Below are 115343 nucleotides of genomic sequence, written 5' to 3' on the forward strand. Positions count from 1 at the left end.
TATCAGACGCGCAAAGGTCGCTGTAGCACTTTGAATTGCTGCATGTTTTTGTCCTTTAATCGGCTACGATTAAAGGACAAAACATGCAGTAGGGTTCAGGCGGCAGCGCCCGCCGCCCTCGTCCGTGGCGCTTCGTCGAGAGCATCGTTCGCCTCGAGCGCTACCTGCTCGAAACCGACGAGATCCAGGACCGCGGTCACCAGCGGAGAACGGTTCATCGTGTAGAGGTGGAAGTCGCGAACACCGCGTCGGGCGAGATCGACGATCTGCTCGGCAGCGATATGGGTCGCCTCCTTGAAGCGCTCGGCCGGCCGGTCTTCCAGATGCACGAGCCGGGTGACGATCGCCTCCGGCACGCTCGCGCCACAGAGGCCGGCAAACTTCTGCACCTGCGCCAGATTGTTGATCGGCAGGATGCCCGGCACGATCGGGATGTTGATACCGGCGCGGCGCACCCGTTCGAGATAGCGCTCGAAATCGTTGTTGTCGAAGAAGAACTGGGTCAGTGCCCGGTTGGCTCCGGCGTCAACCTTGCGCTTCAGCATGTCGATATCGGCGGCCACGTCAGGGCTCTCCGGATGCTTCTCCGGATAGGAGGAGACGGAAATCTCGATATCGTCGCCCCGCGCGCGGATCGCCCGCACCAGGTCGGTGCTGCTCGCATAGCCGTCCGGATGCGGCTGATAGGCGCTGCCGATGCCGCCCTGCGGGTCGCCGCGCAGCGCCACGAAATGGCGGACGCCATAATCGATGTACTCATCGATGACCGCATCGACTTCCGCCTTCGGTGCGCCGACGCAGGTCAGGTGCGCGGCCGTATTGGCAAAGCCCTTCTCCTCGACCATCCGCCGCACGGTCGTCAGCGAGCGCGCCTTGGTCGAGCCGCCTGCGCCGTAGGTAACCGTCACGAAGGCAGGACCGAAGATGGAAAGATCTCCCGCCGTCTGGAAGAGTTGCACTTCCATTTCGTCGGTCTTGGGGGGGAAGTACTCGAAGGAGAGCCTCAGATTGCCACGCTCGGCCGGATAAAGCGTCTGTGCCGTCATTCTCAAACTCCCCCTGCATGGACGCGCGGCCGCGGCGTTTCATTCTCATTCACGGCGCGCCGGTCGCGCGCCAGCCAGATCGTCACCGTCAGCTTTTCTTCCTCGGCCCCTTCCGGCGAAAGGTCCGTGGTCTTTTCGAGCACCAGGCCGGCCTTGGCGAGCCAATCGGAGATTACCTGATGCGAGAAGCCAAGGCGCGCATGGGCGTGTTCGTCGCGCAGATGCTCGAGCCCGTGCGGCGCAAAGTCGATGATGACAAGACGACCGCCCGGCATCAGCATGCGTGCAGCTTCCGCAATCGCCGCCTCCGGCTCGTCGAGGAAATGCAGCACCTGGTGAATGGTGACGAGATCGAAGGCGTGCCCGTCGAGCGGCAGGTTGAAGATATCGCCGTGGCGGATTGACGCCTTGGTAATGCCGGCGCGTTCGAGATTGGAGCGCGCCACGGCCAGCATGTCGCGGCTGGCATCGACGCCGACGCCGCGACGATAGAGCCCTTCGAAGAGCTGCAGGATGCGCCCGGTGCCGGTTCCGAGATCGAGCAGGCTCTCGACCGGTTCGTCGCCGACCATCTCGCGCAGCTTCGCCTCGACATCGCGCTCGCTGACATGCAGGCGGCGAAGCTCGTCCCAGCCGGCGGCGTTGCGGCTGAAATAGGCCTGCGCCTTCTCGGCCCTCGCCTTCTTCAGGGTGGTCAGCCGCGCCGCATCGCGCGAAAGCACCGCGTCGTCAGCGGACGCCGACGCCAGCATGGCCCGCACGAGCCCGACACGGGCGCCATCCTGCCTGAGACGGAAATAGGCCCAGGCGCCTTCCTGATAACGGTCGATGAGCTCGACTTCGGCAAGCAGCTTCAGGTGCCGCGAAATACGCGGCTGCGATTGCCCGAGAATTTCGGTAAGATCGGTAACGGTGAGGTCGCCGGCGGCAAGCAAGGCGACGAGACGCATGCGGGTCGGCTCTCCTGCCGCCTTCAGCACGTCCACCAGCGCATCCAGACCCAGTTCTTTCTGAACAGCCATCGCGATCCCCATCAACACATAAAGATATGTTTATGTGATTTGCGATGTCGGTGCAAGCGGATTTGCGCGGAGAGGCCAAACAATGACGCTTGCGGAACAGGGCATGCAAAGGAAAACGGGCGGAGCCTGCGCTTCGCCCGTTCCCGTACAATAGACTTTCAGTTCCAGCGTTCGCGGCGCTGCCGCGGTGCGCTGGGCGCCGCAAGGAAATGCGGCGCCTTGGCTCTGATCAGCGCGTCAGGCGCTTGTAGGTGACGCGCTTCGGGTTGACCGAGTCCGGGCCGAGGCGGCGGATCTTGTCCTTCTCGTAGTCTTCGAAGTTGCCTTCGAACCATTCGACCTGGCTGTCGCCTTCAAAGGCGAGGATGTGCGTTGCCAGGCGGTCGAGGAACATGCGGTCGTGGCTGATGATAACGGCGCAGCCGGCGAAGTTTTCGAGCGCGACTTCGAGTGCTGCGAGCGTCTCGGTATCGAGGTCGTTGGTCGGTTCGTCGAGCAGCAGCACGTTGCCGCCGGCCTTCAGCATCTTGGCGAGGTGAACGCGGTTGCGCTGACCACCCGAGAGGTTGCCGACCTTCTGCTGCTGGTCGCCGCCCTTGAAGTTGAAGGTCGAGCAATAGGCGCGCGAGTTCATCTCGTACTTGCCGAGCTTGATGACTTCGGCACCGCCGGAGATTTCTTCCCACACGGTCTTGTTGCCGTCGAGCGCATCGCGGCTCTGGTCGACATAACCGAGATGCACGGTGTCGCCGATGCGGATCGAGCCGCTGTCGACCTGCTCCTGGCCGGTGATCATGCGGAAGAGCGTCGTCTTCCCGGCGCCGTTCGCGCCGATGATGCCGACGATGCCGCCCGGCGGCAGCTTGAGCGACAGGCCGTCGATCAGCAGGCGATCGCCGTAGCCCTTGGTGACGCCCTCCATCTCGATGACCACCTGGCCGAGACGTTCGCCGACCGGGATGATGATCTGCGCGTCGCCCGGACGCTGGTTTTCCGCCGCGTTGACCAGTTCGTCATAGGAGCGGATACGCGCCTTGGACTTGGCCTGGCGGGCCTTGGGGCTCGATGCGATCCACTCCTGTTCGCGGGCGATCGCCTTCTGGCGGGAGGCCTCTTCACGGCCTTCCTGCTGCATGCGCTTGGCCTTGGCGACGAGGTAGGCCGAGTAGTTGCCTTCGTAGGGAATGCTGCGGCCACGGTCGAGCTCGAGGATCCAGCCGGTGACGTTGTCGAGGAAGTAGCGGTCGTGGGTGATCATCAGCACGGCGCCGGGATATTCGCGCAGGTGCTTTTCGAGCCAGGCGATGGTCTCGGCGTCGAGATGGTTGGTCGGTTCGTCGAGCAGCAAGAGGTCCGGCTGCGAGAGCAGCAGCTTGCAGAGAGCCACACGGCGCTTTTCACCGCCGGAAAGGCTGGTGACGTCGGCATCACCCGGCGGGCAGCGCAGCGCTTCCATGGCCATCTCGACCTGGCTTTCGAGATCCCAGAGGTTCTGGCTGTCGATGATGTCCTGGAGCTTCGCCCCCTCTTCCGCCGTCTCGTCGGAATAGTTCATCATCAGTTCGTTGTAGCGCTCGACGATCGCGGTCTTCTTGGCAACGCCTTCCATTGCGTTCTCAAGCACCGTCTTCGTCGGATCAAGCTGCGGCTCCTGCGGCAGGTAGCCGACGGTGGCACCCTCGGCTACCCAGGCTTCGCCGGTGAATTCCTTGTCGAGGCCGGCCATGATGCGCAGAACCGTCGACTTACCGGCGCCGTTCGGGCCGAGGATACCGATCTTGGCGTCCGGGTAGAACGACAGATGAACGTTCTCGAGAACCTTCTTCGCGCCGTAGGACTTATTAAGTCCGGCCATATGATAGATAAACTGACGTGCCATAAGGGAATGCTCCGCAGGGAAAGGAAATTTGCCCGCTATGTAGGCGAATTATAGGAAGGGGGCAATGAGCAAAGGCATTCGCCTCGGCTTGTCCCCCCACCTATCCCATGCGGCAACCCTGCGCCTCCAGCACATTCGCTGCCGAAGAACAGTGCCTGCAAAGCGGGTCAGCTTCGCCCGGCCGTATCGGCAATACCCTTGGCGCATTTGAACTCGGTCGGCCCCGCCGCCTGGATCAGCGGTACGAGGCTGGACGCCTTCATGACGTCGCCGGTCAGCCCGATCGTCAACCCGGTGATGATGCTGCGCCCCTGAACCGTCTGGCAGCGCATGCGCACCCGGTCGCCGGCGCCAGTGCCAAAACTCTGGTCGAAGGCCTGCTTGATCGTCGCCTCGTCGAGTTCGGAGCCGATGCGCTGACGGAACAGCGCGCCGACCGCCGAGCGGTTGAGCTCCTCCAGCATGCGCAGCTGCGCCGAGAAATAGTCATCGATCGAGCCGCTCTGGCAGGTGCCGCTGCGCAGCCACTGGTGCCGGTCGAGGCCGGATTGCACGCCGGGCATGGCGATCAGCAGCCGCGCCGCCGTGTCGTCTGCCATGGCGAGTTTCGGCAGTTCAAGCCAGCTGCCCTTGCGATCCTTCGCGCGCACCTCGGCCGTTACCCCGCAATAGCTTTTGCGCAGGGGCCAGAGGCCATGCAGCGAGAGATTGGTGGCGTCGAAACGCTCTGCGGTCTGGCTTTCGCATTCCTTGCGTTGCGGCCGCGTTTCGCAGAAGCCCGGCTGCCAGCTCACCGCCAGCACATATTCCGTGCGGCTGGTCGCGCCTTCGGAACCCCCTTGATCCGACATTTCCTCGCCGGCAGCAAAGGCGGCCGGCGCAAGGAACAGCGCCAACGCCGCCAGCAGTCCTGCCATCGGACCCGATATCGCCTTACAGAAACTAACCATGATATCCTCCTGCTGAAACAAAACAGGAACGAATATCGCTCAAAACGGGAAAATTGCAACTCTTAATTAAGATGAGCGCACATTCGCGTGTGACCTCATGCGCAACGAGCAACAAGCGGCGATTGCCTTTGCCTTGCAAATCGATTTGATATCGAATTGGTCTGTCGTTGTTGCCGGGGGAAATCGTGTTCGGGCAGGTGAAGACACATCAGAGCCCGACCGGAGCCACCTTGAGCTGGCGCCATTTCCCCGCGACCGCTCATGCGCGCGGCATCCTCCTCATCAGCCACGGCCTTGCCGAACATTCCGGCCGCTACGCCCGCTTTGCCGAAGCGATGGCCGCGCATGGCTTCCAGGTCTATGCCCACGACCATCGCGGCCATGGCGAGACGCGCGCGCCCGACGCCCCGCTCGGCATGTTTTCGAGCCGCGACGGCCTCGACAAGATCTTCGCCGATATCCGGGCTGTGCGCGAAATCGCGACCGCCGCCCATCCGGGTCTTCCCGTCATCCTCTTCGGCCATTCCATGGGCGGGCTGATTGCGCTGAACGCAGCCGAGGCTGATCCCGGCCTCTATGATGCGCTCGCCGTCTGGAACTCCAATTTCCGTCCCGGCCTCGCCGGCCGCGGCGGCCAGATGATCCTGAAAATCGAGAAGGCGCTGAAGGGTTCGGATGTGCCGAGCCCGCTCCTGACCAAGCTTACCTTCGGCATGTGGGGCGGCGCGATCAAGGATCGCAAGACCGATCTCGACTGGCTCTCGCGCGACGATGCCGAGGTCGCGAAATACGCGGCCGACCCGCTCTGCGGTTTCGATGCGACCGTCTCGCTCTGGCTCGACCTTTTCCGGCTATCCTTCGGCGGCGCCCGGCCCGACCGGCTGACGCGGCTCCGCAAGGACCTGCCCATTCATCTCGTCGGCGGCAGCGCCGACCCGTCAACCGAGATGGGCAATGCCATTCGCTGGCTCGGCGCCAAGATGAAAGCGGCCGGTCTGACCAACGTTACCGTCACCGTTTATGACGGCATGCGCCACGAGACCCTCAACGAACTCGGCCGGGAACAGGCGACGGCGGACTTTGCCGCCTGGTGCTTGGGCGCCGTCGCAGGCAGGCGCTGACCGGAAATATCATGGCCGACATGTCCCTTCAAAAGATCGCCACGGACCACAACCGCATCTCCTTCGGGCTGACGCTGATGGTGATCTCGGTGCTCCTGTCGCCGCTGATCGACATCTTCGCCAAGCTGGCGATTGCGACCGTCCCTTCGGCCGAAATCACCGCCGTCCGCTTCCTGCTTCAGGTCGTCTTCATCCTGCCGATCGTGCTCTTCCGCGGCAGCCTCTTTGATCTCACCTGGCGCAAGACGGGTCTGCATGCGTTGCGCGGCGGCCTCCTGGTCGTGACGATGCTCTCCTTCATCACCACGCTGAAGGTGATGGAGGTTGCCGACGCAATTGCGATCTTCTTCGTCGAGCCGATCATCCTGACGATCCTCGGCAGCATCTTCCTGAAAGAGACCATCGGCTGGCGGCGTTACACCGCCTGCGGCGTCGGCTTCTTCGGCGCGCTGCTCGTCATCCAGCCGAGCATGCAGGAGGTCGGTTGGATCGCGCTTCTGCCTGTTGTCGCCGCCTTCGGCCTTGCCGTGTTCCTGCTCGTCACCCGCATGGTCGCGCAGAACGAGGACCCCTGGTCGATGCAATTTCATGCCGGCATCTGGGGCGGGCTCTTCTGCCTCGTGCTTCTCTATTTCGGCGAAGGCACCGGTTCCGGCATCTTCGATCCGGTCTGGCCGCAGGGCTACACCTGGTACTATCTGCTCGGCGTCGGCGTCACCGCCACCATCTCCGGCGTGCTCGGCGTCTACGCCTATCGTGCGGCCCCGGCGTCGGTGCTGGCACCGCTGCAATATCTGGAAATCGTCTCGGCGACGATCTTCGGCTGGCTCGTCTTCGGCGATCTGCCTGATGCACTGAAGTGGCTCGGCATCGCCATCATCATCGGCTCCGGCCTCTACATCATCTGGCGCGAGCGCCGCATACACAAGGACACGAGCGTCGCTCCGGTGTCGCCAGCCATCTGACAACAACAATCAGACTACAAAAGAAAGACCATCGGGAGGAAGATCATGAAAACTGGAGGCCAGCTCGTCGTCGACGCACTCGTCGCCAATGGCGTGAAACGCATCGCTTGCGTGCCGGGGGAGAGCTACCTGGCTGTGCTGGACGCGCTTTACGACACCGACATCGACGTGCTCGTCTGCCGCCAGGAAGGCGGCGCCGCAATGATGGCGGATGCCTGGGGCCGGCTGACGGGTGAGCCCGGCATCTGCATGGTGACCCGCGGCCCCGGCGCGACCAACGCGTCGGCGGGTCTCCATGTCGCACGGCAGGACTCGATCCCGATGATCCTCTTCATCGGCCAGGTGCAGAGCGAGGCCCGCGAGCGCGAAGCCTTCCAGGAGATCGAATACCGCCGCGCCTTCACCGAAGTGGCCAAGTGGGTCGGCGAGATCGACGATCCTGCCCGCATTCCGGAATTCGTCACCCGCGCCTTCGCCGTCGCCACGTCCGGCCGCCCCGGCCCGGTCGTGCTGACGCTGCCCGAAGACATGCTGACCCGCAGCGCCGAGGCGCCGGCCGCCAAGGCCTACCAGCCGGTCGAAGGCCATCCGGGCCCGGCGCAGGTAAAGCGGCTCGGCGAAATGCTTGCCGCCGCCAAGCGGCCGATCGCCATTATCGGCGGCACCCGCTGGACCGCGGAAAGCGTCGCGGATTTCCAGCGCTTCGCCGAGCGCTGGAAGCTGCCCGTCGGTTGCTCCTTCCGCCGCCAGATGCTCTTCGATCACCTGCATCCAATGTATGCCGGCGATGTCGGCATCGGCATCAACCCGGCACTCGCCAAGGAGATCAAGGAGGCCGATCTCGTGCTGCTTCTCGGCGGCCGCTTCTCGGAAATGCCGTCCTCCGGCTACACGCTGATGGATAGCCCCTACCCGCGCCAGACGCTGGTGCATGTGTATCCCGATAGTTCCGAGCTCGGCCGCGTCTACCGGCCGGAGCTGGCGATCGCCGCAAGCCCGAACGACTTCGTCGCCGCCCTCGAGGGCCTTGCGCCCGCAGGCGAACCCGTCTGGTCCGAGCGCACGGAAATCATGCACGCGGCCTATCTCAAATGGTCGACGCCGCCGGAGACCGGTCCAGGTGCGGTGCAGATGGGCCCGATCATGAACTGGATCGAGGCAAACGTGCCTCAGGATACGATCTTCACCAATGGCGCCGGCAACTATGCCACCTGGGTACATCGCTTCCACCGCTTCCGACGCTTTGCGACGCAGGCCGCTCCCGCCTCCGGCTCGATGGGTTACGGCCTGCCGGCCGCCGTTGCCGCCAAGCAGCTTCATCCGGATCGCGAGGTCATCTGCTTTGCCGGCGATGGCTGCTTCCTGATGCATGGACAGGAATTCGCGACCGCCGTGCGCTACCGCCTGCCGATCATCACCGTCGTCGTCAACAACGGCATCTACGGCACCATCCGCATGCACCAGGAACGCGAATATCCCGGCCGTGTCAGCGCCACCGACCTCACCAATCCGGATTTCGCGGCGCTCGCCCGCGCCTATGGCGGACACGGCGAAACGGTCGAGAAGACGGAAGAATTTGCCGACGCGTTCCTCAGGGCGCGCGCCAGCGGCAAACCGTCGATCATCGAGATCAAGCTCGATCCGGAGGCGATTACGCCGACGCGTACGCTGAGCGAGATCAGGAACGGCTGAGCAGGTCTTGTTGGCGAAGGTTCAATCACGGCGCGGACGCGCCGTGGCTGGATTCCTGTGACAAGCACAGGAATGAGGGCGTTGGGACCTAGCACCCCGGTCATCCGACGTAGTCAGCCTCCGTGGAAACCAGGCATAACTATGCGGCAGCATCTCCTGGCATTCCCTCATTCCTGTGCTTGTCACAGGAATCCAGCAGCGCCGCGTCGGCGGCGCGGGAAATAGCCACGCCTGCAACCGACCCTATCCTGCGACCCGAGCCGCCTACTCGAGCCACTCCGTCGAAAACGCGCCGGCCGCATGCAGGTCGGTCGTCTCCAGCCGGCCGGGCCCGAGATTCTCGAACTTGTGCGGCACATTGGCCGGCGCCACGACGATCTCGCCGGCTTCAGCATCGATGGTGCGGTCGCCGACGGTAAAGCGCGCCCGGCCGACGCGCACGATGAAGGTCTCGGGATAGGGATGGCGGTGCAGTTTCGGCCCATCGCCGACGCGGTCAGTGCAAAAGAAAATCACCGAGAGGCCCGCGCCATAGGGACCGCCCTCAAACTCGCCCTTCCAGACCTCGGGCTCATCCGCCCATTGCTCGCGCGTGATGAGATGCGCTTCGGCCATGCCGATCCTCCGTCGTTCGTTCAAACGAACGCGACCGAGCGCGATCTACAAAACTGGCGTCTGGCTCAGCCGCGAATATGCTGGGTCTGCTGGTAAACGGCCGTCGAGCGCGCGCCGGAGCGGCAATAGCCGAGCATCGGGCGCTGGAACTCGTCGAGCGCATCGACCATGCTCGTTACCGCGTCTGCCGTCACACCCATCGGGCCGACGGGAATGTGCTTGGTTTCGATGCCGAGCTCTTCGGCGCGGGCAGCGATCGAATCGAAGGTCGGCTGATCCGGCGCCTCGAAATCCGGGCGGTGGCAGACGATGGACTTGAAACCGAGCGCCTTGATCTGGTCGAGATCCTCGACGGTGATCTGGCCGGAGACCGAGTATTCGTCGTTGATCTGGCGGATGTCCATGGTCGTCTTCCTCAGGAAATGTGGTGGCCTCTGATGTAGGCGCAGCCCTTCCCCGCGTCAATTCAAAAGCCGCGTGTTCCAGATGCCAGATCAGACGACGGCAAAGGCAATCGCATAGCTCCGCGCCTCGCCCGGCAGGAGTGGCGTCAGTTCACCGGCGGCCGCCAGCTCCGGCCGCTTGGCAATCCGGTGCGATACCGGCTCGATGCTGATCACATCCGCCTCGCCGCGCTGACAGCGCCACATCTGCAGGAAGGGCAGCGTGTCGATGCGGAACCGCACCTGGAGATTGCGCCCACCGAGTCCGGCAAGACCCACAAGCGTGACGTCCGACCAGCCGTCGGAACCGATGGCCGCTGGCAGGCAAAAATGCGCGCTCTCGCCATTGCCGAAGCGCCAGGCGCTCTCCCCGCCTGCAAGCGAAGCGCTGAGGATACGGGTGACCGGCCCGAGCAGCCTGCCGGCGATGTTGACGTGATACATCATCATCGGCGGAAACGCCGAGGTCCCCACGTTGACGACGCGATCCTCGAGCACGACTTCGTGCCGCCCCGCATCGATCCGCCACCGCCGCTCGATCCGCGCCTGCCCGCCATCGGCTAGCGCCACCTCGATCGTCGCCGTGCACTCGGCTCCATCGCTCGCCATCTGCGTGTGGCTGACCGCAGTCCCGGCAAGCGACCCATGCAGCGGGTAGCGCGCGCCGTCCGCGCCGCCCTCGATCGGCTCAGGATGGCGGATATGCTCGGGGCCGCCGGTGAAGAGAAATCCGGCAAGCGCCCGGTCGATCCTGATATCGCCGTCAGAGGGGATCGCGGCACCCGGCGACAGGTCGACGCCATCGACGACGAAGGCGGCGATGTCGAGCGCGGAAAGACGATCGAACAGCACATGATTCTCTTGGCCGTCCGCAGGTTCTTCGAGCGTTCTCAGCATGTCCTCTTCCTCAAATCGGCCGTAGAATCACTGCAATCACAAAGCGATGATATCTGAGGAGAGCCACATTTCATTGGTTGAAGCCGAAGTCTGCTCCGCCTAGATAGAATTTAACCGCTTGTTCATGATGAATTCATTTTTTTCACATTAACGTCGAAATCCAAATGTACCGCGCCACATTCGCTACAATGAAGACAGGTTCTCACGTGACGTCAGCGACCCGCATCGGCCTCTCGATTCTCGCCGCAGCCGGCTTTCTCGCCGCGGATTTGACGGCCGCTTTCGCGCAGGACTATCGCGGCAGAAATCGCTATGGCGACGACGTCATGCTGGTCACGCCCGATGGCGAAATTCTCGACTACGTGCCGCGCGCCGATGAGGTGCAGACCATGCGCGACAGCCGCGGGCGCACGCTGCTGATCGATAGCTGGGGCAATGTGGTGGCGACCGTCGTGCCCAATCGCGGCCGCCAGGATGGCTATGGCGGCTATCGCCGCGAGGGCGACGTCGACATCTATTCGAACCGCCGCAACCGCGACACCGAGCGCGGCTACGGCTATTCCGAGCCTGGCGAAGTCACCGGTTCCATCCCCGACTACCGCGACGTGGTGCCGCCATCCACCGATGGCAACGAGCTGCCGAACAGCCTTCCGGGCCTGATCGACGGCACTGAAGAAGCCGCGATCGATCCGAACGACACCCAGCCCATGCGCCAGTCGATGCCGCCGGCAATGACGGTCAAGAGCAAGTCGCGCGCCGAGATCACCGCCCTGCAGGTTTTCCTCGACCGAGAAGGTTTTTCGCCCGGCGTGATCGACGGTAAGATGGGCTCGAACGTGACCAAGGCGATCGAGGCCTGGCAGCAGTCGACCGGCGAGACGCTCGACCCCAACAACACCGAGGACATCCTCGAGCGGCTGCGCATGAGCGGCGGCATGCCGATCACCAGCTATACGATCACGGCTGCCGACGCTGCCGGCCCCTATGTCGCGTCGATCCCGGAGGACTACGCGCACAAGGCGATGCTGCCGCATATGTCCTTCACCTCGACGACGGAAATGCTCGGCGAAAAGTTCCACATGGACGAAGCCTATCTGCGCGAGCTGAACCCGGGCGTCGACTTCACCATCCCGGGCACCATCATCAAGGTGATCAATCCGGGTGCGAACAAGGCCGGCAAGGTCGCCCGCATCCTCGCCGACAAGGCGCGCAAGCAGGTGCTCGCCTATGACGACACCGGCAAGCTGATCGCCGCCTATCCGGCAACGATCGGCTCGTCCGACACGCCATCGCCTTCGGGCACCGTCAATGTCGAGCGCATCGCGCTCAATCCGGGCTACACCTACAACCCGAAGATCAACTTCAGGCAGGGCAACAACGACAAGATCCTCACGTTGCAGCCCGGCCCGAACGGCCCGGTCGGCACCGTCTGGATCGCGCTCTCGAAGCCGACCTACGGCATTCACGGCACGCCGGAACCCTCCAAGATCGGCAAGACCCAGAGCCACGGCTGCGTGCGCCTGACCAATTGGGATGCGACCGAGCTCGCCAAGATGGTCAGCCCCGGCGTGACCGTCGAATTCGTCGATTGACGCCATTGCGTTGCCGAAAGCTTTTTTGCACCATTTCCCCCAATTGGGTGAGTGACTTCGGCCAAACGGCATAGAAGATGGCATTGCCTGATTGACCATCCACGACAGGCACGTTTTTAAAGATGTATCGCCGAAGCTTGACGACGTTTCGGCAAAGATTTTTCAGACGTATACATTTACAAGACCGCAGCTGCCGACGACCCAGCTGCGGTTTTTCTCCATCGCCCCACCGCGCAGCGCCCCGATGCCTCCGGCCGGCCTTGCATCATGACTTCATGAAACATTGTCATGAGAATTTTCCCCGCAATCGGCTATCACCGAGAGAACCCTGACCTATAGCCGGACGTCCGGCAGCACTTGAAGGATTGCCGCGATGGCGACGGAGCGCACCCTGCCCAACCTCTGGCATGCGACGGCACCGGCCGCGCCCGAAACCAGGCCGCTCACCCGCGACCTGACGACCGATGTCGCGATCATCGGCGGCGGCTTCACCGGCCTATCGGCAGCCCTGCACCTCGCCGAAAAGGGCGTGAAGGCGACGGTGATCGAGGCGAAGATGATCGGCTTCGGCGGCTCCGGCCGCAATGTTGGCCTCGTCAATGCCGGCATGTGGGTCAAGCCCGACGATCTCATCTCGACCCTCGGCCCGGCCGCCGGCAACCGCCTGCTCACCGAACTCGGTGACGGCCCGTCGATGGTCTATGCCCTGGTCGAAAAATACGGCATCGCCTGCGAGGCGGTGCGCAACGGCACGCTGCACATGGCCGTCGGTAGCGACGGTGTCACGGAAATCAAAGACCGCGAAGCGCAATGGCAGAAGCGCGGCGCCCCGGTCGAGGCACTTTCGGCCGAGCGGGCGCATGCGCTCACCGGCGCCGAAGGCTTTTCCGGCGCCCTGCTCGATCGCCGCGCCGGCACCATCCAGCCGCTCGCCTATGCCCGCGGCCTGGCACGCGCAGCCCTTGCTGCCGGTGCCGAGATCTACACCGACACGCCACTGACAGGCGCCGAACGCCAGGGCGAGACCTGGGTGCTGAAAGCCGGCAACAGCGTCATCCGCGCCAAGCAGGTGATCCTTGCTACCAACGCCTATGGCGGCCTCTTCGCCGAAAGCCCGTGGCAGGCGCATACGCAGGAACTGACGATCCTGCCCTATTTCCAATTCGCCACCAATCCGCTGCCCGATGCGGTTGCAAGCCGTATCCTGCCGGAGCGCCAGGGCACCTGGGACACCGGCCTCGTCATGACGTCGTTCCGCATGGACCAGCAGAACCGGCTGATCTTTGGCTCGATCGGCCGGCTCGACGCGATCGCCGAAGGCACGCATCGTGCGTTTGCCGCCCGCTCGCTGCGCAAGCTCTTCCCCTTCATCGGCGACTTCCGCTTTGAATACTGGTGGGACGGCCGCATCGGCATGACCACCAACAACCTACCGGCCATGCACACGCTCGCCCCCAACGTGGTTTCCGTCAGCGGCTACAACGGCCGCGGCATTGCGCCGGGCACCGTCTTCGGCCGGGCTCTGGCGAACCACGTCACCGGCGAGACCTCGGCGATCCCGCTTGCGGAAACACCGGTAACCCCAGACACCTGGCGCACCGTGAAGTCGGCCTTCTACCACGCCGGCGCCCAGGCCAAGCATTTCATCGACCGGCGGTTTTGAGTGCTACTCGGCAGACACGCTGGACCGGTCATGCCGGTCCGCCACCGCGCAGGCAACTATCCTTCTCTGTCGTCCTGAAGGAAAGCTCCGCGACCATTCTGGGTCGGTCCCGGCACACCGGCCTTCTTCAGACCACCGGCCGGCCGACCAGAATGTGTGCGGCTATCCGCACCTCTGGCCGGGTCAACAACTCGCGGAAGTTGCAGCCACGAGGCACATCGGATCGCGAGATGACGATCAAGCTCCAGCGACTCCCGGCCATTCGAGAGAAAGATTGATCGGACAGCCCGAACGCGGGTGTTCAAGTATTCACCAAAAACCGATTGCGTTACAAAAGCAGTCGACCTATCCTACACCGATTGCAATTCACAATCAGATCCGTGCGGTATTCCATGTAGGGAAGGAAGCGGCTATGGCAAAACTCGTGTTCGGAATGAACCAGTCCCTGGATGGCTACGTCGACCACATGGAGTTTGCGCCGAGCCCCACGCTCTTCCGCCACTTCATCAAGGAGGCCGAGCAGCAGACGGGCAGCCTATACGGTCGCGGTATTTACGAGATCATGCGCTACTGGGACGACGAGCATCCTGAATGGGATGCGGACGAACAGGCCTTTGCGGCGGCATGGCGCAGGCAGCCGAAATATGTCGTTTCGCGCTCCCTGTCGTCTGTCGGCCCCAACGCCCGGCTCGTCGACCGCGATCTTGCCAGCGAAGTGCGCAAGCTGAAGGCTGAGCACGACGGAGAGATCGAAGTGGCTGGCCCGGTCTTGGCGCACAGCCTCACCGAACTTGGCTTGATCGACGAGTATCGGATCTACCTGCACCCGGTCGTACTGGGTCACGGCAACCCCTATTTCGCCGGCCCCCGACCGCCGCTCCGTCTCGTAGCTCATGATCGGATTGGCGAGGATGTGATCAGGTTGACCTACGTTCCTGCTTGATCTCGCTGGCGAAAACGCGGGCCTCCCAGTCCGACAAATAAACGCCCCGGATCATGCCTGACCCGAGGCGTCGTCTTTCAAGACGGAATGCACGATCAAGCCGCCGCGCGGTAGCCCGAAGCGACGGCGACCTGCACTTGCCCAGACGTCCGGAACGCCCGGAGCCGCGTCGCGATGTGCTCGGCCTCGCCCGTCAGCGCCTGGCTTGCGGCGTTGGCCTGTTCGACCATCGCGGCATTCTGCTGGGTGATCTGGTCCATCTGGGTGATCGCGGTGTTGACCTCCTGCAGGCCGGTTGCCTGTTCGGCGGTGCTGGCGCGGATGGCGCCGAAGACGGAGCTGACTTCGACCACCTGCGCCACGATCTGCTGCAGCGACTGGGCCACCTGGTTGACCGAGTTCACCCCATCGTCCACCTGGCCGCGTGACTTGGCGATCAGCCCCTGGATATCCTTCGCTGCGTCGGCACAGCGCTGTGCGAGCGCGCGGACTTCCGACGCAACAACGGCAAAGCCCCTGCCCGCCTCGCCGGCCCGCGCCGCTTCGATACCGGCGTTCAGCGCCAGCAGGTTGGTCTGGAAGGCGATCTCGTCGATCACGTCGACGATCCGGGCGATGCTGGCAGACGACGTCTGGATCTCCTGCATCACCTCGATCGCGTGGCTGACGATCTCGCCGCTCTGTTCGGCATTGGCGCGCGCCGCGATCACTGTCGAATTCGCCTGGTTGGCGCCTTCGGCCGTCTGCTTGACCGTGCGCGTCACCTGCTCGACGGCTGCCGCCGTTTCTTCGAGATTGGCCGCCTGCCGCTCCGTCCGCCGGGCAAGATCGTCGGCCGCCGCTGCGATTTCCTTGGCGCTCGTGTGGATCTGGCTGGCGCCGGCCTCGATGCCGCCGATGGCACGAGAGAGCTCGCCGATCGCGTGGTTGAAGTTTTCGCCAAGCTCCTGATAGGCGACCGGCAGATCGGCGCCGATGCGCGCAGTCAGATCGCCGTCGGCGATCTTCTTCAAGGCGGCGCCGAATGTCTTGCTGATCAGCGCGCGCTCGGCCGCCAGCACTTCCTCCTGGACGGCCCGCTGCTTGGTCACGTCGGACGCATCCATGTAGACCGAGATCGACAGGTCCATGTCGAGGAACACGCCCTTGACGAGGCTCGACAGCATCGCGCCCATTTCCTCGGCCGAAGTCGTCTGGCGCGAGAACAGACCGGCCTTCGGCCAATGGGCTTTGACGATTTCGGTGATCAGGTGCTCGGCGATCAGCGCATAGCCGCCGATATACCAGCGCGGCTCGAGGCCGATGCGCGCGTGGACCTGGCCGATGGTGCGGACCTTGGCGCTGTAGTCTTCATTGAAATTGGCGTCGGCGATGTTTGCCCAGTGGCCGACCTGCGCGCCCTTGGCGCGGTCGATATGGCTGTCGGACGAAAAGAAGCGCTTCGTCTCGGGCGTCGCCTTCACCTTGCCGTAGAACTTGTCGAGCGCCGGCTTCAGTTCCTTTTCAAGGATCGGCTTCAGCGCCTTGAGGCTCGTTCTGGCGGCATCGTCGAGCGCCATGAAATTCAGACGACCGGCAACATCCTGCGTGCCGGCAGCGGTGTGTTCCGTTTTCATGCGCGAACTTCCCTGCATGCTCTCCTGCATGTTTTTCGATCTGAGGACAAAAACATGCAGCAGTTCAAAGTGATACAACGACCTTGGCGCGCCCGATAAGACGCGCGGCGCTGTTGTGGATCATGGAGACAGGATCGACGGCGCACTGCATGTTTCCTTTAATCGTATTCGATTAAGGGACAAAAACATGCAGCACTTCAAAGTGCTACAGCGACCTTTGCGCGTCTGATAAGACGCGCGGCGCTGTAGGCGTCTGAGATCATGGCCGCAGTCATGGCGGCCGATTGCCCGATTGCTGATATCGCGGGGCAAGCTGTGTCCTTGGCCACTGTTAGAAGCACAGGGTAAAAGAAGCCTTACGGACGACAGCTATTTCGCGAAGGCTGAAACAGGATTCAACCGGAACTGACGAACGTCAATTCCGGTTGAAAGGGAACAATTCGAGGAAAAGATCAGGCGGCGTTGCGCGACGCCCAGGACGGCATGCGTGCGGCCCAGGAACGGCGCGCCTTGACCGGCAACAGCGCCTGCACTTCTTTTGCCAATGCGAAGGCGTTTTCGCGCGCCTTGTCGAGGTTGCTGACACGGGCCGGATCCATCGTCTGCAGCGTGCCGCCGCAGTCGAAAATCTCGCGATAGGCGGCGCGCTCGACGATCGGCGTGTCGAGCACCGAGACGCCGCGTTCGGCGAGCATGGCTTTGATCGTCTGCAGCGCGCGCGTGGTGACGAGCGAATTGACGCGGGTCAGCACGACCGAATGGTTGATGCGTTGCTTGGACCGGTCCTCGATCTGGCGGATGAGTTCGAGAATCTGCGCCGCGCCGCGCGCATCCATGGCGCATCCCTGCACCGGGATCAGCACCTGATCGGAAATGGCCAGCGCCAGTGCGACAATTTGGTCTTTCGCGCCCGCGAGATCGATGACGATGTAATCAGCCTCGTCCTTCATCTCGCGGATATGACATTCGAGCGAGCCGGGCGTGATATGCGAGATGACCGTGAGATTGGCGATGTGGCCGGAAGCTTCGGCCCAGCTTGTGATCCAGCGCTGCGGATCGGCATCGAGAACCACGACACGATGTCCTTGCCTTGCCAGCTCGGTCGACAGGATCAGCGCTGCCGTCGTCTTGCCCGCGCCGCCCTTTGCATTGGCGAAAGTGATGACCGCCATGATATTCCTCATTCTGTGCGTGTTCCGCGCTGAACCCGACGGCCATGGCCGGTGGTTCGCTTCTTAACGAAACCTTTCAGAACATGGTTAACGAATTGGTAACGCACGAACGTGAAACCTGACAGTCACGCGGCCGGAAGACCGGCGGCACGCCGCAATGAAGATCAAAACAGCAGAGGTTCCGGCTCTCAGGCCGGCAGTGCGACCGGGTCCGCCGCCCGCTCCGAGCGGTAGCACATCGATGAGAACGGACCGTGCCGCATCGTTTCTCCGGCCGGGTTGAGCAGCCTCAGCACATCATCGGCAAAGGCGCGGGCATTGGCCTGGGCCTTTGCCAGATTACTGACCCTGGCAGCATCGAGCGAATAGAGCGTATCGCCCTGCTCGAACAGTTCGCGAAAAGCCGTGCGTTCTACCAGCGGCGTATCGACGAGGCGGATCTTGCATTCGGCCAGCATCAGCTTGACCTTGCGCATCGCCCGCGTCGTCACGATGGCGTTGACCCGTGTCAACAGCACCGCATGGTTGATATTGGCGCGCGCATTGTTCTCGATATAGCGGATCAGTTCGAGCACCTGCGTGGCACCGCGCGCATCCATGACGCAGCCCTGAACCGGGATCAGCGTCAGGTCGGAAAGCCCTATCGCAAGGGCGACCAGCACGTCGGCCGCTCCCGAGAGGTCGATGACCACATGCTCGACGCGACCGCGCAGCCGCCTGAGGTGGTCGCTGAGGGTGGTCGTAGTGACACCGGAGATGACGGAGAGATTGCTGTCGCTTCGACCGTGCCTAAACCAGTCGGTCATGCAGGCGAGCTGGTCGCAATCGAGAACCGCGACCCTGTCGCCGTTCCGGGCGTATTCGCAGGCGAGCAGCAACGCTGCCGTCGTCTTGCCAGCTCCCCCCTTCGCATTCGCGAGGGACATAATCCCCATTGCTCGACCCTAACTCACCCACGGCCCTCTGGTTCCGGCCGAAACATACGCACACTCTAATGGAAGCGTTTCAGATCGCGGTAAACGAACTGTAAAGGACGCGCTTCCAGGGAACCAAATCGTGACAGTTCCGTGACAATTAGGTGACAAATCAGCTGCAATGGCAAGTGGTATTTTCGACCCCTCTAAACTAAGGGAGATCTGGCGCCTCACCCGGGCGAGGCGCCAGCAACACTATGTCAGATGCACTCGCGGAAGAGTTTCTTCGCGGCATCCAACGTCAGTTCGACCGGGTTGCCGCCGGCCGTTGGGTCGACGATCGCCATCTCCGACATTTCGTCGATGCGGTCGGTACCGACGCCAAGAGCCGACAGCTTGTCCGGAACGCCGAGCTCTTCGCGCAGCTTCAACACGTAGTCGTAGAAGCCATCGAAGCCGCCGGAAATGCCGAGATAGGCGGCAGCGCGCGTGATCTTCTCCTCGATCGCCGGGCGGTTGAAGCGCAGCACCGGCGGCATCACCACCGCATTGGTCATGCCGTGATGGGTGTTGTAGATTGCGCCGACCGGATGCGACAGCGAGTGGATGGCGCCAAGGCCCTTCTGGAAGGCAACGGCACCCATGGCGGCCGCGCTCATCATGTTGGCGCGGGCCTCAATGTCCGTGCCGTCCTTGTAGGCGCGCGGCAGATACTCTTTCACCAGCCGCATACCTTCGAGCGCAATGCCGGCCGACATCGGATGGTAGAACGGCGAGGAATAGGCTTCCAGGCAATGGGCGAAAGCGTCCATGCCGGTGCCGGCGGTGATCACCTTCGGCATGCCGACCGTCAGTTCCGGGTCGCAGATTGTCACTGCCGGCAGGAACTTCGGGTGGAAGATCACCTTCTTTACGTGGCTTGCCGAATTGGTGATGACGCTGGCGCGGCCGACTTCCGACCCGGTGCCGGCCGTGGTCGGCACGGCGACGATCGGCGCAATGCCTTCGACGCTCGCGCGTGTCCACCAGTCGCCGATGTCCTCAAAGTCCCAGACCGGGCGGCTCTGCCCGGCCATGAAGGCGACGCACTTGCCGAGATCGAGGCCCGAGCCGCCGCCGAAGGCGACGACGCCATCATGACCGCCATCCTTGAAGGCCTTGACGCCGGCTTCAAGGTTGACGTCATTCGGGTTCGGATCGACATCGGCGAAGATCGCCCGGCCGAGACCGGCGGCGCTCAGGATATCGAGCGCGTTCTGGGTGATCGCCATCGGCGCGAGGCCCCGGTCGGTGATCAGCAGCGGCTTCTTCATGCCCGCCGCCTTGCAATGGTCGGCAAGCTCCTTGATCCGGCCGGCACCGAACTTGATGGCGGTCGGATAGCTCCAGTTGGCGGTGATGGTCATGCGGTGACTTTCTTCAGATGGTAGGATTTCGGACGGGTAAGGTTCTGGAAGCCGATGACCGAGAGCGAGCCGCCACGGCCCGTTTCCTTGACGCCGGTCCAGCAAAGCGCCGGGTCGAGATAGTCGGCGCGGTTCATGAACACCGTGCCGGTCTCGATGTCGGCGCCGATGCGCGCGGCGCGCTCGGCATCCTTGGTCCAGAGCGATGCGGTGAGGCCATATTGCGAGTCGTTCATCAGCTCGATCGCCTGGCTGTCGCTCTTCACCTTCATGATGCCGACGGCCGGACCAAAGGTCTCTTCGCGCATGAAGGCCATGGAGTGATCGACATTGGTAAGGATCTGCGGCGCGAGATAGGCGCCGCCATCGTCCTGCGGGAACAGTTTCGGATCGATCAGCGCCTTGGCGCCCTTGGCAACCGCATCGGCGATCTGCTCGCGCACGGTCGCGGCAAAGCGCTTGTTTGCCATCGGCCCGAGCGTCGTTTCCGGATCGAGCGGATTGCCGAGCTTGTAATTGGAAACCCAGGCGACCGACTTCTCGACGAAGGTGTCATAGAGCTTTTCATGCACGTAGATGCGCTCGATGCCGCAGCAGCACTGGCCGGAATTGTAAGTGGCGCCATCCATCAGCGTGTCGACGGCCGCATCGAGGTCGGCGTCTTCCATGACGTAGCCCGGATCCTTGCCGCCGAGTTCGAGGCCGAGACCGGTGAAGGTGCCGGCAGCCGCGCGCTCGATCGACCGTCCGCCCTCGACCGAGCCGGTGAAGTTGACGAAATCGAAGCTCTTGGCAGCAATCAGCGCCGCTGATGTCTCATGGTCGAGGAAGATGTTCTGGAAGACGTCGGCGGGAACGCCGGCCTCGACGAAGGCGCGCACCATGCGCTCGCCGACGAGGATCGTCTGGCTCGCATGTTTGATGATGACGGTATTGCCGGCCATCAGCGCCGGGGCGACCGTGTTGATCGCGGTCATGTAAGGATAGTTCCACGGCGCGACGACGAAGACGACGCCATGCGGCTCGCGGGCGATGCGGCGCTCGAAGCGGTCGCTTTCCTCGATCACCAGCGGCTTCAGCGCATCGGCGGCGATCGTCGCGACATAGTTCCCGCGCTCGTTGAAGCCTTTGAACTCGCCGCCGTAGCGCACCGGCCGGCCCATCTGCCAGGCAAGCTCCGGCACCACCTCGTCGACCATTTCATTGAGGCGGGCGACACCTGATAGCACCAGGTTGACGCGCTCGTCGAGCGGACGGCGCGCCCAGGCCTTCTGCGCCTGGCGGGCGCGGGAAACCACCTGTTTTGCCAGCTCCAGCGGCATCGCCGGGCGTTCCGCGTAGACTTCGCCGTTCACGGGCGAAATGCACTTGATCATGCTCATGATCGTTTTCCTGCTTTCATTGCGAATGATGCGGTGGCCGACCCTGCCAGGATCGGCCACCGTGTGAGAGATAGGGACCAGGATCAGGCCCGTTCGAAACCGCGTGCGACCTCCCAATCGGTGACGCGGCGGTCGTATTCTTCCTGCTCCCAGCGCCCGGCCCGCGCGTAATGCTCGATGACCTCGTCACCAAAGGCGGCGCGCAGCATCTTGGATTCGCTGAGCGCTGCGGTCGCGTCTCTCAGCGTGCGCGGGATCTCGCGCACGTCCTTGCCGCCATAGGCGTCGCCGACGAAGGGCGCTTCCAGTTCCATCTTGTTCTCGATACCGGAAATGCCGGCCGCGATCAAAGCCGCGAAGGCGAGATAGGGATTGAGATCGGAGCCGCCGACGCGGCATTCGATGCGGATCGCCTTGGTGTCCTCGCCGCAAAGGCGATAGCCGGCGGTGCGGTTATCCTTGCTCCAGACCGCCTTGGTCGGCGCGAAGGTGCCGGCCATGAAGCGCTTGTAGGAGTTGATGTAGGGCGCAAGGAAATAGGTGATCTCGCTCGCATGGGTCAGCAGCCCCGCCACATAGTGGCGCATCATCTCCGACATGCCGTATTTGCCGCTCTCGTCGAAGAATTTCGAGGTCTTGCCGTCGGCACTCCAGAGCGACTGGTGGATATGCGAGGAGGAGCCGGCGGCCGAATAATTCCACTTGGCGAGGAAGGTGATGGCCTTGCCGCGCGACCAGGCGATCTCCTTGCAGCCATTCTTGATGATCGCGTGCCGGTCGGCCATCGTCAGCGCGTCGGCATAACGCACGTTGATCTCTTCCTGCCCGGCCGACGCCTCGCCCTTGGAATTTTCGACCGGGATGCCGGCGCCCTGCAGGCCGTTGCGGATCGCCCGCATCACATCCTCTTCCTTGGTGGTCTGGAAGATGTGGTAGTCCTCGTTGTAGCCGCTGACGAGTTGCAGGTCGCGATAGCCGGATTGGCGGGCATCGTCGTAGGACTGGTCGAACAGGAAGAATTCGAGCTCGCTCGCCATGTAGGCCTTGAGCCCCATCTTCTCAAGCCGCGCCACCTGCTTCTTCAGGATCGCGCGCGGCGAGTGCGGCACTTCCTCGTGGGTGTGATGGTCGAGCATGTCGCAAAGCACGAGCGCCGTGCCTTCGAGCCAGGGAATGCGGCGAAGTGTCGAAAGGTCCGGCTTCATCGTATAGTCGCCGTAGCCCTTCTCCCAGCTCGTCGCCTTGTAGCCGGGAACGGTCTCCATCTCCATGTCGGTCGCAAGCAGATAGTTGCAGCTATGCGTTTCCTTCCAGGCGCCGTCGACGAAGAACTGCGCGTGGAAGCGCTTGCCCATCAGCCGGCCCTGCATGTCGACCTGGCAGGCGAGAACCGTATCGATGCGCCCGGCGGCGACGTCTTCCTTCAACTCATCAAACGTATAGCTCATCAACTTCCATCCCATGTTTGGTCACGCGGCCGTTCCCTTGGGTCACGATATTTTTGGGCCGCGTGGACGTGATTCGTTCAAGTAACCGGACACGCTCCGGAAAAGAAAAGGCGGAAGTCGCGGTCGCGCTCCCGCCCATTTTGTTGGTGTTCAGACTTCGCCGACGGCCTTTTCGGCAGCGGCAATCTCGGCCTGGCGGCGCGCCACTTCGTCGCCGATCGGCGGGCCGCGGAAGCGGCGGGTTTCGAAGCCGAACCAGATCAGAGCCGTCAGCACCAGGAAGCCCACGGTGATGTAGAGCGCCCAGTCGTTCGGCGGTTGGATACCGAGAACGAAGATCAGCACCATGGCGATGATCGACAGAACCGCGAAGAGCTTGAACATCGCCTCGCCCAGGTTCCACGGGCCCATTTTATCCCACTTCGAGGTTCCCCAGGCGAAAAGGCCGAGCGTGATCGGGATCGCGAAGGAGAAGAACAGGAAGATGACCGTGCACGAGACGACGATCGTATAAACCGGCGTTTCGCCGATCGACACGAGCGACGAGCCCCAGACGAACAGGACCGAGAGGATCGAGCCGGTCCAGATCGCCGCAACCGGCGACCGGTGGGTCGGGCTGACCTTGGCGAGCGCCCTGGAGGCCGGCAGACCGCCGTCACGCGAGAAGGCGAAGATCATGCGTGATACCGAGGTCACCGTCGCCAGGCCGCACAGCCACTGGCTGACGAGGATGGCGAGATAGAGGATGTCCTTTATGACCGGGTTGACTTGGGCGTCCATCGCCCAGAAGAACACGTTCCAGCCCTGCTTGGCAGCTTCGTCCATGTTCGGGATCATCAGCACGAAGGCGCACAGCATGATGTAGCCGAAGAGCGCCGACCAGAGCACGGAAGAAACCATACCGCGCGGCACGGATTCGGCCGCCTTGACGGTTTCTTCCGAGGTGTGGGCAGAAGCGTCGTAGCCGGTGATCGTGTAGATCGGCAGCAGAAGGCCGAGCAGGAACACCCAGGTGCCCGACGTCTGCGGCCAGACGTTGCCGCCGGCTTCACCGGAATAGTTGGAGAAGGTGAAGAGCCTTGCGATGTCGTAGCTGTCGGCGGCCGCGAGGCAAACGACGGCAAGCAGGATCGCAGTTGCGAAGATCAGGTAGCCGGAGAAATCGGTGAGCTTGGCGGTGAGCCCGATGCCCATGTGGTTCACGAGCGCCTGTGCGCCGGTGATGATCGCCAGGAAGACGATGCGGGTAGTGGTTGTGTCCTCCAGCGCGAAATAGGGCGTGCCGAAGGAACCCATGAAGAAGTAATAGGTGCCGACGTTGATCGCGCCGAGAACGGTGACGAGACCGAGCAGGTTGAACCAGGCGGTCACCCAGCCGGTAAAGCGGTTACCAAGGATCGAACCCCAGTGGTAGAGGCCGCCGGCCGTCGGATAGGCCGAGCTGATCTGCGCCATGGCGACCGCAAAGACCAAGGAAATGAAGCAGCCAAGCGGCCAGCCGATGCCGATCGCGGCGCCCCCTGCGCCGGCTGTCGCCTGGGCGAGCGAATTGATGCCGCCGGAGAGAATGCAGATGATCGAGAACGACACCGCGAAGTTCGAGAACTGGCTCATGCGCCGCTCGAGCTCCTGGGCATAGCCCATCGAGTGCAAGACACTCATGTCCTGCTTTTTGTCCAAATCGCTGTAGTCTGACATTTTTCTTCCCCTGATTTATTCAGACCACACCGCCCCATTGCGGCAGGGTCCCATCAACCACCTGCCCCGGCTGGCCGGAACAGGACCGCGGCAAGCCGCTCCCCAGGGTCTTTTATTGTGCTGAAAGTGCCACTGCGCCTTTGCGGAGCAATCCTTCCAGATAGTCGGCCATGACCCTTTGGCCGATGTCATTGCGAATGAGATCGTTGCGGATCTCGATCATCACATTCGGCAGTCCGTTGAGGACGCCGTATTCAATCAGACTGTGAGTAACGCCGTCGGCCGGGCCATAGGGCTCGTTGCGGCGGATGTCGTAGGCGACCTGCCCCTTCGTCGCGACCGCCAGCATGTGGTCGGCAAGGCGGCTGTCCGCATCGTGCAGGATACCGACCTCGACGGCCCGCGGCTTGCCGAAATAGACGGGCGTGAAGCTATGCATCGTCACCAGGATCGGCGGCCTGCCGGCGGCCTTGCGGGCGGAAACGAAGCGCGCGACCGAATCGTGAAACGGGCGATAGATCTCCTCGACCCGCGCCTGCCGCTCGTCGTCGGTCATCGTCCGGTTTCCCGGGATCTCGTAAACTTCGCTCAGAACCGGCATCGCCGCCTCTGCCTCGGGCGGGCGGTTGCAATCATAGGCAAGCCGCGAGAAGCGCTGGTAGATCAACGCCGCATCGAGCTTGGCGGCGAGAAGCTTGGCGACGGCGAGCGCGCCCGGGTCCCAGGCGATATGACTTTCGAGCGCTTGCTCCGTAAGCCCGAGCGTACCGAGGCGCTCCGGAACCCGACGCGAGGCGTGCTCGCAGACGAGCACGATATCGCCCTTCCCTGTGGCGTTTTCGATCGCAACCGGATCGCCATCTGCTTCGGTCAAAAGTCGCGTCAACACCGGCATCCCCTTTTGCCCGTTAGACGTTCGTTAATGAAAAGAATTCTTCAGAGATTGGCGAGTGTCAATCGAAATCTGAAACGATCTCTTCAAAATTGCGATTGACTCCAATTGTGACAGCGATGTTTAATCTGTCACAAACCGGCTCTAGATCGGTTCAGGGGAGACATTTTGAGCAGCAAGGCGACATCGACGACGGTGTCGGATGTGATCAATGCCCACTTCACCGCGCTGACCCGCGCGGAGAAGCAACTGGCAGAGACACTTCTCGACAACTATCCCGTTTCGGGACTCGGCTCGATCACCACGGTCGCCGAGAACGCCGGCGTATCGACCCCGACCGTCGCGCGCATGGTGCAGAAACTCGGCTTCCGCGGCTTTCCGGATTTCCAGACGCGACTGCACCAGGAACTGGAAGCGACGATTTCCAATCCGATCACCAAGCACGACCGCTGGGCCGCCAACGCGCCGGGAACCCACACGCTCAACCGCTTCGCCGACGCGATCACCAGCAATCTGCGCGAGACGCTGACCCAGATCGATCCACGGGAATTCGACGAGGCCGCCGCCCTCATCGCCGACCGCAAGCGCAGCATCTATCTGCTCGGAGGCCGCATCACCCATGCGCTTGCCGACTATCTCTTCACCCATCTTCAGGTCATTCGTCCGGGTGTCACCGAGATCGCCTCCAACGCCAGCGCCTGGCCGCACTACGTGCTCGATATGCGCCAGGGCGACGTCTTGATTCTGTTCGATATTCGCCGCTACGAGCAGGAGATGGCGACGCTCGCCACATCCGCCCGCGAGCGTGGCGTCGAGATCATCCTCTTCACCGATCGCTGGACTTCGCCGGTCGCCAAATCCGCCTCCCGCGTGTTCCGCTCGCAGATCGAAGTACCGTCGGCCTGGGACAGCTCGGTGGTGATCCTGTTCTTGATCGAGGCTCTGATCGAGGCGGTGCAAAGTTCGAACTGGGAGGAAACCCGGGATCGAATGAAAACGCTCGAAGGCCTTTTCGATTCCACCCGCATCTTTCGCAAACCCGTCTAGGAGTGCTCGCCGACCCGTTCACGGAATTTCATACAGTTGTGCGACAGTGAGCCACCCCGCCAGAAAAAGAAATGTTCTTCCAACGACATAGGCGGCGCGAACGGATAAACCGCTGTCACATTACTTTCATGGCATCTCTTTAACAGCCTAGCCGAAATCGACTGAATACCCCACGAATTTGACTAAACCCATAAGGAGAACACCAGTGATTTCAAGAACCCATCGCCTGCTTTCGCTTTCCACCGCCGTTTTCCTGGCGACGACCGCAATCGCCGCCGCCGAGCCGAGCGCCGAACTCATCGAAGCCGCCAAGAAGGAAGGCATGCTGACCACCGTCGCCCTGCCCCACGACTGGTGCGGCTATGGCGACGTCATCGCCTCCTTCAAGACCAAGTATCCGGAAATCCAGGTCAACGAACTGAACCCGGACGCGGGCTCGGCTGACGAAGTCGAAGCCGTCAAGGCCAACAAGGACAACAAGGGTCCGCAGGCCCCTGACGTCGTCGACGTCGGTCTCGCCTTCGGCCCGCAGATGAAGGCCGAAGGCCTGCTGCAGCCCTACAAGGTTTCCACCTGGGACGAGATCCCGGACAGCGTCAAGGACGCCGAAGGCTACTGGTACGGCGACTATTACGGCGTGATGTCGTTCCTCGTGAACAAGGACCTTGTCCAGACCGCTCCGAAGGACTGGGCTGATCTCCTGAAGCCGGAATATGCCGGTCAGGTCGCTCTCGCTGGCGATCCGCGCGCGTCGAACCAGGCGATCCTCGGCGTTCTCGCCGCCGGTCTCGCCAAGGGTGCGAAGTCGGGCAAGGAAGCCGGTGAAGCTGGCCTCGGCTACTTCGCCGAACTCAACAAGGCCGGCAACTTCGTTCCGGTCATCGGCAAGTCCGGTACGCTCGCCCAGGGCTCGACCCCGATCATCGTTGCCTGGGACTACAACGCGCTCGGCTGGGCCAAGACCCTCAACGGCAACCCGCCGACCGAAGTCGTCGTTCCGGCCAGCGGCGTTCTCGCCGGCGTCTACGTTCAGGGCATCTCGGCCTACGCGCCGCACCCGAACGCAGCGAAGCTGTGGATGGAGCACCTCTATTCCGACGAAGGTCAGCTCGGCTGGCTCAAGGGCTTCTGCCACCCGACCCGCTTCAACGCGATGGTCAAGGCCGGCAAGGTTCCGCAGGCACTGATCGACGCCCTGCCGCCGGCAGCGTCTTATGAAAAGGCCTACTTCCCGACGCTCGAAGAAGTCGATGCCAACAAGGCTGCCGTCACCGGCGGCTGGGATTCCGTCGTCGGCGCGAACGTTCAGTAAGTCTTTCCACAGACATGTCGCCCCGGCCGGTTTTCCGGCCGGGGCGACATAAGTTATTCGTAAGGAATTCAAGTCTTTGGAGCGGAATGAGGAAAAATGTGCGCGGGTTTCAGCCCGCACCCCGCTCTAACTTGCAAGTATCAATAACGCCCGCGTCGATAACGCGGTTTCAGGGGCGCGAACGGAATGTCATCTGCTAAACCCGACGCCAGCCCGCCGGCGCGTCGCCTACCGCTTCACTGGCTGGGCATTCTGCCCTTTGCCGCCTTTGTGACGCTGTTTCTGATATTGCCGACGGCAAAGATCGTGGTCGGCGCCTTTCAGACACCGGATGGCAGCTTCACGTTCGAGAACATCCGTGGCCTGTTCACGCCCTCGATCCTTGCGGCCTACTGGATCTCGATCAAGATCAGCATAGCCTCGGCGCTCCTCGGCTGCCTGATTGGCTTTGCCATGGCCTCGGCCATTGTCTTCGGCGGCTTGCCGAAGGGCATCCGCGGGCCGCTTCTGACCTTTTCCGGCGTTGCCTCCAACTTTGCCGGCGTGCCGCTCGCCTTCGCCTTTCTCGCTACCCTCGGCCCGGTCGGCATCGTTACGGTGTTCCTGCGCTCGAACTTCGGTCTCGACCTCAGAATGCTCGGCTTCAATCTCCTGTCCTTCTGGGGGCTGACAGTCACCTACCTCTTTTTCCAGATCCCGCTGATGATCCTCATCATCACGCCGGCGCTCGACGGCCTGAAGCGCGAATGGCGCGAGGCCGCCGAAATCCTCGGTGCCACCGGCCTGCAGTACTGGCGCATGGTCGCCTTCCCGATCCTGCTTCCCTCGCTGCTCGGCACGCTGGCGCTGCTCTTCGCCAATGCCTTCGGCGCCGTTGCGACCGCGATCGCGCTCACCGGCTCGTCGCTGTCGATCGTGCCGATCCTGCTGTTCGCCCAGATCCGCGGCGACGTGCTCGGCAATCCGCATCTCGGCTATGCGCTCGCCTTCGGCATGATCGTCGTCACCGGCATTGCCAACGCGATCTACATCTGGCTGCGCGGCCGCAGCGAAAGGTGGCTGAAATGAAGAAGATCTGGGCCTGGGGGGCCCTCGTTTTCGGCCTCCTCTATTTCACCCTGCCGCTCATCGGCATGACCAACTTCTCCTTGAAGATGCGCCGCGGCGAATATTCCTTCGACGCCTATCAGAAGGTTTTCGCCGATCCGCGCTTCCAGGAAACCTTCAGCTATTCGGTGCTGCAGGCGCTGTTCACCATCGTCTTCGGCGTGCTGCTCGTCGTACCTACCGCCTATTGGGTCCGGCTGAAGCTGCCGCGGCTGCGCCCCTATATCGAGTTCATCACGCTTCTGCCGCTCGTTATCCCGGCGATCGTCATCGTCTTCGGCTATATCCGGCTCTACAACACCTCGAGCTGGCTGCCGCTGACGGGCTCGCTGACGGGGACCAACATCCTCCTGATGTTCGGCTACGCGACGCTCGCTCTGCCCTACATGTACCGCGCGGTCGACACCGGCCTTCGCACCATCGACGTCGCCACCCTGACCGAAGCCGCCCAGAGCCTCGGCGCCGGATGGGCCACGATCCTCGCCAAGATCATTCTGCCGAACGTGCTCGTCGCGGTGCTTTCAGGCGCCTTCCTGACCTTTGCCATCGTCATCGGCGAGTTCACCATGGCGGCACTTCTGAACCGCCCGGCCTTCGGCCCGTACATGCAGCTCTTGGGCGCCAACCGCGCCTATGAGCCTGCCGCACTCGCCGTTATCGCATTCGGCATCACCTGGGGCTGCCTCGGCCTCATCCAGCTCGTCTCGCGCTTCCAAAAAAGCGCGCCTCCCAAGGCCTGAGGACCGCACCCATGAGTTTTCTGTCACTCACCAGCATCAAGAAGTCCTTCGGCCCTGTTCACGTCGTGCACGATTTCGACATGGACATCGAGAAGGGCGAATTCGTCTCCTTCCTGGGTCCGTCCGGCTGCGGCAAGACGACCGTCCTGCGCATGATCGCCGGCTTCGAGACACCCTCCGCCGGCTCTATCGTGATCAACGGCAAGGACCAAGGGTCGTTGAAACCCAACCAGCGCAACATCGGCATGGTGTTTCAGGCCTATGCGCTGTTTCCGAACATGAACGTGCATGACAACGTTGCCTTCGGCCTCAAGGTCGCAGGCACTGACAAGTCGGAGATCGACGCACGGGTGAAGCAGATGCTCGGGCTGATCAAGCTCGAGCACCTGGCGGACCGCTTCCCCTACCAGCTCTCCGGCGGCCAGCAGCAGCGCGTGGCGCTTGCCCGCGCCATTGCGGTCAAGCCGCAGGTGCTGCTGCTCGACGAGCCGCTTTCGGCGCTCGACGCCAAGATCCGCGTGTCGCTGCGCGAAGAAATCCGGCAGATCCAGCAGCAGCTCGGCATCACCACGGTCTTCGTCACCCACGACCAGGAAGAGGCGCTGTCGATCTCCGATCGTATCGTCGTCATGAATGCCGGACGTGCCGACCAGATCGGCACCCCCTTCGAGATCTACAACACGCCGTCAACGCGCTTCGTCGCTTCCTTCGTCGGCACGCTGAACATCATCGAGGGCAAGGTCGCGGATCCGGCCTCGGGCGCCGTAACGATCGGCAACCAGCAGGTGGCTCTGAAAGACCCGATTGCCGGCATGAAGGGTGGCGACAGCATCTCGCTGGCGTTGCGCCCTGAAGCGGGCTCGATTGCCGAAGGGGCGCAAGGCGATACGGCGCTTGCCGGCGAGGTCGTCTCGACGAGCTTCCTCGGCTCGGTCATCCGCACGCGGCTTCGCGTCGGCGGCGATGTCATCTCCTTCGACATGTTCAACAATCCGGGCGTAACCCCGCCGGTCTCGGGCGACAACGTCACCCTGCGCTTCGCCGCCAAGGACCTGCTCGTTATTCGCGAGTAGGTCTTGCAGAAGACCGATGAACGCTGGCGCGCAGGGCGCCAGCGAGTATGCAGCGGTTCGTTGCACCATTGCCGGAGACCCGCGAGGTTGCAATCATGGCCAAGGCTGAACCAAGTGCCTTCGTCAGGCATATCCAGGATGAACTCTCCGATCTCGGGCCTGTTCAGATTGACCGCTTCTTCGGCGGCTGGGCCTACGTCGTCGCAGACAAGCGCTTTGCCGTCAGCATCAAGGACCGCCTCTATTTCAGGGTTGATCAGGCGCTGAAAGACGCGCTTATCACAGAGGGTTGCCAGCCGTTCACCTATGAGAAGGGCGGCAAGACCGTGGTCGTGCATCGCTTCTACGAAGCGCCTGTCGACTGCCTCGACGATCGCGACGCCCTTCTCCATTGGGCCGGGAGGGCACTTTCAGCCGAAGACGACGAACTGCGCGGATAGCGCTTCACCAAATCCCAAACGCCTTGCCACCCATAAACAGCAAGGCGATGACAAAGACACACGTGATGGGATACCGCCCAATCGCGGATGCCTCAAGAACCCAAAGCTTCAGCTTGAGGTGCTCACTGTCGGGTTTCGTGGGGAGTTTCGCCAATCGGAGCGCCTTTCTGTCACCAAAAGAAAAATTGATGAAGGCTGCTTCTGCTTCGCACTAACTATGAATCGTCCTGGGTGCGCAAGTGGTTTCTGGGTTCTCGTCCCCAGGTGAGGAACCGTTGATATCTCGCGCTTGTTATTCGACTTTTCACAGGTGATGCATCGATCCCCGACAGCTGATCGCCCTGCAGATAAAGTCGGCCGCAGCCAGCGCGAAAATACCGGAACGAGAAAGAGTTTCTCGCGCTCCGGCCGGACATGCAAAAATCTGTCGTGATTTCCCCTCTTTTCGTCGCGCCGTGCGTTTGATCGCTCGCAGGCGGACTATATAGTCGCGTTGTTCTCAGGGCGGGGCGAAATTCCCCACCGGCGGTAGCGGCCGAAAGGCCGAAGCCCGCGAGCGCTCTGGAGCTTACGCTCCAGAGGTCAGCAGATCCGGTCGAATTCCGGAGCCGACGGTCACAGTCCGGATGGAAGAGAGCAAGCAGGAACGTGGGCCCAGCGACGGGACCTCGCGCGCATGCATGTTCGCCCGACGGGATCATTGGAAACGCCAAACCCTGAAAGGCTTGAGACCATGACCATTTTTTCCCACCCCGCCGCCAAGATCGCGATCGTCCGTGCCCGCTGGCATGCCGATATCGTCGACCGCTGCGTCGATGCCTTCGTCGCGCAATGGACGAAGCTCGGCGGTTCGGCTGCCGACGTTGAGATCTTCGATGTGCCGGGCGCGCTCGAAATCCCGCTGCATGCGCAGACGCTGGCAAAGACCGGCCGCTACGCCGCGATCCTCGGCACCGCCTTCGTCGTCGACGGCGGCATCTACCGCCACGACTTCGTCGCCGGCACCGTGCTCGACGGCATGATGCGCGTCCAGCTCGACACCAATGTGCCGGTGCTTTCGGCCGTACTGACGCCGCACAATTTCCAGGAAAGCGAACCGCTCATTGCCTTCTTCCGCGAACACTTCGTCACCAAGGGCACGGAAGCCGCCAACGCCTGCTCGCAGATTTTGGATGCCCGCGCCAAGCTGGCGCTGGTCAACGCCTGATCGTCTGCGGCTCCGAAGTGAGCCTGCCTGGCGGGTGCGCCGTAAGCGCGCTGCCCCTCATCCGGCCTGCCGGCCACCTTCTCCCCGCTTGCGGGGAGAAGGACACGCGTGGCTCCTTGTCACCCAAACTCATCCTCTCTCGAGAACGGCCGGCCCCCCTGAGGTCAATCAGAGCCATCCCGCCAGCGAGAGCTCTCGTCCCCTCTCCCCGCCTGCGGGGAGAGGGTTAGGGTGAGGGGCAGAATTGCTCTCAGATCATGCCGAACTCGCAGCCCCCCGGAACGCCACAAGCACTCCCGTTGAATCCACTTGTGAGCCACCTGATTCAAGCCGGCAGCCCCAGCCGATAAGCCCCTGTCTCGACTCTCAAATTCGCGCCTACCGCGCCGCCTCGCCGTCCTGCAGGCTGCGCTCCAGCGCCGCCATCCGGTGGCGGTGGCCGCCGGCCTCGTAGCCGACGATGGTGACGACGGGCGCGAGCGTCAGGATGATCAGGCACATCGCCATATCGAGCCCAAGCATCGCCACGACGACGGACGCGATCAGCACCAGCGCCGTGCCGCAAAGCAGCCAGAGATGCAGCCGGTTCGTCTGCCGCAGCAGATACGCGTACATCGCGTAGAGCAGGCCGATGTAGAGTCCGACTGGAACCGCGACTGTCAGCACAGTTGCGACCGAGCTGATATGGGCCTTGTGCTCGATATAATAGGCCGCCACGTGCAGCCCGGCGCCGGTGGCGACTATCGCGGCGAAGATCGGTATGTGGCCATAACCCCAGACGAAGGACCGCTTGAGGCGGTGGTGGTGCAGCACCTCGGCGCTCGGCAAAAGGAAATAGATCCACCACATGCCGAAAGTGAGCCCGGTGCCGGCGAGGCAGACGAGCGCAACGTCGAGGTTCCAGCCCTCGCCCTCGACCACGGCAGAGATCGAGGCGACCGTTCCGACCACCCCTTCCCCGAGCGCGATGATCGCCAGCAGCCCGTAACGCTCGGCGATGTGATGCGCATGCCAGGGCGTGCCGCCATAGTGCATCTCGGCAATGTAGGGGCCGAGCATCTCGATCGCCGTCAGCGCGACGACCAGGGCAAAGGTCACCGCCAGCGAGAAGTCGAAGAAGATCAAAACGATCCAGCCAAGCTGGGCGACGCTGATCGCCTTCACATAGGCCATGCAGGCTTCCCGCCGCGCCGGATCCTGCCGGCTGGCGCGCAGCCACTGGAAGACCATCGCGACGCGCATGACGACATAGCCGAGCACCATGACGCCGTTGTTGAGGTGCTCGCCCTTGTCGATCGATTCGAACATCGGCGGCAGGCCGATCGCCAGGATCAGCACGCCGACCATCTGCACCATGGTGACGCTGCGAAAGATCCAGTCGTCGGTGTCGTAGGCCGAAGCGAACCAGCTGAAGTTGATCCAGGCCCAGCAGATGGCGAAGGTGGCAAAGCCGAAGCCGATCAGCCCTGCGGTGAAGTGGCCCTCGGCGAAGAGATGCGCGAGCTGCGAGGCGGCCAGGCTGAAGGCGATGACGAAAGTGAGGTCGAACAGCAGTTCGAGTGTCGTCGCAGTCCTGTGATGTTCGTGCGTATCACGTCCACTCATGCGCGCCACGTGGTGATGGCTGCTCGGATGCGGCTCGGTCGAGGTTGTTTCGCTCATGCGGTGACGCCCTTTTCAACGATCTGCAAGCATATTCAAATATTTGCGGAAGCGTCGTCAAGGCAGGTAGAACGCTGCACGTAAAGCGCCCGGCATTACTGCCGGGCGCTTCGTCACGATGCCTGAGGGAGGATCAACGGGCGTCGCGATATTGGGTTCAGGCCTTAGCAAGAGAGGAATGCGGGCGGAAAACCGCACACACTTTCCTCACCCCGCTCTGACGGAATCCAGGCGATCGATCGCATCGACGTTGCCGGCCGAAGGACCATTCGGGTCGAACTCGGACGCGAGCCAGGTATCGACGATCGACTTCGCCAGCTCCGGACCGATGACACGTGCGCCCATGGTGATGATCTGGGCGTTGTTCGACTTCGCCGCACGCTCGGCCGAATAGGTGTCGTGCGTCAGTGCTGCACGGATGCCCGGGACCTTGTTGGCCGAGATGCAGACGCCGATACCGGTGCCGCAGAACAGGATGCCGCGGTCGTGCTTGCCCTCGACGACCTGCTGCGCCAACTTCTGCGCGAGATCCGCGTAAAAGCCGGACTGGCTGAGGTCCACGACCTCCACGTCGTCCCTGCCGCCGAGATGGGCGGCGATGACGTCCAGCAGGGGCTTGCCGGCGCTGTCTGCCCCGATTGCAATCTTCATGATTGTTCCTTTCCATTCTTCAGGAACTGCCGCGGCCGAAGGCTCAGATCGCCTTTACGACACGCTGCAGAATGTCGAGATAGCCGGCGACGTCCCAGGCGGAGCGGCCGATGAAGAGGCCGTCGATATGCGGCTCAGTGATCAGTTCTTCGCAATTGCCGGGATTGACGCTGCCGCCGTAGAGCACCGGCACGCGCCTGCCGAGCGCCGCTTCGGCGACGTGAGCGATGCGCTTGTGGCGCTCGTCCGCATAGTCTGATGTCGCCGGAATGCCGTTGACGCCGATCGCCCAGACGGGCTCATAGGCGAGCAGGATCGTCGCTTTCTTCGCCTCGCCTTCGAGAAGCGCCAGTGCGCCTTCGACCTGACGCTTCAGCACTGTGTCCGCTTCGCCCGCTTCGCGCTCGGCCAGTGTCTCGCCGATGCAGATCAAGGGCACCAGCCCATGGCGCACAGCCGCCGCCGTTTTCAGGCCGACGGTGCGATCCGTCTCGCCGAAATGTTCGCGCCGCTCGCTATGGCCCAACTCGACCACGTCGAGATTGCAATCCTTCAGCATCAGCGGCGAAACCTCGCCGGTCCAGGCGCCGGCATCGTCCCAGTGCATGTTCTGCGCGCCGACCTTGACGCTGGTTGCGGCAAGCCGCGCCTTGACCTCGCGCACCGCCGTGAACGGCGGGATGACGAAGCGCTGGACACGATCGTCGCGCGTCGCATCGGTAGCAGCCAGGCCATCGGCAAAGACCATCGCCTCGGCCAGCGTCTTGTTCATCTTCCAGCTGGTGCCGACCCAGAGCCCGGACTTGTTCATGCTTTCTCCGATGTCTTGCTATTGCCGACCCTGACCAGCCGAATGCCTGCCTCTTCGAGTGGTGCTGCATGCTCGGCAGCCACTTCGGCGCCGGTCAGCACCGCATCGAAGGCATCGAGGCCGGTCAGGAAATGGAGCGCCGAGCGCCCGAATTTGTCGTGGTCCACCAGCAGGTATTTGCGCTTGGCCGCCTTCACCATCAGGCGCTTGGCCTGCACCACCTCCTGGTCCTGGTGGAAGGCCGTCGTCCCTTCGATTGCCGAGCTCGACAGAAAGGCGATGTCGACGCGCAGCGACCGAAGCGCCTCGTCGGTGACGATGCCGAAGAAGCCGTTGAACTTCTTGCTGTACTGGCCGCCGAGCGCGATGACGTTGATGCCGGCAGTACCCGAAAGGCTGGTGATCACGCCAAGATTGTTGGTGATGACCGTCAGCGGGCGGATGTCGCGGATGCACTCAGCGATCGCGCCCGTCGTCGAGCTGTCGTCGATCAGGATGCTCTGCCCCGGCTCGATCAACGAGGCTGCATGTTCGGCGATCAGCCGCTTTTCGGCGGTGGCGATCTTCTCACGGTAACGGAAGTCGCTTTCGAATTGTGGGCTCGACTGGATCGAGGCGCCGCCATGCACCTTGCGCAGCAGGCCCGCCTGTTCGAGGTCGTCGAGGTCGCGATGCACCGTCATTTTGCTGACGCCAAAGCGTAAGGACAGGTCTTCGACAGACGCCGTACCGGCCTCCATCAGCACATCCATGATCGCCTGTCGCCTGTCTTCCGGCTTCATCGTCTCAGCCCCAATCGCGCGCAGCCATGGCCGCGCTCACAGTGAGAAGATAACAGCTATTTGTTACATTTCAATTTCTGTTGTGTGATTTTGTGATATTTCAATGTGATTTCTGTGGGCGATTAAAGCCCGTGTCGATGTAAGGTTCCCAGAATTCGACGGACTCCCGGATCATCTCGACCACGTTGTGATCGGTCGGCTCGCGCTCGCGGAAGGAAAGCTCCAGGCAGATCTCGTTATCGGTGCCGCCACCGGCTTTGACTGCGCCGATCAGCTTGTCGGGCGTGATGCGGCCGTCCCTGTTGTAGGCGGCGGTGAACGGCCAGTGGCCGCCCTTATTCATCGACGACTGCTTGATGTGGATGATCGGCGAGCGCTCGGGGAACGCCCCGGCCCAGGCATAGGGATCGATATCATCGGGATTGTCCGAGGTGACGTCGCCATGGTCGATATCGACCATCATCTTCATCGGAATCGGCAGATCGGCCTCGGCCAGCCGCCGGTCGAGCGATCGGCATTCCTCGATCGTGTGGCCGAATTCGCGGCCGACCGACATCGGCTCCCAGAAGACGTAGGAGAGCCCCGCCGCCTTGCCGTGCTCTGCCACTTCGCGCCAGCATTCGATGGCGATCCGCATCATCTCCTCGCGCCGCGCCGGATCGTCGTAATCCCTCAGCGTGAAGATCGCGAACTGCGTGCCCATGCCGGACGCGCCGAGTTCGGCGGAGATATCGGCAAAGGTCTTGAACCAGTCGACATAGTATCGTCGGACATCCGGGTCCGGATGGCCGAAATGGTTGAGCCGGCCATAGGGCCCGGTCATGCCCGAGGTGACCTTCACGCCGGTGCGATCAAGCGCCCGCCGAAACTGTCTGAGGGTCTTGGCGATCGTCGCCGCCGGCCAGCCGGGATTGACGAATTCATGGGTCAACTGCACGTAGCCGATGCGGATCTGGTCGGCGATGGTGTCGATCAGGTCGTCGGCCTCGGCGAAGCGGTTGACCAGCGGATTGGTGTTGAGCGACAGCGTGAAGGCCACGACCTTACTCCCGGCTACCAGTGAAATTTCGGAAGGATGAAATCGGGAGACGCGCCGTGCTCGGCAAAGAGCCGGCGACGTTCCTCGTCCACGGCGTGTTCCAGGATCCCGGTCGTCACCAGCACGGAATGCAGCCCCGCATTCGCCGCACCGGCGATGTCATGCTCTATGCTGTCGCCGATGGCACAGACCCGCGTCGGATCGGGATGACCGAGGAAGTCGAGCGCGAGCGCGTAGATGTCGGCGAAGGGCTTGCCGATCCAGCGCACCTTGCCGCCAAGTTCTTCGTAGAGGTCGGCGATGCGACCGGCACCAAAGGCGGTACCCGTCTTCGTCAGCATCACCTTGTCGGGATTGGTACAGAGGCAGGGAACGCCACGCGCGGCCGCCGGTGCCAGCAGCGCCTCATAGTGAGAGAGCGGATAGAGATCGCCTTCGCTCGCCGAAAGCAGCACGATATCGGCATCAGCGCCGCTTGTCGTGCGCTCGAGGTCGAGCCCTTTGATCGGCGACAGATCGTTGTCACGGCTGATCAGCAGGCACTTGCGCGGCGTGCCTGCGCTGCCTGCGCCTTCTCGCTTGAGGATCTGCCAGGCGACCTCCCCCGAAGTCAGGAACCAGTCCCAGCTGCCGGCGGCAAAGCCGATGTCTACAAGGCGACGGTCGTTCTCCGCGGAACGTTTGCCCGAGTTGGAGAGGATGATGATGCGTTTTCCGGCATCCTTCAGCCGCACCAGCGTGTCGGCCGCCACCGGATACGGACCGCGCCCGTCGCGCAGCACGCCGAACTGGTCGATCAGGAAGGCGTCGTAGCGATCGGCAATCTCGCTGAGGCCGGCGATCGTCTCGATAACCGTCACAGCACACCCGCCTTTCTGGCGCCGGCAAGCGCAAGCCGCGCCGTGCCGGCGGCTGCCTCTTCGGACAGAACCGGCAGGAATGGGACGCCGAGCTTGCGCATGCGGATCGCGGTCCAGGCCACATTCTTCGCGCCGCCGCCGACGCTGCGGAGCGAACGGAGCGCCGGTCCGCCGAGCTCGGTCAGCCGCTGGTAGGCAAGGCTCTCGACCCCGGCGATGCCTTCGAAGATTGCCTTGAGAAAGGTGGCATCATCGGCCGGCCGTGGGCTCATCCGCGGCAGAAAATCCGGATCGGCGACCGGAAAACGCTCGCCGGGTTTGACGAGCGGATAGTAGTCGAGCCCGGTATCGACGACCGGGTTGATCTTCTCAGAAAGCACGGCGATCCTTTCCGGCAAGAAATGCTCGGCGAGCACCACCCCGCCGGTATTGGATGCCCCGCCCGCAAGCCACATCTCGCCGATGCGGTGGCTGTAAAGCCCGTATTCCGGCGCAAACAGCGGCCGTTCGGAGAGCATCTTCACCGTCAAAGTCGTGCCAAGCGCGCTGACGCCGTCCCCCGGCTGATCGGCGCCCGTTGCCAGGAACGAGGCGCACCCGTCCGTGGTGCCGGCAACGACCACCACGGCGGCTGAAAGCCCGAAGGCTTCAGCCGCTGCCGGCGCGATGGTCGCGATCGGCGCGCCGGCTGGCAGCACGTCTGGCAAAAGCTCGACACGCGCTCCCGTCCTTCCGATCCACTCCGGCCACGAGCGTGATACCGGGTCGTAGCCAGTCTTGAGGGCATTGTTTTCGTCGGAGACATCATAGAGCCCGGTGAAATGCCCAGCGAGCCAATCGGCTTGATGGATCACCCGGAAAACATCCGGCACCGACTGGAAGGCGAGAAGCTTGGCAAGGCCGGATGTGGCGCCATGGGCGGCGCTCTCCCGCGGCGCATGGTTAGCGATCGCATCGAGAAGAGCGCGGTCGCCAACCGGGTCGTTGTACATCATCGGCGTCGCCAGCGGCGCGCCCGTCGGATCGACCGGCAGCACCGTGCCGGACGTGCCGTCGATCGAAAGTGCTGAGACCTTCTGCCGATCGATGCCGCCGAGCGCTTCGGCAAGCGCCACCTGCACCGCCTTCCACCAGCCGATCGGATCGCGGTGATCGTCGCTGTGGGACAAAAGCTTCGCCGCACCCGATGCGACGACGCTACCATCTGCCGCCATGGCCACTGCGCGCGCGCCCGACGTACCGATATCGATGCCGACCACGAGCTTGCGATCGTCGCCGCTCATTGCAGTACCTGCCCTGCACGGTTGAGCTGCTGGCGGTATTTCTCCGCGTCCCAGCCGAGAAGCTCGGCGTTCTCCGCTTCGGTCAGGTAGCGCAGGCGAGCATCCGCCGGAATGCGTGCCGTCACGTCAGCGAGGCACCGCGCCATGGCGAAGGCGCCGGCCGAAATTTCCTTCTGCACCAGCACGCCCTTGCCGGGGAAGAGCAGCAACGGCGGCAGGCTCTCGCCGGCTGCGCGCCGCTTCTCCTCGATCGATAAGGCAGTCTCGCCGGGAGCGGCTACTACGACGCCCTTGCCGAGGAAGATCACATGATCGGGATAGAGGCTGCCGCCAGCCGCAAGCCGGCAACTGTCGAGATCGGCCGCCACCGTGTGCAGGTACGGATCCTCCGGCAGCCGGTAGTCGCTGTCGACGGCAAGCCGCGAAAGCGCCGCCACATCAGCCGCCGGCGCCTCCCGCCTCTGCCCGGTCAAGCAGCGCGTGATGTCGGTCAAAAGGATCGCCGCATCCGTCACGCTATCAGCAGCGACGACGAGGCCATGGTTGCCGAGAACCAGCGCCGAGGTGTTGTCCTGCACCCGTTCGGCGATCGCCCGGGCAAGCGGCAGGCCTGGCCGGGCATAGGGCACAAAGACATGCGGGAAACCGGAAAGCCGCTCGGCGGCGATCGCGGCACCGATCGTCTGCACCGCCGTCGCGATCGTCTCGACGCAATGCACATGCACCACCACCCTCTGCGGCATCAGCGCATGCACCGTCGTTTCGATCGAAGGGCGCAGGCCAGAGGGGTTGCGCTCGGCAATCACGAAGTCCTGGGCCTTCTCCGTCGCCGGATCATTGCGCTCCAGCGCATCGAGCAACGGATCGAGCGCCACTGGCACCATGACGTCGCGCTGGCGGGCATGCGCCAGCCAGAGCCCCGAGGCCTTGATCCAGAGCGCCCCACCCTCCTTGATCGAGGTGTTGCCGCCCGCCCCCTGCACCAGCAGCGGATCCGACCCGATACGGGCCGAAAGATCGAGAAGCGCTTCGAATTCCAGACTTCGCATCTCGGTCTCCTTCAAGCCGCCGCCTGCTGACGTTCCAGCCAATGGGTGAAGGCCTGCCGCTCGGCCAGTGTCATGTGCAGGCCGTGTTTGGTCCGACGGTCAAGAATGTCGTCCGCCGTCAGCGCCCATTCGTTGTCGATGAGGAAGCGCGCCTCGCGCTCGCGAAGGAGCGAGCCGAAGGCCGGCCCGAGATCCTCGACCGCGGTGGCACCGGCAAGCAGCGCATGCGTCCTGGTGCCATAGAGCCGCGCATAATGCTTGGCGAGATCGGCGGGCAGAAAGCGGTAGCGTGCCTTGAGATCACCCAGGAACTGCTCGAAATCGGCATCCGCCATGTCGCCGCCCGGCAGATGGGCGCGTGCCGTCCAGGCCGGTCCCATCTTGGGGAAGAAGGGTTTCAGCCGTTCCAATGCATGTTCGGAAAGCTTGCGGAACGTGGTGATCTTGCCGCCGAAGACCGAGAGCAGAGGCGCCTGGCCATCGGCCGCATCGACCTCGAAAATATAGTCGCGGGTGACGGCGGAGGGGTTCTCGGCGTTGTCGTCATAGAGCGGGCGCACGCCGGAAAAGCTGTAGACGATATCGTCAGAGGTCAGTTGTTGCTTGAAGTAGCGGTTTACCGACTTCAGCAGATAGCTGATCTCGTTGCCGTCGGCCGATACGTCCTCCGGCCGGCCTTCGTAAGGGATATCCGTCGTCCCGATCAGCGCCAGGTCATTCTGGTAGGGGTTGATGAAGATCACCCGCTTGTCCGGGTTCTGCACCAGGTAGGCCTGCCGTCCCTCCCAGAACTTCGGCACGACGATGTGGCTGCCCTTGACCAGGCGCACGCTGCGGCTGGAGTTCAGCCCGCCGATCCGGCCGATGACGTCGTTGACCCAGGGGCCGGCCGTGTTGACCACACACCGCGCCCTCGCCTCGGTCTTCGCCCCGGTTCGCGTATCGGTCATCTCGATAAACCAGAGCCCGTCCCGCCGGCGGATCGCGCTGCAGGCGGTGCGCGTCAAGACCCGGGCGCCACGGGAGCGTGCATCGAGCGCGTTCAGAACCACGAGGCGGGCGTCATCCACCCAACAGTCGGAATACTCGAACGCCCTGCGATACTCGCGCTTGATCGGCGCGCCCTCAGGCGCGGTCGAAAGATTGAGGCTCCGCGTCCCCGGCAGCCGTTTGCGTCCGCCGAGATGGTCATAGAGGAAGAGCCCGAGCCGCACGAGCCAGGCCGGCCGATCCTCCGGGTTGTGCGGCAGCACGAAACGCATCGGCCAGATGATGTGCGGCGCGGACTGAAGCAGCACCTCGCGTTCGATCAGCGCCTCGCGCACCAGACGAAACTCGTAATATTCGAGATAGCGCAGACCGCCATGCACCAGCTTGCCCGAACGCGAGCTCGTGCCCTGCGCCAGATCGTCCTTCTCGCACAAGAGAACCGAAAGCCCTCGCCCGGCGGCGTCGCGCGCAATGCCCGCGCCATTGACGCCGCCGCCGATGACAAACAGATCATACACTCTGGTCTCGGAACCCACCGTCGTTACTCCTGTCGCCATCGCCGCCATGCCTCACGCCGCCTTCGTCTTGTCCTGCAGGCCATAGGTGGAGAAGCCCTCGATCACGCCTGATATCTCGGCCTCCGACAGGAGCACCGGGCCGCCGATCAGCAGCGTGTGGTAGTACTGCTTGGCGATCGTCTCGAGCTCGACCGCCGCCCACATCGCCTTCTCCAGGCTCGCGCCGGTCGCGATCATGCCGTGGTTCGCCATCAGGCAGGCACTGCGGCCTTCGAGGGCGCGCAAGACGCTGTCGGAGAGCGCCTTGGTGCCATAGCGCTCGTAGTCCGCGACGCGCACATCACTGCCGCCGAAGGCCGCGATCATGTAGTGGCAGGCCGGGATCGGCTTGCGGGCGATCGCCAGAATGGTCGAATACATCGCATGGGTGTGGACGACGGCACCGACCTCCGGCCGAGCGCGCAGGATGTCCAGGTGAAACGGCCATTCGACCGACGGCTTCTTCGGCCCTGACCAGCTTCCGTGTTCGCCCTCGATCGGCATGGCGACGATCATCTCGGCCGTCATCTCGTCATAGGGAATGCCCGAGGGCGTCACCAGCATGGTCTCGCCGTGGCGCAGGCTGATATTGCCCGACGTGCCCTGGTTGAGCCCGATGGCGTTCATGTGGCGGCAATGGTCGACGATCGACTGGCGCAGTTCGCGTTCGCTCATAACTGTCACCTCAGCAGGGATGAACCGGCGGCAGGCCGGCGATGTAGCGGCGGACTTCCTCGGCCGCCATTTCGGCGGCAAAGGTCACGGTGCGCACCGAGGCGCCGGCGATATGCGGCGTCAGCGTCACATTGGGGAGTTGCAGCAGCGGCCAATCCTCCGGTACCGGCTCCACGGCGAAGGTCTCCAGCATCGCCGCCGAGAGATGGCCGCTCAGCAGGTTTTCATAGAGCGCGTCGTAGTCGCAGAGCGGGCCACGCGCCGTGTTCACGAAGATCGCGCCCGGCTTCATCTTGGCGAAGGTCTCGGCGTTCATCATATTGCGCGTCTCCTCCGTGACGCGGGGATGCAGCGTCACGAGGTCCGAGCGGGACAGAAGATCGTCGAGCGAGACCTGCTCGACGCCAGCATTGAGGTCGTCCGCCGAAAGCTGCACATAGGGGTCGTGCACCAGCACCTTGGTGCCGAAGGCGCGCAGCAGACGCACGACCTTCGTGCCGATATTGCCGTAGCCGATGACGCCAATGGTCATTTCGCAGAGTTCGCGGCCGGTGCGGTCGGCGCGGTAGAGATCGCCGCGCCATTCGCCCTTCCGCAGCGCCTCATGGCCGGTGCGGATCAGCCGCGTCTCGGCGAGGATCGCGCCGAGGGTAAATTCGGCAACGGCGCTTGCATTGCGGCCGGGTGTGTTAACGACGCGCACACCTGCGTCGCGCGCCGCACCCATGTCGATGTTCACAGGTCCGCCGCGCGAGACCGCGACGAGCTTGAGGCCGGGCAGTGCCGCCAGCATCCCCCGAGACAGCGGCGCCAGCTGCGTCACCAGGATTTCCGCGTCGCCGATGAAGCCGACGATGTCCTCGGGCTTGCCGAGGTATTCCTTCAGCCCGTCCATGCCTTCGACGGCATAGCCGTGCTCCATCGGCACATCGGGCCAGGGCAGTTCGAGCGTGCGGATGTCATGGCCGTTGCCGGTCGCCTCGACGATCTTGTCGCGGAAGACGTCCGGCAGCATGAACCGGTCGCCGATAATGGCTATCTTCTTCATTTCGGTCTTTCCTGTTGATTTCCGGCGTCAACACCTTGGGAGAGTGCGTGCCAGACGGGTCTGAGCGCTGTTCGCGACTGCTGGTAGGCGGGGAAGAGTTCGTCAAAGCGACAGCTAAGCACCGGATCGGCGGCTTCCGCCGGTCGTTGGTAGGGGGTGACCCAATCGCCGAGGCAATCGGCCATCGAGGGATAGATGCCGAGCGAGACGGCGGCGATCATGGCAGCACCGGCAGCACCCGCCTCTTCCCGTTCGCTCGTCTGGACGCTGGCGCCGAGCGCCGCTCCGAGGATGCGGCGGAGCGAGGCGCTGCGGGCAGCACCACCCGTCAGCTGGATGCGCGCCGGCAGCGGCCCCATTTCCGCGTAGCAATCGCGCGCCGCCATGGCGAGCCCGTCAAAGACCGCCTTCACCATGTCGCCGAAACCGTGGGTGATCGAGAGGCCGACGAAGGAGGCGCGGGCCGAGGCGTCGACGAAAGGCCCGCGCTCGCCCGCCTCCGAGATATAGGGCTGGAAGATCAGCGGCGTGTCCTTGGCGTCCGCAAGCCAGCCGTCGACATGGGAAAGCAGTTCGTCCTTCGATTTTTCGACGCCCATGCCCTTGAGCAGCCCGGATGCCACCGACAGGATCCAGTCGATGTTGAGCGTCGCTGCCATATTCGACTGCATCTGCGCATAGGTGCCCGGGATCGGCATGCACATGGTGTAGCCGGTCAAGTCGCGGTTGAGGCGCACATCGTCGGCACCGTTGGCCAGTCGCATATGCATGCCGGTCGAACCGATGATCGAGCAGCCAGTATCGGTGCCGGGATCATAGAGGCCGGCACCGAGCGCGGTGCAGACCACATCGACGTAACCGAGCACAACAGGCGTGCCTTCGGTGAGCCCCGTGATGCGAGCGGCTTCGGCCGAAAGCAGGTGATGGGTCGAGGCACCATCGACGATCTCGGGCAGCACATGCTTCAGCTTTTCGAGGCCGAGGAAGGCGATGACGTCGTCGTTGTAGCTGCGGGTGCGGAAATTGCCGAAGCTGAAATTGGCCTCGGATGGGTCGGTCGCCCGCTTGCCGGTCAGCTTGAAATAGAGCCAGTCCTTGCAATGGAACGTCGTTGCGACACCGTTGAGCATCTCGGGCGCATGGTCGCGCATCCAGCGAAGCTGCGGGCCCTGCTGGCAGGCGGCGAGCCCCACGCCCGTGCTTTGAAAGCGGTCGATATCGCCGCTGTCGGCGCGCAGCCGCTCCACCGTCTCGCCGGCGCGCGCATCGAGCCAGAGCCAGCCCTTGCCGACAGGCGCGCCGTCCCTGTCGATCATCCAGGTGCCGTCCCCCTGACCGGTCACCGCGATCGCGGCAACACGGCCAGGGAGGTTTTCGATCTTGTCGGAGAGCTGCTTGAGCGTCGCTGCCGCATCGGCCCAGGTCCGGTCGAGATCTTGCACGCTGCCGGCGCGGCCCACGGCCTCATAGGCGTTCGGCAGGGCCGCCATGGCGATCTGCCGACCGCGCAGGTCGAAGGCCACCGATTTGATGACCGACGTACCCGCATCTATGCCGATGAGGATGTCCCGCATCAGGCGAGCTCCTGTCCATGGCTGATCGCCCGGCCGCTTTCGCCGTCGAAGACATGCAGGCTCGACGGGTCGAGATGGATGCCGATCGGCTGGCCGACATCAAGCTCCGTCCGGTCGTGCTCGACCAGCACCATGGTGCCGCCGGCAAAATCCGCGGCGATATGGGTCTGGTCACCCAGCCATTGGTTGACGGCCACGCGGCCGGTGACGCCGTCGGCGCTGCGGCGCACCGAATAGGGCCGGATGCCGAGCACCACCTTCTGCCGCTGAACCAGCGCATCACGCACCGCATGCGAGAAGTCCGAGGCTGAATATTCGAGCCGCACGCCATCCTTGAGGCCGAAGGCAACTTTGCTCTCCGATCCCGAAACGCTGGCCTCGAAGACGTTCATCGGCGGCTCGCCGACGAAGGTGCCGGTGAAGAGATTGGCCGGCCGCTCCTTGATCTTCTGCGGGGTGTCGAACTGCTGCAGCACCCCGCCTTCCATGACGGCGATGCGGTCGGCGAGCGCGTTCGCCTCCGTCTGGTCGTGGGTGACGAGGATCGCCGTCAGCCCGCGCTCCTTGATGTAGTGCTTGATGCGACCGCGAAGCAGTGCGCGAAGCTGCGGCTCCAGTTGTCCCATCGGCTCGTCGAGCAGATGCAGGTTGGCATCGCGGATGAGAGCGCGCCCAAGCGAGGCGCGTTGCTGCTGGCCGCCGGAAATCGAGCTCGGGTAGCGCCCGAGGATGTCCTCGATTTCCAGAAGCTTGGCGATACCAGCGACCTTCTCGTCGACGACGCCCTGCGAAAGCTTCGACGCCTTCAGCGCGAAGGCGATGTTCTCGCGCACCGTCAGCGGCGGGTAGAGCGAATAACCCTCAAACGCCATGGCGACGTTGCGGCGCACCGGCGGCAGGGTCTGGACCGCACGGCCGGCAAGCGAGATCGTGCCACGCGAGACCGCCTCGAAGCCGGCGATCATCCGCAATGTCGAGGTCTTGCCGCAGCCGGACGAGCCGAGCAGCGCGATGATCTCGCCCTTCTGAACATCCATGTTCAGCTTCTTCACGGCATGCACGCCGTAATCGACAGGGCCGTAGAACTTGTCGACGTCCTTGATCAAAAGAGCGGTGTCGGTCATGCCGCTTCTCCACTGCGCTTGGCTGCGAGGTCGGCGCGCGGCAGCAGGGCGCCGCTCGTCTTGTCGAAGAGGAAGGCCTGCATGCCATTGACGGCAATATGGGCCGGGCCTGCGACCGGACCAGGCGTACCAGCCGGACGCGACACCAGGATTTCGCGGCCACGCGCGGTCAGTGCCAGCGTCACGGTCTTTTCGTTGAGCGGCGTTTCCGCCTCCACCGTCACGGGGATCGCGCCGGGTGCAACGGCATCGGCAAAGCTGATCGCCTCCGGCCGCAGGCCGAGGACGCATTCCTTACCCGCGACATCGGCATCATAATCGGCAAGGCGTACCCGGACATTCGAGAGTTCGACGAAGACGCCTTCACCGCCACGCTGCGGCACGACATCGAGCAGGTTGATGGTGGGATCGCCGAAGAGCCGCGCGATCTCGATATCAGCCGGCGCATTGTAGATTTCCTGCGGCGTTCCGACCTGGCGGATGCGGCCAGCGGCCATGACGGCGATGCGGTCACCGAGCGCCATCGCCTCCTTGTAGTCCTGGGTGACGTAGACGACGGTTGCGCCTTGCGCCGCGAGCAGCCGCGGCAGTTCCAGCCGCATCTCGAAGCGGAGCTTTGCATCGACGTTGCGCAAGGGATCATCCAGCAGCAGAAGCGGCGGCGAGCCGACGAGCGCGCGGGCAAGCGCGGTCCGCTGCTTCTGGCCGTTGGAAAGCGCCTTTGGGTGATGGCTCAGCACATGGTCGATCTTCAGCAGTTTCGCGACCTTCTGCACGCCGGCGGCGATCCTGTCCTTCGACGATTTCGTCGCCGTCAGCGGGCTTGCGATATTGTCGAAGGCGCTCATGTGCGGGAAGAGCGCAAAGTTCTGGAAGGCCATGCCGACGCCGCGATGCTCGGCATCGACGTCGGTCATGTCCTCGCCGCCGATCAGCACCCTGCCCTCGTCCGGCTCGATGACGCCGGCGACCAATCGCAGCAGCACGGTCTTGCCGGCACCGGAAGGGCCGAAGAGCACCAGCCGCTCGCCATCGGCGACGTCGAGCGTCAGGTCGTCGAGAACCGTCTGGCTCTTGTAGCGCTTGACGATATTCTTCAGTTGCAGCGTGGTCATGAGTTACCCTTTCACCGCGCCGAGCGACAGGCCTTCGACGAGGTAGCGCTGGGCGTAGAGTGCAAGTGCGAGCGTCGGCGTGACCGAGAGCACGATGGCGGCGGCGATCTGCCCGTACTGGATGCCCGAGGACGTGACGAAGGCAAGCGCCCCGACGGTCACCGGCTGCTTGTCGGCGGACGCCAGCACCAGCGCGAAGACGAAGTTGTTCCAGGCGAAGATGAAGGCGAGCAGGCCGGCGGCGGCAATGCCGGGTCCGGCGAGCGGCAGGGCGATCTTGCGGAAGGTCGCGAACCAGGAATGGCCGGCGATGCGATAGGCATATTCGACGTCGGCCGAGATATCCTCGAAGTAGCCGCGCACGATCCAGAGGATGAGTGGCAGGCAGATGAGCTGGTAGACCCAGATCAGGCCGAAATAGGTGTTGGAGAGGCCGAGCCACTGGAAATACTGCGTCAGCGGCAGTAGCACCAGGAGAGGCGGCGCGAAGCGGAAGGACAGCAGCGTAAACGCGATGTCCTCCGAACCTTTGAACTTGTGGCGGGCAAACGCATAGGCCGCGGGCACGCCGAGCACGAGCGCTACGGCAACGGAGGCGACCGACAGGAAGATCGAGTTGCCGAGATTGCGCATGAAGGCGATGTCGAGCGTACCGGCCGCCGTCTGCAGCTTGCCGGTGATCAGCGCCGCATAGTTCGAGAGCGTCGGCGAGAACACGATCGACGGTGGGATTGCGAGGATCGTCTCGTTCGTCTGGAACGACATCAGGAAGATCCAGAAGATCGGGAACATGAAGAAGACGACGACGAGCGTGAGGGCGAGACCGCGCAAGACCCGTTCGAGCGGAGACATGGTTTCCATTGGTCCCTCCTTTACGCTTCGCCGCGAGCGCGTTCGCGCAGCCGCAGCCAGTTCTTGATGAAGACGTTGGACAGCGTGTAGGTGATCGCCCACAGGATGATCAGAAGCGCTGCCGAACGACCGACATTGGTCGACTGGAAGAAGTTGAGATAGGCCTCGACCTGGAAGACGGTGAGCGTGTTGCCGGGCCCGCCTTGCGTCATCGCGTAGATGATGTCGAACTGCTGGATGCTGTCGAGCAGCCGGAAGAGCGTCGCCGTCAGGATATAGGGCGTCAGCATCGGCAGCGTGATGCGGAAGAAGACGAAGCTGCGCGGCACGCCGTCGAGGGCCGCCGCCTCGAAGGGCTGCGTCGGCAGCGAGCGCAGGCCCGCCAGAAGCAGGATCATGATGAAGGGCGTGTAGACCCAGATATCGACGAGAACGACGGTCAGAAGCGCGGTGTCCGGCGAGGACGCCCAGCGGAAATCATGCAGGCCGATGAGGCTTGCGAGATAGCTGAGGATGCCGAAGCTCGGATTGGTCATCAGCTTCCACATCAAGGCGGCGAGCGCCGGCGCGATCATCAGCGGCAGAAGCAGCATAATCGAGATGAAGTTGTTGACCGTCGAGCGCCGCTGCAAAAGCAGCGCGATGCCGAGACCGAGCAAGAGTTCCAGCGTCACGGTGAGCCCGGCATAGAGCAGCGACACCTTGAGCGTGTTCCAGAAGGCCGGGTCGGTGACGAAGTTGAGATAGTTTTCGCCCCAGTTGAACTGGCGCGCCCAGGGCTGGCTCAGCCGATAGCGCTGGAAGGAATAGATTACCGCCGTGAAGAACGGGATGAGGATGCCGATGCACACGAGCAACGCCGGCAGGCTCAGCACGTAGGGAAGCATCTTCCTGCTGATCCTGAAACCGGAGGCCGGTCTGCGGAGGATTTCTGTTGAAGCCATGTCGAGCTCCGTTCCTGAAGTCTTTAAAGAGCACGCGGCACGCGGGAGCCTATAGGCGCCGCGCCAGTCCCTCGGCATCTCGGGTTGATTTCGGTGCAACCTCAAACCGGTCGCAACAGGCCGGCTCAACCGGCATCTCGGGATGCCCGGCGCATCCAAGCGCCGGGCATCGCTTGGGAGGCCTATCAGCCGAGACCCGCCTCTTGGAGCTGGCGGTTGATGCTTTCTGCAAGCTGGTCGAGACCTTCATCGACAGGCACCTGCTTGGCGACCATCTTCTGCAGCGTCGCCGCCCATTCGGTGGTGACGTCGAAGAACAGCGGCTGCGGCGTGAACTTGATGGAGGCGCCGGCGGCCGAAGCGTCGAACATTTCGACGTAGCCCGGATACTTGCCGTTCAGCTTCTCGCGGAAGATCTCGTCCTTCCAGATCGACTGGCGAACCGGATCGACGAAGTCCATCTTGGTGGCGCCGAACAGCGCATGCTCCGGACCGGAGGCCCATTGCAGGAAGTACCAGGTGGCGTCCTTGTCCTTGGAGAAGTTGGACATGGCGAGCGACCAGATCCAGATGTTCGGCGTCGAGGCTGTCGCTTCCGGGTTTGCGGCAAAGGCGGCATAGCCGAGCTTGCCAGCCATCTTGTTGTCGCCGCCGTTCATGAAGTAGCCCAGGCAATCGGCGTCGAAGATCATCGCCGATGCGCCGGCGCCAAGGTCGGTGCCGACCTGATACCAGGTATAGGTCGACCAGTCCTTCGGGCCGCTTTCCTGGATCATCTGCACGAACTTGGCGTGATAGGCCTTCGATTCCGCGGTGTTCATCGCCGCCGACAGCTTGCCGTCCGCGCCGACGTTCAGGTCCTTCTGGTTGAAGTTGGCATATCCCGACAGGAAGCCCGGGTGGATCGTCGCCCAGGAGCGCGAACCACGCACACCGATGCCGTAAATGCCGCCGATGTCCTTCTGCAGCTTGGCCGCGACCGCGATCATGTCGTCGAGGTTCTTCGGTAATTCGACGCCGGCCTTGTCGAACATCTCGCGGTTATAGGTGATGTTGTTCTGTTCGAACGCCCACGGAATGCACCATTGCTTGGCGTCTTCCGACCCAAGCGCTCCGCCCGGCTGGCCGTTCCAGGCGCAGGAGTTCTTCACGCCGGCAAGGAAATCGTCCCAATTGTAGTTGGGGTTGGTCTTAGCCGGATCCTTGATCCATTCGTTGAGGTCGGCGATCCAGCCGGCCGGACCATAGGTCCAGGTCATGTAGGCGCCGGTCATGAAGGCATCGTACTCGGCCGATCCCGATGACAGCGCCGCCGTCACCTTGTCGAAATAGACATCTTCCGGGAACACGTCATAGGTGACCTCGATGCCCGTCAGGTCCTTGAAGGCCTGCAGGTTGGCGATCATCGCATCGGCATAGGGGTGCTTGTTCAAAAGCAGCTTCAGCTTCTTGCCGGAATGCGCCTTCCAGTCGAAATCGGCGGCGAGCGCCTGGGTCGACATCATGTTGAACAACGTGCCGGCCGTGCCGGCCGTCAAGCCTGCCGCACCCAATCCCTTGAGCATGCCGCGGCGGTCCACCTCCCCACGCAGGAATGCGCTGATGAGGTCCTTCTCCTTCTCGTACATCCGTCTTCTCCTCCGTTGCGGGTATGATTGCGACTGCCGGCTACCCCACCGGTATTCCTCCCTTTGAGACCCGAACGGCAGATCCTCCCTGCCCTCCGCATGGCCTCGAATGTCTCAGCGCCTCATGCGCTTTCGGCCGCAAGCGCCCGTGCCGTCCGCTCGTCGGTGATAAGGCCGCTTAAGTGTCCACTTGCGAGCACGGCGCGAATGGCCGGCACCTTGATCTTGCCGCCGGCCACAGCAACCGTGCGGCGGTTCTTCAGGTCCTCGCGGCTGAGCGTGAAGGTCCGGTCGGACAACGCTGTTTCGACTGGTGCGCCGTCCTTGTCGAAGAAGTGGCCGAGCAATTCGCCCATCGCCCCGCCCTTCTGGATTTCCTCGATCTCGCTCATCTCGATCATGCCGGTCGAGACCAGCGATGCCTCGCGCTCGACGGTGCCGATGCCGACCATCAAGAGATCCGCGGTCTTGGCGAGATCGAAGACCTCACGCACGCCGCGCTGGCTGAAGAGCACGTCGCGATCCTCGACCGTGTTGGCAAAGAACGGCACCGGCATGACATAGGCCTCCGCACCGGTGCGCTCGGCGAGCCGGTGGATCACGTCATGCGGGTTGGCCGAGAACTTGCGGGTGAGCCCGCCGAGCAGCGACACGAAGCGGGTGTTGCCGCTTGCCATGCGCGGCAGATATTCGACGCACGCGGCAAGCGTGCGGCCGTGGCCGACGCCGACCAGTGCCGTCTCGCCGCGCTCGATCTCGCGCTTCAGGAACTGCGCGCCGGAAATGCCGAGCGCCTTCAGGGGCAGATCGTCGGAATCGAAGTCCGGCACCACCTCGCAATAGTCGAGGCCAAAGCGCGCCGAAAGCGCCTGCTCGAGCTCGACACACTCCGAGACTTCGCCGTCGATATAGACCTTCACCAGTCCTTCCTGGTTGGCCTTCATGATCAGCCGATGGGCCTTGAGCGAGGTAAGCCCCAGGCGCTTGGCGACCTCGGCCTGGGTCAGCCCGCCGGCATAGTGCAGCCAGGCCGCCCGCGTCGCCATGCTGGTCTCGTCGTCACGAATGCCTGTCCCACCAATCGTCATTGTCTCCACCCGGTCCTTGTTGCGCTGCATGATATTTTTTGCACCGCGTGATATTTTTATCCGTTAATGAAAGAAATTTCATGGCGTGCAAAAAATGTCAATAGCGATCAGCCGCGCGATCGATCACGTTTGTGGAGGAATGGGATTGGGAGAGCCGGCACCGACCGGCGCGGCGCGCCGTCGGGGCGCCGCTACGGGCGGGCATGCAGTGATGGGCGGCGCCTACACGGCTTACTGCCCGAGGTTTCTCAGATACAGCGACAGCAATTGCGTCTGCGAGGAAATGCCGAGCTTGCGGTAGACGTTGCGGCGGTGAACCTTGACCGTACCGGTGGAGATGCCGAGCCTGAGGCCGATCGATTCCGACGAATGGCCCTGCAGAACCAGTTCGATGATCGAGGCTTCGCGGTCCGTCAGATTGAGATGCTGCCAGACGCCATCGGCCGGCGGGTGGGTCGCCTTGCGGCGGCTCCTTCCGGTTTTTGCCAGTGCGGCATCGAATCGGCGGCCGAGACCCGCCCAGTGGTGCCGCACCAGCGCCGACACCAGCGGCTCGACCTTCTTCAACAGGGCGAATTCCGCGGCGCTGAACGGCCCCGTCGCCTCGCGCCGCATCAGCGACAGCACGACGGTGATCTGCTCGTCGACCGGCACGAAGAAGCCGACTTCCTCCGCAAGCCCGGTCTGCACATAGTAGGTGCGATAATATTCCGAGGAGAAAAACCGGTCAGGCGCCAGTTCCCGCATCCGCCAGATGCCCGGCTTGCCCTGTGACGCCGCATGGTAGAACGGGTCAAGCAGATAGGGCCCCGCCTGGTAGAGGCTGACGAAAAGCACATGATCCTTGGCGTTGAAGGTGCTGAAGAGATCGATCGGCCGTTCCTTGCCGCGATAGGCAAAGACGACCACATAGTCGAAGGTCATCAGCGTCGACATCAGCCGCCGATAGGCGGTGCCGACCGCCTCGTCGTCTAGCGCAGGACCTGCCACCAACGGTGCCATGACCTGAAAAAGCCCCTCGAGATCGACGCTCAAACCGCCCTCCCGGCCGATATTTCCTGCTCCGGGGTATACTCCTCACACAGAGCATTCCACGTTGAAATACCTCTCTCGGGGTATATACCGGCAGGGTGCGCGCTGACTAGGCTGCGTATCAATGACGGTGGAGTGCCAGGACGGAGATTCCTGGCTGCATCCGAAAACAACCGCAGGGAACAGACGTGACATCCGCTTCGACGAACGACATCGAATTCCGTTCGGTCGCCAAACGTTATGGCGCCGTGACGGCCGTATCGGACATTAATCTCGAGGTGCCGCGTGGCGCCTTCATGGCGCTTCTCGGGCCTTCCGGCTGCGGCAAGACCACCTGCCTGCGCATGATCGGCGGCTTCGAGCAGCCGAGCGAGGGCACGGTCTTCATCAGCGGCGAGCCGATGAACGGTGTTGCCGCCTACCGCCGCCCGGTCAACATGGTGTTCCAGCACTATGCGCTGTTTCCCCATCTCGATGTCGAGCAGAACGTCTCCTACGGCTTGAGGCAGATGCGGCCGCGCATCGCCAGCGCCGAGATTTCCCGCCGCGCCCAGGAGGCGCTGGAAATGGTGCGGCTCGGCGGCTTCGGCAAACGCCGCATCCACGAAATGTCCGGCGGCCAGCAGCAGCGCGTGGCGCTTGCCCGCGCCATCGTCAACAAGCCGAAGGTGCTTTTGCTCGACGAGCCGCTGGCGGCCCTCGACAAGAAGTTGCGCACCGCCATGCAGATCGAGCTGCAGACGCTGCAGCGCGAGCTCGGCATCACCTTCGTGCTCGTCACCCACGATCAGGAAGAAGCGCTGTCGATGAGCGATTTTGTCTGCGTCATGAATGCCGGCCGCATCGTCCAGGTCGGCCCGCCGCAGGAGATCTACGATCGTCCCGCAAGCCTCTTCGTCGCCGATTTCGTCGGCAAGACCAACCGCATCGATGCGACCGTCGACGGCGCCTCGTCGCTTGTCCTTGCCAACGGCGCCCGCTTCGCCACCCCTGCCGTCAATGGAACGAAGGGTGCGGCAACGGTGGCGCTCAGGCCCGAAGCGATCCGCCTGACGCGCAACGGCGCCGCCAGCGCAGACGCGCTTGCCGGCACCGTCACTCACCGGATCTTTTTGGGCTCAGCCGTCGAATACTCCGTCGCGGTCGACGGGCTCGGCGATTTCCTGGTGACGGCCGACCGTCGCACGCTCGGCGACAGCGAACTGGTGGAGCCCGGCGAAAAGGTCGGCCTCGCCTTCGATCCGAACGCGCTGCACGTCTTTCCAGCCTGAACTCTCCCGGCCTCACCAAGCCGGTTCTGCCGCCTACGCATGAACGTCAAACGATAAAGGGAACAGCGTCATGAGCAAATGGTACAGAGAAAATGCCCCTATCACCGCCGATCAGCTCTCGGACGAACTGATGCGCCTGAAGCGCGGCTCGGTTACGCGCCGCCACTTCCTCGGCGTCACCGGCCTCGGGCTTGCGACCGCAGTTCTCGCGCGCCAGCCGGGCCTCTTCAACTCCACTGCCTTTGCCGGCGATCTCGGCACGCAGATGTCGATCGCCACCTGGCCGAACTACCATGACCCCGCGACGTTCGAGGCCTTCCAGGCGGCGACCGGCGTTGCCGTCGAGGTCAATGTCTTCGGCTCCAACGAGGAAATGCTGGCGAAGCTCCAGGCCGGCGGCACCGGTTGGGACCTCTTCGTTCCCACCAACTACACGATCTCGACCTATGTGAAGCTCGGGCTCATCGACGAACTCGATCTTTCCAAACTTCCGAACTACGACGCTGCGACCGAGACGGCGCGCTTCACCAACGAAGGCGTCGTCGACGGCAAGACCTATGCCGTGCCGAAGAACTGGGGCACGACCGGGATCGCGCTCAACTCCGGAAAGATCAAGACGCCGGTGACGAGCTGGAAGGACTTCTTCGAGATCGCCATGACCGAGGCCGATGGCCGCGCCATGGTGCACGACTACCAGCTCACCACCATCGGCAACGCGCTGGTATCGCTCGGGTTTTCCTTCAACTCTATCAAGCCGGACGAACTCGCCAAGGCCGAGGAGCTTCTGATCAAGGTGAAGCCGCATCTTTATGCCATCAACAGCGACTACCAGCCCTCGATGCGCGCGACCGATGCCTGGATGACCATGTGCTGGACCAATGACGGCGCCCAGCTCAACCGCGACATGCCGGAAATCCAGTTCGTGCTCGGCAAGGACGGTGGTGAAATCTGGTCGGATTTCTACGCGATCCCGAAGAGTGCCGCCAACAAGGCCGCCGGCTATGCCCTGCTGAACTATCTGATGGCGCCGGAAAACGCCATGAAGGAGCACATCGCCAACGGCGCCCCGACCACCGACAGCCGCGTGCTGAAGCTGCTCCCGGCCGACGTGACCGGCAACAAGATCGTCTATCCGGACGAGGCATCGCTGACCCCGCTCGAATTCGGCGCCGCCGTGACGCTCACCGACCCCGGCCGCGCCGAACTGATGGCGCGCTTCAAGTCGGCTTGATCGAAACTGCGACTGCCCCTCATCCATGCGGTGAGGGAAACGCATGCGTGGTGAGGGAACTGCCCCTCATCCGCCTGCCTGTCCCTTCTCCCCGTTCTAACGGGGAGAAGGGACAGGCGGCAACCTTCCCGCTCCTATCTCCCGCTTCTCATGCGTGGGACCGAGCGGGCGCCACAAGCCCCTTCACCCCGCCTGCGGGGAGAAGGGGGCCGGCAGGCCGGATGAAGGGCTTCCCTCACCGCGCGGATGCCGGGCCGAAATGCTACTGAAACCAGATGGATAGATTTACATGCCCGCGGCAACGAACACGAAGAGAAACCTGGTGACGGCGGCGCTGGTGGCGCCGGCGGCGGCCTGGCTGATGATCTTCCTCGTGCTGCCATTCATCGCCATGCTGGTCTTCGCCTTTGGCGAACGCGCACCGGAAGGCGGCTATCAGGCGGCCTTCACCTTTGCCCAGTTCGCCAACCTGCCGACACGTGCGGCGGCCTTCTGGAACACGCTCGTTCTCGCGCCGATCGGCGCGCTCGCCTGCCTGCTGATCGCCTATCCGGTCGCCTATTATCTCGCGGTCAAGGCGAACCCGCGCTACCGGCTGATCCTCGTATCGCTGGTGGTCGTACCCTTCTGGACCAGCCTGCTCGTGCGCACCTATGCCTGGATGTACATCCTTGGCTCGCGCGGCATCCCGAACCTTTTGTCGATGATCGGCATCGAGGACGTGAGGATGCTCAACACGCCCGGGGCCGTGCTGCTCGGCATCGTCTACGGCTACCTGCCGCTAATGATCATGCCGATTTATGTGAGCCTCGAAAAACTCGACCGCCGGCTGCTCGAAGCCTCCGCCGATCTCGGCGCCAAGCCGGTATCGACCTTCTTCGGCGTCACCCTGCCTTTGTCGCTACCAGGGGTGATGACCGGTGTCGCGCTGGTGACCATCCTGCTTCTTGGCGAATACCTGATCCCGCAGCTCTTGGGCGGCGGCAAAGTGTTCTTCATCGGCAATGCACTGGTCGATCTCTTCCTGCAATCGCGCAACTGGCCCTTCGGCTCGGCGATCGCCGTCACCCTCGTTGCCGTCGTCGTGGTGATCCTGATGGTGGCGATGCGCATTGCCTTCCGCGTTGCCGGCACAAGACAGGTGGATCTCGTCTGATGCGCGCCTTCATCTCCTCCGTCTATCTCTTCCTCTACGCGCCGATCGCGCTCGTCGTCTTGTTCTCCTTCAACGCCGGGCGTAACGCCAGCGAGTTCACCGGGTTTTCGACCGCCTGGTACGGCAAGGCGCTGGGCAACACCTTCCTGGTCTCGGCCTTGCAGAACAGCCTGCTGATCGCCTTCACCAGCGCCACGCTTGCGGCGATCTTCGGCACCATGGCGGCCCTTGGCATGGAGCGGCTGGCGCCGCGCAACCGGGCGATCTTCGATGCGCTCTTTGCAGCCGCAATCGTCGTGCCCGGCGTCGTCATCGGCATCGCGACGCTGGTGGCGTTGGTCGCCGTCTTCTCCTTCATCAATCCGGCGCTCGCCACCATCTGGCCGGGCGATCAGCCGCCGCAGCTCGGCCTCGGCTACGGCTCGATCATCGCCGCCCACGGCCTGTTCTCGATGGCGCTGGTGACGATGATCGTGAAGGCCCGCATCGCCAGCCTCGGCCGCGATATCGTCGAGGCTTCGAGCGACCTTTACGCGACACCGCTCACGACCTTCCGGCTGATCGTGCTGCCGCAGATCCTGCCGTCGATCCTCGCCGGCTTTCTTCTGGCCTTCACCTTCTCCTTCGACGATTTCATCATCGCCTTCTTCGTCGCGGGCTCGAAAACCACGCTACCGATCTACGTCTTCGCCTCGATCCGCCGCGGCGTGACGCCCGAGATCAACGCGATCGCGACGCTGGTGCTTGTCGCCTCGCTGCTTCTGATCCTGACCGCCCGCATCCTGATGCGAGAGAAGAAAACAAAATCCGGGGAGTGAAACCATGATCCTGAAAGACCGGGTCGCGATCGTGACCGGAGCCGGCTCCGGGATCGGTCAGGCGGGTGCTGCCATCATGGCGCGCGAGGGCGCCCATGTCGTCGTCGTCGACCGCAGCCTTGCGGCTGCCAGCACCGCCGTCGCGGCGATCGCCGCCAAGGGCGGCAGCGCCGAGGCGCTGGCGATCGACGTCACCGACGACGCAGCGCTCAGCGATGGTATCGCCGATATCCTCTATCGCCACGGCAGCATCGACATTCTGCACAACCATGCCGGCGCTCAAGTGGCGGGCGATCTCGAAGAGGTCGAGATTTCGGGCTTCGACCGTTCCTGGAACCTCAACGTCCGCGCCCATTTCATGGCCGCACGCCTCGTCATGCCGTCGATGAGGGCGGCCGGCCGCGGCGTCATCGTCAATACCTCGTCCTCCTCAGGCGTGCTCTATGATCGCGAGATGATCGCCTACACCACCACCAAACACGCCGTCATCGCCATGACCAAGCAGATGGCCGGCGACTACGCACGCCACGGCATCCGGGTCAACGCGCTCTGCCCCGGCTGGGTCGACACGCCCTTCAACGAGCCCTTCATCGCCCAGATGGGCGGGCGCGGCGCGATCGAATCTTATATCCGCGAAAAGGTGCCGCTCGGCCGCTGGGCAAGTGTCGACGAGATCGCCGAGTCGATCCTCTTCCTCGTCTCCGACCGCTCCTCCTACATGACCGGCCAGATCCTGGTGGTGGACGGTGGCGAGACGGTGGTGTGAAGATGCTGACGTAGCATCCTCCCGATGTCGCGAGGTGCGGCAATCGCGCGTTCCCCTCATGCAGTTGGGCTTGGAGCGTCTCCTCCCCTCCCTCATTTCTGTGCCTGTCACAGAAATCCAGCCATGGCGCGTCCGCGCCGTGAATGACTCTTTAGAACGCCGGATCGAAGGTGCCTTTCGCACCACCGACGCGCCGCTGCTGGATCCCTGTGACGAGCACAGGGATGAGGTTGGCGACCTTATCAGGCCTCCGGAACCGTCCCCCGGCATGCCCAAGCCACCGCCGCAAAGGACCGGGGACCGTCGGGCTGGCCGGCCTCATAGGCGGCCTTGACCGTCGCATCGACCTTTGCCCGCAGCGCCTGATCCAGCCCGCCGACATATTTGCCCAAGGGTCCCTCGCCCGCCGCGATCGGCTGCCAGAAATCCTCGAACGACTGATAGTCCATCCGGATCATGAGAGAGGTCTGCTCGATCTTTTCAAGGCCATGCGCCGCAAAGCTCTGCATCATTTCGCCCGGCCGCATCATCGGCTGGAAGCAATAGCGGCTGCGTATTTGTTCCGCATTCTCATCGAGCATCGCCGCCGTATCGAGCACCATGCGCATGCCTGGCATCCCGCCAAGATGATCCCAGACCACAGCGGCGACCACGCCGCCCGGCCGCGTGACCCGGCGCATCTCGGCAACCGCCTTTCCCGCCTCCGGAACGAAATGCAGCACCAGCAGCGCCAGCGCCCGGTCGAAAGAAGCATCGGCAAAGGGAAGCGCGCAGGCATCGGCCTGCTGGATCCTGATCCGTGGATCGCTGTTCGCCCGGGTCGCCGCCTCGACGAAGACGGGTGAAAAATCGATCGCGACAATCTCGCTGAGATTTGCGGCATGCGGCAGCGCGAAGGTCAGGCTTCCGGTGCCACAGCCGACGTCCAGCGCCCGTTCGCCGTCGGTAATGCCGGCAAAGTCGATGAACAACGGCGCCAGCTGCCTGCTCCACCGCCCCATCAGTTGTTCATAGCCGGCCGCACTCTGCACATTGAAGCTCGACGTCATGATCGCCTCCGGGCAGCAAAGGCGGCATATTAGCGCTTGCATTGCTCAAGCCCAAGCCTCAGAGCCGGACAGGTGGAATCCCGCAAGTCAGCGAGGCAGGCCAGCTGTTGATCGGCCGCAAAGCCAGCGACGATCGTCACATTTTCTGCGCTCTGTCTGAGGCCGGCCATCGCCGCCTCGACCATCGCCCTTGCCTGAGGACCTGGAGCGTTTCCTCTTCTCCCTCATTTCTGTGCTTGTCACAGAAATCCAGCCACAGCGCGTCCGCGCCGTGAATGACGCTCTGCAGTCAGCGAAAATGAAAGCGTCTCTAGCGCCGCCGACGCGGCGCTGCTGGATTCCTGTGACAGGCACAGGAATGAGGTCGGTGAATGTGACGGCCCTGCGCGGGCCTTGCGCCAAGGCCTACACCTTCACATGCCCGATGCCCTTGGCGGCGATCTCCTCGAAGCTCTCGTCGTAGCCGGCATCGGCATAACGGATGACGCCGAGCGCGGTATCGTTGGTGAGCGCATGGTCGAGCCGCTCGTCGGCCTCAGCCGTGCCGTCGGCAACGACGGTCACGCCGCAGCTGGTCATATAGCCGGCATAGCCGCCGCCGCCGGAATGCACGACGACGAGATCGGCCATCGACGAGCAGAGCAGCATGGCGTCGAGCAAGGGCCAGTCGGCGATCGCGTCCGATCCGTCCTTCATCCGCTCGGTCATGATGTTCGGGTGCGCCATGGCGCCGGCATCGAGATGGTCGCGCGAAAACGCGATCGGTCCCTTGAGTTCGCCGGATGCGACCAGCTCGTTGACGCGCCGCGCCAGTGCCGTGCGCTCGCCATGGCCGAGCCAGGCGATGCGGGCCGGCAGGCCTTCGAATGGAATATGCTGACGCGCGAGCCTGATCCAGTTGGTGACGATCCGGTTGTCCGGGAACATTTCGAGCAGCAGATCGTCGATGCGGGCGATGTCGCTCTCCTCGCCTGACAGCGCCATCCAGCGGAACGGCCCGATGGCGCGGGCAAAAAGCGGCCTGAGATAGGCTTCGGTGAAGATCGGAATGTCGAAGGCATTGGCAACGCCGCCCTCGCGGGCCTGGGTGCGGATCAGGTTGCCGTTGTCGAAGACTTCCGCGCCTCGTGTCTGGAAGTCGAGCATCGCCTTCACATGTTCGACGATCGAGGCGCGGCTTGCCGCCATCAGCTGCCCCTGGCCGTCATCGCGCAGTGACTTCACCTGGTCGAGGCTCATGCCCTTCGGCACATAGCCGTAGACGAGGTCATGCGCCGAAGTCTGGTCGGTCACCACGTCGGGCACAATGCCGCGCCTTGCGATTTCCGGGTAGATTTCCGCCGCATTGCCGACGAGACCGACGGAAAGCGCCCGTTTCTCCTTCACCGCCGCGTCGATCATCGCAAGCGCCGCATCGAGATCCGGCGCGATCTCCTGGAGATAGCCGATCTCCCGGCGCTTCTTCGCCCGCTCCGCATCGATGTCGACACAGAGGATCGCCGCCCCCGCCATGCGGCCGGCGAGCGGCTGTGCCCCGCCCATGCCACCGAGCCCTGCCGTCAGCACGAAGCGGCCGGAGAGATCGCCGCCGAAACGCCGCTCGGCAATGCGCATGAAGATCTCGTAGGTGCCCTGGATCACCCCCTGGCTGCCGATATATTGCCAGGCGCCGGCCGTCAGCCCGCCCCAGCAGATCAGGCCCTTGCGCTGCAATTCGTAGAACACCTCGGCCTTCGCCCATTGTCCCACGATATTGCAATTGGCCATGATCACCAGCGGCGCCTTGGCATGGGTCTTCAAGAGGCCGACGGGCTTGCCCGACTGGATGATCAGCGTCTGGTCCTCGTCCATCTCGATCAGCGTCTTGACGATGGCGCGGTGCGCCGGCCAATTGCGCGTCGCCTTGCCGAGAGCGGCATAGACGACGAGATTGTCCGGATCCTCGCCGACGGAGAGCACATTTTCGAGCAGCCGCAGAAGCGCTTCCTGCCTCCAGCCCTTGGCGCGCATCTCAGGCCCGCCGGGGATCGGAAAATTAGGGTGCCGGGGATTGGCCTTGGGCATTGTCCTGTTCCTCATTGTTGTGTCAGTGGAAATGCCCGCTCGTTCACGATGGCGTTGGCAATTGCCCCTCACCCTAGCCCTCTCCCCGCGCGCGGGGAGAGGGAATACCGTTGTGCTCGCCGCCAGGCTCCATCCGATCACTTTGGCCAAGTGCGCACGCCTTGCAGCGAATGCAAATGGCCCAATACTCGCCAAAACCATTACGGACACTGGCAATCTCGTCCCCTCTCCCCGCCTCCGGGGAGAGGGTTAGGGTGAGGGGCAACCCGGCAGCGCCCATTGGCGGGGCAGACCACCAGCTTTCACTTCGGCGGCAACGTCTCCACGAAGGCGATCGCGCCGTCGAGCAGCCGCCGGCGCAGGGCGTCGTCGCCATAGGCGTCCGCGCCTGCGCGCACCCAGCCGTGCATCGCCCGCCCGTTCATCACCATCAGCTCGATATCGGGTAGTGCCAGCGCCCAGCCGTCATTGCCCTTGCCGAGCCGCACCAGCAGCGAACCCTCGCGTGCGCCAAGGAGCAGGTTGCCATGCAGCAGATAGGCCCAGCCGCCGAACATCGCCTTTTCCGAGAGCCCGGCGCGATCGCCCAGCTCCTCGCGGATCAGCTCTTCCAGTCCGGCATCGCGCGCCATGACCCTGCTCCCGTCAGTTCCGGCCTGAAAGCGCGTAGCGGGCAAGCTCGATGCCCATCGCCTTTTCGACAGACGGATAGACCGTCGGGTCGAGCACGCTGGAAGAAAGCGGGATCAGCGTCTTCGGCACGTGCAGCACGAAGATCCTCATGCCCACGTGCAGCTGGCCGACGCTTAAAGGCTCGCCCTCCGGCGAAAGCGTGGTGATGACGTCGGGGAAGGTCGCAAGCCGCCGGCCTTCCGCAGAGTCAACCGCCATGTATTCGTTCATCACGTGCAATACCGTCGAGTCAGCGCCCTTCCCCAGCGTCACCGTGCCGATGTCGAAGGCTTCCTTGGTATAGACGACCGATTTGTCGGTGATCGTACCTTCGGCGAGGATCGCGCCATTGGTCGCTTTGACGATCGCGTCGATGATGGCGCTGCCGCCTTTGGCCTCCGCCGCGATGATCGCCTCACCCAGAGCCAGCGCCAGCGAAATGCCGCCGAGCGCCGCATTGGCTTTCACGTAGGACGCGCGCACCGGATTGCGGCACGACGCGATGAAGCCGCCCGACATGTCCGACGCGGTGCGCAGGACCGGCGAGACCTTGGCGGTGGCGCCGCGCACCACCAGCTCGATATAGCGGTTCTCTTCGCGATTTCCCCCGACCGCCGTCTGGATCATCGGTTCGGGTGAACCGGCAAGGCCGATCGAGCCCATGTCGCCGGTCGGATGCGCGCGGATATCGCCGACCGCGTCGACCACCTTGGTGCCGAGGATCGCCGAAGGCAGCCAACCGTTGAGCGTCGAGGACTTGCCGTTCTGGCCGATGATCAGGCCAGAAAGCTTCTCACCGAGCGCTTCCTGCAATAGTTGCACCGCCTTGACGTAATCGACGCCGCGCATTTCCCAGGGCGTGGTCGAGGCGGGTGCGCCGATGGCCGCTGCCGTCGCCACCCAGTCGTTGGCGTCGAGCTCGTCGATCGACACCAGCTCCGGCTTGCCGATCGAGACCGCCGCATAGCCAAGCATGCGCCCATGGTCGGCCCAGCCGCCACCGCCCGCCGCATAGACGGACCCACCTTTGACCGCCGCCTCGACGTCCTTTTCCTTCAGTATCCGGCCCATCTCACACCTTCTCCTGCAATCGTCTGTCGAGCCTCTTCACCGCATCGAAGAGAACCGCGGCGCCAAGCGCGATGTCGTCGTTTTCCGCCCATTCCTCCGGCGCATGCGAGCGCCCACCGAGGCAGGGAATGAAGATCATCGCCGAGCGGGTGATGCGCCCCATCCAGGCGGTGTCGTGGCCGGCACCGGACGCCATGCGCCGATGCTTCGCGCCGATCGCGTCGCAGCTTTCTTCGAGCGTTGAGAGCAGCAGCGCATCGCCGGGTGTCGGGTGGTTGTCGGAAATCACATTGGCAGGCGCGATCGTCACACCGGCAGCGTCAGTAATGCCTTGGCACAACGGTCCGAGTTCGGTCAGGAACCGCTCCATCTGCGGCCTGAGCTCGGCACGCGCGTCGATCAGCAGTCGCACGCGCGAAGGCACCACATTCGCCGCATTCGGTTCGATCGAGAACTCGCCGACCGTCGCGGTGAAATGCCCCTCGCCTTGCGAGAATTCCGTCGCCAGCCGCTCGATCTCCAGCACCAGCCGCGAGGCGGCAACCAGCGCATCGCGCCGGTGCCCCATCGGCGTCGTGCCGGCGTGATCCGCCTGCCCCTCGACGATGACCTCGATGCGGGTGATGCCGGAGATGGCGGTAACGACCGCAACATCGAGCCGCCCGGTTTCCAGCACCGGCCCCTGCTCGATGTGCAGTTCCAGAAAGGCCCTGATGTCCGAGCGCTTGGAACCCGAAAGCCGCGACGGGTCGCCGCCGACTTCGACGATTCCCTGCCGCAGACTGAGTTCGCCCTGGGTACGGCTCAGCCAGCCATCCGGCAGCACGCCCGCCATGCCGCGGCTGCCGATGCAGGAGACGCCGAAGATCGACACTTCCTCGGCGAGAAAGTCAACGACCTCCAGATCATGGTCGAGCTCGATGCCATTGTCCGTCAGCGCCCGCGCCACTTCGAGCGCTGCCGCGACGCCAGCGATGCCATCGAAACGGCCGCCATCGGGCACCGTGTCGGAATGGGAGCCGAGCATGATGGTGCCGAGCGCCGATTTGCGCCCCTTGCGCCGGCCGATCAGATTTCCGGCGGCGTCGATCCGGGTTTCGAGACCGGCTGCGCGGAAGCGCCGGTCGAGAAAGGCGCGGCCTTCGAGGAACAGCGGCGTAAAGGCGCGCCGCGTATAGGGCCGATCCGGCTCGGTTATGCCGGCGAGACCGTTGATGATCCCGGCGATCCGGCCGGCATTGACCGGCAGGTTGGCCGGGACCTTGTTGTGGGCGGTCTTGCTCATCACGCCTCCTGCAGCGCCAACGTGGCCAGCGGCCGGACGAATTGCCCAACACCGGGCTCGGCCAGCACCTCGCGACCATCGAAGGCGAGCCTGCCGCGCAGATACGTGGCAGATACCCGCCAGGGCAGCCTGATACCGTTATAGGGCGACCAACCGACGACGTTGTGACCGCTTGCCGCCGCGTCATAGACATAGGGCTCGGGCGTCATGACGATGATATCGGCATCCTTGCCGGCTTCGAGTGCGCCCTTCTGATGGTCGAGGCGGAAATGCCGCGCCGGGTTCAGCGTCATCAGTTCGGCTGCCCGAGTCAGCGGAATTCCGCGCTCCAGCGCGCCCTTGACGAAGAGCGGCACCATGACTTCGAGCCCCGGCACGCCGGAGGCATTGGCCAGCATGTCCGGATTGGTCTTGCGATCCTCCGACCAGCTCACATGATCGGTCGAGACCATCGTCACCGTGCCATCAGCCACATGCCGCCAGAGCTTCTCCACCTCGGCGCGCGGCCGGATCGGCGGATTGATCTTGGCCTTGCCGCCGAGCCGCCGCACGTCGTTTTCTTCATCGAGGGTCAGGTAGTGGATGCAGCACTCGATCGTCGCGGCGTGCCCTTGCGCGCGGTAGGCGGCGGCAATCTCGTAGCCGCGGCCGAGCGAGCAGTGCACCACATGCGCCGGGCATCCGGTGGCAGCCCCGGTCTCGTAGATCTGGTTGGTGGCAAGCAGTTCCGTCAGCGGCGGGCGCGACAGCCCATGGGCGCGGTAGTCGGTAATCCCGGCCGCCTTGACCTTGTCGATCGCCGCGCGCACCGCCTCGTCGTCCTCGTTGTGCACGCCGGCAGCGAGCCCGCTCAGTGCGATCGCGCGGAAGCAGTCTTCAAGGAGCGCTGCCGGAATGCGCGGAAAGCGCTTGGGATCGGTGCCGAAGGTCGAGAACTTGAAGGCGGCGACACCCGCCTCCACCATTTCGCCGATGCGCGCCGGCCCCTCCTCTGGGTCAACGGTGCCATAAAGCGCGAAGTCGATGCGCGCCTGCGGACCGGCATGGTCGATCTTGCGGCGTAGCGCTTCAGCCGAGCAGACGAGATTGCCCTCGTCATAGGGCATGTCGACGATGGTGGTGACGCCGCCGGCCGCAGCCGATCGCGTCGACCAGATGAAATCCTCCTGGTTCTTCTGCGACAGCGAATGCACCTGCGCATCGACGGCGCCGGGCAGGATCAGCGCATTCCCGAGATCATGCCGTTCACGCGCGGCCGGTGCCGCCCCCTGGCCGACATGCACCACCTTGCCATCGCGCACCGCCACGTGCCCGCCCTCGACGATCCGGTGCGGGAGAACAACGGTGCCTTTCAGAACGAGATCGAAATCGGACATGCTGTTCTCCTCGTTGTGTCACTTGCCGAGCGCGAAGAAGTCGTCGAACTCGGGCATCGGCGCGGTGGCGACAAAGGAGCGCAGCAGGTCGTGGCAGGTGAAGGCATCCTGCAGCGCCTCGATCTCCTTCGAGAGCGGCCGGTCCTTGAGATACATAGGGCTGACGGAACGGGTCTGGTCGTAGGCGCGCTTGACGACGCCCTGCGGCTGGTCACCGACGAGATCGATCGCCTGCGACGACAGCATCGCCTCGATGGCGGCAAGCTGGCGCAGGTCCCGCACCTGCGTTTCCATGCGCTCGACGATCAGCGGCAGGAAGGTCGCTTCTTCTTCGAGACCGCCGGCAACGACGATCGATTGCGCCGAGAGCGGCACGGCCAGCGACTGCACCCGCATGTAAAGTTCGACGGCGAGCTTCATCAGCGGGCCGAGCCCGGTCGCCACCTCTCCCGGCGCGACGAGATTGACCGAGAGATTGCGACGTCCGCCGTTCGATAGAAGAATGCAGCGATTCAGCACGTTGCGCGCCGCATGGGAAAAGGCGATCTGTGCCGCCTCGATATAGAGCGTTGTGGTCAGCGGCAGCGACGCACCGGAGGAATGGACCTGACCGCCAAGCACCACCGGGTTGTCGTCGGAGAGATAGGTCGCCTCCACCAGCCGCCCGGCAGCAACCATCAGCGTGTCGACGACGGCCCCGAAGACCTGGGCGGTCATGCGCAGGCTGAGCGGATCGTGGATGGCCGTCGGCACCGGCCAGTCTGCAACACCGGATTGACCGTAGAGCCAGGAGCCGACCAGCGCCTCGCCGCGGGTCGAGAGCGTTGCCGCCACCCGCCACGGATCGGCCGACGCGCCAAGCGCTAAGGATGACATAACGCCGGTGACGAGCAGCACGCGGATCGCGGCCGCCGCCTCGCGCAGCACGTTGGCCGCCGCGGCGAAGGAAATGGCATTGACGCTGAGCGCCGCCAGCGCGTCGCGCGGCTGCATGACGAATGGCTTCAGGCCCGCTTCGGCAAGCGCCGTCTCGGCCGAAACGAGGCGCCCTTGATAGTAGGCCTCGCCGACGCCTGTCAGCACCGAGGCGATCTGCCCCATCAGGCCGATATCGGCGCAGCCCATCGAGCCGTGCCGGCGCACCGCCGGAATGATGTCGGACGCAAGAAGGGACAGAAACGCCCGGATCAGATCCGGGCTGCAGCCGGTGTGGCCGCGCATGGCGGTGTTGACGCGGATGGCGATCGCCATGCGCACGATCGCCGGCGCGAAGAACTCGCCGGTGCCGAAGTGATGGGCTCTGACCAGCGAATTGTTGAATTCAGCCAGATCGTCGGCCGTCCAGAGACGGTCCTTCATCGAGCCGACGCCGGTGTTGGAACCATAGACGGGAAGCCCCATCGCGACACGCTCGGCAACCACCTTGTGGGCGGCGGCCACCCGTTCCATGCCGCCGTCATCGGCCACCGGCCGAACCCTTCCCGTCCCGATGTCCTCGAGCGTCGCGAAGTCCAGCGGTTTCCCGCAGAGAACGATGGTTTTGACCTGGTGCAGCATGCCGATGGATACCTTTCCGCGCCGGACTCGCTTCGGTTTCGAAACGGTGCGCGGATGCTCTGATGTCTCGCAACCGCCGCTCGCAAGGCCTTGGTTGCTTTATGCATGCTATGCGCTTATCGCCCGCTCGTGCTATATCCCAAATCTGGAACGGGCAATGCGTAATCATGGACATGCCATCGGCGCATGGTACCGCTCGTCTGGCAGAAGGATCGCCGAATGGACTTGGCAACGATCGTGATCGTCGATGCGGTGCTCCGCGAAGGCGGCATCCGCCGCGCCGCCAAGCTCAGCGGACGCGCGCCTTCAAGCGTCAGCGCCGCCATCAAGCGCTTTGAACAGGCGATCTCCATGTCGCTGTTCCGGCGAGAAGAAACCGCACTCGTCCTGACGCTCGAAGCGCGTGCCCGCGCGACTGAAATCAGGGAGGCAACGACCAAGATTGCTGCCATCATGGAGGCGGCAGGTAAGGAGGCGATCGATCCCACGCCGCCGATCGGCCTCGTCGCGCTCGATCGCTTCGTCCGGATCGCCCGCTCCGGCAGCATCCGCGCCACCGCCAAGGCGCTCGGCCTCGGTCAGCCGCAGCTGACACGGCAGATGGCCGACCTTGAACGCCATCTCGGCAGCCGCCTGTTCGAGCGCTCTCATGGCGGTGTCCTCGGCACGGCAACCGCTGAGCGGATCATTCCCTTGGTCGAGGCCCTGCTAGACATCTGGGCGCGGTTGACACACGCATCGGCCGATCGCTTCCGCCGCGACGCCGCGACCTGGCGCCTAGGCGCCGTCATGCCGCTCGGTCCCGAAAGCGAGATCGCCCGCATGCTGGCGGCGCTGACGGCGAACTGGCAACGCACCCGCCCGCGCCAGCCGCTATACATATCCAGCACCACGGCGGATGAACTTTTGGCTGGCCTTAGAAGCAGGCGGTTCGACGCCGCCCTTCTCGATGTCGCCGAGATCCCCTTGGATTGCGACGGCCGGCTGGTGTCGCAGATGCCGCTGGCGCTGGCAGGCCCCGCCTCCGTCCTTTCCGCATTCGCAGGCGACCTGCCAAGGTTGCTCGCCGCCTGCCCGATCGCAGTGCCAAGCGTCAGGAGCGGATTGCGCCGCGAGACCGCACGCTTCCTCGACGACACGCTTGACGAGACCGAGCGTCGCCGCATCGCCCTCGTCGAAGTCGATTCCATTCCTGTTATCATCAACCTCGTCGCTCAACACGGCTACCTCTCGGTGCTGCCGGAATCCTCGCTCGCAAGGATGCATCGGCCTCCGGCGATGATCCAGCTTGGCCCTGCTTACCGGCAATCCCTCACACTTGTCTGGCCGCGTGGCGCTTTCGCCGGCGAGATCGGCGAACTGATGATTTCGATGATGAAGGCGAGCGCGCCGACCTGACACTGTGCGGGTGTCACGAAGTACACAGCACAAGGATCTCGTATGCCGATGCATCTCCCTTGCCGTCATTCCTGTGCTCGTCACAGGAATCTAGTCGACGCGCGTCGGCGCATCGAAAAGACTCTTTTCAGCCCAAGGACTTGGGCTGGTCCCGCAGTTCCTGCGGAACTGCTAGAGATTCCTGTGACAAGCACAGGAATGACGGAGGAGAGAGACTGTCGTGGACCAAAGCAAGCAGGCTCCGCATCTGACGCTCCGGCTTCGGAATCAGTTCCTGATCATCCGCCACCAAGCGCCTGAAACGACTCCGAAAAACTCTTCCTTGAATCAACACTTGAAGTGCGCTCTCAGCCCTTCAGTTTCAGTCGTCGCCGGGTCTCGCTCGGGCTCTCGCGGTAATGCGCCCGGTAGCTGCGCGAGAAGGAGGAGGACGAGTTGAAGCCGGAGATCGCCGCGATGTCGGCAAATTCCAGACGTGTCTCGATCACCTTGCGCCGCGCGGCGTTGAGACGCAGCGCCAGATAGTGCTCATGTGGGGCGACACCCATCGTGTCGCGGAAAAGGTCCTGCAGATGGCGGGTGCTGACGCCGATACGCCGGGCGAGCCTGACGAGCGTCAACGGCGCCTCCACCGTTTCCTCCATCAGCTTGACGGCGGCGCCGACGCGCGGATCGAGGATGCGCATGTTGCCGATCGCCGGCATCTGCAAGAGATCGCCGCGGGTGCGCTCCTGCTCGTAGATGAAGAGGCGCGACACTTCGAGCGCCAGCGAATAGCCGTGCGCGCGGCGGATCAGTTCCAGCATCAGGTCGAGTGTCGGCAGCGAGCCGCCCGTCGTGATGCGCTTGCCGTCGATGACGAAACGCTCTCGCACCATCGTTACCTGCGGATAGGTGGTGGTAAAATCCTCGAAATCCTCCCAGTGCGTCGTGGCGCTGAAGTTGTCGAGCAGGCTGGTTTCGGCAAGCAGCCAGGAGCCGGATTCGATGCCGGCCATCAATTCGCGATGCCGGGCGGTCTGCGAAAGCAACATCTTCAATTGCGAGGTCGCGCTCCTCTGCCAGTTGTAGCTTGAGAGGATGAAGAGCGGCGACGTTTCGCGCTGCGGCCGGAAAATGCCCGAGACCGGGATGGGTATGCCGCTCTTCGTCTCGATCGGCGCGCCGTCCGGGCTGTAGATCGTCCAGTCGTAGAGCGGCCGCCCGGCGATGCGGTTGGCCGCGCGCATCGGCTCGATGACAGAGGCAACGAGGATCAGATTGGTCTCCGGCAGCACCAGGATATCGACGTGCTGCACCTGCGATACGCTCTGATCCATGCCCAAACTTCTCCGCCTCGTCGCCGATAATGTATAGGATGAAGCCGATAATGAAAAGCAGCGGCCGCCTTCTTGGCTCGTAATGGGGTCAATAAAAGGGAGACAGCAATGCCGCTCAGCATGAACCGCGAGGTATTCATCACCTGTGCCGTCACCGGCTCGGGAGACACCGTTTCGAAGTCCAGCCATGTTCCGATCACGCCGAAACAGATCGCCGAAGCGGCGGTCGAGGCGGCCAAGGCCGGCGCCGCCGTGATCCACTGCCACGTCCGCGATCCGGAAACCGGCGCGCCCTCCCGCAGGCTCGATCTCTACCGGGAAGTCACCGACCGCATCCGCTCCGCCGATATCGATATCGTGTTGAACCTGACGGCCGGCATGGGCGGCGACCTGGTATTCGGCAATGTCGAGAGCCCCTTGCCCGTCAATGAGAAGGGCACCGACATGGCCGGCGCCACCGAGCGTGTCGCCCATGTGGCCGAGTGCCTGCCGGAGATCTGCACGCTCGACTGCGGCACGATGAACTTCTCGCTCGGCGATTATGTCATGACCAACACGCCATCGATGCTGCGGGAAATGGCGCGCCAGATGACGGCACTTGGCGTCCGCCCCGAGATCGAGGCCTTCGACACCGGCCATCTCTGGTTCGCCAAGCAACTCGCCGAGGAAGGCCTGATCGAGGATCCGGTGCTGATCCAGCTCTGCATGGGCATTCCGTGGGGTGCGCCTGACGACCTCAACACCTTCATGGCGATGGTCAACAACGTGCCTGATAACTGGACCTTCTCGGCTTTCTCCATCGGCCGCAACGCGCTTGCCTACCCGGCAGCGGCGGTCCTTGCCGGCGGCAACGTCCGCGTCGGCCTCGAAGACAACCTTTATATCGGCAAGGGCCAGCTCGCCACCAACGGCCAGCTCGTCGAAAAGGCGGTCGGCGTCATCGAAGGCATGGGCGCCAAGATCATCGGGCCGAAGGAAGTCCGCGAGAAACTGAAGCTGACGAAGCGCTGAGCAAGGGCAGAACACCATGAGCTTTATCACCAAAGCAACCTGTGTCGGCGGCGGCGTTATCGGCGGCGCCTGGGTTGCGCGTTTCGCGCTTGCCGGCATCGACGTGAAGATCTTCGACCCGCATCCGGAAGCCGAGCGCATCATTGGCGAAGTCATGGCCAATGCTGAGCGCGCCTACGCCATGCTGACCATGGCGCCACTGCCGCCGAAGGGGAAACTCACCTTCTGCAAGAGCATCGAGGAAGCGGTCGAAGGTGCTGACTGGATTCAGGAAAGCGTGCCGGAACGGCTGGAACTGAAGCGCGGCGTTATCACCAAGATCGATGCGGCCGCAAAGGCCGATGCGCTGATCGGCTCGTCCACCTCGGGTCTTTTGCCCTCCGATCTACAAGCCGAGATGCACCATCCCGAGCGCATGTTCGTGGCGCACCCCTATAACCCAGTCTACCTGCTGCCGCTCGTCGAACTAGTCGGCGGCAAGAAGACGTCGAAGGCGACGATCGAGCGCGCCATGTTGGGCGTCGAGCAGATCGGCATGAAGGGCGTCGTCATCGCCAAGGAGATCGAAGCCTTCGTCGGCGACCGTCTGCTCGAAGCGCTATGGCGCGAGGCGCTGTGGCTGATCCAGGATGACATCTGCGATACCGAAACGCTCGACAATGTCATGCGTTATTCCTTCGGCATGCGCTGGGCGCAGATGGGCCTGTTCGAGACCTATCGCATCGCCGGCGGCGAAGCCGGCATGCGCCACTTCCTCGCCCAGTTCGGCCCCTGCCTCAAATGGCCCTGGACGAAGTTTACCGATGTCGTCGATCTCGACGATGCGCTGGTGGAAAAGATCGGCGCCCAGTCGGACGCGCAGGCCGCCGGCCGCTCGATCCGCGAACTCGAGCGCATCCGCGACGAAAACCTCGTCGGCATCATGCACGCGCTGAAATCCGGCAACGGCGGCGAAGGCTGGGGTGCGGGCAAGCTGCTTGCCGATTTCGAGGCCAAGCTCTGGGCGAATGCCAAGAAGCCGGAAGCCGACCTCGGCGACGTCAAGCCGCTGCGCATCGTCGACACCAAGGTGAGCGCCGCCTGGGTCGACTACAACGGCCACATGACCGAGCACCGCTATCTCCAGGTCTTCGGCGACACCACCGATGGCCTGCTGCGTCTGATCGGCGTCGATCTCGACTATGTGCGCGACGGCCACAGCTACTACACGGTCGAGACCCACATCCGGAACCTCGGCGAGGCCAAGCTCGGCGACGCGCTCTATTCGACCTGCCAGGTGCTGTCGTCCGACGAGAAGCGCCTGCACATCTTCTCGACGATCTACAACGCTGCGACCAACGAGGCAGTGGCGACCGCCGAGCAGATGGCGCTCCATGTCGACAGCAAGGCCGGCAAGTCCGTGCCCGCACCCGAACACGTGTTGAGCAAGCTTGCAGCCATTGCCGAAGCGCATGCGCAGCTGCCGGCACCGGAAGGTGTGGGACGCTTCGTCGGCCAGAAGCGCGCCTGACCGCAACAGCGGCAGGTCACGACAAGGCAGCTTCGCCGCACCGGCGGCGGGGCTGCAAACTGCAAAAGAGGGAGGCTTGAGGAGGCATCTCTCGTTTGCGGAATGGACGTCAGCGGCGCGAAAACGAGGGGTAGAGAACAATGAATTTCGCACTGACCGAAGAACAGCAGATGATCGTCGATACGGTCAGGAGCTTCGTCGAAACGGAAATCTATCCGCATGAGGACGAGGTCGAGCGCACGGGGGTGGTGCCGCGCGAACTCGGCCAGGAGATCGCCCGCAAGTGCAAGGAAATCGGTTTCTTCGGCTGCAATTTTCCGGAAGAAGTCGGCGGCGCCGGCCTCGACCACACCTCCTTCACGCTGGTCGAGCGCGAGCTTGGCCGCGGCTCCATGGGCCTGACCGTCTTCTTCGGCCGCCCCTCGGGCATCCTGATGGCGTGCAATGCCGAGCAGCGCGAGAAATACCTGCTTCCGGCGGTCAAGGGCGACAAGTTCGACGCGCTCGCCATGACCGAACCGGACGCCGGCTCCGACGTGCGCGGCATGAAGTGTTTTGCCCGTAAGGACGGTGACGACTGGATCGTCAACGGCACCAAGCATTTCATCAGCCATGCCGACATCGCCGATTTCGTCATCGTCTTCATCGCCACCGGCGAGGAAGAGACGCCGCGCGGCCCCAAGAAGAAGATCACCTGTTTCCTCGTCGACCGCGGCACACCGGGCTTCGAGATCCGCAAGGGCTACAATTCGGTCTCGCATCGCGGCTACAACAACTGCATCCTCACCTTCGACGATTGCCGCCTGCCCTCGTCCCAGATCCTTGGCGAAGTGCACAAGGGCTTCGACGTCGCCAATGACTGGCTGTTCGCCACCCGCCTGACGGTGGCGGCGACCTCGGTCGGCCGCGCCCGCCGTGCCTTCGACTATGCGCTCAACTACGCCGCCGAGCGCAAGCAATTCGGCAAGCCGATCGGCGCCAACCAGGGCGTCTCCTTCAAGCTCGCCGACATGATCACCGAGATCGACGCCGCCGACCTCCTGACGCTGTCTGCCGCCTGGCGGCTCGATAATGGCCTGCCGTCGAACCGCGAGATCGCGTCGGCCAAGGTGTTCGCCACCGAGATGCTCGCCCGCGTCACCGATGAGGCGATCCAGATCTTCGGCGGCATGGGCCTGATGGACGATCTGCCGCTCGCCCGCTTCTGGCGCGACGCCCGCGTCGAGCGCATCTGGGACGGCACGTCCGAAATCCAGCGCCACATCATCAGCCGCGACCTGCTCCGGCCGCTGGGAGCGTGACGGGATGACGGCCACCCTCTCTCCCTCCCTCATCCCTGTGCTTGTCACAGGAATCCAGCAGCGGCACGTCCGTGCCGCCCATGACCAAAGCAACAAGCGCATGCGCTTCGAGATGGAAAGAGTTCCTATCGGCTTGCCGACGCAAGCCGGCTGGATTCCTGTGACAAGCACAGGAATGAGGGAGAGCAAGACGGCATGACCGACGCCCCCCGCTCCCTCGACCGCCTGATCCGTCCGCGCACCATCGCCGTCTTCGGCGGCAAGGAAGCCCGGCGTGTCATCGAACAATGCGACAAGATGGGGTTTTCCGGCGAGATCTGGCCGGTGCATCCGCGCGAGGACCAGATCCTCGGCCGCAAGTGCTACCGCTCGGTGGCGGAACTGCCAGGCTCCCCGGATGCCTCCTTCGTCGGTGTCAACCGGCAGCTGACGATCGACATCATCCGCGATCTCTCTGCGCGCGGGGCCGGCGGTGCCGTCTGCTATGCCTCGGGCTTTCGCGAGGCCGCCAGCGAACTTGACGACGGCAACGACATGCAGGAGGCGCTGGTGGCGGCTGCCGGCGACATGCCGATCGTCGGGCCGAATTGCTACGGCTTCATCAACATGCTCGACGGCGCCCTGCTCTGGCCGGACCAGCATGGAATGCAGCGCGTCGAAAAGGGCGTCGCCATCCTGACGCAATCCTCCAACATCGCCTGCAACATCTCGATGCAGACGCGCGGCCTGCCGCTCGCCTATGTCATGACCGCCGGCAACCAGGCGCAGACGGGCTTGTCCGACATCGCCTGCGCCGTGCTCGAAGACCCGCGCGTCACCGCCGTCGGCCTGCACATCGAAGGTTTCGACAACGTGGCGGCGCTCGAACGGCTGGCGACGCGGGCACGCGAACTCGGCAAGCCGGTCGTGACGCTGAAAGTTGGCAAGTCGGAAGCGGCCCAGCTGGCGACGGTTTCGCACACGGCCTCGCTTGCCGGCAACGATCGCGTCTCTTCCGCGCTTCTTGCCCGCCTCGGAATCGGCCGCGTCGATACGCTGCCAGCGCTTCTCGAAACGCTGAAGCTCCTGCATGTGGCCGGCCCGCTCGACAGCAACGACATCTCCTCGATGAGCTGCTCCGGCGGCGAAGCCTCGCTGATGGCGGACGCCGGCGAGCGCTACCGGGTGAACTACCGGGCACTGCGTGAAGAGCAGCGCAAACCGCTCAAGGATGCGCTCGGCGAGATGGTGACGATCGCCAACCCGCTCGACTACCACACTTTCGTCTGGGGCAACCGCGAGAAACAGACCACCGCGTTTACCGCCATGATGAAGGGCGGCTATGCGATCAATCTCGTCGTGCTCGATTTCCCGCGGCTTGATCGCTGCGACCCGACCGACTGGGAGACGACCTGCCATGCGGTGATCGACGCGGCGAGAGCGACCGGCGCCCGCGCCGGCATCGTTGCGAGCCTTGGCGAGAACATGCCGGAGGCGACGGCGCTCTTCCTGATGAAGGCGGGTGTCGTCCCCTTCTTCGGCATCGAGGAGGCGCTGGCGGCAATCGAGACGGCCGCCGACATCGGCGCCGCCTGGGCAAAGCCCGCCCCGCCCCGCCTGCTTGATGGCGGCGTAGCTTCCGCGGCAGACGCGGTCACGCTCAGCGAACATGAGGCGAAGGTGGAGCTTGCCGCTTCGGGCCTCAAGGTGCCTGAAGGCAGAACGGCGGCGACTGCCGAAGAGGCCGCAAACGCTGCCGAGGCCCTCGGTTTCCCCGTCGTGCTCAAGGGTCTGGGCGTCGCCCACAAGACCGAAGCGGGCGCCGTGAAGCTCAACCTTGCAAGCCGCGATGACGTCTACGCCGCAGCAAAGGCCATGGCCGCCGTCGCCTCGGGTTACCTGGTCGAGAAGATGGTGGCAAAACCCGTCGCCGAACTGATCATCGGCGCCATGCGCGACCCCGTGGCAGGTCCGGTACTGACGATCGGCGCCGGCGGCATCCTGGTGGAACTGCTCGACGATTCCGCCATCCTGACGCTGCCGACGACACCGGAAGCGATAAACGAGGCAATCGCCGGCCTGAAGATCCGTAAGCTCATCGATGGCTATCGCGGCGGCCCGGCAGGCGATTTCGCGGCATTGGTCGAGGCTGTCGCCGCAGCGGCATCCTATGTCGTTTCAAACGCCTCGAAGCTCGAAGAACTCGATATCAATCCTTTGATGGTGTTGCCGAACGGCCAGGGTGCCGTTGCCGCCGACGCCCTCATCCGCCGAAGGAACTGACCCTGATGACCGGACCGATCCTCACGCGCCGCGAAGGCGGCATTCTCGAAGTCACGATCGACCGGCCGAAGGCCAATGCCATCGACCTGAAGACCAGCCGGGTGATGGGCGAGATCTTCCGTGATTTCCGCGACGACGACAGCTTACGCGTCGCGATCATCACCGGCGCCGGTGAAAAATTCTTCTGTCCGGGATGGGACCTGAAGGCGGCCGCCGATGGCGACGCGGTCGACGGCGACTATGGCGTCGGCGGTTTCGGCGGCATGCAGGAGCTGCGCGACCTCAACAAGCCGATCATCGCGGCGATCAACGGCATCTGCTGCGGTGGCGGTCTCGAAATCGCGCTGTCGACCGATCTGATCCTTGCCGCCGAACACGCGACCTTCGCGCTACCTGAAATCCGCTCCGGCACAGTTGCGGACGCCGCCTCGATCAAGCTTCCGAAGCGCATCCCCTATCACATCGCCATGGACATGCTCCTGACCGGTCGCTGGCTCGACGTGGCGGAAGCCCACCGCTGGGGCTTCGTCAACGAGATCCTGCCGGCAAACAAGCTGATGGAGCGCGCCTGGGAACTCGCCCGCCTGCTCGAAAGCGGACCGCCGCTCGTCTATGCCGCGATCAAGGAAGTGGTGCGCGCCGCCGAAGGCGAGGCCTTCCAGACGACCATGAACAAGATCACCCAACGGCAGTTCAAGACGGTCGACATTCTCTATTCTAGCGAAGACCAGCTGGAGGGCGCACGCGCCTTCGCCGAGAAGCGCGACCCCGTCTGGAAGGGCCGCTGACAGACCCCGCCATCCTTGGTGGCGCAGGGAACCGAGCCGGGCGACCGGCATTGAGACGTGACGAGACGCGCGGGCAAAGCCGCGCGCCATAAACCACGCGTCCATAAGCCAAGCTTATGGAAATAAATTGTAATTTAGGGCGTTACAAGATCGGTTCCAGCGACTACGCTTATCGATCTGAAGCTAATGCGCCCGGTCGACGAAAGGAGAACGAAACCCGACGAAACAAGAAGCGGCCGCCCGGGCCGATCCGAAATGCCATCGATACAATGGCTGTACGCAGCAATCTCTAACAACCACAACGAACGGCGAATGCCGACAAAGAAGGGAACAGGGGAATGAGCGATTACAAGGATTACCTCACACAACAGGTCATGCTCGGCAAGATGAACCGGCGCGAGTTTCTCGGCCGCGCAGCCGCTGCCGGCATTCTCGCCTCGACGGCCGGCACGCTGTTTGCGACCAGCGCGACGGCGCAGGAGCCGAAGCGCGGCGGCCATCTGAAGCTCGGCCTCGAAGGTGCCGCCGCCACCGACTCGAAGGACCCGGCCAAGGCGCTTTCGCAATTCATGTTCGTCGTCGGACGCAACTGGGGCGACATGCTGGTCGAAAGCCATCCGACGACAGGCGCACCGGTGCCGGCACTTGCCGAATCCTGGGAGCCCTCGGCCGACGCATCGACCTGGACCTTCAACATCCGCAAGGGCGTGAAGTTCCACGACGGCAAGGAGTTGACGCTCGACGACGTCATCAAGACGTTGCAGCGCCACACCGATGACAAGTCGGAATCGGGCGCACTCGGCGTGATGAAGTCGATCAAGGAAATCAAGGCCGACGGCGGCAAGCTCGTGCTGACACTCACGGAAGGCAATGCCGACCTGCCGCTGCTGCTGTCCGACTACCACCTTATCATCCAGCCGAACGGCGGTCTCGACAGTCCCGACGCGATGATCGGCACCGGCCCCTACAAGGTGACGAGCTTCGAACCCGGCGTTCGCGCCACCTTCGAAAAGAATGCCGACGACTGGCGCACGGATCGTGGCTATGTCGATTCCGTCGAACTGATCGCCATGAACGATGCGACGGCCCGCATCGCCGCCCTCTCCTCCGGCCAGGTGCACTTCATCAACCGAGTCGATCCGAAGACGGTCAACCTGTTGAAGAGGGCGCCCACTGTCGAGATCCTGAACACGTCGGGCCGCGGCCACTACGTGTTCATCATGCATTGCAACACGGCGCCGTTCGACAACAACGACCTGCGGCTGGCGCTGAAATACGCGATGGATCGCGAAACCATGGTCGAGCGCATCCTCGGCGGCTATGGCAAGGTCGGCAACGACTTCCCGATCAACGACACCTATGCCCTCTTCCCTGAGGGCATCGAGCAGCGCGCCTATGACCCGGACAAGGCGGCCTTCCACTACAAGAAGTCCGGCCATAGCGGCTCGGTGCTGCTGCGCACCTCCGACGTCGCCTTCCCAGGCGCGGTCGACGCGGCGGTGCTCTACCAGGAAAGCGCCAAGAAGGCCGGCATCGAAATCGAGGTCAAGCGCGAACCGGGCGACGGCTACTGGACAAACGTCTGGAACGTCCAGCCCTTCTCGACGTCCTACTGGGGCGGCCGCCCGACCCAGGACCAGATGTATTCCACCGCCTATCTCTCGAACGCCGACTGGAACGATACCCGCTTCCAGCGCGCCGATTTCGACAAGATCCTGCTCGAGGCCCGCTCCGAGCTGGACGAAGCGAAGCGTAAGGAGATGTACCGGACCATGGCGATGATGGTGCGTGACGAAGGCGGCCTGATCCTGCCGATGTTCAACGACTTCGTGAATGCCGCCGGCAAGCAGGTGAAGGGCTACGTGCATGACATCGGCAACGACATGTCGAACGGCTATGTCGCAACCCGGGTGTGGCTGGACGCATGATGATGGAAAGCGGACCGCTCACTGGTCCGGTTCCGACGGACGGGAGCGCGGATGGAACCCATCCGCGCCCTGCCGAACTTTCCGGAGTACCAGCAAAACCCAACCCTGCGGATGGTGAAATCGGCGGCACCTTCTGGCGCCGCTTCACCTTCCGCCGCCCGCTCGCGGCGCTGATCCTGCAGCGCCTGGGCCTGAGTGTCGGCCTGCTCTTTGCCGTGTCGCTGATGATATCAGGCGGCATCGAGGCGCTTCCCGGCGACTTCGCCACCACCTATCTCGGCCAGTCCGCAACGCCGCAGGCGGTTGAAAACATCCGCAAGGATCTCGGCCTCGACAAGCCCTGGACCGAACGCTACCTGTCCTGGCTCGGCGGTGCCGTCAAAGGCGATTTCGGCACCTCCTGGGCCAGCAAGAATTCGGTCGGCGAGCAGATCGGCAAGCGCCTCGGCAATTCGCTGTTTCTCGCCTTCTTCGCAGCGCTCGTTTCCGTGCCGCTCGCCGTCGGCCTCGGCATGCTGGCGGTTCAGTTCCGCAACAGGCTGCCGGACAAGATCATCAACGTCGTGTCGCTCGCAGCCATCTCGCTGCCCGAGTTCTTCGTCGGCTATCTCCTGATCATGTTCTTCGCCGTCAAATATGGCATCGCGACCTTCCCCGCGACCGTCTATGACAGCATGAGCTTCACTGAACGTCTCTCGGCGATAGCACTTCCGGTCGCGACGCTGGTTCTCGTCGTGCTCGCCCATATGATGCGCATGACCCGTGCGGCCATCCTCAACGTGATGTCTTCGGCCTATGTCGAGACAGCGGAGCTGAAGGGCCTCAGCATGTTCCGCATCATCGCGCGCCATGCGGCTCCCAATGCGGTGGCACCCGTCATCAACGTCATCGCCCTCAACCTCGCCTATCTCGTCGTCGGCGTCGTCGTGGTCGAGGTGGTCTTCGTCTATCCCGGCATGGGGCAATACATGGTGGATGCGGTGACCGTGCGCGACATGCCGGTCGTCCAGGCCTGTGGCCTGATCTTTGCCGCCTTCTACATCTTCCTCAACATGGCGGCCGACATTCTCGCAATCATCGCCAACCCGAGACTGAGGCATCCGCGATGAACCTGAGATCCATTCCCTTCAGCGCCTGGGTCGGCATCGCCGGCATCACCCTTGCGATCTTCTGTGCCGTCTTCGCGCCCGTCATCGCCCCCTTCGGCGAACGCGACGTCGTCGGCGACATCTGGCTTCCGGCCGGCGGCGACTTCCTGCTCGGCACCGACAATCTCGGCCGCGATCTGCTGTCGCGTCTGGTCTATGGCGCCCGCACCACCATCTTCGTGGCGCTGGCGGCAACCGTGCTCTCCTTCTCGCTGGGCATGTTCTTAAGCTTCACGGCGGCCGTCGTCGGCGGCTTCACCGACCAGTTCTTCTCCCGCTTCAACGACCTGATGATGGCGATCCCGACGCTGATCTTCGCCCTCGTCGTTCTCGCCGTCTTGCCGCAGCATCTGTGGATCCTGATCCTGGTCATGGCAGTGCTCGATTCCACCCGCGTCTTCCGCATCGGCCGCGCCGTGGCACTCGATGTCGCGGTCATGGAATTCGTCGAAGCCGCAAGGCTGCGCGGCGAAGGCTCGCTCTGGATCATCTTCCGCGAAATCCTGCCGAACACGCTGTCGCCGCTGCTCGCCGAATTCGGCCTGCGCTTCGCCTTCTCGATCCTGTTCCTCTCCACCCTCTCCTTCCTCGGCCTCGGCATCCAGCCGCCGGCCGCCGACTGGGGCGGCATGGTCAAGGACAACAAGGATGGCATCATCTTCGGCATTTCGGCGGCCCTGATCCCGGGCGCGGCAATCGCCACGCTGGCGATCTGCGTCAACCTCGTGGTCGACTGGCTGATGAAAAGAACCTCGAGCCTCAAGGGAGGACGCGGCGATGCCTGAGATGCTTTCCGTCAAGAACCTCAAGATCGAAGCGACCAGCTATCCGCCGGGCGAACCGCCCAAGGTCGTGACCCTCGTCGAGGGCGTCTCCTTCGACGTTGAGAAGGGCAAGGTGCTCGGCCTCATCGGCGAATCTGGCGCCGGCAAGTCGACCATCGGGCTTTCGGCGCTCGCCTATGGCCGCGGCGGCGTGCGCATCACCGGCGGCCAGGTCCTGCTCGATGGCAAGGACATCCTGACGCTCGACAAGAACGGTATCCGCTCGATCCGCGGCGCCCGGGTCTGCTACGTCGCGCAATCCGCGGCCGCCGCTTTCAACCCGGCCCACCGGCTTGGTGACCAGGTAATCGAGGCGTCGCTCCGCCACGGCATCATGAACCGTGAGGAGGCGAAGAAGCGGGCGCTCTATCTGTTCCGGGTGCTGGGCCTCCCCAATCCGGAAACCTTTGGCGACCGCTATCCGCACCAGGTCTCCGGCGGCCAGCTCCAGCGCGCCATGACCGCCATGGCGCTTTGCCCCAATCCGGAGTTGATCGTCTTCGACGAGCCGACGACCGCGCTCGACGTGACGACCCAGATCGACGTGCTCGCCGCGATCAAGCATGCGATCGAAGAGACGCATACGGCAGCGCTCTACATCACCCATGATCTCGCGGTTGTCGCCCAGATCTCCGACGACATCATGGTGCTGCGCCATGGCAAGACCGTGGAATACGGCACCACCAAGCAGGTGATCGAGGCACCGCGGGAGGATTACACCCGCGCACTCGTCAGCGTCCGCCAGACCAAACGCGACGAGGCGCCTGATCAGACCGGGGCGCAGTTGAAGATCGAGCATATCAGCGCCGGCTACGCCAACGGCTTCAAGGTGCTGCACGACGTCTCGATGCATCTGCCGAAGGGCCAGACGCTGGCGATCGTCGGCGAAAGCGGCTCGGGCAAATCGACGCTCGCCCGGGTCATCACCGGGCTGCTGCCGCCGACCGAGGGCCGCATCAGCTTCGAGGGCAAGGAACTGCCGCGGGCCTTGAAGGGCCGCAGCAATGACGAGCTTCGCCGCATCCAGATGATCTACCAGATGGCCGACACGGCGATGAACCCGCGCCAGACGGTGCGCGACATCGTCGGCCGGCCGCTCTCCTTCTATTTCGGCATGCACGGCCAGAAGAAGTCGGAGCGGGTCAAGGAACTCTTGGACCAGATCGAGATGGGCAGCCGCTTCCTCGATCGGTATCCGGCCGAGCTGTCCGGCGGGCAGAAACAGCGCGTGGCGATCGCACGCGCCTTGGCCGCCAAGCCGGAGCTGATCCTCTGCGACGAGCCGACCTCGGCGCTCGACCCGCTGGTGGCCGAAGGCATCCTGAATCTGCTTTTGAAGCTTCAGGAGGAAACCGCTGTTTCCTATGTCTTTATCACCCACGACATCGCCATCGTCCGGGCGATCGCCGACAGCGTCGCGGTCATGCATCGCGGCCGCCTCGTGCGCTTCGGGCCGAAATCGAAGGTGCTGTCGCCACCCTTCGACGACTATACCGACCTGCTTTTGAAATCGGTTCCGGAAATGGAGATCGGCTGGCTGGAGCGCGTGCTGAAGACGCGAAGGATGGAAAGCGCCGGAAACTAAGGCAATTCCAGGAAAAGTGTGAAACGGTTTTCCGTCCGGAATTGCGCAATTTCAAACAGTTGGAGCAATTCGCTGTTTCAATGAAACAGTGAATTGCTCTAGGGCCATCGCGGAAAATGCGCGTTGCCTGTTGTGGGACGCAATCTGAAGGGAAGCCGGCTGCACATAGGCGATCGGCTTCCCTGCCCCCAATACTCGGTTTCCGGGATCCGCCGTGTCACGACGCGACGGCGCAGTCACGGTTCGCGTGAGCTCGCGTCAATGCTCCCAGAAATGCTTCTTGACCTCGCTATCGACCTGCTTTTCGGTCAGGCCGATATCATCGATCAACTCCGGCGAGTCGGCCGCCATATGGGCAAGCTGATCGCGGTAGTGCTGACGATCGTCCCACATGGCAAAGAGACGCTTCGGGTGAAACCACTTGGTGATGCGGCCATCGCCGGGCTCGGACGTCTGCTCTACGTCCTCGGATACGGAGTGGTAGAAGTCGGACATGCCTGACAGAAGCTTGCTCATGGTCGTCCTCCCGCGTGATGTTCAGCGCAAACTCTAGCCTCATAGGACTATGCGGCAATCGCACATGTGCAGTGTTTTGCTTCCAGCATTTGTAGTATTTTGCTGGAGCCGCAGCAGAACCGAACCGGTGAAACGACAAGGAGGCAGGTATGACCCGCATCCTGAGGCGTCGCTTTGTGCCTGCGATCCTGTCGGATCGCGAGCGTGCAGTCGCCGAACGCTTTGCTGCCGGCCTGACCTACCGCCAGATCGGCGAAGCGCTCTGCATCGCGCCATCGACCGTGCGCAGCCATCTCGCGACGATCTATGGCAAGCTTGGCGTTCGCAACAAGATCGCGCTGGCGTCAGAGATAGCCGGACCAAGGGAGTTAACGACCGCGGCACCGGCAGAGCAAGGGCCACCGGTCCTCGCCCTGTTCCCGATCGAAAGCCTGAACGAAGAGCAGCGCTGGCGCCGGTTTGCCGACGGCCTTTCGTCGGATATCTGCGTCGATCTCGCGCGCTACGCGGATCTGCCCGTTGTCGCCTTTCACACCATGAAACTGCTCGGCAATCGTTCGGACAGCTACGACGACCATGTCCAGGCCATCGGCGCGACCTATGCGGTGACCGGCCAAGTTCGCGCCGACGACCGGCAGGTGCGGCTGACGATCCAGCTCTCGGAAACGCGCTCCGGTATGACGCTCTGGAGCGAACGCTACGACCGGCCGATCGGAGACATACTCGCGCTTCAGGACGATTTGACGGAGAGCGTCGTCAACGCGCTGGCAGGCTGCTTCGGCAAGCTGGCCGCCCTCAGGCGCAATGCCAGCCGCAAGAAGGCCCCCTCGAACCTGCATTCCTACGATTACTATCTTCTCGGCGTCGAAGAGCTCAACCGGTTCAGCGCGGAAGGAAACGCCGCGGCAATTCACCTCCTCACGCGGTCGCTCGAATTGGACCCCGCACGGGTAAGGGCCTGGACCGAACTGGCCTATGCCTACTCCGTCCAGGCCTGCAACGGCTATGGCATCGACTTTGATACGACCATCGGGAACTGGCGATCGGCTATCGAGGAGGCCTTGCGCCTCGATCCGGCAAACCCGTTCGCCCATACCTGCCTTGGCGATCTCAAGGCGTGCCTCGGCGACCTCAAAGGTGCCGCCGACGCCCAGGCGCACGCGTTCGAGCACGGCAAGCACAATGCCGATACCCTGGCGCTCTTGGCCGGCAGCAAGGCTCTGGTGGCCGGAAATCCGGCCGAAGCGATGCCGCTAATCGAGAAAGCGTTGTCCCTCAATCCCTTGGCACCGCCCTGGTACTACGGCATGCTCGGTCGCGTGCTCTTCGTCATCGGCCGTCATGCGGAGAGCCTTTCGGCGCTGGGACGCAGTTCACAGGAATCGCCCAATACGCTGATGTTTCAGGCCATGGGACACGCCCGTATCGGAGAGACCGAAGAAGCGGCAAGCGCCGCATCACGGTTACGCACCGAGTTCCCGGACTTCTCCGTCGAGCGCTTCATCGCCGGTTACCCGGTCACCAACCCGCCGGCGCTCAAAGCCGTTCAGGAAGGAGCCCGGCTGGCGATGCTCGACTGACGGCGCAATCTCACTTCTGCCGGCAATCGACGTCGCCCACGCGCTGGGCGGCTTCGCCTTCAAACGTCACAGACGGTTCTGCCTTCGCGGCGCAATCGCCCTTGGCGCCAGCACCCGCGCGGAAATGCACGACCGGCTGACCCTCGATCATGATGCTCGGCACCACCTCGTAGAGTTCCGGCGGGCAATTGGCGACGTCGGAGAGCCTGAGCGCCGGCTGGCCGCCGATCATCACGCTGGAGGCGCCCGAAAGCGCGCAGGACGGGATCGGCGCCCGCGCCTCCTCGGCCATTGCAGACGGAGCCGGCAAGGCGATCCAAAAGCAGGCGATGGCGGCGATGACAGATTTCATGATCCTCTCCTCCAATTGTCCCTTGCCGGTGCAAGCTATCACACGGGCCCGCCCGCACCTCAATATTCGGTCAGCACGGTCAAGGGCTCGGCATCGGGCGTATCGAGGAAGGCGCGGACCGTCTGCGGCATGTGTCGCGAACCGAAGGAAAGCACGCCGCAGCGCGAGAGCATCTGGCGCAGATCCGGCTGCTGGCCGAGAGAGCGCCAGATCATCCGAGACGCATAGGGCAGGTTCTCCTTGCGCCAGGAGACCCCCATGGTGGTACCGCGCAGATAGACGCGCTGGTGCACTTCGAAGGGTAGAAGGATCGTCTGCGCCAGCATCGGCTCGCGCCCGATGCTGCGCTCGGCGACGAAGATGCGGTTTCGCCAGAAGGTGACGAGACCGACATATTTCGAGAACTGCTGGATCTCGTTTTTCGGGTCGCGGATGCGCTCGATCGATTTGACCCGGATCGAGCCCGCCTCCTCGTAGATCCGGGCGCAGGAGCACACAACCAGCCCCGGCCAGGAGAGCGAAACATGGTAGGTCTGATAGTAGCCGATATGGCGCCTCAAGCCCGCGATGTCGCCGGGAAAGCCTTCGAGCAGCAGACTGGCATCCGAGCGGTCGCGGTCCGGTCGCGTCATGCGCGCCTCGAACTGTTTTGCCGGCAGCGCGAAGTCCTCGGCCGCCAGTCCGAAGAAGCGGGCGATGCGCGCGACATTGTGCGGTGACGGCCGCGCTTCGCCACCGATGTAGCGATTGAACTGCTGCCGGTTGATGCCGATCTCGCGGCAGATCTGCGAGATCGACCGCCGCGTCGAACAGGCAAAGCGAAGATTGGCCGAGAAGATGTCGATGTCCTGCACTGCGCTACCCGCCCTCACCTTGGCGCCAACCACCTTGATAGAAGCCGGCGGCGAAGGGATAGCGTAAAAGAGCGTAAAAAAGCGTCAAGTCGCGAAATTGTGCACGCGCCTGCAGCCATTAGGTTTCCTCGATAAACATCATACCAAAGGGAACCTTGAAATGACCGAATTCACGAAGCGACCCGACGGCCTTCTCGTCCCCGCGAGCATGGCTTCGACCGGCATCAGCCGGCGCGGCTTCCTGGCGGGTACCGCAGCGCTCGGACTTGCGGCCGGCCTCGGCGCAACGCTGGCGGCAGGCGACGCGCGCGCGCAGGAGCCAAAGCGTGGCGGCCATCTGAAGCTCGGTCTCAAGGGCGGTGCCACCACCGATTCGCTCGACCCCGCCGCCTATAGCGGTTCCGTTTCCTTCGTCATCGGTCACCTCTGGGGCGACACGCTGGTCGAATCCGACCCGAAGACCGGCGCGCCGCTGGCGGCCCTTGCCGAATCCTGGGAGCCTTCGGCCGATGCCTCGCAGTGGACGTTCAAGATCCGCAGCGACGTGAGTTTCCATGACGGCAGCAAGCTGACGGTTGCCGACGTCGTTGCAACCTTGAAGCGCCATGCCGACGAAGGCTCCAAGTCCGGCGCGCTCGGGCTGATGCGCTCCATCAAGACGATCGAGGAAAAGGGCGGCGCGCTGGTGCTGACCTTGACCGAAGGCAATGCCGACCTGCCGCTGCTTCTGACCGATTATCACCTGATCATCCAGCCGAAGGGCGGCGTCGACAACCCGGCCTCGCCCATCGGCACCGGCCCCTACAAGCTTGCAAGCTACGAGGCGGGCCTGCGCGCCACCTTCGAGAAGAACGCCGCTGACTGGCGCTCCGACCGCGGTTTCGTCGACTCGGTCGAGATCATCGTGATGAACGACACGACGGCGCGGATCGCAGCACTCTCGTCCGGCCAGGTCCACTTCATCAACAACATCGACCCGAAGACCGTGCCGCTTTTGAAGCGCGCGCCGCGCGTCGAGATCCTCCGGACCGCCGGCAAGGGCTTCTACAGCTTCCTGATGCATTGCGACACCGCGCCCTTCGACAACAACGACCTCCGGCTGGCGCTGAAATATGCGGTCGACCGCCAGGCGATCCTCGACCGGGTGCTCGGCGGTTTCGGCACGCTCGGCAACGACTATCCCGTCAACGGCAACTACGCGCTGGCGCCTGAGGGCATCGAGCAGCGGGCCTATGATCCGGACAAGGCCGCCTTCCACTTCAAGAAGTCCGGCCACGACCGGCCGATCCTCTTGCGCACCTCCGACGGCGCCTTCCCGGGTGCGGCGGACGCTGCCGTGCTCTTCCAGGAAAGCGCCAGGAAGGCCGGCATCGAGCTGGAAGTGCGGCGCGAGCCGGAGGATGGCTACTGGACCAATGTCTGGAACGTGCAGCCCTTCTGCGCTTCCTACTGGGGCGGTCGGCCGACGCAGGATTCGCGCTACTCGACCTCCTACCTTTCGACCGCCGAATGGAACGACACGCGCTTCAAGCGCGAGGATTTCGACAAGCTGCTGCTCCAGGCCCGCTCCGAGCTTGACGATGCCAAGCGCAAGGAGATGTACCACAGCATGGCGTTGACGGTGCGCGACGAAGGCGGCCTGATCCTGCCGGTCTTCAACGACTACGTGAACGCCGCTTCGGCCTCGCTCAAGGGCTTCGTCGACGACATCGGCAACGACCTTTCCAACGGCTATGTCGCAAGCCGTGTCTGGTTCGACAGCTAAGCAATTCCAGCGAAAGTGCAACGCGGCTTCGCGTCCGGAATTGCGAAAAGCGATGGAGCAATTCCAGCGAAAGCGGGACACTGTTTCGCGTCCCGAATTGCCCGAGAGAACAAAGAGATAGTTAGAACGACATGTCAGAACGTGAATTCACTGTGATCGAAAACGAATGGATCCGGCTGAAGGACGGTACCCGGCTTGCCGCCCGCATCTGGATGCCCACCGGCGCGGGAGCCGCGCCGGTTCCGGCCGTGCTCGAATACCTGCCCTACCGCAAGCAGGGCGGTACGAGCCTGCGTGACGAATCCACCTATCCCGTCTTTGCCGCCGCCGGCATTGCCGGCGTGCGCGTTGACATCAGAGGCTCCGGCGAAAGCGATGGCGTCATCGATGGTGAGTACACGCCGCGCGAACTTTCGGACGGGTGCGAAATCATCGAATGGATCGCGGCGCAGCCCTGGTCCAACGGCAAGGTCGGCATGATGGGCATCTCCTGGGGCGGCTTCAACTGCCTGCAGGTCGCAGCCCTGAAGCCGCCGGCGCTGAAAGCCGTCATCTCCATCGCCTCGACAGTCGACCGCTACAACGACGACATCCACTACAAGAATGGCTGCCACCTTTCCGCCCAGCTTTCCTGGGCGGCGACCATGCTCGGCTACCAGTCGCGCTCGCCCGACCCCGCAATCGTCGGCGACCGCTGGAAGGAAATGTGGATGGAGCGGCTGGAGAACGAGCCCTATTTCATGGAGGAATGGCTGAAGCACCAGCGCCGCGACGCCTTCTGGCAGCACGGCTCGATCGCGGAGGATTTCGGAAGCGTCGAGGTGCCGGCACTCGTCATCGCCGGCTGGGCCGACGGTTACCGCAACACGCCCTTGAAGGCCGTCGAAGGTCTCGGCGACAAGGCGAAGGCCCTGATCGGCCCCTGGGTGCACAAGTACCCGCATTTCGCCTTCCCGAAGCCGCGCGCCGATTTTCATGGCGAGGCGATCCGCTGGTGGAACCGCTGGCTGCGCGACGAGAAGAACGGCGCCGAAGACGGGCCGCAGGTGCGCGCCTACATTCTCGATGGCCCGCGCCCGTCGCTCCGGCGCGACAGCGATCCCGGCCGCTGGGTGGCGAAGGACGCGTGGGCATCGCCGGAGATGCAGCTTTTCGGCGTTTCCCATGACGCGCGGCTGACGCCTTCGGCCGGCGGCACCGGCATCGGCGAGATCTACTTGAAATCGCCGCTCGATACCGGAACGGCAGCCGGCGAGTATTTCACCCTGAAGCCCGACGCCGAAATGGCCGGTGATCAGCGCATCGACGATGCAGGCTCGCTTGTGTTCGAGACGGCGCCACTGCTCGCCGCCGCCGACTATCTCGGCCAGCCGACGCTGACCGTCGATGTCAGCTGCCAGGCGGCAACGGCCAATCTCGCCGTCCGCCTCGTCGACGTGCATCCGGATGGCACCGCGACCCGCGTCGCCTTCGGCGTCCTGAACCTTGCGCATCGCGACGGCAACGCCCAGCCGCGGCCAATGGAACCGGGTCGCAAGACGCGGGTGACGCTCGTGCTCGACGCCTGTGGCTATCGCTTCCGCGCGGGCAACCGCATTCGCGTGTCGCTCTCCACCTCCTACTGGCCGCTGATCCTGCCATCACCCACGGAGCCGGGCCTCACGATCGACACATCAAGCCTGTCGCTGGCGCTTCCGCTGCTTGGCGCTCACCGCGAAATCGCCGTGCCCGCGCCGGAAAACCCCGATCCGCTGCCGAAATACCGCGAACTGACACGCGGTACATCGAGCCGCACCGTCGAGCGCGACATGACCCATGGCATGACCCACTACCGGATCTACGAGGACACCGGCCTCTCCGAACATCCGGATACGGGCCTTGCCACCCAGGACATCCGCGACGAAACCTGGTCGATCGCGCCCGACGATCCGCTCTCGATGATCGGAACCTCGACCTGGACCTGTGTCGCCAAGCGCGACGGCTGGTCGGTGCGCACGGTGTCGACCTCGACGCTCCACTGCACCGAAAGCGAGTGGATCACCGAGGCTGAAGTCGTCGCCTATGAGGGTGACAAGCAGATCTTCGAGAAGCACTTCAAGAAGCGCATCCCTCGCGATTTCATGTGAGGTGCGCGCCAGGACCGGGCGGGCCGTTGGCCGCCGCCACACCCGGTCCGGCAGCACTCTCTTGACTTCATCGGTAAGGAGTTGTACCAATCGGTAAACACTTGACCGATTGGTACACAAATGCGCCACTTCTTTTCGCGTCACCAGCCTCCCGTTCATATCAACCGCGGCCTCATCGCCGGCATCGGTGGCCTTGTCGCCATTGCCGCCGTAGGCGCGCTCACCAATCTTGTCGGCCATCCCATGCTGATGGCGCCCTTCGGCGCCAGCTGCGTGCTGATCTTCTCGGCGGTAAGGAGGAGATGGCCGAGGCCGTGCTCGGCGATATCGCCGCGTGGTTCCGCACGCACATCTTCGACGCGCTGCGCAACACGGAAAATTCTGAGCAAGCGTTAGAGACGATGTTTGCCGGCGTCGACAGCTATTTCCGCCAGGGCCGCAGGCTCTGCCTGATGGGGGTGATCGCCGCAAGCGGCGCCCACGACCGTTTCGCCCGCGAACTCAACGGTTACTTCTCCGACTGGCGCGCCGATCTCGCTGCGACGCTTGAACGCGCCGGCACGCCAAAGGCGGAATGCAACGCGCTCGCCGAGGAAATCGTCGGCGGTATTCAGGGGGCATTGATCCTCGCTCGCAGCCTTGACGACCCCGGCGCCTTCGGCCGGGTGCTCGCCCGGCTGAAGACGCGGTGCCTGCCCGCATCATCGTGAAATGCGAGGGACGGCAAGGACGCCGCCGCGCTACCTGTCCCCCCCCCCCCCCGCCAAATTGACAAAAATCAGATCACCGCTTGAGCCTGCCTTGACAAGCGCCTCCGCGCGCAGATATTAACCGATGAGTTAAATAACTCTACGGTTAAAGACTGGGTGCATTGGGGCGCCGAGCGAGGAGGCTTCATGACAGCGACGACCGCGAACGCAGCGCGCAAGGATATCAGCCTGGAAATCGTGCGTGACTTCGAAGCGCCGGTGAGCCTCGTCTTCAAGGTCTGGTCGACGCCCGAGCACATGCTGCGCTGGTGGGGACCGCGTGATTTCACGCCGCATTCGGTGAACATGAACTTCCGTCCAGGCGGCGCGTGGCGCGCCTGCATCCGTTCTCCCGAGGGCCAGGACTACTGGATGAGCGGCGTCTATCGCGAAGTGCGCGAGCCCGAAAAGCTGGTCTTCACCTTCGCCTGGGATGAAGAGGGCGAGCCCGGCAACGACACGCTGGTCACCGTGTCCTTTGCCGATATCGGCGGCCGGACGCGGCTGACCTTCCAGCAAACACCATTCGAGACCGTCGAGGAGCGCGACTCGCACCAGGAAGGCTGGGGCGAGTGCCTCGAGCGACTCAAGGATTACGTCGAACATGTCTGAGATCGCAAACCTGCAAAGCCCTGTGACGCCCGGCCCTAGGGCGACCCGGCGCGAATGGATCGGGCTCGCCGTGCTGGCCCTGCCCTGCATGCTCTATTCAATGGACCTGACCGTACTGAACCTTGCGGTCCCGCAACTGACCGAGGAGCTGAAACCCTCCGCCGCCCAGCTTCTCTGGATCATCGACATCTACGGCTTCATGGTCGCGGGCTCCCTGATAACTATGGGAACGCTCGGCGACCGCATCGGCCGCCGGCGCATCCTGATGATCGGCTCGATCGCCTTCGGCCTCGCCTCGATCTTCGCCGCATTTGCCTGGAACGCCGAAACCTTGATCCTCGCACGTGCCGTGCTCGGCGTCGCGGCGGCGACGCTTGCACCCTCCACCCTCTCCTTGATCCGCAACATGTTCCTGGACGACAGGCAGCGCACTTTCGCAATCGGCGTCTGGCTTGCCAGCTTCTCGGCCGGCGGTGCCATCGGGCCCGTTGTCGGCGGCCTCATGCTGTCGCAATTCTGGTGGGGCTCGGTCTTCCTTCTCGCCGTTCCCGTCATGGTGCTGATCCTGGTTCTCGGACCGATCCTGCTGCCGGAGTTCCGTGATCCCGAGGCCGGTCGGATCGACCTCACCAGCGCCGGCCAGTCGCTCGTTGCCGTGCTTTCGGTGATCTACGGCGTGAAGCACATCGCCGAGGCCGGACTCGACACGACAGCGACCTTCTTCATTCTGCTCGGCATCGCCGTCGCGATCCTGTTTGCACGCCGCCAGCTCCGGCTTGCCGATCCCTTGATCGATCTGAGGCTGTTCAAGACACCGACCTTCAGCGCGGCGCTCGGCGTCAACATCCTCGGCATGTTCGTAGGCTTCGGCGCGTTCCTGTTCGTGGCGCAGTATCTGCAGCTCGTCCTCGGGCTTTCGCCTTTCGTCGCCGGACTCTGGTCGATGCCAACGGGCGTCGCGATGATCCTCGCTTCGATGGGGGTTCCGATGCTTGCCACACGCGTCGCCGCCTCCAACCTGATTGCCGCGGGTTTCGTGCTGGCGGCCATCGGTTTTGCGATCTGCACCCAGGTGGGCACGTCGAGCAGCCCGCTGCTCGTCACGACGGGTCTCGTCGTGCTCTGCCTCGGCTTTGCCTCGGTCGGGACGCTGACGACGGACATGATCGTCGGCTCGGCGCCGCCGGAACGTGCCGGCGCAGCCTCGGCGATCTCCGAGACCAGCTTCGAATTCGGCGGCGCGCTCGGCATTGCCGTGCTCGGCAGCCTGCTGACCTCGGCCTATCGCGGCCGCATGGACGGGCTGGTGGTAACCGGCCTGCCGGAAGAGACGATCGCCGCGGCCCGGCAGACGCTCGGCGGCGCGGTGGCCGTCGCCGCCGATCTACCGTCGGCTGAAGCCGAGCGTCTATTGACGGCGGCACGTGACGTCTTCACCCAGTCCTTCGCCTTCACCGCCTCGATCTGCGTATTCCTATCGCTCGCCACCGCGCTCATGGCCTTCCTGCTCCTGCGCAAGGCGAGCGATGACGGCGACGGCAAGGCCACGGCGCTGGTCGACGAGGCAGCGCCCTCGGGCAACGTCGGATAACACCCGCGGCGCAAGTCGCCGCGGCATCAGAACGCAATCAACGCTGCACCCAGCAACGTGGGCCATCGGCCGGCGAACGGTGACATGCGCCCGAAGGGAGGAAACCGATGAAAAAGCTCTATCGCGGTAGCTGCCACTGCCGTGCCGTCACCTTCGAATGCCAGCTCGATCTCGCCCAGGGCGTTCGCCGCTGCAACTGTTCCTTCTGCGCAAAGACACGGATGCAGAAGGCCTTTGCCCTTCGCGAGGAGTTCGGGATCACCACCGGCAAGGACAAGCTCACGAGCTATCGGGCCGACAACTCGAGCTGGATCGTCGGCGATGTCGATCACTATTTCTGCAGCCGCTGCGGCGTCCGCCCCTTCTCGCGCGGTTACCACAAGGATTTTCTTGGCCATTTCTACGCGGTCAACGTCGCCTGCCTCGATGGCGTCAGCGACGCGGAACTCGCCGAAGCGCCCATCATCTACGAGAACGGCCGCGCTGACGACCATTTCAACCCGCCAGAAGACACGCGCTTCATGTGAGGCGCGGTCCGCCGGGAGTTGTACCGCGTCAGGCGACGGTCAAGGCCCGCAGCGCGTCCAGCGCCCGTTCGGCATCCGCTTCCGGCACGAAGATGTGGTCGTGATAATAGGCCGCGATCACATTGGCGCTGATGCCCTCGCGCGTCAGCGCCGCCGAGACAGCCGCAGTCAGACCAACGGCTTCCAGCGCCGAATGCACATTGAGCGTGATGCGCCGAAGCAGCGGACCGTAATCGAGCCCCGCCTCGTCCGCAGCACTGCGGGCAAGGACCAGCGTCAGCCCCTCATCCTCGCGATAGGTGGCGAGCGGCTCCAGCGCCTGGTAGCGCGCCTGATCGCGGTAGGCGACGGTGCAATAGACATAGGTCTGCGGAAACAGCACCGGGTTCATCGTCGCCAGGAGTTTTGCGAGATCCGTTTCGCCAGCCATGACATCTTCCCCGTTTGCGCATCTGATCGGCTGAAGTGGTAGCGGATCGTCACGTTGGCGTGAAGCACGCGAACGCGATTTGACCATTGTCATTCCCGTGAAAACATGAAGTCATCAGGCGCCCGGAGTGGAAACCGGGTGGTGGAGGAAATGATGGCGCCCAGCAGCAAGTCGGCACATGCCTCTTACAGACCCCTCGGGATGCTGACGGCTACCTTCGCCGCGCTGCTGGCGGCGGTACCTCTCGCCGCCGCCCAGGAACCGGCCGTCGTCATCCCGCCGCCCTCGCTCGACGAGAAAGTGTCCGGCACGACAGAAATCGCCGTCTTTGCCGGCGGCTGCTTCTGGGGCGTTCAGGGCGTTTTCCAGCATGTCAAAGGCGTGAAAAAAGCCGTTTCGGGCTACTCCGGCGGCAGCGCCGCGACCGCCGACTACGAGACGGTCAGCGGCGGCAAGACCGGCCACGCGGAATCAGTGGAGGTCATCTACGATCCGCGCGAGGTGACCTATGGAGGACTGTTGCAGGTCTTCTTCTCCGTCGCCCACAACCCGACACAGCTCAATTACCAGGGCCCTGACCATGGCACCCAATACCGGTCGGCGCTCTTTGCCGTCACGGATGAGCAGAAGCGCATCGCCGACGCCTATATCGCCGAACTCGGCAAGTCACGCGCCTTCCCCGCGGCGATCGTTACGGAAGTCTCGCCCTTTAGGGGATTCTACGCCGCCGAAGACTATCATCAGGATTTCCTGACGCGAAATCCGACGCACCCCTATATCGTCTACAACGACATGCCGAAGATCGAGAACTTGCGGGCGCTCTTCCCGCAGGCCTTCCGGGCAAACCCCGTGCTGGTGTTCAAGGCGAAAAGCTAGCACTGATAGAAATAGCGTGACGCAGCTTTCCGTCCGGAACGGCATCGCACCAATTGTCAGCGGGTTCCTGCAAGTACCGCCACGCCCTCCGCCAGCCGCCGAAACCCTTCCCGCGCGCCGTCGCTCATGTGCCGCGCCCGCAGCCAGGCGTGGATCATCTGCGGCTCCTCGCGGAAGGTGACGTTGACGCCGGCCGTAGCAAGGCGCGCGGCATAGAAGCGCGCGTCATCGCGCAAGGGATCGAAGAAGGCGCCGGTGATATAGGTCGGCGGCAAGCCCGAGAGATCCTTTTCCGCCAAGGGCGCTGCGAAGGGATTGTCGGCAGGCGCCTGCAGGATCTTGCGATAATAACTGGTATCGGCGGTCGTCAGCCCTGGCGCCTCGGCCATCTCCACATAGGAGCCGGACACGAGGTCACCACCGAGACCCGGATAGATCAGCGCCTGGCCGACGATGCCGGCGAGCCCCTCCGCTCGCGCCTTGAGCACGATGCCGGCCGTGAGATTGCCACCGGCGCTGTCGCCGGCAACGACGACCGGGCGACCATCGGCGAGCAACTCCTGCAGCACCGCATAACAATCCTCGAAGGCCGCTGGCCAGACATGCTCGGGCGCCAGGCGATAATCGACCGATACCAGCTCTGCCCCAGCAAAATCCGCCAGCTCGGCGCAGATCGCATCATGGCTGTTAAGCGAACCGACGACGAAGCCGCCGCCATGGATGTAGTAGATGCGGGTCTTCGTCGAAACGGTCGCCGGCCAATAGCGCCGGATCGGGATGCGGCCATCGACGAGCCTATCCTCGCGGGTGAGACCGGCCGGGCTCGGCGCATCGAATTCGGCGCAAAGCGCGTCGTACCATTGGCGCTGTTGCTCGATCGAGGCATCAACCGCATCGGCGGGATAGAAGTCCTCGCAGCGACGGTGAAAGGCGAGGATCCCCTCCTCCGTCGGCATCGGCCGCTTCGTCATCTGATCCACATCGTCCTCCTCTCATCCCGCTTTCGCGCCAGCTTAGCATCGGCACGCCCGCTCCCTGTTCGAAAACCGACATGACAGGAAAAAATCACCGACCGATCCGCTTGCGTTTCGGCGCTTGCCAGCCCTGCCCCGCACCTATTAACTCGCGCCATGGCCTTCACATTTCGACAGTTGCAGTATTTCGTCGCCGTCGCCGAGCAGGGTTCGATCACCCGTGCGGCGCAGAACCTTTCGATCTCGCAATCCTCGATCACCGAGGCGATCAAGGAGCTCGAAGGCGATCTCGGCGTCGAGCTCTTCGACCGGCATCCGCGCGGCCTGTCGATCACCCATAACGGCCACCAGTTCCTGCGCCACGCCACCAAGATCCTCTCCAATGTGTCCGACGCCAGACGCAGCTTTTCCGACAGCCGCGAGGAAACCGGCGGCAAGCTCAATCTCGGCGTCACCTCGCTGGTCGCCGGCTACGTCCTCTCCGACCTGCTCGCCCGCTATCGCCGCGCCTGCCCCGGCGTCGAGGTCAGCGCCATCGAGGACAACGGCTCCTATCTCGAACATCTGTTGATCGGCGGCGAGCTCGACGTCGCCGTCATGGTCATCTCCAACCTGCGCGATCGCATGGCGCTGCAGGCCGAAATCCTCGAGACATCGCCCTATCGTCTCTGGCTGCCGATCGGCCACCCTCTGGTCAGCGCCGACATCATCTCCGTCAGCGATATCGCCAAGGAACCGCTGATCATGCTGACGGTGGATGAAATCGAGGAGAACACCGGCAAATTGCTGTCGGCACTCGGCGCACGCCCGCATGTCGCCTTCCGCACCCGCTCGGTGGAAGCGGTGCGCAGCCTGGTCGCGACAGGCGCCGGCATCGCGCTCCTGCCCGATCTCGTCTACCGCCCCTGGTCGCTCGAAGGTGACCGCATCGAAAGCCGCGACGTCTCGGGCGCGCTGCCCGTCGTGCAGGTCGGCATGGTCTGGCGCAAAGGCTCCGGCCTGCCGCAATCGGCACGCGATTTCGTCGGCATCGCCGAGGCGCTTCGAAGCGCCCGCCCGCGTTAACCCACTGGATTTGTTTGCTTTCAGGCCGCTTCGGAGCGTTGATATCGGAAAAACCGAAAGCGACATTCTGTTTAATGAATTTGCGAATGCGGAGAAATCAAGGCACGCTTCATTCTGGGAACGAAGCCGTAAAATGCGGCTCAAAACTGGGAGAATTCAGATGAAGCAGATGCTTAAATCCTGCACGGCATTGACCCTGTCGCTTGGCCTTGTTGCCCCGGCATTCGCGCAGGAGCCGCTGAAGGAACTCGGCAAGGGTGAAGGCGAACTCTCCATCGTCGCCTGGGCCGGCTACATCGAGCGCGGCGACACCGACAAGAACTACGACTGGGTCACGGATTTCGAAAAGCAGACCGGATGCAAGGTCTCGGTCAAGACGGCCGCCACCTCGGACGAAATGGTGGCACTGATGAACGAAGGCGGCTTCGACCTCGTCACCGCCTCGGGCGACGCGTCGCTGCGCCTCGTTGCCGGCAAGCGCGTCCAGCCTGTTAACACCGACCTGATCCCGAGCTGGAAGACGATCGACGAGCGCATGCAGAACGCGCCGTGGTTCACGGTCAACGGCGTTCACTACGGTACGCCTTATGTCTGGGGCCCGAACGTGCTGATGTACAACAAGGACGCCTTCAAGGGCGAAACGCCAAAGAGCTGGAATGTCGTCTTCGAGGAAATGAACCTGCCCGACGGCAAGTCCAACAAGGGCCGCGTCCAAGCCTATGACGGTCCGATCCATGTGGCCGACGCCGCCAACTACCTGATGGCCCACAAACCCGAGCTCGGCATCAAGAATCCCTACGAACTCAACGAAGACCAGTACAAGGCGGCCCTCGATCTGCTTCGCGGCCAGCGTAAGCTGGTCGGCCGCTACTGGCACGACGCGATGATCCAGATCGACGACTTCAAGAACGAAGGCGTCGTCGCCTCCGGCTCCTGGCCGTTCCAGGTCAACCTGATGGAAGCCGAAAAGCTGCCGATCTCTTCGACCATTCCGGAAGAAGGCGTCACCGGATGGGCGGATACGACCATGCTGCATGCCGAAAGCGCCCATCCGAACTGCGCCTATATGTGGATGGAGCACTCGCTGTCGCCGAAGGTGCAGGGCGACGTCTCCGCCTGGTTCGGCGCAAACCCGTCCGTCGGTGCCGCCTGCAAGGGCAACGACCTTTTGACCGACGCCGGCTGCAAGACCAATGGCTATGAGGACTTCGACAAGGTCAAGTTCTGGAAGACGCCGGTTACGAAGTGCGAAAGCCAGGGCGAATGCGTGCCCTATCACCGCTGGGTCTCCGACTACATCGGCGTGATCGGCGGTCGCTGAGCCGCAACCGCATAGCAAGCATTTGCCCCTCACCCTGGCCCTCTCCCCGCACGCGGGGAGAGGGAACGCCCCCGGCCAAGCCTCGGGCGTGACCTTTGAGGCAAGACGCCCGCCACGAGTCCCCTTCGCCCCGCCTGCGGGGAGAAGGTGCCCGGCAGGGCGGATGAGGGACGCTTCCCCTCACCGCGGGGATGAGGGGCCACACTTTCCGGAGTACTTCAATGACCACCGCCGTTCTCTTCGACAATGTTTCCCGCCACTTCGGCGCCGTGCGCGCCGTCGATGGCGTGAACCTCGAAATCGCCGAGGGCGAATTCTTCGCCATGCTCGGTCCCTCCGGCTCGGGCAAGACCACGTGTCTTCGCCTGATGGCCGGCTTCGAGCAGCCGACCGGCGGCCATATCGAGATCTTCGGCGAGACGGCCGAAGGCGTGCCGCCCTATCGGCGTAGCGTCAACACGGTGTTTCAGGACTACGCCCTCTTCCCGCATCTCTCGATCCTCGACAACGTCGCATACGGGCTGATGGTCAAGGGCGTCGGCCGCGAGGAACGCCGCAAGGCAGCCGAGGACGCGCTCGCCATGGTCAAGTTGCCGGGCTACGGCACTCGCCGCCCCGGACAACTCTCCGGCGGCCAGCGTCAGCGCGTGGCGCTCGCCCGGGCGCTCGTCAACAAGCCCAAGGTGCTTTTGCTCGACGAACCGCTCGGCGCGCTTGATCTGAAGCTGCGCGAGCAGATGCAGGAGGAGCTGAAGAGCCTGCAGAAATCGCTCGGCATCACCTTCGTCTTCGTCACCCACGACCAGGGCGAGGCGCTGTCGATGGCCGACCGCATCGCCGTCTTCAACGATGGCCGCATCCAGCAGCTCGGCAGCCCCGAAGACGTCTACAAGCAGCCGAAGACGCGGTTCGTTGCCGATTTCGTCGGTTCGTCCAACGTGCTGCCGGCGAAACTCTGCCAGCGGCTCGGCCTGAAGGCGCCCGCAGCTAGCCTGCGCCCGGAAGCGATCTCCATCTCCACCCCGTGGACCGGCGCGCTCAGCCTTTCGGGCACCGTCTCGGCCCATAGTTTCCTCGGCGCCGTCAACCGCGTCGTCGTCGATGTCGACGGCGCCCGTGTCGCCGTCGCCAGCCCCGCAGCACTCACCGTGCCTGCGGTCGGCAGCCCCGTCACCATCAGCTTCGCCTTCGACGAGCTGCACCCGATGGAGGACGCATGACCGCCTTTGCCGAACCCCTCGTTCTGCCCGAGCGCCGCGGCCCCGCCGGCCGCCTGTCGGACTTTTTCTGGCGGCACCCGCATCTGCTGCTGACGGTGATGCTTGCGCCGCCGTTGCTCTGGCTCGGTGTCGTCTATCTGGGCTCGCTCTTTGCGCTGTTGCTGCAGAGCTTCTTCTCGATCGACGATTTCTCCGGCCTGATCAATTACGAGTTCACGCTGGCGACCTATCGCCAGCTTTTGAGCGAAACCAATCTCGACATCATCCTGCGCACGGTGACGATGGCGGCAACCGTCACGCTCGCTTCCGCCGTCATCGCCTTCCCGATCGCCTATTACGCGGCGCGCTATGCGCAGGGAAAATGGAAGGTGCTCTTCTATCTCGGCGTCATGCTGCCGCTGTGGTCGAGCTATCTGGTCAAGATCTACGCCTGGAAGCTGATCCTCGCCAAAGAAGGCATCCTCACCTGGATCTTCGAAAAGCTGCACCTGCTCTGGCTGCTCGACGGCTGGCTGTCGCTTCCCGTCGTCGGCGGCAACTCGCTCTCGGTCAGCTATACCGGCACCTTCATCGTCTTCGTCTATGTCTGGCTGCCTTTCATGATCCTGCCGATCCAGGCAGCGCTCGAGCGCGTGCCTGGCAACCTGATCGAGGCTTCCTCGGATCTCGGCGGCACGCCGGCCCAGACCTTCCGTTTCGTGCTCTTCCCGCTGGCCCTGCCCGGCATCGTCGCCGGCTCGATCTTCACCTTCTCGCTGACGCTCGGCGACTACATCATCCCGCAGATCGTCGGCTCGTCCCGGCTGTTCATCGGCCAGGCCGTCTATGCCCAGCAGGGCACCGCCGGCAACATCCCGCTCGCCGCCGCCTTCACGGTGGTGCCGATCGTCATCATGGGCGCCTACCTGTTTGTGGCCAAACGCATGGGGGCTTTCGATGCGCTCTGATCGCTTGAACCGCTCGCCAATGGGCTTGAAGATCGCGGCCGCCGCCGGCCTTGCCTTCCTGCACCTGCCGATCCTGTTGATCTTCCTCTACGCCTTCACGACGGAAGAAAAGAGCTACCAGTTCCCGCCGCCGGGGCTGACCACACAATGGTTCGCCGTTGCCTGGAACCGGCCCGACGTCTGGGCGGCGCTGACGCTCTCGGTCAAGGTCGCCGCGATCGCCACGTCGGTGGCGCTGGTGCTCGGCACGCTCTGTGCGGCCGCCGTCAGCCAGACGCGTTTCTTCGGCCGCGAGACGATCTCGCTGCTTGTCATCCTGCCGATCGCGCTGCCCGGCATCATCACCGGCATTGCGCTGCGCTCCGCCTTCTCGATGGCCGATATTCCCTTTTCCTTCTGGACCATCGTTCTCGGCCACGCGACCTTCTGCATCGTCGTCGTCTACAACAATGCGGTCGCCCGCTTCCGGCGGATATCGGGCTCGCTGATCGAAGCCTCGATGGATCTCGGCGCCGACGGCTTCCAGACCTTCCGCCACATCATCCTGCCGAACATCGGCACGGCGTTGCTCGCCGGCGGCATGCTCGCCTTCGCGCTGTCCTTCGACGAGGTGATCGTCACCACCTTTACCGCCGGCCAGCAATCGACCCTGCCGATCTGGATGCTCGAAGAGCTGATCCGCCCGCGCCAGCGCCCGGTGACCAATGTCGTCGCCATGGTCGTGGTGCTCGTCACCTTCCTGCCGATCCTCGGCGCCTACTACCTCACCCGCGACGGCGACCAGATCGCCGGTGCCGGCAAATAACTCGACTATCAAGGGAGAACAGACATGGACACCCAACTGCTGATCGGATCGCGCTTCGAAGCCGGCACCGAGGCCGACGAACACATCCTGAACCCGCGGACGGGCGGCAAGATCGTCGACCTGCCGGAAGCCTCGCATACCCAGGTCGAGGCGGCTGTCGACGCCGCCGAGCAGGCCTTCACCAGCTGGTCGCAGACCACGCCGGCCGAGCGCTCCAACTATCTGCTCAAGATCGCCGATGCGATCGAGAAGGATGCGGACGGCTTTGCAGCCCTTGAGGCGCTGAACTGCGGCAAGCCGATCAACGCGGTGAAGAACGACGAACTGCCGGCCATCGTCGACTGCTGGCGCTTCTTCGCCGGCGCCGTGCGCAACCTGCATGCGCCGACAGCTGGCGAATACCTGCCCGGCCACACCTCGATGATCCGCCGCGACCCGATCGGCATCGTCGGCTCGATCGCCCCCTGGAACTATCCGCTGATGATGATGGCCTGGAAGCTGGCGCCGGCAATCGCCGGCGGCAATACCGTCGTCTTCAAGCCCTCCGAACAGACGCCGTTGACGGCGCTGAAGCTTGCCCGCGTGCTCGCCGACATCCTGCCGGAAGGCGTCGTCAACGTCATTTCCGGCCGTGGCGAAACCGTCGGCAATGCGCTGATCAACCATCCGAAGATCTCTATGGTCTCGATCACCGGCGACATCGCCACCGGCAAGAAGGTGCTGGCGGCCGCCGCCAAGACCGTCAAGCGCACGCATCTGGAGCTCGGCGGCAAGGCCCCGGTCATCGTTTATGACGACGCCGATCTCGAAGCGGTGGTCAATGGCATCCGCACCTTCGGCTACTACAATGCCGGCCAGGACTGCACCGCCGCCTGCCGCATCTATGCCGAGGCCGGCATCTACGAGAAGCTGGTCGCCGACCTTACCTCCGCCGTCTCGACCATCCGCTACAATCATGCCGACGACACCGAAAACGAGATCGGCCCGCTGATTTCGCGCCGCCAGCGCGATCGCGTTGCAAGCTTCGTCGAGCGTGCTGCCGACCAGAAACATATCGAGATCACCACCGGCGGCAGCGCCGGCAGCAGCGATGGCTTCTTCTTCCAGCCGACCGTGGTCGCCGGCGCGACCCAGGAGGACGAGATCGTCCGCCGCGAAGTCTTCGGCCCGGTCGTCTCCGTCACCCGCTTCACCGGCAAGGACGATGCGATCGCCTGGGCCAATGACAGCGACTACGGCCTCGCCTCCTCCGTCTGGACCAAGGACATCTCCCGGGCGATGAAGGCGGCTTCCCGCCTGCAATACGGCTGCACCTGGATCAACACCCACTTCATGCTGACCAACGAGATGCCGCATGGCGGCGTCAAGCAGTCGGGCTACGGCAAGGACATGTCGGTCTACGCGCTCGAGGACTACACCGCCGTTCGCCACATCATGATCAACCACGGCTGAGGCGCACACGCGCCTGAGCTCGGCTCGCATACCGCATGCAAACGAAAACAAACGGGAGAAGTTTGCCATGTACCGTCGTCAATTGCTTGTTGCAGCAGGCGCTCTCAGCCTCAGCGCCCTGGTGCTCTCGCCGGCGGCCTTCGCCGCCGACGCCGCGCCGGATGTGGTCGCGGCCTATGTCGCGGCCTGGAACGCCCATGACTCGGCCAAGGCCGCATCCTACTTCGCCGACGACGTGACCTATTACGACGCGTCCGTCGGCAAGCCGGTAACCGGGAAAGATGCCGCCAAGACCGGCGTCATCGACAACTTCCTGAACGCCGTTCCCGATGCGGTCTGGACCATGAAGGGCGACCCGATCGCTGCCGGCGACAAGGTCTCCTTCGAATGGGAATTCTCCGGCACCAATTCGGGCGCCTGGGCCGATGGCACGGCCGCAACCAACAAGAGCTTCAAGTTCACCGGCGCTTCGGTCCTCACCATCAAGGACGGCAAGATCGCCTCCCAGAACGACTATTACGACGCCCTCGGCTTCTACAAGCAGCTCGGCTTGATGTAACTGGCCTTGCACATTGGCAGCCGCAGGCTCCGGCTTGCGGCTACTCGCTTCTTTTGCCCACAAATCATGATTGCAAAACTCATAAATAACTTGCGTCGCAAATAATCTTGAGTAACACGATCACCTTATGAGTTTCTGACCGCGCTCAGAAGGTGTCGCATGCTTGCAGGACGGCGTTCTTTTACGGCTGAGTTTCCGATCGGGCGTACCCGCGCGCGGGTGACGCCATGACGGCTGCCGTTTCCGAACCAGTCGTCGCGACAGGTGGTCCCAAGGCGCTGTCGGCCGCCTTTGCCGGCACCCATGCCTGGTGCAACGAGAAGATGGTGCTCTCGGACGGACTCTCCGACGGCGTTGCGCTGCCGGACTTCTTCGCCTCTGGCGCCTTCGACCGGGCGCTCGACGTCTACACGGAAAAATCCGGAGCCAGCGATCGGCGCGCCGTCGCCTCCATGTGGTCGCTCTATTATTTCTCGAGCCTCACCATCCCCTATCTGGTGGCGCGCGTGCTCGACCATCAGGTGCTCCCCGTCACGTTCGATCAGATGAAAGTGGCGCTTGCCGAAGACGGCCTGCCCCGAACCTTCGGCGTCGCGACGTCGGGCGACTGGCAGGCGGGCGATGATGCCGACGTCTTCGCGACGCTCGCGCCGCTGATGCAAGGGCACCTGCGCGAGGTCGTCGGTTACCTCAAGTCCGTCGGCGGCATCGCCCCGAAACTCGCCTGGAACAATGCGCTCGTCTACATCGACTATGCGCTGCGGGCCTCCGGCATCGAGCCGCTGAACGCCCAGGCCGATGCGCTGATCGGCAGCAAAACCCTGCCGGACGGCACGCCCAATCCCTTCTTCGATTGCCTGCGTCACGAGGAAGAGGACGGCGCTCGCGTGTGCCGCCGCAAGATCTGCTGCCTGCGCTACCTGCTGCCCGGCGTGCCGAGTTGCGGCAGCCTCTGCGCCCTTCCCAGCCAAAGGAACCAATAGGCTTGCTTCATCGCTGCATTTTCCAGACCGCCCGGCGGTTCTTCCTCGTCATCCTTGCTGCTCTGACGCTAGCAACCGCCGCCCATGCGGAAGGCCAATGGCCGATGACCGTCACCGATGCGGTCGGCCGTGTGGTGACGATCCCGGCAAAGCCCAAGGCGATCCTTCTCGGGAGCGGCTTCAATCTCGTCGCGCTGTCGCTGATCCATCCCGATCCCGTCAGCCTGCTTGCCGGCTGGTCCGGCGACATGAAGGGCGACAATCCGGAGATCTACGAGAGCTTCCGGCGGAAGTTTCCCGCGATCGCAGACGTCCCGCAGATCGACGACGGAACCGGCCCGGGCCTTTCCTTCGAGACGCTGCTGACGCTGAAGGCCGACCTTGCCATCCTCGCCAATTGGCAGGCCGACACCGAACCCGGCAAGCGCGCCATCGACTATCTGACCGGCATCGGTGTTCCTGTCATCGTCGTCGACTTCAACAATGATCCGCTGACGAGCACGCCGCGCATGATGCGCCTGCTCGGCAAGATCCTCGAACGGGACGAACAGGCAGACGCCTTCGCTCAGTTCTACGAGGACAAGCTGGCCTTGATCCGGGCGCGCCTCGCCGCCAGGCCGGAGCCACGCCCTCTGGTGCTGATGGACGCCTTCCCCCAGGCCGACCGCTGCTGCTGGGCCTATGGCACCGGCGGCCTCGGCGAGTTCCTGACGATTGCCGGCGGCCGCAACATCGCCGAAGGCACGCTGCCGCGGCCGGGCGGCACGGTCAACGCCGAGGCGGTCATGGCCGCCAATCCCGACATCTACATCGCTACCTCCTCGCCCGGCGGCAAGTACGGCACGCTCTCGATCGGCCCGGGTATCAGCGAAGACGAAGCGCAACAGACGCTCGCCCGCACGATCGAGGCGCCCGCCCTTTCGAGCATCCGCGCCGTACAGGAAAAGCGCGTCCATGGGCTTTGGAACTTCTTCAACGCCATCCCGCTCAACATCGTCGCGGCAGAGGCCTTCGCCGCCTGGATCCGGCCGGATCTCTTTTCCGATCTCGACCCGAAGAAAAGCCTTGCCGAGATCAACACCCGCTTCGCCGCGGTCCCGTTCGAAGGCACCTACTGGGTGGACCTGAAACCGGCGGACTAGCATCCGCTTTGTCCTCACCAGCAATAGAGTCCGTCCTTGGCCGAGAACCATCGGCTGCTGCTTATGGTCGCGTGTTGTCAGCCGCCGAGCACCCTATATAAGTGCGGTCACGGCCATGCCTCTTGAGGGCAAGGACCGTCTAAAGCTTTGATCGGCTGCATGGTTTCCCTCTTGCATCGAATCCGATTCAAGGAATGATGCGGTGAGGAGGATCCGGATGCTTTGGTTGATTGCGTTACCGCTGGGTCTTGTCGTTGTGTACATGGCAGCGCGCTTCAGCCGTTTTCGCCAATGGGCGGAACCGATCCTCTCAGTTGCCGTAGCGGTCGGCCTGCTCGTCGCCTTCATCATCTGGTTCAGCGATCGCGACGGTCGCAAGCCCGCAGCACCTGAACCGGTCCAGACGACGCAGCCCGCGGGCCTGACCGCCGCCGACATTGCGCTTGATGGCCTGACCTTCGAGCAAAGCCAACCGGGACGAAGCTTCCGCCTGCGTGGCACAGTGACGAACAAGGGCCAGACGCTGCTCGAATACTTCCGCCTGTCCGTTACGCTGGAAGATTGCCCGGACGATGTCTGCCAGACGATCGGCGACGACGCGGCCCTCATTCTCGCCCGGGTGCCGGCCGGCCAGAGCCGGCCGTTCGAGACCTTCCTCACCTTTCCGAACCGCGAAGGCCAGAGCCTGACGGCGCCGAAATGGACGACCGACATCGTCGAGGTCCGCGGCACAAACCGGTGAACAGCGGGTGCAATGCCCGGAATGCGACACAATTCCGGCGGAAACCCGCTTCAAGGTTTATCAGGAATCGCTTGTAAACAGCGCGCGCTCAGCGATTCGACAGGAGAGTGGGACACTCTAGGCGGCGTCCGGACGGCGTAGGGCTTCGACGAAGGCAACCGTCGTCGTCACCTCGGCGAACTCGGCGCGCAAGGTCGCGACATGGGCCCGGTGGACATCCCGGGCCGCGATTACCGTTCCATCTCCATCCGGCTGGTCGAAGCAATCGCACGCATCCTCGACGAGGATCATGCGGTAGCCGAGATTGGCGCCAACGCGCACCGAGGTGGAGACACACATGTCGGTCGAGATGCCGAAGGTAACGACTGTATCGACGCCAAGACGCCGAAGCCTGAGGTCGAGATCGGTACCGATGAAGGCCGCGTTGACGCTCTTGGTGACGAGTGGTTCGCCGGCCTGCGGCTCGAAGCCGGGCCGGAAGGCGTTGCCGGGTGCACCGGCTCCAAGCGTCGAGCCCGGCATGACGCTGTCATGGCGGACATGGATCACCGGCCGGCCGGCCGCGCGCCAGGCGGCAAGCAGGGTGAGACCGTTCCGGTCGATATCGGCATTCCATCGGCGCGGCCAGGGGGCGCTGTCGAAAGCCTGCTGCATGTCGATCGGCAGCAGCACGGCATTGTCGGGCACGACTGGTATTTTCATGGCAAAGCTCCTTCGTTGCGAGAAGGAAGCTACCTGTCCTACCGTCCGGTTTCACTGGACAAGATGGCGCCAAACCGGACAAACGTCCGGAATTCGCGCAAAAGGAGATACAATTTGACGGAACTCGACGACAAGGATCGGCTGCTACTGGCGGCGCTTCGCCAGGATTCACGCCAGAGCCTGGTGGCGCTCGCCCGACATGCCGGCCTCTCGCGCAGCGGCGTGCACGAGCGTCTGCGGCGCCTCGAAGCCAAGGGCGTCGTCGCCGGCTACACGATCCGTCTCGGCGTCGAGGACAAGAACCCGACGGTCAGGGCCTTGGTCGCCATCACGTTCCAGTCCAGCAAGAATTGCGACCACATCGTGCCGCACCTTTCCGCCATGTCGCCGGTCGTCACATGCTGGTCGCTCGCCGGCTCCACCGATCTGATGGTGCTCGTCGAATGCGCTACGAACGGCGACCTCGACACGATCCGCCGGCAGATTTCCCTGATCCCGGGTATCGCCACTGTGCAGACGCATGTGGCGCTCCGGACCCATTTCGATCGCAGAGATTAGGTGGGACGGCCTCGGCCGTCCCACTCGGTTGATGATATGGATCAGACCGGTCGGCTGATCTCGTCGAGATACCAGTTGATGTAGCGAAGCTCGTTATGCTCCATCGGCGCGATCGGACCCGGCACGAAATAGTGCGAGCGCACGCCGCGCGACGTGTGCTCGATGATCGCCTTGTCTTCCTCGGTCGTCACCTTCCACAGCCACGTCAACTTTTCCAGATCGTAGTCCCGCCCCGCCTCGGCCTCGCCGTCGACCAGCCAGATCAGCTCCATCTCCGAGGTCTCCGCCGTCTTCGGGATGAAACGGTAGATCATGCCGTGATCGGGGTAGCAGACGAGGAAAGTGGTGCCGCCCAAGTGGATCGAGGTGACGCCGCCGTCGAAATCGCTGAAACGCCCCATGAGCCGGCTCAGCGCCTGGCCGTCCTTGCTGCCGGTCTTGGCGCCGTCATAGAGCGGATAGCGGAAGGCGTGCACCGCCTCCTTCCCCGTGACAGATGTCTGCCAATGGTTGCCGGAGCCGACCTCGATGCCGAGTTCGCAGGTGCGCGCCTCCATGCGGGCGTTCAGCTCCTCGATCATATGCAGCGGCTGTTCCAGCGCGTGTGTCTGCGAGTATTCCGGATGCGCGGGGCCGCAGTGATAGCACTCGACATAGTTCTCGACCGCGAGCTTCCAGTTGGCATCGACCGGATAGGTCTGGCGATGGGCGATCTTGGCCGACCCCCAGCCATATTGCCCGCAGGTCGCGTGCAGGAGATGCTCGACATCGCTGAAATCGAGCGGCTGGTCGGCGAATGAGATGAAGATCAGCCCTTCGATGACACGCACATGGAGCTTCTTCAGCCCATGGTCTTCGCGCCGGAAATCCTTCGGCATCAACCGCGCCGCCTTCAGCGCGCCGTCATTGCCATAGGTCCAGGCATGGTAAGGGCAGACGAAGGCGCGGGCATTGCCCTTGTTCTTGGCGCAGACCTCGGCGCCGCGATGGCGGCAGACATTGAGCATCGCGTGGATCTCGCCACTGGCCGTGCGGGTGACGATCACCTGCTCGGAGGCCATGCGGAACACCTCGAAGTCATTGGCGTTCGGGATCGCGCTCTCGTGCGCCACGCAGTGCCAATGGCGGCGGAAGAGGCGCTCAAGATCGCGTTCATAAATCTCCGGGTCGAGATAGAAGGCGCGCGCCAACCCATGGCCGGGACGATGGGCGGCAATCAACTGGTCGATGCGGTCGCCGGTGACAGTCGTAGTCTTGAGCTCCGAAACGAGCATGGGGTTGAACTCCAACAATTGGACCGGAAGGACCGCGTTCCGGCGCGCGTGTAAATTTCATCGGGCACCGGATGGCGCGCCCTCTGCCGTTGGCGCGAGATCCGCCCCTCACCCTGACCCTCTCCCCGCGCGCCGGGAGAGGGGAAAGTAGCCGTTTGCGCCAGGACATCCGCCCCGCCCAGGTCCGCGCCAGCATCGCGGCGCGTTTCCCTTCCCTCGTCTGCTCTCTTGGAGCGCGACGTCGAAAGGCGCCGCCTCCTCTCGCCTCGCCGCCTGAGGCTTGGGGCTGGCCAGGCGTCTCCTTCTCCCCGTCAGAACGGGGAGAAGGTGGCCGGCAGGCCGGATGAGGGGCGCTTCCCCCACCACGCGAACGAGGGGCAGCTTCAAGCACCTACGCCTCCGTCCCCAATGCAAACGCCATCGCTCGCGAACTTCGGCGATACCTCAGCTCGACGTAGTCCTTGCAATCTGTAGATGACGGATCGGCCAGACCTGGCCCCCGCTGCCCCCGCCCCGCGACCGGGGCGGAGAGCTAAACTCAGCAGAAGATCTGGAACCTCTCCCTGATCGCCCGATCGATATCCGGCGCGATCACCGAAGGGGCTGCTTCGGCCAGAATGCGGTTTTTCCTCTCGATCGCCCGCGCCACCAGATCGGGGCGGCCGATCTCGACCCATTCCTTCGGGCTCGTGCGATCGGCGACCGCCGGATAGATGTATTCCGTCTGCATCAGCCCAAGCGTCTGCGGATGGCCGAGATAGTGACCGGGGCCATCGAGGCAGACCGAGCGCATGGTTTCGAGCGAGACCGAATCCTCCGTCACGTCGATGCCGCGGATGCAGCGCTGCACCTGGCCAAGCAGATCGTCGCCGAGCACCAGCGACTCCAGGCAGAAGCCGAGCAGCGAGGCATGCATGCCGACGGCCTCATAGACCATGTTGAGGCCGGAAAGCCCGGCCATGACATTGGAGATCGCCTGCTCCCAGCCGGCCTGCATATCAGGCAGCTTGGCGTCGGCAATGCCGGCAGCGGCCCCACCGGGCAGGCGGTAGAACTGGTGCATCTGTGCGCAGCCGGCCGTCAGCAGCGCCTGTTCGCCGGAGCCGCCGGACATTGCCCCGGTTCTCAAGTCCGAAACGAAGGGCCAGGTGCCGAAGACCGCGGGATGGCCCGGCGACATGGCATTGACATAGACGACACCCGCCAGGCACTCGGCGACCGCCTGCACGATTGCGGTCGCAAGCGGCGCCGGCGCCGTCGCCCCCGCCTGCCCAGCCGAAAGCAGCAGGATCGGCATGCCGGCACGGATGCACTTCTCCATGGTGATGCAGCTTTCCTCGGCAAACTTCATCGGCGGCACGACGAAGCAGTTCGAGTTGGAAACGAAGGGCCGCGCCCGCCACTTGTCCTCGCCGCCGGCAATCATGTGGATGAGATCGAAGCAGCCATCGACATGCGAGGGATCGGAGAAGCTCGTGCCGACATGCTTCGTCGTGCCGGCGCAGCAGGCATAGAGCGTGTTGACGTCCATCAGGAAGTTGTCGGCCACATCCCGGCAGACCATGGCGCGCTGGAAGAAGTGCACGTTGTCGAGATGGTGGACGAGCTGTGCGGCGTTCAATAGGTCCTTGGCGGTGGATTCGCGATATTCGCGCTTCTCGACGTCGACGATATGCACGGCCGCGCCGGCGGTGCCGTAGTAAACGCGGGTGCCGGTGAGCTCGAGATCCTGCTTCGGATCGCGGGCATAAAGCGTGATGTCGCGCGCGGCGATCGAAAGCATGTCCTCGACCAGGGCGCGCGGGAAGCGGAGACGCCCGTCATCGCCGAGAATGGCGCCTGCGGCGGTCATGATCTCGATGCCCGATTTCGGCGCGTTGGCGAGCCCGATCTGTTCGAGCGCATCGAGCGCCGCCTCATGGATGCGCTTCACGCCGGCATCGGTCAGCGGCTTGTATTGCCCGCCGGAAAGGCCGGGACGCACCGGCCGGATGTTTTCGGCCAGCGGCGCCGAACGCAGCGCCACCCGCGCCGCCCGCCCGCCGGACCGTCTCGAAGCCGCAACTGCGCAATCGTCAGCCATCATCATCTCCCAATGGGCGGGTGTGTCCTCGCCCCCTCATTCGCGCGGTGAGGTTAAAGCCCCTCATCCGCCTGCCGGCACCTTCTCCCCGTTTTGACGGGGAGAAGGGACTTGCTGCTTCCGCTCGTTCCCCTCCTCACCGTTCATGAGGAAGAGGATTATCTGTCTTCTGCGCCCGCCTCGTCCGTCCCCTGCCCCTTTCCCCGCCTGCGTAGAGAGGAACGAGCCCGGTGCCACGCGTCCCTTCTCCCCGTCAGAACGGGGAGAAGGTGCCGGCAGGCGGATGACGGGCAATCCTCAAGCACCGAACACGATGCCCGACGCCAGTCCCAAACGCCTGACCTACATCCGCACCCGCTCGGAGCGCGGATCGTACATCGGCTTCAACGACGCCTCCGCAGCAACCCGCGTCCCGGCGATCTCGATCTCGAAATGCGAGCCGAGCACGTCCTTGTCGCTCTCGCCTTCCGAAGGCACGTAGCCGAGGCCGATCGCGCCGCCGAGGTGGTGGCCGTAATTGCCAGAGGTGATCGTGCCGACGATCTTGCCGTCACGGACGATCGCCTCGTTGTGGAAGAGCAGCGGCTCCGGATCGGCGAGACGGAATTGCACCAGCCGGCGCGAGAGCCCGCGATTGTGCTTGGCCAGCACCGCCTCGCGGCCGATGAAATCGCCCTTGTCGGCTTTGACTGCGAAGCCGAGCCCGGCTTCGAGCACATGGTCCTCGTCGGTGATGTCGTGGCCGAAATGGCGGAAGGCCTTTTCGATGCGGCAGCTGTCGAGCGTATGGATGCCGCAAAGCTTAAGGCCCAGATCCTGCCCCGCTACCTCCAGCGCCTCGAACACATGCGCCGTCTGGTCGGTCGAGACATAGAGCTCCCAGCCGAGTTCGCCGACATAGGTGACGCGATGCGCACGGGCGAGCCCCATGCCGACCTCGATCTCACGTGCCGTCCCGAAGGGATGGGCTGCGTTGGAGAAATCGTTCGGGCTTACCTTCTGCATCAGCTCCCGCGCCTTCGGCCCCATGACGCAAAGCACGCTTTCGCCGGCGCCGACATCGGTGATGACGACGAATTCGTCGGCAAGATGCTTGCGCAGCCAGGCAAGATCGCGCTGCAGCGTGGCGCCGGGCACGACCAGCAGGAAGGCGGTCTCCGACAGACGCGTCACCGTCAGATCGCTCTCGATGCCGCCGCGGGCGTTGAGCATCTGGGTGTAAACGATGCGGCCGGGCTCGACATTCATCTCGTTGGCGCAGAGCCGCTGCAGGAAGGAAAGCGCATCGCGCCCCTCCACCCGGATCTTGCCGAAGGAGGTCATGTCGAACAGGCCGACGCCGTTGCGCACGGCCAGATGCTCGGCCTTCTGGTTTTCGAACCAGTTCTGCCGCTTCCAGGAATAGCGGTACTCGCGCTCCTGGCCTTCCTTGGCGAACCAGTTGGCACGCTCCCATCCCGCGACTTCGCCGAAGACGGCGCCGCGGGCCTTCAGATGCTCATGCAGCGGCGAGCGGCGCACGCCGCGGGCCGTTGCCGTCTGGCGATAGGGGAAGTGATCGGCATAGAGCAGACCGAGCGTCTCGGAGACGCGATCTTTGAGATAGGCGCGGTTCTTCTGGAACGGCTGCGCCCGGCGGATATCCACTTCCCAGAGATCGAAGGGCGGCTCGCCGTCGTTCATCCATTGGGCGAGCGCCATGCCGGCGCCGCCGGAGGAAACGATGCCGATCGAATTGTAGCCGGCCGCCACCCAATAGCCCTTCACTTCGGGCGCTTCGCCGAGATAGTAGCGGTCGTCGGGCGTGAAGCTTTCGGGGCCGTTGAAGAACGTATGGATGCCCGCCGTTTCCAGCATCGGCATGCGGTTGACCGCCATCTCCAGGATCGGCGCGAAGTGGTCGAAATCGTCAGGCAGCTGGTCGAAGCAGAAATCCTCGCGGATGCCGTCCATGCCCCAGGGCTTGGCCTTGAGCTCGAAGGCGCCGATCAGCATCTTGCCGGCGTCTTCCTTGTAGTAGGTGCACTCGTCGGGCACGCGCAGCACCGGCAGGCGCTTGAGCTCCGGGATTGCCTCGGTGACGATGTAGAAGTGCTCGCAGGCATGCAGCGGCACGGTGACGCCGGCCTGGCGGGCGAACTCCCGGCCCCACATGCCCGCACAGTTGACGACATGATCCGTCTCGATCGTATATGTCTCGCCGTTCTGCTCGCAGGTGACGCCGGTCACCCGACCATCCTTCTTCAGCACGGCCGTGACCTTGACGCCCTCGATGATCGTCGCGCCGTTCTGCCGCGCGCCCTTGGCGAGCGCCATGGCGATGTTGGCCGGATCGCACTGGCCGTCGAGCGGCAGATGCACCGCCGCCTTCACGTCAGAGGTGTTGAGGTGCGGATACATCGCCTTCACCTCATCAGGCGTGATCTCTCGGACGTCGACGTTGAACGCTCGGGCGAGCGAGGCCTGGCGATAGATCTCTTCCTTGCGCTCCTCGGTCAGCGCCACGGTGATCGAGCCGTTCTGGCGCATGCCGGTGGAAATGCCGGTTTCGGCCTCGAGCTTGACGTAGAGGTCGGCCGAGTATTTCGCGAGCCGCGTCATGTTCTGCGAGGCACGCAGCTGGCCGATCAGGCCGGCCGCATGCCACGTGGTGCCCGAGGTCAGTTGCTTGCGCTCCAAGAGCACCACGTCGGTCCAGCCGAGCTTGGCCAAATGATAGGCGACCGAACAGCCGGAAACGCCGCCGCCGATGATGACTGCACGGGCTTTCGAGGGAATGGGCTTGCTCATGCGCGCAGTCTTTCATTGGAGGGATCCCAGAGCGGCTGGTCCGCCTCGACTGTCGCCTTGAAGCGGTCGCCGAAGATCTCGACCTCGATTTCCTTGCCGGGCACGGCGAGATCGGCGCGCAGCATGCCGAGCGCAATCGACTTGCCAACGCGGTAGCCCCAGTTGCCCGAGGTCGTCTCGCCGACCACCTGGCCGTCGGACCAGAGCGTCGACATATATGGCGCGTCGCAGCCGTCGGCGGCGACCGTCAGGGTGACGAAGCGCTTGCTGACGCCCTGCTGCTTCTCCCGTTCCAGCGCCGCCTTGCCCTTGAAACCGGGCTTGGCCCAGTCGACGAAGCGCTCCAGCCCGCTCTGAAGGATGGTGTAATCGGTCGAAAGATCGCCCTTCCAGGCGCGGTAGCCCTTCTCGATGCGCAGGCTATCGAGCGCCTCCATGCCGAATGGCTTCAGGCCGTGTTTCTGGCCCGCGGCCCAGACGGCGTCGAAGATGACAGCCGTATCCTCGACCTTGGTGTGGATTTCCCAGCCGAGCTCGCCGGCAAAGGAGACGCGCACGAGTTGGCAATAGCGGCCGGCGATTTGCGCCGTCTGGTGCGTGAGCCAGCCCTTGACGAGATCGGCCTCGCTGACCTCGGCGAGGATCGCGCGCGACTTCGGCCCGGTCAGGATCTGGCAGGAGAAGGACTTGGTGACATCGTCGATGGTGAAGGCGGCATTGGCCGGCCGGTGCTTCGTCAGCCACTCGAAATCGTGCCACTGCGCCGTTGCGGCGGTGATCAGGAAGAAGAAGTCCTCGTCAATCATCATGACCGACATTTCGGTGACGATCCGGCCCTTGTCGTCCGCGAAATAGGCAAGGCCGATACGACCCGGCTTCGGCACGCGCCCGGTGATGAGGCCCGAAAGCCACGCGGTCGCCCCCTCGCCCTTCACCCGGAAGCGCGAGAAGCCCGGCAAATCGAGAATGCCGGCGGCATCGCGCACGGCCAGACACTCCTCCTCGATGCGCTTCGCCCACGGCCCCGCGCGACCCCAGGTCTGCGTCGCACCTTCAGAGGTGTCGTCGCCGGGTTTGGCGTACCACATGGCGCGCTCCCAGCCGTTATAGGGCTTGAACTGCGCACCGAGTGCCTGGATCCGGTCGTGGATCGGTGACAACTTCTTGCCGCGGCCTGCCGCCCAATAGTGTTTCGGGAAATGCATCGCGTACTCGTGGCCGTAGATCTCCATGCCCTTGGCGATACAATAGTCCTGGTCGGTATAGTCGGTGTAACGGCGTGGGTCGCAGGACCACATGTCCCACTCCGTCTGGCCCTCGGTGATCCATTCGGCCAGTACCTTGCCGGCGCCGCCGGCCTGACAGATGCCGAAGGTAAAGACGCAAGCCTCAAACGCATTGGGCACGCCCGGCATTGGGCCGATCAGCGGGTTGCCGTCGGGTGCATAGGGGATCGGGCCGTTGATGATCCGCGACAGCCCGGCCGTGCCGAGGATCGGCACGCGCTCGACCGCGTCGTTCAGGTACCATTCCAGCCGGTCGAGATCGTCGGGGAAAAGCTGGAAGGAGAAATCCTCCGGCATCGGATCATCAGGCGTTACCCAGTGAGCGCGGCAGTTGCGCTCGTAAGGCCCGAGGTTCATGCCGTTCTTCTCCTGGCGGAGATAGTAGGAGCTGTCGACGTCACGCAGAAGCGGCAGCTTGTGGCCGGCCTCCTTCGACCAGGCGGCCAGCTCCGGGATCTCGTCGAACAGGATGTACTGATGGCTCATCACCATCATTGGCACCTCGCGGCCGAACATCTTGCCGACCTCGCGGGCATAGTAGCCGGCGGCGTTGACGACGTATTCGCAGCGGATCTCGCCCTGCGGCGTCGAGATCACCCACTCGTCATTTTCGCGGCGCGCGCCGGTCACGGGACAGAAGCGGATGATCTTTGCGCCCATGTCGCGCGCGCCCTTGGCCAGCGCCTGCGTCAGCTGCGCCGGGTCGATGTCGCCGTCATAGGGGTCGTAGAGCGCACCGGTCAGCTCGTGCGTTTCGAGGAACGGGTAGCGGGCGCGCATCTCGTCGGGCGAGAGGATATCGAGATCCATGCCCTGGTAGCGGCCCATGCCGACGACGCGCTTGAACTCCTGGAGGCGCTCCTTGGAGTGGCCGAGCCGGATCGAGCCGGTGACGTGATAGTTCATCGGATAATCGACGAGTGCGCCGAGGTCGCGATAGAGCGATGCCGAGTAGCGCTGCATGTTCATGATCGACCAGGAGGACGAAAACGTCGGCACGTTGCCGGCCGCATGCCAGGTCGAGCC

At 63.7% G+C, this 115343-nt stretch carries 100 protein-coding genes and 1 riboswitch (1 of these 101 running past the window's edge); of the genes, 48 read left to right on the forward strand and 52 right to left on the reverse strand.

All coding sequences use genetic code 11. The features are described from left to right. Window positions 1-95: 95 nt before the first annotated feature. The 4 genes from metF to AC3WWH_RS25120 form a co-directional block, all read right to left on the reverse strand. Entirely contained in the window at window positions 96-1046 is a 951-nt protein-coding gene (gene metF / locus AC3WWH_RS25105; protein ID WP_058321863.1) for a methylenetetrahydrofolate reductase [NAD(P)H], read from the reverse strand. A gap of 2 nt (window positions 1047-1048) precedes the next feature. Beyond that, complete coding sequence (locus AC3WWH_RS25110) at window positions 1049-2068, reverse strand: ArsR/SmtB family transcription factor (protein ID WP_058321869.1); 1020 nt, start codon at window positions 2066-2068, stop codon at window positions 1049-1051. 229 nt (window positions 2069-2297) lie between these two features. Then, window positions 2298-3947 (reverse strand): energy-dependent translational throttle protein EttA, encoded by a 1650-nt coding sequence (gene ettA, locus AC3WWH_RS25115; RefSeq protein WP_057253423.1) that lies wholly within the window; start codon window positions 3945-3947, stop codon window positions 2298-2300. Between the two features lie 167 nt (window positions 3948-4114). Next, on the reverse strand, window positions 4115-4897 hold the full coding sequence (locus AC3WWH_RS25120) for a ribonuclease T2 (protein ID WP_245299092.1): 783 nt from the start codon (window positions 4895-4897) through the stop codon (window positions 4115-4117). Between the two features lie 185 nt (window positions 4898-5082). On the opposite strand from AC3WWH_RS25120, the gene AC3WWH_RS25125 reads away from it, so the two are divergent. The 3 genes from AC3WWH_RS25125 to AC3WWH_RS25135 are packed head-to-tail and all read left to right on the forward strand — an operon-like array spanning window position 5083 to window position 8675. Beyond that, the gene (locus AC3WWH_RS25125) at window positions 5083-6018 is read left to right on the forward strand and encodes an alpha/beta fold hydrolase (RefSeq protein WP_057253416.1); all 936 of its coding nucleotides are present in this window, start codon (window positions 5083-5085) and stop codon (window positions 6016-6018) included. Window positions 6019-6029: 11 nt separating this feature from the next. Beyond that, the gene (locus AC3WWH_RS25130) at window positions 6030-6983 is read left to right on the forward strand and encodes a DMT family transporter (RefSeq protein ID WP_057253414.1); all 954 of its coding nucleotides are present in this window, start codon (window positions 6030-6032) and stop codon (window positions 6981-6983) included. 45 nt (window positions 6984-7028) lie between these two features. Further along, window positions 7029-8675, forward strand: coding sequence for a thiamine pyrophosphate-binding protein (locus tag AC3WWH_RS25135; RefSeq protein WP_058321861.1), 1647 nt, complete (start codon window positions 7029-7031; stop codon window positions 8673-8675). 264 nt (window positions 8676-8939) lie between these two features. Here AC3WWH_RS25135 and AC3WWH_RS25140 read toward each other — a convergent pair whose 3' ends face one another. The 3 genes from AC3WWH_RS25140 to AC3WWH_RS25150 all read right to left on the reverse strand — a co-directional run bounded on the left by AC3WWH_RS25140 (window position 8940) and on the right by AC3WWH_RS25150 (window position 10630). After that, a complete protein-coding gene (locus AC3WWH_RS25140) occupies window positions 8940-9290 on the reverse strand; it encodes a cupin domain-containing protein (protein ID WP_058321860.1) in 351 nt (116 codons plus the stop codon). Between the two features lie 65 nt (window positions 9291-9355). Further along, window positions 9356-9694: a protein tyrosine phosphatase family protein gene (locus tag AC3WWH_RS25145; protein ID WP_057253408.1), complete on the reverse strand. Its 339-nt coding sequence runs from the start codon at window positions 9692-9694 to the stop codon at window positions 9356-9358. Between the two features lie 90 nt (window positions 9695-9784). After that, window positions 9785-10630, reverse strand: coding sequence for a DUF4432 family protein (locus AC3WWH_RS25150; protein ID WP_492377317.1), 846 nt, complete (start codon window positions 10628-10630; stop codon window positions 9785-9787). Window positions 10631-10794: 164 nt separating this feature from the next. Between AC3WWH_RS25150 and AC3WWH_RS25155 the strand changes: the two genes are divergently transcribed. From AC3WWH_RS25155 to AC3WWH_RS25165, 3 genes are all read left to right on the forward strand, one after another. Next, window positions 10795-12222, forward strand: coding sequence for a L,D-transpeptidase family protein (locus AC3WWH_RS25155; protein ID WP_058321858.1), 1428 nt, complete (start codon window positions 10795-10797; stop codon window positions 12220-12222). 373 nt (window positions 12223-12595) lie between these two features. Beyond that, window positions 12596-13885, forward strand: coding sequence for an NAD(P)/FAD-dependent oxidoreductase (locus AC3WWH_RS25160; RefSeq protein WP_058321857.1), 1290 nt, complete (start codon window positions 12596-12598; stop codon window positions 13883-13885). Between the two features lie 412 nt (window positions 13886-14297). Further along, a complete protein-coding gene (locus tag AC3WWH_RS25165) occupies window positions 14298-14828 on the forward strand; it encodes a dihydrofolate reductase family protein (protein ID WP_058321856.1) in 531 nt (176 codons plus the stop codon). 95 nt (window positions 14829-14923) lie between these two features. On the opposite strand, the gene AC3WWH_RS25170 is transcribed toward AC3WWH_RS25165, so the two are convergent. The 8 genes from AC3WWH_RS25170 to AC3WWH_RS25205 form a co-directional block, all read right to left on the reverse strand. Further along, entirely contained in the window at window positions 14924-16444 is a 1521-nt protein-coding gene (locus AC3WWH_RS25170; protein WP_162752648.1) for a globin-coupled sensor protein, read from the reverse strand. Between the two features lie 452 nt (window positions 16445-16896). Continuing rightward, complete coding sequence (locus AC3WWH_RS25175) at window positions 16897-17616, reverse strand: AAA family ATPase (RefSeq protein ID WP_058321854.1); 720 nt, start codon at window positions 17614-17616, stop codon at window positions 16897-16899. A 188-nt stretch (window positions 17617-17804) separates the two neighbouring features. Next, window positions 17805-18551: a ParA family protein gene (locus tag AC3WWH_RS25180; protein WP_082640745.1), complete on the reverse strand. Its 747-nt coding sequence runs from the start codon at window positions 18549-18551 to the stop codon at window positions 17805-17807. A gap of 239 nt (window positions 18552-18790) precedes the next feature. Then, entirely contained in the window at window positions 18791-19936 is a 1146-nt protein-coding gene (locus AC3WWH_RS25185) for an iron-containing alcohol dehydrogenase (protein WP_058321853.1), read from the reverse strand. Then, window positions 19933-21318: an aldehyde dehydrogenase family protein gene (locus AC3WWH_RS25190; RefSeq protein WP_058321852.1), complete on the reverse strand. Its 1386-nt coding sequence runs from the start codon at window positions 21316-21318 to the stop codon at window positions 19933-19935. The genes AC3WWH_RS25185 and AC3WWH_RS25190 overlap by 4 nt, the downstream gene beginning before the upstream one ends. Before the next feature lie 83 nt (window positions 21319-21401). Next, window positions 21402-22766 carry a glutamine synthetase family protein gene (locus tag AC3WWH_RS25195; protein WP_057253392.1) on the reverse strand — a complete coding sequence of 455 codons (1365 nt, stop codon included), beginning with the start codon at window positions 22764-22766 and terminating at the stop codon, window positions 21402-21404. A gap of 150 nt (window positions 22767-22916) precedes the next feature. Further along, window positions 22917-24464: an amino acid permease gene (locus AC3WWH_RS25200; RefSeq protein ID WP_057253390.1), complete on the reverse strand. Its 1548-nt coding sequence runs from the start codon at window positions 24462-24464 to the stop codon at window positions 22917-22919. Window positions 24465-24576: 112 nt separating this feature from the next. Next, entirely contained in the window at window positions 24577-25350 is a 774-nt protein-coding gene (locus tag AC3WWH_RS25205) for an N-formylglutamate amidohydrolase (RefSeq protein WP_082616106.1), read from the reverse strand. A 174-nt stretch (window positions 25351-25524) separates the two neighbouring features. Between AC3WWH_RS25205 and AC3WWH_RS25210 the strand changes: the two genes are divergently transcribed. From AC3WWH_RS25210 to AC3WWH_RS25240, 7 genes are all read left to right on the forward strand, one after another. Continuing rightward, on the forward strand, window positions 25525-26403 hold the full coding sequence (locus tag AC3WWH_RS25210; RefSeq protein ID WP_492377318.1) for a MurR/RpiR family transcriptional regulator: 879 nt from the start codon (window positions 25525-25527) through the stop codon (window positions 26401-26403). Window positions 26404-26608: 205 nt separating this feature from the next. Next, entirely contained in the window at window positions 26609-27715 is a 1107-nt protein-coding gene (locus tag AC3WWH_RS25215; RefSeq protein WP_058321851.1) for an ABC transporter substrate-binding protein, read from the forward strand. A 186-nt stretch (window positions 27716-27901) separates the two neighbouring features. Continuing rightward, window positions 27902-28783 (forward strand): ABC transporter permease, encoded by an 882-nt coding sequence (locus AC3WWH_RS25220; protein ID WP_057253381.1) that lies wholly within the window; start codon window positions 27902-27904, stop codon window positions 28781-28783. Continuing rightward, entirely contained in the window at window positions 28780-29562 is a 783-nt protein-coding gene (locus AC3WWH_RS25225) for an ABC transporter permease (protein WP_057253380.1), read from the forward strand. The genes AC3WWH_RS25220 and AC3WWH_RS25225 overlap by 4 nt, the downstream gene beginning before the upstream one ends. Window positions 29563-29573: 11 nt before the next feature. Continuing rightward, window positions 29574-30635 (forward strand): ABC transporter ATP-binding protein, encoded by a 1062-nt coding sequence (locus AC3WWH_RS25230; RefSeq protein ID WP_057253378.1) that lies wholly within the window; start codon window positions 29574-29576, stop codon window positions 30633-30635. Between the two features lie 95 nt (window positions 30636-30730). Next, window positions 30731-31075 (forward strand): TfoX/Sxy family protein, encoded by a 345-nt coding sequence (locus AC3WWH_RS25235; RefSeq protein ID WP_063891459.1) that lies wholly within the window; start codon window positions 30731-30733, stop codon window positions 31073-31075. A gap of 491 nt (window positions 31076-31566) precedes the next feature. Beyond that, window positions 31567-31717, forward strand: a riboswitch (FMN riboswitch). Between the two features lie 91 nt (window positions 31718-31808). Then, window positions 31809-32282, forward strand: coding sequence for a 6,7-dimethyl-8-ribityllumazine synthase (locus AC3WWH_RS25240; RefSeq protein ID WP_058321849.1), 474 nt, complete (start codon window positions 31809-31811; stop codon window positions 32280-32282). 378 nt (window positions 32283-32660) lie between these two features. Here AC3WWH_RS25240 and AC3WWH_RS25245 read toward each other — a convergent pair whose 3' ends face one another. The 19 genes from AC3WWH_RS25245 to AC3WWH_RS25335 form a co-directional block, all read right to left on the reverse strand. Then, a complete protein-coding gene (locus AC3WWH_RS25245) occupies window positions 32661-33944 on the reverse strand; it encodes a low temperature requirement protein A (protein ID WP_058321848.1) in 1284 nt (427 codons plus the stop codon). A gap of 207 nt (window positions 33945-34151) precedes the next feature. Then, entirely contained in the window at window positions 34152-34595 is a 444-nt protein-coding gene (derI, locus tag AC3WWH_RS25250) for a D-erythrulose-4-phosphate isomerase (protein ID WP_058321847.1), read from the reverse strand. A 43-nt stretch (window positions 34596-34638) separates the two neighbouring features. Next, entirely contained in the window at window positions 34639-35406 is a 768-nt protein-coding gene (locus AC3WWH_RS25255; RefSeq protein ID WP_058321846.1) for a triose-phosphate isomerase, read from the reverse strand. Further along, a complete protein-coding gene (locus tag AC3WWH_RS25260; protein WP_058321845.1) occupies window positions 35403-36188 on the reverse strand; it encodes a DeoR/GlpR family DNA-binding transcription regulator in 786 nt (261 codons plus the stop codon). The genes AC3WWH_RS25255 and AC3WWH_RS25260 overlap by 4 nt, the downstream gene beginning before the upstream one ends. A gap of 100 nt (window positions 36189-36288) precedes the next feature. After that, complete coding sequence (locus AC3WWH_RS25265) at window positions 36289-37227, reverse strand: sugar phosphate isomerase/epimerase family protein (RefSeq protein WP_058321844.1); 939 nt, start codon at window positions 37225-37227, stop codon at window positions 36289-36291. 14 nt (window positions 37228-37241) lie between these two features. Beyond that, a complete protein-coding gene (locus tag AC3WWH_RS25270) occupies window positions 37242-38087 on the reverse strand; it encodes a TIGR01459 family HAD-type hydrolase (protein WP_057253367.1) in 846 nt (281 codons plus the stop codon). Then, window positions 38084-39370: an FGGY-family carbohydrate kinase gene (locus tag AC3WWH_RS25275; protein ID WP_058321843.1), complete on the reverse strand. Its 1287-nt coding sequence runs from the start codon at window positions 39368-39370 to the stop codon at window positions 38084-38086. The genes AC3WWH_RS25270 and AC3WWH_RS25275 overlap by 4 nt, the downstream gene beginning before the upstream one ends. Further along, window positions 39367-40419, reverse strand: a complete 1053-nt coding sequence (locus AC3WWH_RS25280) for a class II aldolase/adducin family protein (protein WP_058321842.1) — start codon at window positions 40417-40419, stop codon at window positions 39367-39369. Before AC3WWH_RS25280 ends, AC3WWH_RS25275 begins: the two co-directional genes overlap by 4 nt. Window positions 40420-40430: 11 nt before the next feature. After that, window positions 40431-41966, reverse strand: a complete 1536-nt coding sequence (locus tag AC3WWH_RS25285) for a glycerol-3-phosphate dehydrogenase (protein WP_058321868.1) — start codon at window positions 41964-41966, stop codon at window positions 40431-40433. A gap of 12 nt (window positions 41967-41978) precedes the next feature. Continuing rightward, window positions 41979-42641, reverse strand: a complete 663-nt coding sequence (locus AC3WWH_RS25290; protein WP_058321841.1) for a class II aldolase/adducin family protein — start codon at window positions 42639-42641, stop codon at window positions 41979-41981. Window positions 42642-42651: 10 nt separating this feature from the next. Then, entirely contained in the window at window positions 42652-43689 is a 1038-nt protein-coding gene (locus AC3WWH_RS25295; RefSeq protein WP_058321840.1) for a 2-hydroxyacid dehydrogenase, read from the reverse strand. Further along, window positions 43686-45263 carry an FGGY-family carbohydrate kinase gene (locus tag AC3WWH_RS25300; RefSeq protein ID WP_057253356.1) on the reverse strand — a complete coding sequence of 526 codons (1578 nt, stop codon included), beginning with the start codon at window positions 45261-45263 and terminating at the stop codon, window positions 43686-43688. Before AC3WWH_RS25300 ends, AC3WWH_RS25295 begins: the two co-directional genes overlap by 4 nt. Further along, on the reverse strand, window positions 45263-46387 hold the full coding sequence (locus AC3WWH_RS25305; protein ID WP_058321839.1) for an ABC transporter ATP-binding protein: 1125 nt from the start codon (window positions 46385-46387) through the stop codon (window positions 45263-45265). The genes AC3WWH_RS25300 and AC3WWH_RS25305 overlap by 1 nt, the downstream gene beginning before the upstream one ends. Continuing rightward, window positions 46384-47502 (reverse strand): ABC transporter ATP-binding protein, encoded by a 1119-nt coding sequence (locus tag AC3WWH_RS25310; RefSeq protein WP_058321838.1) that lies wholly within the window; start codon window positions 47500-47502, stop codon window positions 46384-46386. The genes AC3WWH_RS25305 and AC3WWH_RS25310 overlap by 4 nt, the downstream gene beginning before the upstream one ends. 3 nt (window positions 47503-47505) lie before the next feature. Beyond that, on the reverse strand, window positions 47506-48363 hold the full coding sequence (locus tag AC3WWH_RS25315; RefSeq protein ID WP_057253349.1) for a carbohydrate ABC transporter permease: 858 nt from the start codon (window positions 48361-48363) through the stop codon (window positions 47506-47508). Window positions 48364-48374: 11 nt separating this feature from the next. Further along, a complete protein-coding gene (locus AC3WWH_RS25320) occupies window positions 48375-49298 on the reverse strand; it encodes a carbohydrate ABC transporter permease (RefSeq protein ID WP_058321837.1) in 924 nt (307 codons plus the stop codon). A gap of 185 nt (window positions 49299-49483) precedes the next feature. After that, window positions 49484-50926 carry an extracellular solute-binding protein gene (locus AC3WWH_RS25325; RefSeq protein WP_058321836.1) on the reverse strand — a complete coding sequence of 481 codons (1443 nt, stop codon included), beginning with the start codon at window positions 50924-50926 and terminating at the stop codon, window positions 49484-49486. 122 nt (window positions 50927-51048) lie between these two features. Continuing rightward, on the reverse strand, window positions 51049-52014 hold the full coding sequence (locus tag AC3WWH_RS25330; protein ID WP_058321867.1) for a sugar-binding transcriptional regulator: 966 nt from the start codon (window positions 52012-52014) through the stop codon (window positions 51049-51051). 231 nt (window positions 52015-52245) lie between these two features. Continuing rightward, a complete protein-coding gene (locus AC3WWH_RS25335; protein WP_373419849.1) occupies window positions 52246-53016 on the reverse strand; it encodes a helix-turn-helix transcriptional regulator in 771 nt (256 codons plus the stop codon). Window positions 53017-53234: 218 nt separating this feature from the next. Between AC3WWH_RS25335 and AC3WWH_RS25340 the strand changes: the two genes are divergently transcribed. The 5 genes from AC3WWH_RS25340 to AC3WWH_RS25360 all read left to right on the forward strand — a co-directional run bounded on the left by AC3WWH_RS25340 (window position 53235) and on the right by AC3WWH_RS25360 (window position 58288). Further along, a complete protein-coding gene (locus AC3WWH_RS25340) occupies window positions 53235-54317 on the forward strand; it encodes an ABC transporter ATP-binding protein (RefSeq protein ID WP_057253341.1) in 1083 nt (360 codons plus the stop codon). Between the two features lie 70 nt (window positions 54318-54387). Continuing rightward, complete coding sequence (locus tag AC3WWH_RS25345; protein ID WP_110878441.1) at window positions 54388-55548, forward strand: polyamine ABC transporter substrate-binding protein; 1161 nt, start codon at window positions 54388-54390, stop codon at window positions 55546-55548. A 289-nt stretch (window positions 55549-55837) separates the two neighbouring features. Continuing rightward, complete coding sequence (locus AC3WWH_RS25350) at window positions 55838-56704, forward strand: ABC transporter permease (protein ID WP_058321833.1); 867 nt, start codon at window positions 55838-55840, stop codon at window positions 56702-56704. Then, window positions 56704-57522 (forward strand): ABC transporter permease, encoded by an 819-nt coding sequence (locus tag AC3WWH_RS25355; RefSeq protein WP_057253338.1) that lies wholly within the window; start codon window positions 56704-56706, stop codon window positions 57520-57522. Before AC3WWH_RS25350 ends, AC3WWH_RS25355 begins: the two co-directional genes overlap by 1 nt. Before the next feature lie 4 nt (window positions 57523-57526). Next, window positions 57527-58288, forward strand: coding sequence for an SDR family NAD(P)-dependent oxidoreductase (locus AC3WWH_RS25360; RefSeq protein WP_057253336.1), 762 nt, complete (start codon window positions 57527-57529; stop codon window positions 58286-58288). A gap of 242 nt (window positions 58289-58530) precedes the next feature. Here the strand turns inward: AC3WWH_RS25360 and AC3WWH_RS25365 are convergent, their stop codons facing one another. The 7 genes from AC3WWH_RS25365 to AC3WWH_RS25395 form a co-directional block, all read right to left on the reverse strand. Continuing rightward, window positions 58531-59337 (reverse strand): class I SAM-dependent methyltransferase, encoded by an 807-nt coding sequence (locus tag AC3WWH_RS25365; RefSeq protein WP_058321832.1) that lies wholly within the window; start codon window positions 59335-59337, stop codon window positions 58531-58533. 405 nt (window positions 59338-59742) lie between these two features. After that, window positions 59743-61401, reverse strand: a complete 1659-nt coding sequence (gene ertB / locus AC3WWH_RS25370) for a thiourocanate hydratase (RefSeq protein ID WP_492377319.1) — start codon at window positions 61399-61401, stop codon at window positions 59743-59745. A 302-nt stretch (window positions 61402-61703) separates the two neighbouring features. After that, a complete protein-coding gene (locus AC3WWH_RS25375) occupies window positions 61704-62033 on the reverse strand; it encodes a TfoX/Sxy family protein (protein ID WP_058321830.1) in 330 nt (109 codons plus the stop codon). A 13-nt stretch (window positions 62034-62046) separates the two neighbouring features. Next, window positions 62047-63144, reverse strand: a complete 1098-nt coding sequence (gene ertC, locus AC3WWH_RS25380) for a thiohydantoin desulfurase (RefSeq protein ID WP_058321829.1) — start codon at window positions 63142-63144, stop codon at window positions 62047-62049. A 1-nt stretch (window position 63145) separates the two neighbouring features. Then, entirely contained in the window at window positions 63146-64429 is a 1284-nt protein-coding gene (locus tag AC3WWH_RS25385; protein ID WP_058321828.1) for a Zn-dependent hydrolase, read from the reverse strand. Beyond that, window positions 64429-65805, reverse strand: a complete 1377-nt coding sequence (gene ertD, locus AC3WWH_RS25390) for a hydantoin-5-propionate amidohydrolase (RefSeq protein WP_058321827.1) — start codon at window positions 65803-65805, stop codon at window positions 64429-64431. The genes AC3WWH_RS25385 and ertD overlap by 1 nt, the downstream gene beginning before the upstream one ends. 18 nt (window positions 65806-65823) lie before the next feature. Further along, window positions 65824-67362, reverse strand: coding sequence for an aromatic amino acid lyase (locus AC3WWH_RS25395; RefSeq protein WP_058321826.1), 1539 nt, complete (start codon window positions 67360-67362; stop codon window positions 65824-65826). Window positions 67363-67581: 219 nt separating this feature from the next. Between AC3WWH_RS25395 and AC3WWH_RS25400 the strand changes: the two genes are divergently transcribed. Further along, window positions 67582-68760 carry a LysR family transcriptional regulator gene (locus AC3WWH_RS25400; RefSeq protein ID WP_058321825.1) on the forward strand — a complete coding sequence of 393 codons (1179 nt, stop codon included), beginning with the start codon at window positions 67582-67584 and terminating at the stop codon, window positions 68758-68760. A gap of 347 nt (window positions 68761-69107) precedes the next feature. On the opposite strand, the gene AC3WWH_RS25405 is transcribed toward AC3WWH_RS25400, so the two are convergent. Then, entirely contained in the window at window positions 69108-70079 is a 972-nt protein-coding gene (locus AC3WWH_RS25405; protein ID WP_058321824.1) for a GlxA family transcriptional regulator, read from the reverse strand. Between the two features lie 108 nt (window positions 70080-70187). Between AC3WWH_RS25405 and bcoG the strand changes: the two genes are divergently transcribed. The 9 genes from bcoG to AC3WWH_RS25450 all read left to right on the forward strand — a co-directional run bounded on the left by bcoG (window position 70188) and on the right by AC3WWH_RS25450 (window position 82436). After that, a complete protein-coding gene (gene bcoG / locus AC3WWH_RS25410) occupies window positions 70188-71090 on the forward strand; it encodes a 3-dehydrocarnitine:acetyl-CoA trimethylamine transferase BcoG (protein ID WP_058321823.1) in 903 nt (300 codons plus the stop codon). Window positions 71091-71106: 16 nt separating this feature from the next. Further along, a complete protein-coding gene (locus AC3WWH_RS25415; protein ID WP_058321822.1) occupies window positions 71107-72600 on the forward strand; it encodes a carnitine 3-dehydrogenase in 1494 nt (497 codons plus the stop codon). A 140-nt stretch (window positions 72601-72740) separates the two neighbouring features. Next, on the forward strand, window positions 72741-73901 hold the full coding sequence (locus AC3WWH_RS25420; protein WP_058321821.1) for an acyl-CoA dehydrogenase family protein: 1161 nt from the start codon (window positions 72741-72743) through the stop codon (window positions 73899-73901). Window positions 73902-74096: 195 nt separating this feature from the next. After that, window positions 74097-76163, forward strand: coding sequence for an acetate--CoA ligase family protein (locus AC3WWH_RS25425; RefSeq protein ID WP_058321819.1), 2067 nt, complete (start codon window positions 74097-74099; stop codon window positions 76161-76163). A 5-nt stretch (window positions 76164-76168) separates the two neighbouring features. After that, window positions 76169-76951 carry a carnitinyl-CoA dehydratase gene (locus AC3WWH_RS25430; protein WP_058321818.1) on the forward strand — a complete coding sequence of 261 codons (783 nt, stop codon included), beginning with the start codon at window positions 76169-76171 and terminating at the stop codon, window positions 76949-76951. A 338-nt stretch (window positions 76952-77289) separates the two neighbouring features. Next, window positions 77290-78879, forward strand: coding sequence for an ABC transporter substrate-binding protein (locus tag AC3WWH_RS25435; protein WP_058321817.1), 1590 nt, complete (start codon window positions 77290-77292; stop codon window positions 78877-78879). Then, entirely contained in the window at window positions 78879-79988 is a 1110-nt protein-coding gene (locus AC3WWH_RS25440; RefSeq protein WP_058321866.1) for an ABC transporter permease, read from the forward strand. Before AC3WWH_RS25435 ends, AC3WWH_RS25440 begins: the two co-directional genes overlap by 1 nt. Next, entirely contained in the window at window positions 79985-80812 is an 828-nt protein-coding gene (locus tag AC3WWH_RS25445; RefSeq protein ID WP_058321816.1) for an ABC transporter permease, read from the forward strand. Before AC3WWH_RS25440 ends, AC3WWH_RS25445 begins: the two co-directional genes overlap by 4 nt. Beyond that, complete coding sequence (locus AC3WWH_RS25450; RefSeq protein ID WP_058321815.1) at window positions 80805-82436, forward strand: ABC transporter ATP-binding protein; 1632 nt, start codon at window positions 80805-80807, stop codon at window positions 82434-82436. The genes AC3WWH_RS25445 and AC3WWH_RS25450 overlap by 8 nt, the downstream gene beginning before the upstream one ends. Before the next feature lie 258 nt (window positions 82437-82694). Here the strand turns inward: AC3WWH_RS25450 and AC3WWH_RS25455 are convergent, their stop codons facing one another. Beyond that, window positions 82695-82952 carry a DUF1127 domain-containing protein gene (locus AC3WWH_RS25455; RefSeq protein WP_058321814.1) on the reverse strand — a complete coding sequence of 86 codons (258 nt, stop codon included), beginning with the start codon at window positions 82950-82952 and terminating at the stop codon, window positions 82695-82697. A 149-nt stretch (window positions 82953-83101) separates the two neighbouring features. Here AC3WWH_RS25455 and AC3WWH_RS25460 point away from each other — a divergent pair, with 149 nt between their 5' ends. Then, on the forward strand, window positions 83102-84532 hold the full coding sequence (locus AC3WWH_RS25460) for a LuxR C-terminal-related transcriptional regulator (RefSeq protein ID WP_058321813.1): 1431 nt from the start codon (window positions 83102-83104) through the stop codon (window positions 84530-84532). 10 nt (window positions 84533-84542) lie between these two features. Here AC3WWH_RS25460 and AC3WWH_RS25465 read toward each other — a convergent pair whose 3' ends face one another. Together AC3WWH_RS25465 and AC3WWH_RS25470 are read right to left on the reverse strand one after the other, a co-directional pair. Beyond that, window positions 84543-84884, reverse strand: a complete 342-nt coding sequence (locus tag AC3WWH_RS25465; RefSeq protein ID WP_058321812.1) for a PAAR domain-containing protein — start codon at window positions 84882-84884, stop codon at window positions 84543-84545. 59 nt (window positions 84885-84943) lie between these two features. Then, complete coding sequence (locus AC3WWH_RS25470) at window positions 84944-85729, reverse strand: helix-turn-helix domain-containing protein (RefSeq protein ID WP_373419848.1); 786 nt, start codon at window positions 85727-85729, stop codon at window positions 84944-84946. 217 nt (window positions 85730-85946) lie between these two features. On the opposite strand from AC3WWH_RS25470, the gene AC3WWH_RS25475 reads away from it, so the two are divergent. The 7 genes from AC3WWH_RS25475 to AC3WWH_RS25505 all read left to right on the forward strand — a co-directional run bounded on the left by AC3WWH_RS25475 (window position 85947) and on the right by AC3WWH_RS25505 (window position 93108). Then, the gene (locus AC3WWH_RS25475; RefSeq protein ID WP_058321865.1) at window positions 85947-87503 is read left to right on the forward strand and encodes an ABC transporter substrate-binding protein; all 1557 of its coding nucleotides are present in this window, start codon (window positions 85947-85949) and stop codon (window positions 87501-87503) included. A gap of 131 nt (window positions 87504-87634) precedes the next feature. Further along, window positions 87635-89629: a CocE/NonD family hydrolase gene (locus AC3WWH_RS25480; RefSeq protein ID WP_058321810.1), complete on the forward strand. Its 1995-nt coding sequence runs from the start codon at window positions 87635-87637 to the stop codon at window positions 89627-89629. Window positions 89630-89749: 120 nt separating this feature from the next. Then, window positions 89750-90025, forward strand: a complete 276-nt coding sequence (locus AC3WWH_RS25485) for an HPP family protein (protein WP_440638355.1) — start codon at window positions 89750-89752, stop codon at window positions 90023-90025. Further along, window positions 89932-90339 carry an LmrA/YxaF family transcription factor gene (locus AC3WWH_RS25490; RefSeq protein WP_058321809.1) on the forward strand — a complete coding sequence of 136 codons (408 nt, stop codon included), beginning with the start codon at window positions 89932-89934 and terminating at the stop codon, window positions 90337-90339. Before AC3WWH_RS25485 ends, AC3WWH_RS25490 begins: the two co-directional genes overlap by 94 nt. 186 nt (window positions 90340-90525) lie before the next feature. Next, window positions 90526-90990: an SRPBCC domain-containing protein gene (locus AC3WWH_RS25495; protein ID WP_058321570.1), complete on the forward strand. Its 465-nt coding sequence runs from the start codon at window positions 90526-90528 to the stop codon at window positions 90988-90990. Next, on the forward strand, window positions 90983-92581 hold the full coding sequence (locus AC3WWH_RS25500) for an MFS transporter (RefSeq protein ID WP_058326799.1): 1599 nt from the start codon (window positions 90983-90985) through the stop codon (window positions 92579-92581). The genes AC3WWH_RS25495 and AC3WWH_RS25500 overlap by 8 nt, the downstream gene beginning before the upstream one ends. 107 nt (window positions 92582-92688) lie before the next feature. Beyond that, the gene (locus AC3WWH_RS25505; protein WP_058321569.1) at window positions 92689-93108 is read left to right on the forward strand and encodes a GFA family protein; all 420 of its coding nucleotides are present in this window, start codon (window positions 92689-92691) and stop codon (window positions 93106-93108) included. A 28-nt stretch (window positions 93109-93136) separates the two neighbouring features. Here AC3WWH_RS25505 and AC3WWH_RS25510 read toward each other — a convergent pair whose 3' ends face one another. Continuing rightward, window positions 93137-93538, reverse strand: coding sequence for an ACT domain-containing protein (locus tag AC3WWH_RS25510; RefSeq protein ID WP_058321568.1), 402 nt, complete (start codon window positions 93536-93538; stop codon window positions 93137-93139). A 153-nt stretch (window positions 93539-93691) separates the two neighbouring features. On the opposite strand from AC3WWH_RS25510, the gene msrA reads away from it, so the two are divergent. Then, window positions 93692-94414 (forward strand): peptide-methionine (S)-S-oxide reductase MsrA, encoded by a 723-nt coding sequence (msrA, locus tag AC3WWH_RS25515; RefSeq protein ID WP_058321567.1) that lies wholly within the window; start codon window positions 93692-93694, stop codon window positions 94412-94414. Between the two features lie 56 nt (window positions 94415-94470). On the opposite strand, the gene AC3WWH_RS25520 is transcribed toward msrA, so the two are convergent. Further along, window positions 94471-95385 carry an alpha/beta hydrolase gene (locus AC3WWH_RS25520; protein WP_058321573.1) on the reverse strand — a complete coding sequence of 305 codons (915 nt, stop codon included), beginning with the start codon at window positions 95383-95385 and terminating at the stop codon, window positions 94471-94473. 159 nt (window positions 95386-95544) lie between these two features. Between AC3WWH_RS25520 and AC3WWH_RS25525 the strand changes: the two genes are divergently transcribed. From AC3WWH_RS25525 to AC3WWH_RS25570, 10 genes are all read left to right on the forward strand, one after another. Then, window positions 95545-96453 (forward strand): LysR family transcriptional regulator, encoded by a 909-nt coding sequence (locus AC3WWH_RS25525; protein ID WP_029742595.1) that lies wholly within the window; start codon window positions 95545-95547, stop codon window positions 96451-96453. A gap of 160 nt (window positions 96454-96613) precedes the next feature. Further along, window positions 96614-97774 carry an ABC transporter substrate-binding protein gene (locus AC3WWH_RS25530; RefSeq protein WP_058321566.1) on the forward strand — a complete coding sequence of 387 codons (1161 nt, stop codon included), beginning with the start codon at window positions 96614-96616 and terminating at the stop codon, window positions 97772-97774. Between the two features lie 221 nt (window positions 97775-97995). Then, window positions 97996-98994 carry an ABC transporter ATP-binding protein gene (locus AC3WWH_RS25535; protein WP_058321565.1) on the forward strand — a complete coding sequence of 333 codons (999 nt, stop codon included), beginning with the start codon at window positions 97996-97998 and terminating at the stop codon, window positions 98992-98994. Next, window positions 98991-99941 (forward strand): ABC transporter permease, encoded by a 951-nt coding sequence (locus AC3WWH_RS25540; protein WP_058321564.1) that lies wholly within the window; start codon window positions 98991-98993, stop codon window positions 99939-99941. Before AC3WWH_RS25535 ends, AC3WWH_RS25540 begins: the two co-directional genes overlap by 4 nt. Then, window positions 99931-100746 carry an ABC transporter permease gene (locus tag AC3WWH_RS25545; RefSeq protein ID WP_058321563.1) on the forward strand — a complete coding sequence of 272 codons (816 nt, stop codon included), beginning with the start codon at window positions 99931-99933 and terminating at the stop codon, window positions 100744-100746. Before AC3WWH_RS25540 ends, AC3WWH_RS25545 begins: the two co-directional genes overlap by 11 nt. Before the next feature lie 24 nt (window positions 100747-100770). After that, on the forward strand, window positions 100771-102198 hold the full coding sequence (locus AC3WWH_RS25550) for a gamma-aminobutyraldehyde dehydrogenase (RefSeq protein WP_058321562.1): 1428 nt from the start codon (window positions 100771-100773) through the stop codon (window positions 102196-102198). A 67-nt stretch (window positions 102199-102265) separates the two neighbouring features. Next, window positions 102266-102757, forward strand: coding sequence for an ester cyclase (locus AC3WWH_RS25555; protein ID WP_058321561.1), 492 nt, complete (start codon window positions 102266-102268; stop codon window positions 102755-102757). A 227-nt stretch (window positions 102758-102984) separates the two neighbouring features. Continuing rightward, a complete protein-coding gene (gene fhuF / locus AC3WWH_RS25560) occupies window positions 102985-103740 on the forward strand; it encodes a siderophore-iron reductase FhuF (RefSeq protein ID WP_058321560.1) in 756 nt (251 codons plus the stop codon). Between the two features lie 17 nt (window positions 103741-103757). Then, entirely contained in the window at window positions 103758-104882 is a 1125-nt protein-coding gene (locus tag AC3WWH_RS25565) for an ABC transporter substrate-binding protein (RefSeq protein ID WP_058321572.1), read from the forward strand. Window positions 104883-105099: 217 nt separating this feature from the next. Then, on the forward strand, window positions 105100-105624 hold the full coding sequence (locus AC3WWH_RS25570; protein ID WP_058321559.1) for a DUF3426 domain-containing protein: 525 nt from the start codon (window positions 105100-105102) through the stop codon (window positions 105622-105624). Window positions 105625-105741: 117 nt separating this feature from the next. Here AC3WWH_RS25570 and AC3WWH_RS25575 read toward each other — a convergent pair whose 3' ends face one another. Next, window positions 105742-106326, reverse strand: a complete 585-nt coding sequence (locus AC3WWH_RS25575; RefSeq protein WP_058321558.1) for a cysteine hydrolase family protein — start codon at window positions 106324-106326, stop codon at window positions 105742-105744. 114 nt (window positions 106327-106440) lie between these two features. Here AC3WWH_RS25575 and AC3WWH_RS25580 point away from each other — a divergent pair, with 114 nt between their 5' ends. Then, the gene (locus tag AC3WWH_RS25580; protein ID WP_093234395.1) at window positions 106441-106884 is read left to right on the forward strand and encodes an Lrp/AsnC family transcriptional regulator; all 444 of its coding nucleotides are present in this window, start codon (window positions 106441-106443) and stop codon (window positions 106882-106884) included. A 41-nt stretch (window positions 106885-106925) separates the two neighbouring features. Here AC3WWH_RS25580 and AC3WWH_RS25585 read toward each other — a convergent pair whose 3' ends face one another. From AC3WWH_RS25585 to AC3WWH_RS25600, 4 genes are all read right to left on the reverse strand, one after another. Further along, entirely contained in the window at window positions 106926-108158 is a 1233-nt protein-coding gene (locus AC3WWH_RS25585; protein ID WP_058321556.1) for an aromatic ring-hydroxylating oxygenase subunit alpha, read from the reverse strand. Window positions 108159-108696: 538 nt separating this feature from the next. Beyond that, window positions 108697-110241 (reverse strand): trimethylamine methyltransferase family protein, encoded by a 1545-nt coding sequence (locus AC3WWH_RS25590; RefSeq protein ID WP_058321571.1) that lies wholly within the window; start codon window positions 110239-110241, stop codon window positions 108697-108699. A 342-nt stretch (window positions 110242-110583) separates the two neighbouring features. Continuing rightward, on the reverse strand, window positions 110584-113031 hold the full coding sequence (locus tag AC3WWH_RS25595) for a GcvT family protein (protein ID WP_058321555.1): 2448 nt from the start codon (window positions 113029-113031) through the stop codon (window positions 110584-110586). Beyond that, window positions 113028-115343 carry the 3' portion of a GcvT family protein gene (locus AC3WWH_RS25600; protein ID WP_058321554.1) on the reverse strand. 132 nt of this gene lie beyond the right edge of the window, so the window shows 2316 of its 2448 coding nt (coding positions 133-2448); its start codon lies off the right edge, out of view; the stop codon is at window positions 113028-113030. The genes AC3WWH_RS25595 and AC3WWH_RS25600 overlap by 4 nt, the downstream gene beginning before the upstream one ends.

The sequence above is a fragment of the Ensifer sp. EB106-03-01-XG145 genome, assembly GCF_058792075.1.

Coding starts and splice junctions, on each gene's coding strand:
- AC3WWH_RS25160 (WP_058321857.1), top strand. CDS start 12,596: ATGGCGACGGAGCGCACCCTGCCCAACCTCTGGCATGCGACGGCACCG.
- AC3WWH_RS25485 (WP_440638355.1), top strand. CDS start 89,750: ATGCGCCACTTCTTTTCGCGTCACCAGCCTCCCGTTCATATCAACCGC.
- AC3WWH_RS25460 (WP_058321813.1), top strand. CDS start 83,102: ATGACCCGCATCCTGAGGCGTCGCTTTGTGCCTGCGATCCTGTCGGAT.
- AC3WWH_RS25540 (WP_058321564.1), top strand. CDS start 98,991: ATGACCGCCTTTGCCGAACCCCTCGTTCTGCCCGAGCGCCGCGGCCCC.
- AC3WWH_RS25345 (WP_110878441.1), top strand. CDS start 54,388: ATGAGCAAATGGTACAGAGAAAATGCCCCTATCACCGCCGATCAGCTC.
- AC3WWH_RS25185 (WP_058321853.1), bottom strand. CDS start 19,936: ATGACCATCACCGCCAACTGGAGCTATCCGACCGCCATCAAGTTCGGT.
- AC3WWH_RS25590 (WP_058321571.1), bottom strand. CDS start 110,241: ATGGCTGACGATTGCGCAGTTGCGGCTTCGAGACGGTCCGGCGGGCGG.
- AC3WWH_RS25200 (WP_057253390.1), bottom strand. CDS start 24,464: ATGTCAGACTACAGCGATTTGGACAAAAAGCAGGACATGAGTGTCTTG.
- AC3WWH_RS25310 (WP_058321838.1), bottom strand. CDS start 47,502: ATGACCACGCTGCAACTGAAGAATATCGTCAAGCGCTACAAGAGCCAG.
- ettA (WP_057253423.1), bottom strand. CDS start 3,947: ATGGCACGTCAGTTTATCTATCATATGGCCGGACTTAATAAGTCCTAC.
- AC3WWH_RS25235 (WP_063891459.1), top strand. CDS start 30,731: ATGGCCAAGGCTGAACCAAGTGCCTTCGTCAGGCATATCCAGGATGAA.
- AC3WWH_RS25435 (WP_058321817.1), top strand. CDS start 77,290: ATGAGCGATTACAAGGATTACCTCACACAACAGGTCATGCTCGGCAAG.
- AC3WWH_RS25130 (WP_057253414.1), top strand. CDS start 6,030: ATGGCCGACATGTCCCTTCAAAAGATCGCCACGGACCACAACCGCATC.
- AC3WWH_RS25395 (WP_058321826.1), bottom strand. CDS start 67,362: ATGCTGCACCAGGTCAAAACCATCGTTCTCTGCGGGAAACCGCTGGAC.
- AC3WWH_RS25400 (WP_058321825.1), top strand. CDS start 67,582: ATGGACTTGGCAACGATCGTGATCGTCGATGCGGTGCTCCGCGAAGGC.
- AC3WWH_RS25430 (WP_058321818.1), top strand. CDS start 76,169: ATGACCGGACCGATCCTCACGCGCCGCGAAGGCGGCATTCTCGAAGTC.
- AC3WWH_RS25510 (WP_058321568.1), bottom strand. CDS start 93,538: ATGGCTGGCGAAACGGATCTCGCAAAACTCCTGGCGACGATGAACCCG.
- AC3WWH_RS25545 (WP_058321563.1), top strand. CDS start 99,931: ATGCGCTCTGATCGCTTGAACCGCTCGCCAATGGGCTTGAAGATCGCG.
- AC3WWH_RS25350 (WP_058321833.1), top strand. CDS start 55,838: ATGCCCGCGGCAACGAACACGAAGAGAAACCTGGTGACGGCGGCGCTG.
- AC3WWH_RS25480 (WP_058321810.1), top strand. CDS start 87,635: ATGTCAGAACGTGAATTCACTGTGATCGAAAACGAATGGATCCGGCTG.
- msrA (WP_058321567.1), top strand. CDS start 93,692: ATGGCGCCCAGCAGCAAGTCGGCACATGCCTCTTACAGACCCCTCGGG.
- AC3WWH_RS25135 (WP_058321861.1), top strand. CDS start 7,029: ATGAAAACTGGAGGCCAGCTCGTCGTCGACGCACTCGTCGCCAATGGC.
- AC3WWH_RS25140 (WP_058321860.1), bottom strand. CDS start 9,290: ATGGCCGAAGCGCATCTCATCACGCGCGAGCAATGGGCGGATGAGCCC.
- AC3WWH_RS25535 (WP_058321565.1), top strand. CDS start 97,996: ATGACCACCGCCGTTCTCTTCGACAATGTTTCCCGCCACTTCGGCGCC.
- AC3WWH_RS25490 (WP_058321809.1), top strand. CDS start 89,932: ATGGCCGAGGCCGTGCTCGGCGATATCGCCGCGTGGTTCCGCACGCAC.
- AC3WWH_RS25305 (WP_058321839.1), bottom strand. CDS start 46,387: ATGACCGACACCGCTCTTTTGATCAAGGACGTCGACAAGTTCTACGGC.
- AC3WWH_RS25320 (WP_058321837.1), bottom strand. CDS start 49,298: ATGGCTTCAACAGAAATCCTCCGCAGACCGGCCTCCGGTTTCAGGATC.
- AC3WWH_RS25285 (WP_058321868.1), bottom strand. CDS start 41,966: ATGGCGACAGGAGTAACGACGGTGGGTTCCGAGACCAGAGTGTATGAT.
- AC3WWH_RS25295 (WP_058321840.1), bottom strand. CDS start 43,689: ATGAAGAAGATAGCCATTATCGGCGACCGGTTCATGCTGCCGGACGTC.
- AC3WWH_RS25585 (WP_058321556.1), bottom strand. CDS start 108,158: ATGCTCGTTTCGGAGCTCAAGACTACGACTGTCACCGGCGACCGCATC.
- derI (WP_058321847.1), bottom strand. CDS start 34,595: ATGAAGATTGCAATCGGGGCAGACAGCGCCGGCAAGCCCCTGCTGGAC.
- AC3WWH_RS25455 (WP_058321814.1), bottom strand. CDS start 82,952: ATGAGCAAGCTTCTGTCAGGCATGTCCGACTTCTACCACTCCGTATCC.
- AC3WWH_RS25240 (WP_058321849.1), top strand. CDS start 31,809: ATGACCATTTTTTCCCACCCCGCCGCCAAGATCGCGATCGTCCGTGCC.
- AC3WWH_RS25220 (WP_057253381.1), top strand. CDS start 27,902: ATGTCATCTGCTAAACCCGACGCCAGCCCGCCGGCGCGTCGCCTACCG.
- fhuF (WP_058321560.1), top strand. CDS start 102,985: ATGACGGCTGCCGTTTCCGAACCAGTCGTCGCGACAGGTGGTCCCAAG.
- AC3WWH_RS25440 (WP_058321866.1), top strand. CDS start 78,879: ATGATGGAAAGCGGACCGCTCACTGGTCCGGTTCCGACGGACGGGAGC.
- AC3WWH_RS25415 (WP_058321822.1), top strand. CDS start 71,107: ATGAGCTTTATCACCAAAGCAACCTGTGTCGGCGGCGGCGTTATCGGC.
- AC3WWH_RS25495 (WP_058321570.1), top strand. CDS start 90,526: ATGACAGCGACGACCGCGAACGCAGCGCGCAAGGATATCAGCCTGGAA.
- AC3WWH_RS25230 (WP_057253378.1), top strand. CDS start 29,574: ATGAGTTTTCTGTCACTCACCAGCATCAAGAAGTCCTTCGGCCCTGTT.
- AC3WWH_RS25150 (WP_492377317.1), bottom strand. CDS start 10,630: ATGCTGAGAACGCTCGAAGAACCTGCGGACGGCCAAGAGAATCATGTG.
- AC3WWH_RS25500 (WP_058326799.1), top strand. CDS start 90,983: ATGTCTGAGATCGCAAACCTGCAAAGCCCTGTGACGCCCGGCCCTAGG.
- AC3WWH_RS25530 (WP_058321566.1), top strand. CDS start 96,614: ATGAAGCAGATGCTTAAATCCTGCACGGCATTGACCCTGTCGCTTGGC.
- AC3WWH_RS25330 (WP_058321867.1), bottom strand. CDS start 52,014: ATGACGATTGGTGGGACAGGCATTCGTGACGACGAGACCAGCATGGCG.
- AC3WWH_RS25385 (WP_058321828.1), bottom strand. CDS start 64,429: ATGAGCAAGACCGCCCACAACAAGGTCCCGGCCAACCTGCCGGTCAAT.
- AC3WWH_RS25225 (WP_057253380.1), top strand. CDS start 28,780: ATGAAGAAGATCTGGGCCTGGGGGGCCCTCGTTTTCGGCCTCCTCTAT.
- AC3WWH_RS25570 (WP_058321559.1), top strand. CDS start 105,100: ATGCTTTGGTTGATTGCGTTACCGCTGGGTCTTGTCGTTGTGTACATG.
- AC3WWH_RS25300 (WP_057253356.1), bottom strand. CDS start 45,263: ATGCGGGACATCCTCATCGGCATAGATGCGGGTACGTCGGTCATCAAA.
- AC3WWH_RS25290 (WP_058321841.1), bottom strand. CDS start 42,641: ATGAGCGAACGCGAACTGCGCCAGTCGATCGTCGACCATTGCCGCCAC.
- AC3WWH_RS25445 (WP_058321816.1), top strand. CDS start 79,985: ATGAACCTGAGATCCATTCCCTTCAGCGCCTGGGTCGGCATCGCCGGC.
- AC3WWH_RS25325 (WP_058321836.1), bottom strand. CDS start 50,926: ATGTACGAGAAGGAGAAGGACCTCATCAGCGCATTCCTGCGTGGGGAG.
- AC3WWH_RS25555 (WP_058321561.1), top strand. CDS start 102,266: ATGTACCGTCGTCAATTGCTTGTTGCAGCAGGCGCTCTCAGCCTCAGC.
- AC3WWH_RS25550 (WP_058321562.1), top strand. CDS start 100,771: ATGGACACCCAACTGCTGATCGGATCGCGCTTCGAAGCCGGCACCGAG.
- AC3WWH_RS25175 (WP_058321854.1), bottom strand. CDS start 17,616: ATGGCGGTCATCACTTTCGCCAATGCAAAGGGCGGCGCGGGCAAGACG.
- ertB (WP_492377319.1), bottom strand. CDS start 61,401: ATGCCCAAGGCCAATCCCCGGCACCCTAATTTTCCGATCCCCGGCGGG.
- AC3WWH_RS25405 (WP_058321824.1), bottom strand. CDS start 70,079: ATGGATCAGAGCGTATCGCAGGTGCAGCACGTCGATATCCTGGTGCTG.
- AC3WWH_RS25170 (WP_162752648.1), bottom strand. CDS start 16,444: ATGAAAACGGAACACACCGCTGCCGGCACGCAGGATGTTGCCGGTCGT.
- AC3WWH_RS25425 (WP_058321819.1), top strand. CDS start 74,097: ATGACCGACGCCCCCCGCTCCCTCGACCGCCTGATCCGTCCGCGCACC.
- AC3WWH_RS25420 (WP_058321821.1), top strand. CDS start 72,741: ATGAATTTCGCACTGACCGAAGAACAGCAGATGATCGTCGATACGGTC.
- AC3WWH_RS25255 (WP_058321846.1), bottom strand. CDS start 35,406: ATGAACAAGTCCGGGCTCTGGGTCGGCACCAGCTGGAAGATGAACAAG.
- ertC (WP_058321829.1), bottom strand. CDS start 63,144: ATGGGCCGGATACTGAAGGAAAAGGACGTCGAGGCGGCGGTCAAAGGT.
- AC3WWH_RS25475 (WP_058321865.1), top strand. CDS start 85,947: ATGGCTTCGACCGGCATCAGCCGGCGCGGCTTCCTGGCGGGTACCGCA.
- AC3WWH_RS25195 (WP_057253392.1), bottom strand. CDS start 22,766: ATGAGCTATACGTTTGATGAGTTGAAGGAAGACGTCGCCGCCGGGCGC.
- AC3WWH_RS25335 (WP_373419849.1), bottom strand. CDS start 53,016: ATGGCACCGTTGGTGGCAGGTCCTGCGCTAGACGACGAGGCGGTCGGC.
- AC3WWH_RS25120 (WP_245299092.1), bottom strand. CDS start 4,897: ATGGTTAGTTTCTGTAAGGCGATATCGGGTCCGATGGCAGGACTGCTG.
- AC3WWH_RS25260 (WP_058321845.1), bottom strand. CDS start 36,188: ATGAAGCCGGAAGACAGGCGACAGGCGATCATGGATGTGCTGATGGAG.
- AC3WWH_RS25360 (WP_057253336.1), top strand. CDS start 57,527: ATGATCCTGAAAGACCGGGTCGCGATCGTGACCGGAGCCGGCTCCGGG.
- AC3WWH_RS25165 (WP_058321856.1), top strand. CDS start 14,298: ATGGCAAAACTCGTGTTCGGAATGAACCAGTCCCTGGATGGCTACGTC.
- AC3WWH_RS25145 (WP_057253408.1), bottom strand. CDS start 9,694: ATGGACATCCGCCAGATCAACGACGAATACTCGGTCTCCGGCCAGATC.
- AC3WWH_RS25575 (WP_058321558.1), bottom strand. CDS start 106,326: ATGAAAATACCAGTCGTGCCCGACAATGCCGTGCTGCTGCCGATCGAC.
- AC3WWH_RS25450 (WP_058321815.1), top strand. CDS start 80,805: ATGCCTGAGATGCTTTCCGTCAAGAACCTCAAGATCGAAGCGACCAGC.
- AC3WWH_RS25375 (WP_058321830.1), bottom strand. CDS start 62,033: ATGGCGCGCGATGCCGGACTGGAAGAGCTGATCCGCGAGGAGCTGGGC.
- AC3WWH_RS25275 (WP_058321843.1), bottom strand. CDS start 39,370: ATGAGCGGCGACGATCGCAAGCTCGTGGTCGGCATCGATATCGGTACG.
- AC3WWH_RS25280 (WP_058321842.1), bottom strand. CDS start 40,419: ATGCGAAGTCTGGAATTCGAAGCGCTTCTCGATCTTTCGGCCCGTATC.
- AC3WWH_RS25355 (WP_057253338.1), top strand. CDS start 56,704: ATGCGCGCCTTCATCTCCTCCGTCTATCTCTTCCTCTACGCGCCGATC.
- metF (WP_058321863.1), bottom strand. CDS start 1,046: ATGACGGCACAGACGCTTTATCCGGCCGAGCGTGGCAATCTGAGGCTC.
- AC3WWH_RS25465 (WP_058321812.1), bottom strand. CDS start 84,884: ATGAAATCTGTCATCGCCGCCATCGCCTGCTTTTGGATCGCCTTGCCG.
- AC3WWH_RS25110 (WP_058321869.1), bottom strand. CDS start 2,068: ATGGCTGTTCAGAAAGAACTGGGTCTGGATGCGCTGGTGGACGTGCTG.
- AC3WWH_RS25520 (WP_058321573.1), bottom strand. CDS start 95,385: ATGACGAAGCGGCCGATGCCGACGGAGGAGGGGATCCTCGCCTTTCAC.
- bcoG (WP_058321823.1), top strand. CDS start 70,188: ATGCCGCTCAGCATGAACCGCGAGGTATTCATCACCTGTGCCGTCACC.
- AC3WWH_RS25190 (WP_058321852.1), bottom strand. CDS start 21,318: ATGAGCATGATCAAGTGCATTTCGCCCGTGAACGGCGAAGTCTACGCG.
- AC3WWH_RS25365 (WP_058321832.1), bottom strand. CDS start 59,337: ATGACGTCGAGCTTCAATGTGCAGAGTGCGGCCGGCTATGAACAACTG.
- ertD (WP_058321827.1), bottom strand. CDS start 65,805: ATGTCCGATTTCGATCTCGTTCTGAAAGGCACCGTTGTTCTCCCGCAC.
- AC3WWH_RS25155 (WP_058321858.1), top strand. CDS start 10,795: ATGTACCGCGCCACATTCGCTACAATGAAGACAGGTTCTCACGTGACG.
- AC3WWH_RS25595 (WP_058321555.1), bottom strand. CDS start 113,031: ATGAGCAAGCCCATTCCCTCGAAAGCCCGTGCAGTCATCATCGGCGGC.
- AC3WWH_RS25525 (WP_029742595.1), top strand. CDS start 95,545: ATGGCCTTCACATTTCGACAGTTGCAGTATTTCGTCGCCGTCGCCGAG.
- AC3WWH_RS25505 (WP_058321569.1), top strand. CDS start 92,689: ATGAAAAAGCTCTATCGCGGTAGCTGCCACTGCCGTGCCGTCACCTTC.
- AC3WWH_RS25315 (WP_057253349.1), bottom strand. CDS start 48,363: ATGGAAACCATGTCTCCGCTCGAACGGGTCTTGCGCGGTCTCGCCCTC.
- AC3WWH_RS25245 (WP_058321848.1), bottom strand. CDS start 33,944: ATGAGCGAAACAACCTCGACCGAGCCGCATCCGAGCAGCCATCACCAC.
- AC3WWH_RS25180 (WP_082640745.1), bottom strand. CDS start 18,551: ATGGGGATTATGTCCCTCGCGAATGCGAAGGGGGGAGCTGGCAAGACG.